Annotated in this window: 100 protein-coding genes and 4 pseudogenes (2 of these 104 only partly in view); 49 read left to right on the top strand and 55 right to left on the bottom strand. The window is 70.3% G+C overall.

Annotated features, from left to right (window positions below; all coding sequences use genetic code 11):
* On the bottom strand, positions 1–316 hold the 5' end (the start) of the coding sequence (locus OG331_RS28200) for an acyl-CoA dehydrogenase family protein (RefSeq protein ID WP_406201147.1). It extends 818 nt beyond the left edge of the window; 316 of the gene's 1,134 nt are visible here — the first part of the coding sequence; it begins with the start codon at positions 314–316; the stop codon falls past the left edge of the window.
* A 156-nt stretch (positions 317–472) separates the two neighbouring features.
* Between OG331_RS28200 and OG331_RS28195 the strand changes: the two genes are divergently transcribed.
* Positions 473–1,981, top strand: a complete 1,509-nt coding sequence (locus OG331_RS28195; RefSeq protein WP_406201145.1) for a class I adenylate-forming enzyme family protein — start codon at positions 473–475, stop codon at positions 1,979–1,981.
* Positions 1,982–1,984: 3 nt separating this feature from the next.
* Here the strand turns inward: OG331_RS28195 and OG331_RS28190 are convergent, their stop codons facing one another.
* Together OG331_RS28190 and OG331_RS28185 are read right to left on the bottom strand one after the other, a co-directional pair.
* A complete protein-coding gene (locus OG331_RS28190) occupies positions 1,985–2,497 on the bottom strand; it encodes an EF-hand domain-containing protein (RefSeq protein ID WP_328880942.1) in 513 nt (170 codons plus the stop codon).
* Between the two features lie 172 nt (positions 2,498–2,669).
* The gene (locus tag OG331_RS28185) at positions 2,670–3,050 is read right to left on the bottom strand and encodes an STAS domain-containing protein (protein WP_406201142.1); all 381 of its coding nucleotides are present in this window, start codon (positions 3,048–3,050) and stop codon (positions 2,670–2,672) included.
* 347 nt (positions 3,051–3,397) lie between these two features.
* On the opposite strand from OG331_RS28185, the gene OG331_RS28180 reads away from it, so the two are divergent.
* Positions 3,398–3,982 carry a sigma-70 family RNA polymerase sigma factor gene (locus OG331_RS28180; RefSeq protein WP_406201140.1) on the top strand — a complete coding sequence of 195 codons (585 nt, stop codon included), beginning with the start codon at positions 3,398–3,400 and terminating at the stop codon, positions 3,980–3,982.
* A 104-nt stretch (positions 3,983–4,086) separates the two neighbouring features.
* Entirely contained in the window at positions 4,087–5,364 is a 1,278-nt protein-coding gene (locus OG331_RS28175) for a zf-HC2 domain-containing protein (RefSeq protein ID WP_406210321.1), read from the top strand.
* Positions 5,365–5,504: 140 nt separating this feature from the next.
* Here OG331_RS28175 and purU read toward each other — a convergent pair whose 3' ends face one another.
* Both purU and OG331_RS28165 read right to left on the bottom strand, forming a co-directional pair.
* Positions 5,505–6,386 (bottom strand): formyltetrahydrofolate deformylase, encoded by an 882-nt coding sequence (gene purU / locus OG331_RS28170; RefSeq protein ID WP_406201138.1) that lies wholly within the window; start codon positions 6,384–6,386, stop codon positions 5,505–5,507.
* 82 nt (positions 6,387–6,468) lie between these two features.
* Positions 6,469–6,969, bottom strand: a complete 501-nt coding sequence (locus tag OG331_RS28165; RefSeq protein ID WP_406201136.1) for a hypothetical protein — start codon at positions 6,967–6,969, stop codon at positions 6,469–6,471.
* Between the two features lie 117 nt (positions 6,970–7,086).
* Here OG331_RS28165 and OG331_RS28160 point away from each other — a divergent pair, with 117 nt between their 5' ends.
* Entirely contained in the window at positions 7,087–8,394 is a 1,308-nt protein-coding gene (locus OG331_RS28160; RefSeq protein WP_406201134.1) for an ABC transporter substrate-binding protein, read from the top strand.
* Positions 8,395–8,434: 40 nt separating this feature from the next.
* Here OG331_RS28160 and OG331_RS28155 read toward each other — a convergent pair whose 3' ends face one another.
* Together OG331_RS28155 and OG331_RS28150 are read right to left on the bottom strand one after the other, a co-directional pair.
* Complete coding sequence (locus tag OG331_RS28155; RefSeq protein ID WP_406201131.1) at positions 8,435–10,288, bottom strand: hypothetical protein; 1,854 nt, start codon at positions 10,286–10,288, stop codon at positions 8,435–8,437.
* A 202-nt stretch (positions 10,289–10,490) separates the two neighbouring features.
* Complete coding sequence (locus OG331_RS28150) at positions 10,491–11,876, bottom strand: transcriptional regulator (RefSeq protein ID WP_406201129.1); 1,386 nt, start codon at positions 11,874–11,876, stop codon at positions 10,491–10,493.
* 317 nt (positions 11,877–12,193) lie between these two features.
* Between OG331_RS28150 and OG331_RS28145 the strand changes: the two genes are divergently transcribed.
* The 3 genes from OG331_RS28145 to OG331_RS28135 all read left to right on the top strand — a co-directional run bounded on the left by OG331_RS28145 (position 12,194) and on the right by OG331_RS28135 (position 15,306).
* Positions 12,194–12,856, top strand: coding sequence for a bifunctional DNA primase/polymerase (locus tag OG331_RS28145; protein ID WP_406201127.1), 663 nt, complete (start codon positions 12,194–12,196; stop codon positions 12,854–12,856).
* Between the two features lie 93 nt (positions 12,857–12,949).
* Positions 12,950–13,717 (top strand): ABC transporter ATP-binding protein, encoded by a 768-nt coding sequence (locus OG331_RS28140; RefSeq protein WP_406201124.1) that lies wholly within the window; start codon positions 12,950–12,952, stop codon positions 13,715–13,717.
* Positions 13,714–15,306 carry a transporter gene (locus OG331_RS28135; RefSeq protein WP_406201121.1) on the top strand — a complete coding sequence of 531 codons (1,593 nt, stop codon included), beginning with the start codon at positions 13,714–13,716 and terminating at the stop codon, positions 15,304–15,306. The genes OG331_RS28140 and OG331_RS28135 overlap by 4 nt, the downstream gene beginning before the upstream one ends.
* 145 nt (positions 15,307–15,451) lie before the next feature.
* On the opposite strand, the gene OG331_RS28130 is transcribed toward OG331_RS28135, so the two are convergent.
* On the bottom strand, positions 15,452–16,321 hold the full coding sequence (locus tag OG331_RS28130) for an alpha/beta fold hydrolase (protein ID WP_406201119.1): 870 nt from the start codon (positions 16,319–16,321) through the stop codon (positions 15,452–15,454).
* Positions 16,322–17,006: 685 nt separating this feature from the next.
* Complete coding sequence (locus OG331_RS28125) at positions 17,007–17,699, bottom strand: metal-dependent transcriptional regulator (RefSeq protein ID WP_062703554.1); 693 nt, start codon at positions 17,697–17,699, stop codon at positions 17,007–17,009.
* Positions 17,700–18,063: 364 nt separating this feature from the next.
* Between OG331_RS28125 and OG331_RS28120 the strand changes: the two genes are divergently transcribed.
* Complete coding sequence (locus OG331_RS28120) at positions 18,064–18,819, top strand: SIS domain-containing protein (protein ID WP_406201117.1); 756 nt, start codon at positions 18,064–18,066, stop codon at positions 18,817–18,819.
* A 14-nt stretch (positions 18,820–18,833) separates the two neighbouring features.
* Here OG331_RS28120 and OG331_RS28115 read toward each other — a convergent pair whose 3' ends face one another.
* The 3 genes from OG331_RS28115 to pdxH all read right to left on the bottom strand — a co-directional run bounded on the left by OG331_RS28115 (position 18,834) and on the right by pdxH (position 21,843).
* Positions 18,834–20,264 (bottom strand): PAS domain-containing protein, encoded by a 1,431-nt coding sequence (locus OG331_RS28115; RefSeq protein ID WP_406201114.1) that lies wholly within the window; start codon positions 20,262–20,264, stop codon positions 18,834–18,836.
* A 176-nt stretch (positions 20,265–20,440) separates the two neighbouring features.
* Complete coding sequence (locus OG331_RS28110) at positions 20,441–20,845, bottom strand: RidA family protein (protein ID WP_406201112.1); 405 nt, start codon at positions 20,843–20,845, stop codon at positions 20,441–20,443.
* Between the two features lie 329 nt (positions 20,846–21,174).
* Positions 21,175–21,843 carry a pyridoxamine 5'-phosphate oxidase gene (pdxH, locus tag OG331_RS28105; RefSeq protein WP_406201109.1) on the bottom strand — a complete coding sequence of 223 codons (669 nt, stop codon included), beginning with the start codon at positions 21,841–21,843 and terminating at the stop codon, positions 21,175–21,177.
* Positions 21,844–22,137: 294 nt separating this feature from the next.
* Between pdxH and OG331_RS28100 the strand changes: the two genes are divergently transcribed.
* The gene (locus OG331_RS28100; protein WP_328426960.1) at positions 22,138–23,238 is read left to right on the top strand and encodes a citrate synthase 2; all 1,101 of its coding nucleotides are present in this window, start codon (positions 22,138–22,140) and stop codon (positions 23,236–23,238) included.
* 238 nt (positions 23,239–23,476) lie between these two features.
* Positions 23,477–25,030 carry a serine/threonine-protein kinase gene (locus OG331_RS28095; protein WP_406201106.1) on the top strand — a complete coding sequence of 518 codons (1,554 nt, stop codon included), beginning with the start codon at positions 23,477–23,479 and terminating at the stop codon, positions 25,028–25,030.
* A gap of 25 nt (positions 25,031–25,055) precedes the next feature.
* Here the strand turns inward: OG331_RS28095 and OG331_RS28090 are convergent, their stop codons facing one another.
* From OG331_RS28090 to OG331_RS28055, 8 genes are all read right to left on the bottom strand, one after another.
* The gene (locus OG331_RS28090; protein WP_406201104.1) at positions 25,056–25,679 is read right to left on the bottom strand and encodes a TetR/AcrR family transcriptional regulator; all 624 of its coding nucleotides are present in this window, start codon (positions 25,677–25,679) and stop codon (positions 25,056–25,058) included.
* Positions 25,667–26,401, bottom strand: a complete 735-nt coding sequence (locus OG331_RS28085) for an enoyl-CoA hydratase family protein (protein ID WP_406201101.1) — start codon at positions 26,399–26,401, stop codon at positions 25,667–25,669. The genes OG331_RS28090 and OG331_RS28085 overlap by 13 nt, the downstream gene beginning before the upstream one ends.
* Positions 26,398–27,975, bottom strand: a complete 1,578-nt coding sequence (locus tag OG331_RS28080) for a 4-coumarate--CoA ligase family protein (protein WP_406201099.1) — start codon at positions 27,973–27,975, stop codon at positions 26,398–26,400. Before OG331_RS28080 ends, OG331_RS28085 begins: the two co-directional genes overlap by 4 nt.
* A 37-nt stretch (positions 27,976–28,012) precedes the next feature.
* Positions 28,013–29,152, bottom strand: coding sequence for an acyl-CoA dehydrogenase family protein (locus tag OG331_RS28075; protein ID WP_406201097.1), 1,140 nt, complete (start codon positions 29,150–29,152; stop codon positions 28,013–28,015).
* Between the two features lie 81 nt (positions 29,153–29,233).
* Positions 29,234–31,081 carry a biotin carboxylase N-terminal domain-containing protein gene (locus OG331_RS28070; protein ID WP_406201095.1) on the bottom strand — a complete coding sequence of 616 codons (1,848 nt, stop codon included), beginning with the start codon at positions 31,079–31,081 and terminating at the stop codon, positions 29,234–29,236.
* 4 nt (positions 31,082–31,085) lie between these two features.
* Complete coding sequence (locus OG331_RS28065; RefSeq protein WP_406201092.1) at positions 31,086–32,684, bottom strand: acyl-CoA carboxylase subunit beta; 1,599 nt, start codon at positions 32,682–32,684, stop codon at positions 31,086–31,088.
* Complete coding sequence (locus OG331_RS28060; protein WP_406201090.1) at positions 32,681–34,399, bottom strand: acyclic terpene utilization AtuA family protein; 1,719 nt, start codon at positions 34,397–34,399, stop codon at positions 32,681–32,683. The genes OG331_RS28065 and OG331_RS28060 overlap by 4 nt, the downstream gene beginning before the upstream one ends.
* Positions 34,396–35,190 (bottom strand): TIGR03084 family metal-binding protein, encoded by a 795-nt coding sequence (locus OG331_RS28055; protein WP_406201087.1) that lies wholly within the window; start codon positions 35,188–35,190, stop codon positions 34,396–34,398. Before OG331_RS28055 ends, OG331_RS28060 begins: the two co-directional genes overlap by 4 nt.
* Before the next feature lie 232 nt (positions 35,191–35,422).
* Here OG331_RS28055 and OG331_RS28050 point away from each other — a divergent pair, with 232 nt between their 5' ends.
* Positions 35,423–36,403 carry a hypothetical protein gene (locus OG331_RS28050; protein WP_406201085.1) on the top strand — a complete coding sequence of 327 codons (981 nt, stop codon included), beginning with the start codon at positions 35,423–35,425 and terminating at the stop codon, positions 36,401–36,403.
* A 982-nt stretch (positions 36,404–37,385) separates the two neighbouring features.
* Here the strand turns inward: OG331_RS28050 and OG331_RS28045 are convergent.
* The 3 genes from OG331_RS28045 to OG331_RS28035 form a co-directional block, all read right to left on the bottom strand.
* On the bottom strand, positions 37,386–38,348 hold the full coding sequence (locus tag OG331_RS28045) for an EamA family transporter (RefSeq protein WP_406201082.1): 963 nt from the start codon (positions 38,346–38,348) through the stop codon (positions 37,386–37,388).
* A 161-nt stretch (positions 38,349–38,509) separates the two neighbouring features.
* Complete coding sequence (locus OG331_RS28040; protein WP_363039068.1) at positions 38,510–39,634, bottom strand: peptidoglycan bridge formation glycyltransferase FemA/FemB family protein; 1,125 nt, start codon at positions 39,632–39,634, stop codon at positions 38,510–38,512.
* Between the two features lie 249 nt (positions 39,635–39,883).
* Positions 39,884–42,772, bottom strand: a complete 2,889-nt coding sequence (locus OG331_RS28035; RefSeq protein ID WP_406201080.1) for an FAD-binding and (Fe-S)-binding domain-containing protein — start codon at positions 42,770–42,772, stop codon at positions 39,884–39,886.
* 161 nt (positions 42,773–42,933) lie between these two features.
* On the opposite strand from OG331_RS28035, the gene serC reads away from it, so the two are divergent.
* The gene (gene serC / locus OG331_RS28030) at positions 42,934–44,052 is read left to right on the top strand and encodes a phosphoserine transaminase (RefSeq protein WP_406201078.1); all 1,119 of its coding nucleotides are present in this window, start codon (positions 42,934–42,936) and stop codon (positions 44,050–44,052) included.
* A gap of 125 nt (positions 44,053–44,177) precedes the next feature.
* On the opposite strand, the gene OG331_RS28025 is transcribed toward serC, so the two are convergent.
* From OG331_RS28025 to OG331_RS28010, 4 genes are all read right to left on the bottom strand, one after another.
* Entirely contained in the window at positions 44,178–45,272 is a 1,095-nt protein-coding gene (locus OG331_RS28025; RefSeq protein ID WP_406201075.1) for a serine hydrolase domain-containing protein, read from the bottom strand.
* Positions 45,273–45,442: 170 nt separating this feature from the next.
* Positions 45,443–47,023 (bottom strand): cellulase family glycosylhydrolase, encoded by a 1,581-nt coding sequence (locus OG331_RS28020; protein WP_406201072.1) that lies wholly within the window; start codon positions 47,021–47,023, stop codon positions 45,443–45,445.
* 136 nt (positions 47,024–47,159) lie between these two features.
* Positions 47,160–47,981 carry an ABC transporter permease gene (locus tag OG331_RS28015; RefSeq protein ID WP_406201070.1) on the bottom strand — a complete coding sequence of 274 codons (822 nt, stop codon included), beginning with the start codon at positions 47,979–47,981 and terminating at the stop codon, positions 47,160–47,162.
* Positions 47,978–49,036 (bottom strand): ATP-binding cassette domain-containing protein, encoded by a 1,059-nt coding sequence (locus OG331_RS28010; protein ID WP_406201067.1) that lies wholly within the window; start codon positions 49,034–49,036, stop codon positions 47,978–47,980. The genes OG331_RS28015 and OG331_RS28010 overlap by 4 nt, the downstream gene beginning before the upstream one ends.
* A gap of 101 nt (positions 49,037–49,137) precedes the next feature.
* Between OG331_RS28010 and OG331_RS28005 the strand changes: the two genes are divergently transcribed.
* Positions 49,138–49,947 (top strand): TetR/AcrR family transcriptional regulator, encoded by an 810-nt coding sequence (locus OG331_RS28005; protein WP_406201064.1) that lies wholly within the window; start codon positions 49,138–49,140, stop codon positions 49,945–49,947.
* 12 nt (positions 49,948–49,959) lie between these two features.
* Here the strand turns inward: OG331_RS28005 and OG331_RS28000 are convergent, their stop codons facing one another.
* Both OG331_RS28000 and OG331_RS27995 read right to left on the bottom strand, forming a co-directional pair.
* Positions 49,960–50,511: a hypothetical protein gene (locus tag OG331_RS28000; RefSeq protein WP_406201061.1), complete on the bottom strand. Its 552-nt coding sequence runs from the start codon at positions 50,509–50,511 to the stop codon at positions 49,960–49,962.
* A 151-nt stretch (positions 50,512–50,662) separates the two neighbouring features.
* Positions 50,663–51,637: a WD40 repeat domain-containing protein gene (locus OG331_RS27995; RefSeq protein ID WP_406201058.1), complete on the bottom strand. Its 975-nt coding sequence runs from the start codon at positions 51,635–51,637 to the stop codon at positions 50,663–50,665.
* 132 nt (positions 51,638–51,769) lie between these two features.
* Between OG331_RS27995 and OG331_RS27990 the strand changes: the two genes are divergently transcribed.
* Complete coding sequence (locus tag OG331_RS27990; RefSeq protein WP_406201056.1) at positions 51,770–52,444, top strand: SGNH/GDSL hydrolase family protein; 675 nt, start codon at positions 51,770–51,772, stop codon at positions 52,442–52,444.
* Here the strand turns inward: OG331_RS27990 and OG331_RS27985 are convergent.
* Positions 52,432–53,186, bottom strand: a pseudogene (locus OG331_RS27985) (aminoglycoside adenylyltransferase family protein). The gene OG331_RS27990 and the pseudogene OG331_RS27985 sit on opposite strands and share 13 nt — an antisense overlap.
* A gap of 91 nt (positions 53,187–53,277) precedes the next feature.
* Here OG331_RS27985 and OG331_RS27980 point away from each other — a divergent pair.
* The 3 genes and pseudogenes from OG331_RS27980 to OG331_RS27970 form a co-directional block, all read left to right on the top strand.
* Positions 53,278–53,874, top strand: coding sequence for a Uma2 family endonuclease (locus tag OG331_RS27980; protein WP_406201054.1), 597 nt, complete (start codon positions 53,278–53,280; stop codon positions 53,872–53,874).
* 15 nt (positions 53,875–53,889) lie between these two features.
* Entirely contained in the window at positions 53,890–54,552 is a 663-nt protein-coding gene (locus OG331_RS27975) for a maltokinase N-terminal cap-like domain-containing protein (protein ID WP_406201052.1), read from the top strand.
* Between the two features lie 6 nt (positions 54,553–54,558).
* Positions 54,559–54,964 (top strand): annotated as a pseudogene (locus tag OG331_RS27970) (aldo/keto reductase); the annotation flags it as partial.
* 144 nt (positions 54,965–55,108) lie between these two features.
* On the opposite strand, the gene thpR reads toward OG331_RS27970, so the two are convergent.
* Positions 55,109–55,681 carry an RNA 2',3'-cyclic phosphodiesterase gene (gene thpR / locus OG331_RS27965; RefSeq protein ID WP_406201050.1) on the bottom strand — a complete coding sequence of 191 codons (573 nt, stop codon included), beginning with the start codon at positions 55,679–55,681 and terminating at the stop codon, positions 55,109–55,111.
* 25 nt (positions 55,682–55,706) lie between these two features.
* On the opposite strand from thpR, the gene OG331_RS27960 reads away from it, so the two are divergent.
* Positions 55,707–56,225 carry a GNAT family N-acetyltransferase gene (locus OG331_RS27960; RefSeq protein ID WP_406201047.1) on the top strand — a complete coding sequence of 173 codons (519 nt, stop codon included), beginning with the start codon at positions 55,707–55,709 and terminating at the stop codon, positions 56,223–56,225.
* A 56-nt stretch (positions 56,226–56,281) separates the two neighbouring features.
* Here the strand turns inward: OG331_RS27960 and OG331_RS27955 are convergent, their stop codons facing one another.
* Both OG331_RS27955 and OG331_RS27950 read right to left on the bottom strand, forming a co-directional pair.
* Positions 56,282–57,637: an MFS transporter gene (locus OG331_RS27955; protein ID WP_406201045.1), complete on the bottom strand. Its 1,356-nt coding sequence runs from the start codon at positions 57,635–57,637 to the stop codon at positions 56,282–56,284.
* A gap of 23 nt (positions 57,638–57,660) precedes the next feature.
* On the bottom strand, positions 57,661–58,098 hold the full coding sequence (locus tag OG331_RS27950) for a MarR family transcriptional regulator (RefSeq protein ID WP_328426930.1): 438 nt from the start codon (positions 58,096–58,098) through the stop codon (positions 57,661–57,663).
* Positions 58,099–58,253: 155 nt separating this feature from the next.
* On the opposite strand from OG331_RS27950, the gene OG331_RS27945 reads away from it, so the two are divergent.
* On the top strand, positions 58,254–58,436 hold the full coding sequence (locus tag OG331_RS27945; RefSeq protein ID WP_328426929.1) for a ribbon-helix-helix protein, CopG family: 183 nt from the start codon (positions 58,254–58,256) through the stop codon (positions 58,434–58,436).
* 43 nt (positions 58,437–58,479) lie between these two features.
* Here OG331_RS27945 and OG331_RS27940 read toward each other — a convergent pair whose 3' ends face one another.
* The gene (locus tag OG331_RS27940) at positions 58,480–59,931 is read right to left on the bottom strand and encodes an NCS2 family permease (RefSeq protein ID WP_406201041.1); all 1,452 of its coding nucleotides are present in this window, start codon (positions 59,929–59,931) and stop codon (positions 58,480–58,482) included.
* 160 nt (positions 59,932–60,091) lie between these two features.
* On the opposite strand from OG331_RS27940, the gene OG331_RS27935 reads away from it, so the two are divergent.
* Both OG331_RS27935 and OG331_RS27930 read left to right on the top strand, forming a co-directional pair.
* Positions 60,092–60,388 (top strand): DUF2530 domain-containing protein, encoded by a 297-nt coding sequence (locus OG331_RS27935; RefSeq protein ID WP_406201039.1) that lies wholly within the window; start codon positions 60,092–60,094, stop codon positions 60,386–60,388.
* A 103-nt stretch (positions 60,389–60,491) separates the two neighbouring features.
* The gene (locus OG331_RS27930; protein ID WP_406201036.1) at positions 60,492–62,888 is read left to right on the top strand and encodes a cation-translocating P-type ATPase; all 2,397 of its coding nucleotides are present in this window, start codon (positions 60,492–60,494) and stop codon (positions 62,886–62,888) included.
* A 95-nt stretch (positions 62,889–62,983) separates the two neighbouring features.
* On the opposite strand, the gene OG331_RS27925 is transcribed toward OG331_RS27930, so the two are convergent.
* The 3 genes from OG331_RS27925 to OG331_RS27915 all read right to left on the bottom strand — a co-directional run bounded on the left by OG331_RS27925 (position 62,984) and on the right by OG331_RS27915 (position 68,264).
* Complete coding sequence (locus tag OG331_RS27925) at positions 62,984–63,904, bottom strand: hypothetical protein (RefSeq protein WP_406201034.1); 921 nt, start codon at positions 63,902–63,904, stop codon at positions 62,984–62,986.
* 194 nt (positions 63,905–64,098) lie between these two features.
* Positions 64,099–64,878 carry a calcium-binding protein gene (locus OG331_RS27920; RefSeq protein WP_406201031.1) on the bottom strand — a complete coding sequence of 260 codons (780 nt, stop codon included), beginning with the start codon at positions 64,876–64,878 and terminating at the stop codon, positions 64,099–64,101.
* A gap of 263 nt (positions 64,879–65,141) precedes the next feature.
* A complete protein-coding gene (locus tag OG331_RS27915; RefSeq protein WP_406201029.1) occupies positions 65,142–68,264 on the bottom strand; it encodes a sacsin N-terminal ATP-binding-like domain-containing protein in 3,123 nt (1,040 codons plus the stop codon).
* A gap of 213 nt (positions 68,265–68,477) precedes the next feature.
* Here OG331_RS27915 and OG331_RS27910 point away from each other — a divergent pair, with 213 nt between their 5' ends.
* Positions 68,478–70,607 (top strand): RNase A-like domain-containing protein, encoded by a 2,130-nt coding sequence (locus tag OG331_RS27910; RefSeq protein WP_406201026.1) that lies wholly within the window; start codon positions 68,478–68,480, stop codon positions 70,605–70,607.
* Positions 70,608–70,628: 21 nt separating this feature from the next.
* Positions 70,629–71,285: a contact-dependent growth inhibition system immunity protein gene (locus tag OG331_RS27905; protein ID WP_384189237.1), complete on the top strand. Its 657-nt coding sequence runs from the start codon at positions 70,629–70,631 to the stop codon at positions 71,283–71,285.
* Positions 71,286–71,756: 471 nt separating this feature from the next.
* Here OG331_RS27905 and OG331_RS27900 read toward each other — a convergent pair whose 3' ends face one another.
* The 3 genes from OG331_RS27900 to OG331_RS27890 form a co-directional block, all read right to left on the bottom strand.
* Positions 71,757–72,488 (bottom strand): hypothetical protein, encoded by a 732-nt coding sequence (locus OG331_RS27900; protein WP_328426920.1) that lies wholly within the window; start codon positions 72,486–72,488, stop codon positions 71,757–71,759.
* Between the two features lie 68 nt (positions 72,489–72,556).
* On the bottom strand, positions 72,557–72,769 hold the full coding sequence (locus OG331_RS27895) for a DUF397 domain-containing protein (RefSeq protein WP_406201023.1): 213 nt from the start codon (positions 72,767–72,769) through the stop codon (positions 72,557–72,559).
* Positions 72,766–73,641 carry a helix-turn-helix domain-containing protein gene (locus tag OG331_RS27890; RefSeq protein WP_406201021.1) on the bottom strand — a complete coding sequence of 292 codons (876 nt, stop codon included), beginning with the start codon at positions 73,639–73,641 and terminating at the stop codon, positions 72,766–72,768. The genes OG331_RS27895 and OG331_RS27890 overlap by 4 nt, the downstream gene beginning before the upstream one ends.
* Before the next feature lie 156 nt (positions 73,642–73,797).
* On the opposite strand from OG331_RS27890, the gene OG331_RS27885 reads away from it, so the two are divergent.
* From OG331_RS27885 to OG331_RS27870, 4 genes are all read left to right on the top strand, one after another.
* Positions 73,798–74,271 (top strand): ATP-binding protein, encoded by a 474-nt coding sequence (locus tag OG331_RS27885; protein WP_406201019.1) that lies wholly within the window; start codon positions 73,798–73,800, stop codon positions 74,269–74,271.
* A 200-nt stretch (positions 74,272–74,471) separates the two neighbouring features.
* The gene (locus OG331_RS27880) at positions 74,472–75,317 is read left to right on the top strand and encodes a helix-turn-helix domain-containing protein (protein WP_406201017.1); all 846 of its coding nucleotides are present in this window, start codon (positions 74,472–74,474) and stop codon (positions 75,315–75,317) included.
* 52 nt (positions 75,318–75,369) lie between these two features.
* Positions 75,370–75,999, top strand: a complete 630-nt coding sequence (locus tag OG331_RS27875) for a Uma2 family endonuclease (RefSeq protein ID WP_363039009.1) — start codon at positions 75,370–75,372, stop codon at positions 75,997–75,999.
* 119 nt (positions 76,000–76,118) lie between these two features.
* On the top strand, positions 76,119–76,667 hold the full coding sequence (locus OG331_RS27870) for a Uma2 family endonuclease (protein ID WP_406210318.1): 549 nt from the start codon (positions 76,119–76,121) through the stop codon (positions 76,665–76,667).
* A 43-nt stretch (positions 76,668–76,710) separates the two neighbouring features.
* Here the strand turns inward: OG331_RS27870 and OG331_RS27865 are convergent, their stop codons facing one another.
* Positions 76,711–77,637, bottom strand: a complete 927-nt coding sequence (locus tag OG331_RS27865) for a DUF3027 domain-containing protein (protein ID WP_406201014.1) — start codon at positions 77,635–77,637, stop codon at positions 76,711–76,713.
* Between the two features lie 324 nt (positions 77,638–77,961).
* Between OG331_RS27865 and OG331_RS27860 the strand changes: the two genes are divergently transcribed.
* The 4 genes from OG331_RS27860 to OG331_RS27845 all read left to right on the top strand — a co-directional run bounded on the left by OG331_RS27860 (position 77,962) and on the right by OG331_RS27845 (position 81,538).
* A complete protein-coding gene (locus OG331_RS27860; protein WP_406201011.1) occupies positions 77,962–79,389 on the top strand; it encodes an MFS transporter in 1,428 nt (475 codons plus the stop codon).
* A gap of 82 nt (positions 79,390–79,471) precedes the next feature.
* Positions 79,472–79,945, top strand: a complete 474-nt coding sequence (locus tag OG331_RS27855) for a DUF2771 domain-containing protein (RefSeq protein WP_389444917.1) — start codon at positions 79,472–79,474, stop codon at positions 79,943–79,945.
* A 26-nt stretch (positions 79,946–79,971) separates the two neighbouring features.
* Positions 79,972–80,688: a futalosine hydrolase gene (locus tag OG331_RS27850; protein ID WP_406201008.1), complete on the top strand. Its 717-nt coding sequence runs from the start codon at positions 79,972–79,974 to the stop codon at positions 80,686–80,688.
* Positions 80,678–81,538, top strand: a complete 861-nt coding sequence (locus tag OG331_RS27845; RefSeq protein WP_328880878.1) for a 1,4-dihydroxy-6-naphthoate synthase — start codon at positions 80,678–80,680, stop codon at positions 81,536–81,538. The genes OG331_RS27850 and OG331_RS27845 overlap by 11 nt, the downstream gene beginning before the upstream one ends.
* A 118-nt stretch (positions 81,539–81,656) precedes the next feature.
* Here the strand turns inward: OG331_RS27845 and OG331_RS27840 are convergent, their stop codons facing one another.
* Complete coding sequence (locus OG331_RS27840; protein ID WP_328426909.1) at positions 81,657–82,040, bottom strand: cold-shock protein; 384 nt, start codon at positions 82,038–82,040, stop codon at positions 81,657–81,659.
* Positions 82,041–82,205: 165 nt separating this feature from the next.
* Here OG331_RS27840 and OG331_RS27835 point away from each other — a divergent pair, with 165 nt between their 5' ends.
* Positions 82,206–82,457 carry a hypothetical protein gene (locus tag OG331_RS27835; RefSeq protein WP_328880877.1) on the top strand — a complete coding sequence of 84 codons (252 nt, stop codon included), beginning with the start codon at positions 82,206–82,208 and terminating at the stop codon, positions 82,455–82,457.
* Here OG331_RS27835 and OG331_RS27830 read toward each other — a convergent pair.
* Positions 82,433–83,059: an HAD family hydrolase gene (locus tag OG331_RS27830; protein ID WP_406201003.1), complete on the bottom strand. Its 627-nt coding sequence runs from the start codon at positions 83,057–83,059 to the stop codon at positions 82,433–82,435. The two genes, OG331_RS27835 and OG331_RS27830, sit on opposite strands and share 25 nt — an antisense overlap.
* Positions 83,060–83,112: 53 nt before the next feature.
* Positions 83,113–84,129, bottom strand: coding sequence for an ArsR/SmtB family transcription factor (locus OG331_RS27825; RefSeq protein ID WP_406201000.1), 1,017 nt, complete (start codon positions 84,127–84,129; stop codon positions 83,113–83,115).
* A gap of 226 nt (positions 84,130–84,355) precedes the next feature.
* Between OG331_RS27825 and OG331_RS27820 the strand changes: the two genes are divergently transcribed.
* Positions 84,356–86,140 carry a helix-turn-helix domain-containing protein gene (locus OG331_RS27820; protein ID WP_406200998.1) on the top strand — a complete coding sequence of 595 codons (1,785 nt, stop codon included), beginning with the start codon at positions 84,356–84,358 and terminating at the stop codon, positions 86,138–86,140.
* A gap of 82 nt (positions 86,141–86,222) precedes the next feature.
* Here the strand turns inward: OG331_RS27820 and OG331_RS27815 are convergent, their stop codons facing one another.
* From OG331_RS27815 to OG331_RS27805, 3 genes are all read right to left on the bottom strand, one after another.
* Positions 86,223–86,744: a hypothetical protein gene (locus OG331_RS27815; protein ID WP_406200995.1), complete on the bottom strand. Its 522-nt coding sequence runs from the start codon at positions 86,742–86,744 to the stop codon at positions 86,223–86,225.
* Between the two features lie 131 nt (positions 86,745–86,875).
* The gene (locus tag OG331_RS27810) at positions 86,876–87,895 is read right to left on the bottom strand and encodes a hypothetical protein (protein ID WP_406200992.1); all 1,020 of its coding nucleotides are present in this window, start codon (positions 87,893–87,895) and stop codon (positions 86,876–86,878) included.
* A gap of 75 nt (positions 87,896–87,970) precedes the next feature.
* Positions 87,971–89,581: a substrate-binding domain-containing protein gene (locus OG331_RS27805; protein WP_406200990.1), complete on the bottom strand. Its 1,611-nt coding sequence runs from the start codon at positions 89,579–89,581 to the stop codon at positions 87,971–87,973.
* Positions 89,582–89,791: 210 nt separating this feature from the next.
* On the opposite strand from OG331_RS27805, the gene OG331_RS27800 reads away from it, so the two are divergent.
* From OG331_RS27800 to OG331_RS27790, 3 genes are all read left to right on the top strand, one after another.
* Complete coding sequence (locus OG331_RS27800; protein ID WP_406200988.1) at positions 89,792–92,329, top strand: helicase-associated domain-containing protein; 2,538 nt, start codon at positions 89,792–89,794, stop codon at positions 92,327–92,329.
* A 177-nt stretch (positions 92,330–92,506) separates the two neighbouring features.
* Complete coding sequence (locus OG331_RS27795; protein WP_362388351.1) at positions 92,507–92,635, top strand: hypothetical protein; 129 nt, start codon at positions 92,507–92,509, stop codon at positions 92,633–92,635.
* Positions 92,636–92,731: 96 nt separating this feature from the next.
* A complete protein-coding gene (locus OG331_RS27790) occupies positions 92,732–92,947 on the top strand; it encodes a hypothetical protein (protein ID WP_328880872.1) in 216 nt (71 codons plus the stop codon).
* On the opposite strand, the gene istB is transcribed toward OG331_RS27790, so the two are convergent.
* A complete protein-coding gene (gene istB / locus OG331_RS27785; RefSeq protein ID WP_406200985.1) occupies positions 92,925–94,142 on the bottom strand; it encodes an IS21-like element helper ATPase IstB in 1,218 nt (405 codons plus the stop codon). The genes OG331_RS27790 and istB overlap by 23 nt on opposite strands.
* A gap of 133 nt (positions 94,143–94,275) precedes the next feature.
* Positions 94,276–94,665, bottom strand: a complete 390-nt coding sequence (locus tag OG331_RS27780) for a hypothetical protein (RefSeq protein ID WP_363038991.1) — start codon at positions 94,663–94,665, stop codon at positions 94,276–94,278.
* 650 nt (positions 94,666–95,315) lie between these two features.
* On the opposite strand from OG331_RS27780, the gene OG331_RS27775 reads away from it, so the two are divergent.
* Positions 95,316–95,834, top strand: coding sequence for a nucleotidyltransferase domain-containing protein (locus tag OG331_RS27775; RefSeq protein WP_406200981.1), 519 nt, complete (start codon positions 95,316–95,318; stop codon positions 95,832–95,834).
* Here the strand turns inward: OG331_RS27775 and OG331_RS27770 are convergent.
* Positions 95,729–96,343, bottom strand: a pseudogene (locus tag OG331_RS27770) (IS630 family transposase); the annotation flags it as partial. The gene OG331_RS27775 and the pseudogene OG331_RS27770 overlap by 106 nt on opposite strands.
* Positions 96,344–96,463: 120 nt before the next feature.
* On the opposite strand from OG331_RS27770, the pseudogene OG331_RS27765 reads away from it, so the two are divergent.
* Positions 96,464–96,667, top strand: a pseudogene (locus tag OG331_RS27765) (helix-turn-helix domain-containing protein); the annotation flags it as partial.
* 1,047 nt (positions 96,668–97,714) lie between these two features.
* Positions 97,715–98,539, top strand: coding sequence for a hypothetical protein (locus tag OG331_RS27760; RefSeq protein ID WP_406200979.1), 825 nt, complete (start codon positions 97,715–97,717; stop codon positions 98,537–98,539).
* A gap of 472 nt (positions 98,540–99,011) precedes the next feature.
* On the opposite strand, the gene OG331_RS27755 is transcribed toward OG331_RS27760, so the two are convergent.
* Entirely contained in the window at positions 99,012–99,755 is a 744-nt protein-coding gene (locus OG331_RS27755) for an FkbM family methyltransferase (RefSeq protein ID WP_406200976.1), read from the bottom strand.
* 606 nt (positions 99,756–100,361) lie between these two features.
* Here OG331_RS27755 and OG331_RS27750 point away from each other — a divergent pair.
* A complete protein-coding gene (locus OG331_RS27750) occupies positions 100,362–101,036 on the top strand; it encodes a hypothetical protein (protein WP_406200974.1) in 675 nt (224 codons plus the stop codon).
* A 1,383-nt stretch (positions 101,037–102,419) separates the two neighbouring features.
* Here OG331_RS27750 and OG331_RS27745 read toward each other — a convergent pair.
* Positions 102,420–102,785: a hypothetical protein gene (locus OG331_RS27745; RefSeq protein ID WP_406200971.1), complete on the bottom strand. Its 366-nt coding sequence runs from the start codon at positions 102,783–102,785 to the stop codon at positions 102,420–102,422.
* A gap of 14 nt (positions 102,786–102,799) precedes the next feature.
* Positions 102,800–104,056 carry a helix-turn-helix transcriptional regulator gene (locus OG331_RS27740; RefSeq protein ID WP_406200969.1) on the bottom strand — a complete coding sequence of 419 codons (1,257 nt, stop codon included), beginning with the start codon at positions 104,054–104,056 and terminating at the stop codon, positions 102,800–102,802.
* 156 nt (positions 104,057–104,212) lie between these two features.
* Here OG331_RS27740 and OG331_RS27735 point away from each other — a divergent pair, with 156 nt between their 5' ends.
* From OG331_RS27735 to OG331_RS27725, 3 genes are all read left to right on the top strand, one after another.
* Positions 104,213–104,467 carry a hypothetical protein gene (locus OG331_RS27735; RefSeq protein ID WP_406200966.1) on the top strand — a complete coding sequence of 85 codons (255 nt, stop codon included), beginning with the start codon at positions 104,213–104,215 and terminating at the stop codon, positions 104,465–104,467.
* Between the two features lie 238 nt (positions 104,468–104,705).
* Positions 104,706–105,149, top strand: coding sequence for a glycine-rich domain-containing protein (locus OG331_RS27730; protein WP_406200964.1), 444 nt, complete (start codon positions 104,706–104,708; stop codon positions 105,147–105,149).
* Between the two features lie 68 nt (positions 105,150–105,217).
* Positions 105,218–106,054 carry a protein kinase gene (locus tag OG331_RS27725; RefSeq protein WP_406200962.1) on the top strand — a complete coding sequence of 279 codons (837 nt, stop codon included), beginning with the start codon at positions 105,218–105,220 and terminating at the stop codon, positions 106,052–106,054.
* Between the two features lie 2,082 nt (positions 106,055–108,136).
* On the opposite strand, the gene OG331_RS27720 is transcribed toward OG331_RS27725, so the two are convergent.
* A complete protein-coding gene (locus OG331_RS27720; RefSeq protein WP_406200959.1) occupies positions 108,137–108,619 on the bottom strand; it encodes a GntR family transcriptional regulator in 483 nt (160 codons plus the stop codon).
* 171 nt (positions 108,620–108,790) lie between these two features.
* On the opposite strand from OG331_RS27720, the gene OG331_RS27715 reads away from it, so the two are divergent.
* From OG331_RS27715 to OG331_RS27690, 6 genes are all read left to right on the top strand, one after another.
* The gene (locus OG331_RS27715; RefSeq protein WP_406200956.1) at positions 108,791–109,150 is read left to right on the top strand and encodes a hypothetical protein; all 360 of its coding nucleotides are present in this window, start codon (positions 108,791–108,793) and stop codon (positions 109,148–109,150) included.
* Positions 109,147–109,359 (top strand): hypothetical protein, encoded by a 213-nt coding sequence (locus OG331_RS27710; RefSeq protein WP_406200953.1) that lies wholly within the window; start codon positions 109,147–109,149, stop codon positions 109,357–109,359. The genes OG331_RS27715 and OG331_RS27710 overlap by 4 nt, the downstream gene beginning before the upstream one ends.
* Positions 109,356–110,735, top strand: coding sequence for a cell division protein FtsK (locus OG331_RS27705; RefSeq protein ID WP_406200951.1), 1,380 nt, complete (start codon positions 109,356–109,358; stop codon positions 110,733–110,735). The genes OG331_RS27710 and OG331_RS27705 overlap by 4 nt, the downstream gene beginning before the upstream one ends.
* A gap of 51 nt (positions 110,736–110,786) precedes the next feature.
* Positions 110,787–111,524 carry a DUF2637 domain-containing protein gene (locus tag OG331_RS27700; RefSeq protein WP_406200949.1) on the top strand — a complete coding sequence of 246 codons (738 nt, stop codon included), beginning with the start codon at positions 110,787–110,789 and terminating at the stop codon, positions 111,522–111,524.
* A gap of 149 nt (positions 111,525–111,673) precedes the next feature.
* Positions 111,674–113,158, top strand: a complete 1,485-nt coding sequence (locus OG331_RS27695; RefSeq protein WP_406200947.1) for a replication initiator — start codon at positions 111,674–111,676, stop codon at positions 113,156–113,158.
* A complete protein-coding gene (locus OG331_RS27690; protein WP_406200945.1) occupies positions 113,155–113,664 on the top strand; it encodes a hypothetical protein in 510 nt (169 codons plus the stop codon). Before OG331_RS27695 ends, OG331_RS27690 begins: the two co-directional genes overlap by 4 nt.
* A gap of 76 nt (positions 113,665–113,740) precedes the next feature.
* On the opposite strand, the gene OG331_RS27685 is transcribed toward OG331_RS27690, so the two are convergent.
* Positions 113,741–114,601 carry the 3' portion of a recombinase family protein gene (locus OG331_RS27685; RefSeq protein ID WP_406200943.1) on the bottom strand. 747 nt of this gene lie beyond the right edge of the window, so the window shows 861 of its 1,608 coding nt (coding positions 748–1,608); the start codon falls outside the window, past its right edge; it ends in the stop codon at positions 113,741–113,743.

The following is a 114,601-nucleotide window of genomic DNA, read 5'->3' as shown; positions in this document are numbered from 1 at the left end:
CCCGCTGCTCGGCCGTTCCCTCGGCGGCGATGGTCGGCCCCGCGTGCAGCAGCCCGACGAACCCCGCCCCCACATAGGGCGCGCCCGCCTTCTCGGTCTCCTCCAGGAAGATCAGCCGCACGGTCGGGGAGGCGCCCCAGTGGACGTCGCCGTACCCGGCGTCGTGGAGCATGCGCTGCCAGCCGAGGTCGTAGGCGCGGCGCCCCGGCCAGTCGTCGGGGGACGGCTTCGGCGGCAGCGTGGGCAGCGCCTCGCGCAGCCACTCCCGCAACCGGGCGCGGAACTCCTCTTCCCCGGGTGTGTACGCCAGATCCACGGGCCGGTCCCCCTCCGCCGGAAGAGCACACATCTGACGTGCCGTCAGATCTCATCATCACAGGAAGGCTAGACCCGCACCCCTGGACCGACAAGGCGGTGAGCCCTACGCTCTGCCCACGATCTGACTGACCGTCAGCTGACGCAGGGGGCTGTCATGAACGACACCGCTCACGCCCTGAGTTCCTCGCGCACTGTCTGGGACCTGGTCACCGGCCGCGCCGACCGCACCCCCGACCGCCCCGCCCTCCTCCAGGAGGACCGCTCGCTGTCATTCGGCGCCCTGCGCGCGCGTGCCGAGCGCGTGGCGGCCGGCCTGTACGACATGGGCGTACGCCCCGGCACGGTCGTCGCCTGGCAGCTGCCCACCCGTATCGAGACGGCCCTGCTGTCCTTCGCGCTGGCGCGCCTGGGTGCCGTGCAGTCGCCGGTCATCCCGTTCTACCGGGACCGCGAAGTGGGCTTCGCGCTGCGGGAGTCGAAGGCGGAGTTCTTCGCGGTGCCGGGCGAGTGGCGCGGCTTCGACCACACGCAGATGGCGCGGCGCCTGGGCGCGAAGGGCATCTTCGAGGCGTACGGCACCCTGCCCGACGGTGATCCCGCGGTCCTGCCCCCGCCGCCCGCCGAGGGCACCTCGGTGCGCTGGATCTACTGGACCTCGGGGACGACGTCCGACCCCAAGGGCGTCCTGCACACCGACCGCTCCCTGCTCGCGGGCGGCTCCTGCCTGGCGCACGCCCTGCGGCCCACGTCGGGCGACGTCGGCTCGATCGCCTTCCCCTACGCCCATATCGGCGGCCCGGACTACATGGTGATGCTGCTCCTGTACGGCTTCCCCGCGGTGATGTTCGAGCAGTTCGCGCTCCCGGACGCGCTGGCGGGGTACCGCCGGCACGGGGTGACGATCGCGGGCGGGTCCACGGCGTTCTACTCGATGTTCCTGGCGGAGCAGCGCAGGATGCCGGCCGGCGAGAAGGCGGTCCCCTCGTTGCGGCTGCTGGCGGGCGGCGGGGCGCCGAAGCCGCCGGAGCTGTATCACGCCGTGGTGCGCGAGATGGGGGTGCAGCTCACCCACGGGTACGGCATGACGGAGGTGCCGATGATCACGATGGGGGCGCCGGACGACACGGCGGAGAACCTGGCGACGACCGAGGGGCGACCGCCTCGGGAGATGGAGATACGGATCGTGGACGGCGAGGTGCGGCTGCGCGGGGAGGCAGTGTGCCGGGGCTATCTGGACCCGGCGCAGTCGGCGGCGGCCTTCGACGAGGAGGGGTTCCTGCGGACCGGTGATCTCGGGCGGCTGACGGACAGCGGGCACCTGGTGCTGACCGGCCGCCTCAAGGACGTGATCATCCGCAAGGGCGAGAACATCTCGGCGAAGGAGATCGAGGACCTGCTGCACCGGCATCCCGCGGTCGGGGACGTGGCGGTGATCGGGCTGCCCGACGCGGCGCGCGGGGAACGGGTGTGCGCCGTCGTGGAACAGCCGCCCGGCGCGGACGGGCTGACCCTGGAGGCGCTGACGTCGTATCTGCGCGGGGAAGGGCTGTCGACGCACAAGCTGCCGGAGCAGCTTGAGGTGGTGGACGCCCTTCCGCGCAACGAGACCCTGCGCAAGGTGCTCAAGTACAAGCTCAGGGAGCGCTTCTCGGGAACGGCGTAGGGGTCACTCGGGAACCGTGAAGTAGCGGGCGAACGCCGTCACGACCTCGCCCTCGGCCACCTTGCCGTCGCCGTCCGTGTCGAGCGTGGCGGCGGCCGCCCGGGCGACGTCCTGCGCCACACCGAGGCAGCCGAGCACGCGCGCGGTGTCGGTGACGGTGGCGGATCCGTCGCCGTCGGGGTCGGCCACGGCGAGGGCGGCGTGCAGGAAGGGGCGGGCGATCTCGGCGAACCGGTCCGGGTTGTCGCGCAGCCGCTTGACCGCGCCGTTCACGAACTCCTCGCGCGTGATGCGCTGGTCGCCGTCCCGGTCCGCGATACCGGCCATGCCCTGCCAGAACGCCTCGGCGCCGATGTAGAGCGACTGGCCCTTGTCGGAGCGGGCGGCGGTGTCGAACTCGGCGAGCACGGCCTTGGCCGCCGCGTTGAAGTCCTCGCGGTCGATGTAGCCGTTGCCGTCCTGGTCGAAGCCGGCGAACCGGGCCGCGATCCTGCGCTCGTACTCGCTGCTGACCATGTCTTGTCGGGCCGCCTTACGTCATGTGGGGTGCATCTGCCACGGAGCGTACGACGCCGGGGACCGTCCGGGCGCCGGAAAGCGGTGGTTGTGCCAAGACCGGGGGAATTTTGGGACAACGGTGTGGCACTTCCGGAGCTTGCCGGGGACCGTCCGGAGGGAACCGGGCTGTTCAGGCCGACAGCGGCCGGGCGTCGTCCGCGACCGCCGCCGCAACGTCCGGGTAGACGTCGAAGAGCCTGCGTACACCCAGCGCCCCGAGCACGCGGTTCACGTGCGAGCCGTCCACCGCGCCCTGCGCCGGGAGTATCAGCCGCAGGCTGCCCTGGCAGGAGCGGATCAGCCGGCGGGAGGCGATGAGGACGCCGACGCCGCTGGAGTCGCAGAACAGGACCTCGGAGAGGTCCAGGACGAGACTGTGGCGCCCCTCGGCCACCACGTCATGGATGTGCTGACGCATCACCGGCGAGGTCACCAGATCCAGCTCGCCCGACACCTGGAGCACAGCCCAGTCGCCTCGCTCGCCGCCGGTCACTTTCAACGTCACCACCACGCCCCTCGCTCGCCGAACCGGAAGCGATACCTACGCTTCCTTGCAGCGCGGCTGCCCAGCGGCTGTTCCCTGAAACACCGTCCAGAAAACGGTCACCGATCAGAAAAGGCTTGTTTCAATCGCATTCGATCCTGTTCGATCGAGTCTGATCGCACGATGGTCGGGTAGCCGAGCGAGTGCGAGGGCGGGCGCGAGCTCCTCTATCACGAGTGCGAGGTACGTCACCAGCCATGACTGTTCAAGGGGCGCACATTGCGACAAAGGGGCGTGCGCTGTCGGACGTGCCGACTACATTCGGGGGGACGAAGGACGCACGCTGGACGGGGCGGACCGGTGAGGGGGGCCTGATGGCGAAGAAGGACGCACTGCCCCGCTGGGACCACAAGATGCAGCAGCGCCTGGCGCGCGGCGAGGCGGCCGCCCTCGGCGAGCTCTACGACCGGTTCGCCTCGCTCGTGCACGGCCTCGCCCACACCGTGCTGGGCGACGAGCGTGCCGCCGACCACATCACCCGCGATGTCTTCGCCCACGTCTGGGAGCATCCGGACAGCTACGACCCCAAGCAGGGCCCGCTGCGCTCCTGGGTCGCCACGCTGACCCACCGCCTGGCCGTGCAGCGGCTGCGCGCCACCGAGACCGCCGCCCTCGTCCAGGCCGGCCGGGGCTCCACCGAGGAGCTGGAGCGCAAGGTGCGGCACGCCTCGGTCGCCGCCCGCGCCGACTACATCGTCCAGTCCATGCCCGTCCCGCTGCGCGCCGCCCTGGAGCTGGCCTACTTCCAGCGCCGCGACTACCGCCAGACCGCCACCGACCTCGGCGTCACCGAGGACGAGGCCCGCCGCCGCCTGCGCCTGGGCCTGCAACTGCTGTCCACCGCCCACGACGCGGGAGCCACTCCCGGGGCGCCACCGGGATACGGGGGTGCGGTGTGAACGAGGCGCACGACAACTCCTCCCATGACCCCACCCCGGACAAGGATCATGAAAAGCACCAGGAGGAGAACGGCTCCGGAGAGGTCACCCGCGGAGCCTCCGGCATGAACAGCGGCAACGGCGACGACCAGCACCCCACCCCACGGCCGGACCCTGACCTGCCGCCCCGCATACCGCTCCCCCGCGCCTCCGTCGAGGACACCGGACGCCCTCTGCCCGCCCTGGACGGCCTCGGCGACCCGCCGCCCGGGGCGGCCCCGCTCGTCCTCGAACACCGCGTCCTGAAGGCACTCCTCGGCGCCTGGGCGCTGGCCGCCTGCTCGCCGGAGGAGACGGCGGCCGTGGAGGAGCACCTCGGCGACTGCGGTTCCTGCGCGGACGAGGCGCGGCGGCTGCGCGAGGCCGTGGGCCTGCTGCACCCCGCCGAGAGCCTCGACCTGGACCCGGCCCTGCGCACCCGCGTTCTGCAGGGCTGCCTGGAGCGCCGCCCGCCGCGCATCCCGGTGCCCGAGTGGGCGGCCCCGTACGACGCCGAGACGGCCCGCCTCGACGCCCTGCTGCAGGACTTCGGGGACGCCGAGTGGCACGCGCCCGTGCGGCTGCGGTGGTTCGAGAAGGACGAACCGACGAGCCGCCGTACGACCGTCGCCGGGGTCATCGCGCATCTGCTGACGGTCGACGGGCTGGTGGCGCTCGCCCTCGGCCTCCAGGACCCGATGGGCGACGTCGCCGCGGACCGGCCGACGCCGTCCGGGCGCACGGAGGCGTACTGGCGGGCCTCGCACTTCCCGCCGACCCGCGCCGTGCGCGCACCCTGGCGCGAACAGACCCACGCCCTGGTCCGCACGGTGTCCTTCGCGGGCGGCGGCACGGGCAGACTGTCCGTGGCCTACGGCGACTTCGAGCTGCCGCTGCGGGACGCGATGCTGGACCGCGCCTTCGAGTGCTGGGTGCACGCGGAGGACATCGCCGACGCGGTGGACTATCCGTACGAGGCGCCGGTCGGCCGCGATCTGCACCACATGGTCGATCTGGCGGCCCGCTTGCTGCCGACGGTGCTGGCCGCGCGGCGGCGGGCGGGATTTGCGGCGCCGCCGCCTCCCGGCCCACACCGCCGCCTCGTGCCCGCCGGCGAGCCCGGCCGCAGCCTGCGGCTGGAGATCGAGGGTTCGGGCGGCGGCCAGTGGCTGATCCCGCTGGACTCCCCGGCGGCGGTGGGCTCCGCCGAGCACGAGGTGGCCCATGTCGCGCTGGACGGGGCGGAGTTCTGCCGGCTGGCGGCGGGGCATGTGCCTCCGGCGGACGCGGCGGCAGGGCAGGTCGGTGACCGGGAGGCGATCAGGGACGTGCTGTTCGCTGCGGCGAGCTTGAGCCGGATGTAGGGGGCGGCTGCGGTTTCGTCGGCGGCTGCCCCGCGCCCTGAAGAGGTGCGTCCACTGCACGTGCCCTTAGGGGCGCGGGGAACTGCGCGACCAGCCACCGACTTGCTGCGGCCGCCCGCGAGACAGAAGCCCCCGAGCTCCTAGGCGAACACGACCGTCCGCCGCCCGTTCAGCAAAATCCTCCGCTCGGCATGCCACTTCACGGCCCGAGCCAACGCCTGGCACTCCACATCGCGCCCGATCGCGACCAGCTGGTCCGGCGTGACGCCATGCCCCACCCGCTCGACCTCCTGCTCGATGATCGGCCCCTCGTCGAGATCCGCGGTGACGTAGTGAGCCGTGGCGCCGATCAGCTTGACACCCCTGGCGTGCGCCTGGTGATACGGCTTCGCGCCCTTGAAGCTCGGCAGGAAGGAGTGGTGGATGTTGATGATCCGCCCGCTCAGCTGCTTGCACAGGTCGTCCGAGAGGACCTGCATGTAGCGGGCCAGCACGACCAGCTCCACGCCCTCCTCGCGCACGATCTCCAGCACCTGCGCCTCGGCTTCGGACTTGTTGTCCTTCGTCACCGGGATGTGGTGGAAGGGGATGTCGTACGACCCCACCAGCTCCGCGAAGTCGGTGTGGTTGGACACCACGGCGGCGATCTCCACCGGCAGCGCGCCGATCCGCGCCCGGAACAGCAGGTCGTTCAGGCAGTGCCCGAACTTGCTGACCATCAGCACGACCCGCATCTTCTCCTCGGCCCGATGGATCTGCCAGTCCATCTGGAAGGAGTCCCCGATCGCCGCGAAGCTCGCCCGCAGCTTGTCCACCGTCACCGGCGCATCCGCCGAGAAGTGGACGCGCATGAAGAACAGTCCCGTGTCGTGGTCACCGAACTGCTGGCTGTCCTCGATGTTGCAGCCGGTCATGAAGAGGTAGCTCGACACGGCGTGCACGATGCCCTGCTTGTCGGGGCACGACAGGATGAGGACGTACTGGTCGGCGGGGACCGCGGCTCGGGTGGACTGCTGGTTCATGCAGCACAGGGTCCCATATCCGGCCCCCTCGACGGGCAGTCGTCCCGTTACGCGGACCTCTCACCAGGCCCGGACATGATCCTCACGCGGACCGCGTCATGATCCGCAGCACCTCAAGGGTGCGCGGCGGGGCGTCCGGGTCCTCGCCGTCGGCCATGGCCATCCGGACATGCGCGTCCCGCGCCGCCCGCACCGCCTCCGGCCACCCCTCGTTCTCGACGTACGCGGAGACCGCCGCGTCCGGGCCGACCTGGTGCATGATCCGCAGCACGCGCAGCACGGCGGTGTCGACGAGCGCCGCCTCCTGCGAGTCCCGGAAGATCGTGCCGACGTACTTCTCGGCGGACCAGTTGTCCAGCCAGGTGTCCTCGACGAGGCGGTACACGGCGTCGGTGACGTCGCCGTACCCGTCGACACCGGCCAGCCAGACGTCCCTCTGGAACGTCTGGTCGGAGAGCATGTGCAGCGCGGAGCGCACATTGCTGCGCCAGCGCCACCACGGCATGTCGTTGAGTGGCATGCCGCCCATGGTGGAGGAGCGACGGGCGCGACGGGAAGAGCTATCCGAACCTTGCACGGTCATCGATCGTACGTTCTCCATCACAGCAGCCTCACCGGCCCCCGTAATTCACCTTCCGGTCACCCCGGGATAACCGTGGGTGATGCCTGGGTTTGTTGTGTGGCGGAATCGTGCGTGTCCATGACCGGCAGGCGACGCACCCGCAGCACGCTCCTCCCCACGATGACCAACCGGCCCGTCAGAGCAGCCGCCCGCTCGGCGGCGGCCGTGGTGGCGTGTGCGTCGCTCGCCGTCGGATGCGGGGTCATCCCCGGTGCCACGGGGGGCTCCGGGGATGACACGATCACCGTCATGACCTGGGCCCCGCAGGGCACCAAGGCGACCAACAAGCCCGGTATGCCCGCCTTCGCGCAGGCCTACGCCCGCTGGATCAACGCCCACGGCGGCCTCGGCGGCCGCAAGCTCGAGGTCCTCACCTGCAACGACCGCAACGACAGCGTGGCCGCGGCCCGGTGCGCCGACCGCGCGGTCGAGGAGAACGTCGTCGCGGTCATCGGCTCCTACAGCCAGTTCGGCGAGACCTTCCTGCCCTCGCTGGAGGGCGCCGGAATCCCGTACATAGGCGGCTACGGCGTCACCAACGCCGAGTTCACCAGCCCGCTGTCCTACCCCGTCAACGGCGGCCAGCCCGCCCTCCTGGCGGGCCTCGGCAGGGAACTGGCCCGCTCGTGCGGCCCCGTGGCCCTGGTCCGCCCCGACAGCATCGCGGGCGACGAGCTGCCGCCGCTGCTCGACTCCGGCCTCAGGGCGGGCAGGCACTCGTCCTCGGCCGACCAGCTGGCCGCCGAGGACGCCACCGAGTACGGAGGCCAGTCGGAGCGGGCGCTGGAGTACGCCACCACCGACCTGGCGGAGAAGGGCTGTGTGGTGCCCGCCCTCGGCGATCGCACCAGCACCTTCATGGACTCCTTCCGGCGCTCCCGCGAGGACTACCGCGATGTGCGCACCGCCACCGTCCTCGGCAGCGTCGACCAGACCGTGATCAACACGACCGGCGGGGCGTCGGTGTACGACGGGTCGTACATCTCCGGCTGGTACCCGGTCACGAGCGACCCGCGCTGGGACGCGATGAAGAAGGTGATCAGCGAGCAGGCCTTCGGCGACAACCGCATCGACCCCGCGGACGCCGGCGTGCAGACCACCTGGATCGCCTACACGGTGTTCAAGAAGGTCGTCGAGTCGCTGGGCGACGGCGAGGTCACCGCCAACTCGGTGCGCGGGGCGCTGAACAACGGCCAGAAGGTGTCCACCGGCGGGCTCACACCGGCGCTTCAGTGGAAGTTCCAGGACGTCCTCGCGACCGTCGGCTATCCCCGTCTGGTCAACCGCAAGGTGACCCTCCAGGTCGTCCGGGACGGTCAGCTGGTGGCGGCCCGCAAGGGCTTCATCGACGTGACGAACACGCTGCAGAACGCCGACGTGAACTGACCGCCCGGCCCTTCCGGGCGGTCGTCGGCCCCGCCCCGTACTACAGCTGGGTGGGCTGGCGCTCGGTCAGGCCGTACTTCTTGGCGATCGTGTTCCACAGCTGCGCGGCCGTCTTCTTCTCCGTGCTGGCGGTGCCGCTCGCACGGTTGCCGGCCTGCGTCTGGCCGGTGGAGCGGGCCTGGCCCTTCTTGCAGAGCTGCCCCTTCTTGGCCGCCACCTGGTCCGCCCACGCCGCGTAGTGGTTGTCGGCGGACGCCGACGCCTGCCACGCCTTGTTCAGCGCGCTCGTCAGCTCGGTGTGACTCGGGAGCTGGTCGACGGAGAGCTTGGACAGGTCGGTGACCAGCTGGGTGCGCTGCTTGGCTGCGCCCCGCAGGTCCGTGGCGGCCTGAGCGAGGTTGCCGCAGGTCTTCACGGCGGCCACCGCGTTGATCACGGCGGTACGGCTGTCACCGCTGTCGGCCAGCAGCTTGTCCAGTGCGACCGCCTGCTGCTCGGCCGGATCGTCGGTCGGCGACGCCGAACCCTCGGTCGCCGGGGCCGTGGCGGAGACGGGCTTGTTGTCGTCGGCCTTCGGATCGTCCCCGCCCCCGGCGGCGAGCATCGCGCCCGCACCGATGCCGAGGACGACGATCCCGACACCGATGGCCGCGATGAGCGGCACCTTGGATCCCGTACGGCCGCCGCCGCGGCCTCCCCGGCCCACGTCGTCGGTGCCCGGGCCGGACGGACCGGGCGGGAAGTACCCCGACTCGTGCCGGCCCTGCGGCTGCGGTTGGTGCTGCTGGATACGCGGCATCTGCTGGGTGGCACCGGCCGGGGCCGCACCGGCCGGCTCACTGCGGAAGAGGTTGTCGAAGTCGGACAGCGGCTGCCGGCCCTGCCCCGCCTGCGGCGCCCCGCCCGGCTGACCCGTCACCGGCGGGATGAACTGCGTGGCGTCGGCATCGCTCCCGGCAGCGGCCGGCAGCGGCCCGGCACCGCCCTGAGGACCGCCGCCGCCCTGCCGGACCCGCCCCAGGACCTGCGTGTGCTCGCTGGGCGCCTCGGGCGGCAACGCCCCGGGCCCCACCGGCGGGATGTACTGCGTCGCCCCTTCGCCGACGGCGGGTGCGGCGACGGGCGGTATGTGACGGGTGGCCTGGTCGTCCGCGCCCCCAGGGGCGGCGGCGACCGGCGGTATGTACTGAGTGGCGCCCTCGTCGGCCGGAGGCATCGGCGCCCCGTAGCCGCCCGAACCGGCCTGCGGGAAGGGCGCGTTGGAGCCCTGGGCTCCGTACTGCGCGCCCGGGTCACCGTGCCCGGCGGACGGCAGCGCACCGCCCTGGCCGGGAGCGCCGTACGCCTGCCCGCCGGCGGGCGGCAGCGCCCCATGCGTGCCGTGCTGCCCCTCGGGCGGCAGCGGCGCGCTCGCGTACCCCTGACCGCCCGCGGGCGGCAGCGGCATCGACGACGGATCGCCGTGCCCGTACGGCTGCTGCGGCGCGGGCAGCTGCGACCCGGCCGGGTCGCCATGGCCGTACGACGGCGCGCCCTGCACGCCCCCCGCGGCATCCGGCGCAGCGCCCCACTGCTGCGGGGGCGGCGACTGGTACTGCTGTTCCTGCCCGCCCCAGGACTGGTCGGGCGGGGCGCCCCAGGCCTGGCCCGGCGCGGCCGGCGGCGGGGCGGGGTGCTGGTTCTGGTCGGGTCCCCAAGGGGTGCCCCAGGCCTGCCCGCCGGGCGGTGCCGAGGGCGGGGGTGCGGTCGGCGGCGCGGCCGGCACCGACGTCGGCCGGCCTGCCTGCGCGCCCGTCATACCCGGCAGCAGCGGCTCACCACCGTCCGAGGGCAGCACGATGCCTTCGCGCGCGGGTCGCGCCGAGGGCTCCTCGCCCCGTCCACTCTGCGTCACCGGGACTCCTACTAATGGGGGACCTTGTGAATCGTCGGGTCACGCTACCGGCTCCGCCGAGCCGGGTGCCACGCCGCCCAGGACGTGACCTGGGTCCCTGTGACCGCCGTAACAATTCCGGGCCCCCCTCCGCTATATACGTCCCCCCTTCGTCACCGTCGCCTTCATTTCCCTGCCGTTCATGCCCAGGTACCCCGCGGTTTCACGCCGCCGCCGGAAGGTCCAGCCGCGCCCCGAACTCCCTGACCACCGGCTCGTCCCGGTACGGCTCCAGGCGCTGCTGGAAGTCCTCCAGATACTCGGCGCCCCGGTTGGACCGCAGGGTCTCCAGCAGTTCCACGGCCTTCAGGCCGGTGTGGCAGGCCTGCTCGACCTCGCGCTGCTGCACCTGTGCTGTGGCGAGCAGCACATAGCCGATCGCGCGGCGCCGCGCCTTGGTCTCCGGGAGGCCGGCCAGCGACTCCTCCGCGCGCCGCGCAGCCGCCTCGGACTGGCCGAGGTCGCGGTGGCAGTGCGCCAGCTCGTCGGCGAGATATGCCTCGTCGAAGTGCGCGATCCACGCCGGGTCGTCCCCGGACTCCGGATCCGCCGTCTCCAGCGCGGTCACGGCACGTCCGGACGCCACCTGGGCGGCCCGTGCGTCGCCCATCAGCGCATGCCCTCGCGCCTCGGCCGCGTAGAACATGGCCTCGGCGCGCGGTGTCACGCGCCCCCGCGCCCCCTCCTGCGCCGCCCTCGCGAGCTGCGAGATCTCGCGCGGGTTCCCGAGCTGAGCGGCGAGGTGGCTCATGGAGGCGGCCAGCACATACCCGCCGTACCCCCGGTCCCCCGCCGCCTGCGCCAGCCGCAGCGCCTGGATGTAGTACCGCTGGGCGAGCCCCGGCTGCCCGGTGTCGATCGCCATGTACCCGGCGAGCTCGGTCAACCGCGCGACGGCGGCGAAGAGTTCCCGCCCGATCGCCTCCCGGTACGACCCGGCCAGCAGCCCGGAGACGACACTGTTCAGGTAGTGCACGACGACCGGGCGCACATGCCCGCTGCCGTACTGGTGATCAAGGTCGACGAGCGCCTGTGTCATCGCGCGCACGGCCTGCACGTCGGACTGCCCCACCCGCGGCCCCGCCGAGCGCGCCACCTGTGAGTCCGGGGACGAGATCAGCCAGTCACGGCTGGGCTCGACCAGCGCGGACGCGGCGACGGACGAGCCGGACAGGAAGTCCCGGCGCCCGACGTCGCTGCGCCACAGCTCGCAGACCTGCTCGATGGCTCCCAGTACCGTCGGCGAGAACTGGAGACCGACGCCGGACGCGAGGTTCTTGCCGTTGGCCATCCCGATCTCGTCGATCGTGACCGTACGGCCCAGCTTGCGGCCGAGCGCCTCGGCGATGATCGCCGGTGCCCGTCCCCGCGGCTGCTGTCCCCGGAGCCATCGGGCCACGGACGTCTTGTCGTAGCGCAGATCGAGTCCGTGCTCGGCACCGCACATGTTGACCCGGCGGGCCAGCCCGGCGTTCGAGCAGCCCGCTTCCTGGATGAGCGCCTGCAGCCGTTCGTTCGGCTGTCGCGCGACGAGAGGCCTTGCGGCCATGGCGTACCCCCTGTGGCTGCGGTGCCTGCCCACGCACCGAGTTGATGTGTCTTCCATCACCGAATCCGACCCGGGGCACTGGCTGTGCACCGCAAAATTCCGGCCGTGAAGATCAATGCCCCGTCGACATAGCTAAAATGCGAGGCTTGTGAGGATTGCCGGGGTAAAGGCGGAAGCCGACCCCACAGTGGGCTACCCAGCCCCGGCCACGGATCCTCCCGCGCGCCCCCACACGTGCACCCATGCGCCCCAGATGAGGAATCAATGCTCCTCCCCCGCGCGCGCTACGCCCGTAACCCGAGGTGGGTGCGGGAGTTGTGTTCAGCGTGGAAGAGACGATCCCGGCCACCGAAGCCGCACAGATTCCGAAGCAGCGCGGCGAAACGCTGCTGGAGACCGCCGTTCGTTATGCCGAGGAGCGTCACTGGGACGTGTTCCCCGGGACCTGGCTGGAAGCCGCGGACGGCGTGCAGCTGTGCTCCTGCGGCGACACCGCATGCCCCGCGCCCGGCGCGCACCCCGCCCGCCCGGACTGGGCGACGCAGGCGACCGGGAGTGCGACGGTCGCCCGTCGGATGTGGCAGAAGCAGCCGAACGCTTCGATCCTGCTGCCGACGGGGCGCACCTTCGACGCGATCTCCGTCCCGGAGACGGCCGGGTTTCTCGCCCTGGCCCGTATGGAGCGGATGGAACTGACGCTGGGGCCGGTGACGTTGGCGCCGGACCGCCGGATGCACTTCTTCGTGCTGCCGGGGGCGTCGGTGAAGGTGCCCGAGCTGGTGCGCAAGCTGGGCTGGTCCATCGGGTCGCTGGATCTGGTCGCGCTCGGAGAGGGCGCGTGGGTCGCCGGGCCGCCGACTCGGTTCGGGTCTCGGGGGGCTGTGCAGTGGGCCTGTCGGCCCACGCCGGCCAATCGGTGGCTGCCGGATGCGGAGGAGTTGATCTCGCCGCTCGCGTATGCCTGCGGCAGGGATCGGTAACGCCTGCACGTCTGCCTGATTGAGGTTCGTCGGCGGCTGCGGGTTCGTCGTGGCCAGTCGCGCAGTTCCCCGCGCCCCTTAGGGTTGGCACCCATGACGTCGGCCGTAAGTGTGCGTGGGCTCTGGAAGCGGTTCGGGCAGCAAGTTGCCGTTGCCGGGATCGATCTTGAGTTGCCCGCCGGAAAGTTCATCGGGCTCGTCGGGCCCAATGGCGCCGGGAAGACCACGACCCTCTCCATGGTGACCGGGCTGCTCAGGCCCGATCAGGGGTCCGTCGAGGTCGTCGGGCACGACGTGTGGCGGGACCCCGTCGAGGTGAAAGCACGGATCGGGGTGCTGCCCGAAGGGCTTCGGCTCTTCGAGCGGCTCTCCGGGCGGGAGTTGCTCGCGTACTCGGGGCGGCTGCGCGGACTCCCCGGCGCCGAGGTCGACAAGCGGGCCACCCAGCTGCTGGACGTACTCGATCTGGCGGGGGCCCAGCACAAGCTGGTCGTCGACTACTCGACCGGTATGCGCAAGAAGATCGGCCTCGCGGCGGCGCTGCTCCACAATCCCGAAGTGCTGTTCCTGGACGAGCCGTTCGAGGGCGTCGACCCCGTCTCCGCCCAGACCATCCGGGGCGTCCTGGAGCGCTACACCGCCTCCGGCGCGACCGTCGTCTTCTCCTCCCACGTCATGGAGCTCGTCGAGTCACTGTGCGACTGGGTCGCCGTGCTGGCCGCCGGACGCATCCGGGCCCACGGCCCTCTCGCCGAGGTCCGCGGCGACGCGGCCTCGCTGCAGCAGGCGTTCCTCGAACTCGTCGGTGCGAACGCCCGCGACACCGGGTCCGACCTCGACTGGCTGGGCGGGGCCCGATGAGCACCGACGTGACCGGAGTCGTCGTACGGCTGAAGCTGTCGCTGCTGCGGAACGGCCTGCGCCAGTCCGGTGGCCGGCGGGCCGCCTACATCGCCTCGGCCGTCGTGGTCCTCCTCTTCGCGGCGCTGCAACTGCTCGGCCTGATCATGCTGCGCGGCACCGCGCACGCCGACTCCGTGGTCGTACTCCTGGTGGCCGTCCTGGCGCTCGGCTGGGCCGTGATGCCGCTGTTCTTCCCCGGCGGCGACGAGACCCTCGACCCGACCCGGCTGGTGATGCTGCCGCTGCGCCCCCGGCCCCTGGTGCGGGCACTGCTCGCGGCCTCCCTGGTCGGCATCGGCCCCCTGTTCACCCTGTGCCTGTTCACCGGTTCGGTGATCGCGCTCGCGCGGGGCGGACCGGCGTCCGTCGTCGCAGTGATCGCCGTCGTGCTGGCCCTGTTGGTGTGCGTGGCGCTCGCGCGTGCCGTTGCCGCGGCCAACATCCGGCTGCTGACCAGCCGTAAGGGACGCGATCTGGCGGTGCTGAGCGGGCTGGTCATCGCGATCGGGGCGCAGGTCGTGAACTTCGGGGCGCAGCGCCTGGGTTCGTCGGGGCTCGCCCAGCTCGATCCGGCGGCGGATGTGCTGCGGTGGGTGCCGCCGGCGTCCGCGATCGGGGCGGTGGAGTCGGCGAGCGAGGCGAAGTACGGGACCGCTCTCCTCCAACTTGCCCTGAGTGCGGGCGCGTTGGTGGCCCTGATCGCCGTATGGTCACGTCACCTGACCCGGCTGATGACGTCCCCCGACGGCTCCACGCTCCAGGCGGCCACGGAGTCCGCCGTACGCGAACGGAACTCGACGGGCCTCGCCCGCCTCCTCCCGCCGGGCCGCACCGGCACCGTCATGGAACGCAGCCTGCGCTACGTCTGGCGCGACCCGAAGACCAAGGCGGCCTGGGTGACCTCGCTCGCCATCGGCCTGATCGTGCCGCTGTTCAACGCCTTGCAGGGCACCGGCTCGATCTACTTCGCCTGCTTCGCGGCCGGGATGCTCGGCATCCAGATGTACAACCAGTTCGGGCAGGACACGTCCGCGTTCTGGATGGTCGCGATGACGATCTCGTCCCCGCGGGACGCCTACGTCGAGATGCGCGGCCGAGCCCTGGCGCTGCTGCTGATCACCCTCCCGTACGCCGCCCTCGTCATCATCCTGACGACAGCGCTGCTCGGCGACTGGCCCAAGCTCCCCGAGGTCCTCGGCCTGTCCTTCGCGCTGCTCGGCGCCATGCTGGCGACCGGCGCCTGGACGTCGGCCCGCTTCCCGTACTCCATCCCGCAGGAGGGCTACAAGAACGTCGCCCCCGGCCAGACGGGCCTCGCGTGGATCTCGATCTTCGGGGGCATGATCGCGGCGGCCCTCCTGTGCGCCCCCGTGATCGCGGTGACGATCTGGCTCAACGTGAGCGACGGCGGGGACGACTGGACCTGGCTGCTGCTGCCGGGCGGGGCGGTCTACGGGGCGGCGATCACGCTGCTGGGACTACGCCTGGCGGCACCCCGCACGGCGGCCCGCCTCCCGGAGATCCTGACGGCAGTGAGCAAGGGATAGCGGGCCCTGCTGACCCAGGGGCCCGCAACGCCCCTTGGGGCGCGGGGCTGTATCGCTATGCGGCTCCGCCGCGTGGGCGCGACAAGCCACGAACAGCCCGCAGCCGCCGTCGCTCAGCACGCACCGAGCTCACAGGCGCCCGGCGTCACCCCGTGCGCACCGCGTCCAAAAAGGGCTCGACGGCCCCCCGCCATCCCTCGGGCTGGTCGTAATGCACCAGGTGACCCGCGTCGGCCACCTCCGCGTACTCCCCCCGCGGCAGCACCCGCACCATCTCCTGAGCCTCGGCCCGCCCCAGCTCACCGTCCAGCCCACGCACGACCAGCGCCGGACACTGAACCTGGGCGAGCTCCTCCCAGTGCGCGTCGAAGACCCACGTCTCCCGCGACCGGAGCATCTGGTCCGGATCGAAAACGGGCCGCCACCCGTCCTCGCACTCGTGCATCACCTCGGCGTAGAACTCGCCCCGCGCGGGATTCGGCCGCTCGACCCAGGGGTCGTCCTCACCGAACCACTTGCGCACATCGGCGAGCGTGGCGAAGGGCACGGGCCAGGCCTTGAACCAGTCCGACCACTCCCGCTGCGAGGCCGAGCCGAGCGCGGACGCCCGCATGTCGCAGATGATCACGCCGCCCACCAGGTCGGGCCGCCTGGCGGCGAGCTGCCAGGCGGTGAGCGCGCCCATGGCATGGCCGATGAGGACGACGGGGGCGAGGCCGAGCTGTTCCAGGGCGGCCTCGGCGTCGTCGACGTACGCCTCGCGCGTGAAGGAGGCCTGCGAGGGCTTTTCGCTACGGCCGTGGCCGCGCTGGTCCAGCGCCACGGCGCGGTGCCGCTCGGAGAGCCAGCGGGCGGTGGACGTCCAGTGCGAGGCACGGCCCATCAGGCCGTGCAGTAACAGCACACCGGGCGTGTGCTCATGTTCCCTGGCGGGGTCGGTCTTGGGAGGGTCGCCGAATTCCCAGGCCGCGAGACGTACGCCGCCCGCGCCGGTCACGTCGATGCGCCGCACCATTGGTCCTGGCACCCCCCTAGCTCCGCTCGGACCGCTCGAGCCGACCGGTCCTGTGAACCGTGTCCTGCTTGCCGTACGTGTCGTGCCTGCCGTATCTGCCGCCGCTCACGCGAGCACCACGTGCCACCTGCGTCGCACGCGTCGTGAATGCCCCCGGACGCGATGTGCATGTCCTGTGTGTCTGACGTGATCTTATGCGCACACTCCTGAAGCGCACGTTCCGCCTGACCCGTCACCGCAGACTATCGAACTCTTATTCGAAAATGCGGCCCTCGCGGCCAACACCCCTCATTCGAGTGACCCCCCTCAAGGATTGATCGCCGGCGCCGAGGGGAGATCTTCAGCGGGAGGCGGACCGCTCGGGGAAACCGGTCCGAGGGGAATGACCCTGAGAGCTCGGGGCTCCGGGTCAGCACAGGGGAGGACAGGCCCCGGCGCCATGTGGCGCCGGGGCCCTCTCCACACTCACGGCACATCCTCGCGCCCCCTCCCCGGCCGGACGCATCGCTGTCGATCACGGCCCAGAGCTCTCAGGTCATATGCCTCACGCGACAGCCTCGCACGCGAATCGCCGGAGCGCTGCGATTCGACCTACTGGATCTTGGAATGGGCGAGATCCAGGATCGCCACAACTCCCGCTCGTTTACCGGGAGTTACACACACGAGAAGCGAAAACGACCAGCCGTCAGCGCTTGGCGACGAACACATGGGAGGCGACGTCCGCCTCCAGCTCGGCAGCCTCGCCGCCGCTGCCCACCAGCACGCCACCCGCCGACTCGGTCACACTCACCACCGAGCCGGGCTGCACGCCGGCCCGACGCAGCGTGTACATCAGCTGCGCGTCGGTCTGGATCGGCTCACCGATCCGCCGGACGACGACCGTCTTGCCCTCGACGCCCGGGTCGAGGTCGGCCAGCGAGACCATGCCCTCGTCGAGGAACGGATCGGCACCGTCCTTCTCGCCGAGCTCCTCCAGACCGGGGATCGGATTGCCGTACGGCGACTCGGTCGGGTGCCGCAGCAGCTCCAGCACGCGCCGCTCCACGGCCTCACTCATCACGTGCTCCCAGCGACACGCCTCGGCGTGCACCTGCTCCCACTCCAGCCCGATCACGTCGACGAGCAGACACTCGGCGAGACGGTGCTTGCGCATGACGCGGGTGGCAAGCCGCCGCCCCTCGTCCGTCAGCTCCAGATGCCGGTCGGTCGCCACGGACACCAGCCCGTCACGCTCCATCCGCGCCACCGTCTGACTGACGGTCGGCCCACTCTGGTCCAGCCGCTCGGCGATACGGGCGCGCATGGGGACCACACCTTCCTCCTCCAGCTCGAGGATGGTGCGGAGATACATCTCCGTGGTGTCGATCAGTCCGGACATACGTGCCCCTCGATTAGCTCTGCGATTAGCTCAGCCGGAAGCGAGACAGCTCCACGGCGCGTGCGCTGGCCCTGCACTCAATTCTGCCGGATACCACGGACAACCGTGCCGCGCCGTTGGAACCAGCGGGTTACACGAGGGTATGCACCCGGTCCGCGGGCGCACCCCCACGGCGCGGCACCCGCGTACGGCGGAAAGCGCGCGTGCCCGGGGTGCCGCCCGCAGCGGCCGGCGTCGAGAACAGCCTCTCTCCCCGGCCCGACCACCGGCGGCACACCGTATTGACACCGCACTGGTCCAGACCGCACGGTGATCCGCAACACACCCCCACCCCCACCGACGCCCCACCCCCGGAGGGCCCCGCATGAGCGACAGCAAGCCGGCCGACCAGTTCTTCGACGCCGCCATCGCCCTCCTCCAGCGGGCCCGCGACGAGGAGGCGGAGAACATCGAGGCAGCCGGCACCCTGCTCGCCGACACCGTCGCAGGCGGCGGCCGCCTCTTCGCCTTCGGCGCCGGTCACTCCTCGCTCGCCGCCCAGGACGTCGTCTACCGCGCAGGCGGCCTCGCCCTGATGAACCTGCTCGCGGTCCCCGGCGTAGTGGGCGTGGACGTCATGCCCGCCACCCTCGGCTCAGCCCTCGAACGCGTCGACGGCCTGGCCGGTGCGGTCCTGGACAGCTCACCCCTGCGGGACGGCGACGCCCTCGTCGTCATCTCCCTCTCCGGCCGCAACGCCCTGCCCGTGGAGATGGCCATGAAGGCCCGTGCCCTGGGCGCCAGGGTCATCGGCGTGGCCTCGGTGGCGTACGCCTCGGAGACGAGTTCCCGGCACGCCTCCGGCACCTACCTCAAGGACCACTGCGACATCGTCCTCGACTCGAAGATCGCGATCGGCGACGCGGAACTCACCCTCGACACCATCCCGGCCCCCTTCGCCCCCGCCTCCACGGTCGTCACCGCGGCTCTCCTCCAGGCCGTCATGGCCACGGCAGCCGCCTCCCTGGCAGAGCGCGGCATCGAGCCCCCGCTCCTGCGCTCGGGCAACGTCGACGGCGGCCACGACTGGAACAACAAGGTGTTCGACAAGTACGGCGACCGGATCTTCTACCGGCAGTAGGGGCCCCGCACGGCCTAACCCCGCCCCACAACCGCCGCCAGATCCAGAGCGGAAGCGATCCGCACCGCCACGTCCTCCGCGTACACCGCATCGCTCCGCTCGAACGCATTGCGCCCAGCGCCCCGCAGAAACGTCACGACGCCCACCGTCCGCCCGCGGCTCCGCAGCACCGCACACAGCGCGTGCACCGAGTCCGCGGGCCACTGCCGCCCCACCGCCCACTCACGCGCCTGCTCCGCCGGCATCCGGCCCGCATCGGCCCGTACCGACCCGGTCCGCGTCACGCACTGCAAGGCCGGATGCCCCTCGGCGTACCGCACCGGCAGCCCGGCCTCCCCGCCGAGCAGGCTCGGTCCCGGTGCGCCCGAGGGGGTCACGGCGACCCGAACGAGTCGTACCGGCTCCGCGGCCTCCGCATCCGGCACCGCCCCGCCCGCGACGCGGTCGATCAGCGCGTGATCGGCGAACCCGGCCAGCGCGAAGTCCAGATGCACGGTCGCCGCGTCCGCAGGGTCCTCGCACTCCGCGGCGGCCCTCGCGGCCCGGTGCAGCTGGTTGGTCCGGAACCGCAGCAGTGCCGACTCCTGCTCCGCCTGCTTGGCCTCGGTCATGTCCTGGAAGAGCCAGCCCACCCCCAACGGCACCGGCTCCTCCGCGAGCGGAGAGGCCAGCCGTACGAAGCCGCACCGCCAGCACCGCCGCCGCTCGCCCTCCGGCGTCCGCACGCTCACCCAGATCTCGGCCGGCGCGGGCGGCGCGCCCTCCGCCAGCACATGCGTGAGCGCGCTCTCCAGCTCCTCGACACCCTGGGCGAGAAGATCCCCGAGCGGCCGCCCCAGCACGGACGTACGGCCGATACCCAGGGCCCGGGCCGCGTGCGCGTTCACCACCGCGGGCCGCAGATCGGCGTCGACGAGGACGACGCCCCAGGACGCGTCCTCGAACAACGCCTCGCTCAGCGCGATCGAGCGCTCCAGATCGATCTGGGTGTGCACCTCGCTGAAGGCGCAGTACACCCCGGCGGGCTTCCCGTCAGGTCCGCGGACGGCCGCCGACTGCGTCCGTACGAGGACCCGCCCGCCGTCCTTGGTCAACAAGGCGAACTCGTGCACCTGCCGCCCCGGAGCGTGCATCGCGGACATCAGCCGCTCCTCCACCTCCGCGGCGTCGGCCTCGCGCACCGCCCACCCGGCGAACCCGTGCCGCCCCACGGCCTCGGCCGCACTCCACCCGAGGATCCGCTCCGCCTCACGGTTCCAATGGGTGACGACCCCGTCCGCGTCGAAGGCGCACAAGGCCGCGTCCATCCCGTCCAGCAGCGCGGCCAGCAGATCGGAACCGCCTGCCGAACCCTCTGAACCAGCCGACGAACCCTCCGGACCGTCCCGCTCGGGTTCGTCCGGTCCCAGCTCGTCGGTGGTCCCACTACGCCGGGAAGCACTCACCTGGACCCCCTGCCAAGCTGCGTCCGCACGTACGACGCGTCGGTTCGCTCACTCGCAATCATCTAACTGGAACGTGACGCAGCACACACCGAGTTCCCACAAGATTGAAGGAATCGTTGTGCGGCGGAAATCCTCCGCACCCGAAAGCGCCCGAAAGCGCCCTCGACGCCCGACCCCTACGCCCCGCTTCCCCTCCTCGCATACACCTCAATCTCGATCTTCATCCGAGGATCCGCGAGCCCGCACACCATCATCGTCGCCGCCGGCCGCACCTCCCCGAAATACCGCCGCAGCACCGGCCAGCACGGCTCGAAGTCGGCCCGCTCGGGCAGCAGGTACCGCACCCGCACCACATCTGCGAACGAACAGCCCGCCTCCTCCAGCGCGGCACCCACGTTGCGCAGGCACTGCTCTGCCTGCTCCACCACGTCCTCGGAGATCGTCATGGCCGAGTAGTCGAAACCGGTCGTCCCCGACACGTGCACCCAGTCCCCGTCGACCACGGCACGGGCGTACCCGATCTGCTCCTCGAAGGTCGATCCGCTGAGGATGGCCTGCCGCCCCGGCTGCTGCGTTGTCATGCACGGAACGCTAGGTGACCAGCGCAAACAGGTACAGGGAAAAAAGAGGTTGATCGGGGGCCGACGTGGTTCCTAGGGTGTGGAGCACACGAGAAGGGAGGTGGTTCGGCAGATGTATGAATACCGGACGCGTGAGGTGGCTGCGGGCTAGCGGCCCGTCACCCCACCCAGTGCGGTGCCGGACCAGCACGTGACAGATGCGTGCAGCCGGCCCAATCCCAGGCAGTCACCCGACCCGCGAGCTCGCCGGTACGTCCGGCCGGCTCCTCCGCCACGGCGGAGGAACCCGAGCTCGCGGGTCGTCTGCGTTCAGGGGACGCGGGGCGCCCTCACGGGCTCAGGCGCTCGATGCGCCAGCTTCCGTCCTGCTCCGCCACGTACCGAAGCCGGTCGTGCAGCCTGTTTTCCCGCCCCTGCCAGAACTCCACCGCCTGCGGTGCCACCCGGAAGCCGCCCCAGTTCGGCGGCACCGGCACCTGATCGCCCTCGGGATGACGCGCGGACAGTTCGGCGTACGAGGCGTCGAGGTCGGCACGGGTGGCGATGACGGAGGACTGGGCGCTGGCCCAGGCCCCGAGCTGGGAGCCGTGCGGGCGGCTCCGGAAGTACGCGGCCGTCTCGTCGCGCCCGGTGCGCCGCGCCACGCCCGTGACGATGACCTGGCGGGCCATCGGATGCCAGGGGAAGAGCAGGGACAGGTACGGGTTCTCGGCGAGGTCGCGGGCCTTGCGGGAGTCGTAGTTGGTGTAGAAGACGAAGCCCTGCTCGTCGAAGTGCTTCAGCAGCACGGTGCGGGAGCTGGGCCGCCCCTCGGCGTCCGCGGTGGAGACGATCATCGCGTTCGGCTCGAAGAGGTGGGCCTCGGACGCGGCCTGCTTGAACCAGCGCGCGAACTGTTCCACCGGGGTGGCGGCCAGATCGTTCTCGGCGAGGCCCTCGGCCCGGTACTGCTTGCGCATCGCGGCGGGGGCGAGGGGGACGGCGTCTCGGTCGGTCACGCGGTCATCCTGCCGTATGTGACGGACGCCGTACGGCGCGGTGTCCTCCTTCGGCACTGCATGGCACTGAGTGCCGCAGAACCCTCCCGAAGATGACACTCAGGGACTATCGTGCTGTTGTCGTCGTGGTTGGATGACCGCCGACCGCACGGGGCATCACAGGGGTACGCCCCGGACCGCGAGTCAGAGTGCCTGACCGTGGATCCAGCAGGCGTGCGCCCCATCTCTGTCGAGTGACACGTGATCGTTCCACCCACAACCCCATCCGTCGCACACATCACGAGGAGCCGCCTGATGTCCGACTTCGTACCCGGACTCGAGGGAGTCGTCGCGTTCGAGACGGAGATCGCCGAACCGGATAAGGAGGGCGGCGCTCTGCGGTACCGGGGCGTCGACATCGAGGACCTGGTCGGGCATGTCTCGTTCGGCAACGTCTGGGGACTGCTCGTCGACGGTGCCTTCCGGCCCGGTCTGCCGCCCGCCGAGCCGTTCCCGATTCCCGTGCACTCCGGCGACATCCGCGTCGACGTCCAGTCCGCGCTCGCCATGCTGGCCCCGGTGTGGGGGCTGAAGCCCCTCCTGGACATCGGTGAGGAGCAGGCCCGGGCGGACCTGGCCCGAGCCGCCGTCATGGCCCTGTCCTACGTCGCCCAGTCCGCGCGCGGTCAGGGCCTGCCGATGGTGCCGCAGCGCGAGATCGACAAGGCGCAGTCCGTCGTCGAGCGGTTCATGATCCGCTGGCGCGGCGAGCCCGACCCCAAGCACGTGGCCGCCGTCGACGCGTACTGGACGTCCGCCGCCGAGCACGGCATGAACGCGTCCACCTTCACGGCCCGCGTCATCGCGTCGACCGGCGCCGACGTGGCCGCGGCGCTCTCCGGTGCCGTAGGTGCCATGTCCGGCCCGCTGCACGGCGGTGCCCCGTCCCGGGTCCTGCACATGATCGAGGAGATCGAGCGCACCGGCGACGCCGAGGCGTACGTGAAGCAGACCCTCGACAAGGGCGAGCGCCTCATGGGCTTCGGCCACCGCGTCTACCGCGCCGAGGACCCTCGCGCGCGGGTGCTGCGCCGCACCGCCCGGGAGCTGGGCGCGCCCCGCTTCGAGGTCGCCGAGGCGCTGGAGAAGGCGGCGCTGGAGGAGCTGCACAATCGGCGCCCGGACCGGGTCCTGGCCACGAACGTGGAGTTCTGGGCCGCCATCATGCTGGACTTCGCGGAGGTCCCGGCGCACATGTTCACGTCCATGTTCACCTGCGCCCGTACGGCGGGCTGGTCGGCGCACATCCTGGAGCAGAAGCGCACCGGCCGCCTCGTGCGCCCGTCCGCGCGCTACATCGGCCCGGGCCCGCGCGACCCGCGTGCGGTCGAGGGCTACGCCGACATCGCGCACTGACCCGTCCGCCGAGCCGCCGATCCACTGGTCCCGAGCGGTCGTCACACGTGGAGCCGATCAGCTCCGCGTGACGCCGCTCGGCCGCCGGTGAGGCCGGCTTCGGCGTACGGACCGTGACTGATCCACTCCGCCAGTATGCTGGGGCGGCTGCGGCGCACCTTCCACCATCACCCGTTCCCACGTGGTGAGTTCATGCCTGCGGCGATCGAGACGTCCCACGGCATGAGGATGAGAACAGGTGCTGATAGCGGGCCGTTACCGGCTGAGCGAGTCGATCGGGCGCGGTGGGATGGGGGAGGTCTGGCGGGCCTACGACGAGACGCTCGGCCGGCCCGTGGCCGTCAAGCTCCTGCTGCCCCAGGACACCGACCCCACCGCAACGTCCCGGTTCCGTCTTGAGGCGCAGACGGCGGCACGGATCGCCCACCCGAACGTGGTCGGCGTACGGGACTTCGGCGAGCACGAGAACCGGCTCTTCCTGGTCATGGAACTCGTCGAGGGCGAAAGCCTCGCGCGCGTGGCCGCACAGTTCGGCGCGCTGCCCGCCGAACGCGTCGCCCGGATCGCCGCCGAGGCCGCCGCGGGGCTGGCCGCCGCGCACCGCCAGGGCATCGTCCACCGGGACATCAAGCCCGGCAACCTGCTCCTGGACGCCGACGGCACCCTCAAGATCGGTGACTTCGGGATCGCCCGCTTCCTCGACGACCCCGGCGCCGCGCTGACCGCCACCGGGCAGATCGTCGGCACGAGCCTCTACCTGGCCCCCGAACGGGCGCTGGGGCAGCCGGCGGGCCCGGCCTCCGACGTGTACGCGCTGGGCTGTGTGCTCTACCAACTGCTCACCGGGCGCCCGCCGTTCCACGCCGACACCGCTGTCGCGATCCTGCACCAGCACCTGGACGCCGTGCCCGTACCGCCCCGCGAGCTGGGTGTCCCGGGGCTGCCGCCCGCCTTCGAGAGCTACCTCCTCGGCCTGCTCGCCAAGGACCCCGAGCACCGGCCCGCCGCCCAGCAGGCCGCCGACTGGTTCGCCGACGGCGCCTGGCAGGGCCGCCCCGAGCCGCTGCCCGAGGCCACGTCGCCGTCCCGGGGGCCTGCGGTCGTCGCGTCGGCGTCCACGGCCGGGTCGCAGGTGGGCGGGACCAGCAGTCCGACCACGTACATGCTGCCCTCCTCCCAGGGCCCGGCATCCACCGGAAGATCCGGATCCCGTTCCAGATCCGGGTCCGGCTCCGGCTCCGGCTCCGGCTCCGGGTCCGGCTCCGGGTCCGGCTCCGGGTCCGGGTCCCGGTCGCAATCCCGTTCCCGGTCCGGCTCCCGGGCAGCGGGCCCGGCGCGTCCCGGGTCCCTCGCGCTCCTCGTGCGCCGGCCGCGGGTGGCGGCCACGGCCGCTGCGGCAGTGCTCTTCGCGGCCGCGATGCTCCTCGGCATGCTGTGGTTCGCTCCCGACAACACCGCGACGGAGGGCACGAAGTCCGAGGCCCCGCCGAGCCCGCCCGCCTCCGCATCCACGTCCCCTGCGGCCTCGATCCCCTCCCCTGCCGCCTCCCCGATCCCGGCGGGGGCGGAGACGGACGGAGCCCTGGACGCAGAGCGGGACGAGCCGGACGAGGCGAAGCTGGAGCAGGAGCAGGAGCAGGAGCAGGAGCAGGCCAGGCTGGAGCAGGAGCGGTTGGAGCAGGCCGAGCGCGAGCAGTCTGAGCGCGAGCAGGAGAAGCGGGAACAGGAGCGGCAGCGCGCAGTGCCGCAGGACGACGACGATGGCGACGACGACGGGAGCGGCGACGACTGACAGGCGGCCGGGGGGCCGGGGGGCCTCAGCCCAGCGTCTCCTCCAGCAGCAGCGCCCATTGCGTCACCACGCGGTCGCGGCGGGCCGCGTCGTCGGTGAGGAGGTTGGCGAGGCCCAGGCCGCGGGCCATGTCGAGGAGGCCCTGGACCGTCTCCCGTACGCCGGGGCGGGATTCGTCCGCGCCCAGCAGGTCCACGGCTATCCGGTGGGTCTCGCGGCCGACTCGGGCCTCCAGCTCCGTGACCCGTGGCCTCAGCTGCTCCTCGTTGGAGGCGGCCACCCACAGATGCAGGGCGGCGCGGAACAAGGGGCCCGTGTAGAGGTCCACGAGGCCGGAGACGACCGCACGCCGGTCGCCCGCAGCGCCCTGCGGGAACAGGGCGCGCAGGGCCGTCGAGCGTTCCTCGGCGACGTACTCGACGGCCGCCGTGAAGAGGTCCTCGCGGGTCGGGAAGTGGTGCTGGGCGGCGCCCCGGGAGACGCCGGCGCGTTCGGCGACGACGGAGACCGTGGAGCCCGCCCAGCCGTGTTCGGCGAGGCAGGCCACGGCGGCTTCCAGGAGGCGTTGCCGGGTGGCGCGGCTGCGGTCCTGCTTCGGAACGCGGTCGGCGCGGTCCGCGCGGTCGCCGACTGTGGTCACACCACCCATGCGGGATCCCGTCGTTCGAGGAAGGCCGTCATCCCCTCACGGGCCTGGGCGGAGGAGAACAGCCGGGCCGAGAGCGCGGTCAGGTCCGCCGCGTCCCGGTCGAAGGCTTCCAGCACCTTAGCCGTGAGCAGCGCTTTCGTCTCGGCCAGGGCCTGGGGGGCGGCCCGGCGCAGGCCGTCCAGGATGGGGGCCAGCGCCTCGTCGACGTCCTCGCCGGCCGTGGTGAGCAGGCCGATGCGGGCCGCCTCCGGCGCGGTGAAGCGTTCGCCGGTGAGGTAGTAGCGGGCCAGGGCGCGGGGGTCCGTCCGGGGCAGGAGGGCCAGCGAGATCACCGCGGGGGCGACGCCGATGTGGACCTCCGTGAAGGCGAAGGTGGCTTGCTGTGACGCGGCCGATATGTCGCCGGCCGCGAGCAGGCCCAGACCGCCCGCGCGTACGTGTCCGGTGACGCGGGCGACGACCGGTTTGGGCAGGGCGAGGATCTGCCTCAGCAGCGCCACCAGCGCCTCCGGCGGCGGCGGGTCGCGCAGGTCCGCTCCCGCGCTGAAGGTGTTGCCGGTGTGGGTGAGGACGATCGCGCGTACGTCGGCGTCCTTGGCGCAGTCCGCCAGCGCGTCGGTCAGCTCGCCCACGAGGGCGGCCGAGAGCGCGTTGCGGTTGTGCGGGGAGTCGAGGGTGAGGGTCTCGACGCCCCGCGCGCGTGTACGGCCGATCAGCGTCACATGTTCTCCTTGAGTGCCCGTAGTTCGCGGCGCAGGATCTTGCCGGAGGCGGCCCGTGGGACACCGTCCATGAAGGTGACCCGGCGGACGCGCTTGTAGGGGGCGACCTGTTCGGCGACGTACATCATGACCTCTCCTTCGGAGAGGTCGGTGGCGGTCGGCTGGCGGACCACGTACGCGTGCGGGACCTCGTTGCCGTCGTCGTTGTAGACGCCGATGACCGCCGCGTCGGCGATGCCGGGGTGGGTGAGCAGGAGGGCCTCCAGTTCGGCGGGGGCCACCTGGAAGCCCTTGTACTTGATGAGTTCCTTGACTCGGTCCACGACGAACAGCCAGCCGTTCTCGTCCACATGGCCCACGTCGCCGGTGTGCAGCCAGCCGTCGGTGTCGATCATCGCGGCGGTGGCGTCGGGGCGGCCGAGGTAGCCCTTCATGACCTGGGGACCGCGGATGAGGATCTCGCCGGACTCGCCGGCGCCGAGGTCCTTGCCGGGGTCGTCGAGGGAGACGATGCGCATCTCGGTGCCGGCGATGAGCTTGCCGACGGTTCCGGCAGGCGCGTCGTGCATGGCGGCCAGGGGGACGACGTGGGTGCCGGGGGACAGTTCCGTCATGCCGTAGGCCTGGCCGACCGGCGGCAGGCCGAGGCGCTGCGCGCAGGCGGCCGCGAGCTTCGCGTCCAGGGGTGCGGCGGCGCTGACGATGTACTTCAGGGACGACAGGTCGTAACTCGCGACCAGGGGGTGCTTGGCGAGGGCCAGCACGATCGGCGGGGCCACGTACAGGCCGGTGATGCGGTGCTTCTGGATGGCCGCGAGGAAGGTCTCCAGGTCGAAGCGCGGCAGCACGACGACCGTCGCGCCGAGCCTCAGGGGCGCGTTCATCAGGGCGGTCAGGCCGTAGATGTGGAAGAAGGGCAGGACGGCGAGGATGCGGTCGCCGGGGCCTGCGGATATCGCGGGTTCGAGCTGGGCGAGGTTGGTGGCGATCTGGCGGTGCGTGAGCATCACGCCCTTGGGGATGCCGGTGGTGCCCGACGAGTACGGCAGGGCCGCGACGTCCGCCGCCGGGTCGAGGTCGACCTGCGGTTCGGGGGCGGCGGACGCCAGCATGTCGATGAGCGACCGGTGTCCGGGCGCGCTGTCGCACACGAAGATCTCCTGCACGCCGCCCGCGAGTTCAGCGGCCCGGCGTGCCGCCTCCAGCAGCGGTGAGACGGTGACGATCCAGCGGGCCGCCGAGTCCTTCAGCTGCTTGGCGAACTCCTCGGGCGTGGCGAGCGGGTGCACGGTCGTGACGGAGGCACCCGCGCGCGTGGCGGCGTAGAACGCGGTCGGAAAGGCGACCGTGTTGGGGCTGTGCAGGGCGAGGACGTCGCCCTTGCGGACGCCCGCCTCGGCCAGGCCGGCGGCCACCCGCCGGTGGAAGCGGTCGAGCTGTTCGTACGTGAGCGTGGTGCCGTCCGTGCCGTCGATGAGCGCGGGTGCGTCACCGAACTCGGCCGCCCGGCCCAGTACGAAATCGTGGATGGGGAGTTCTACGGCCGGAACGTCTGCGTACTCGCTGCGGAACACGGTTCCTCCTCGCGACACGGTGCCGACAGGGTGCCCGTCAGTACGACTTGGGCAGGCCCAGGGTCTGGTGGGAGACGTAGTTGAGAATCATCTCCCGGCTCACCGGAGCAATACGAGACACGCGTGCTGCGGTTATCAGCGAGGCGAGGCCGAATTCGCGGGTGAGGCCGTTTCCGCCGAGCGTGTGCACGGCCTGGTCGACGGCCTTCACGCAGGCCTCCCCGGCCGCGTACTTGGCCATGTTGGCGGCCTCGCCCGCGCCCACGTCGTCACCGGCGTCGTACAGGTGGGCCGCCTTCTGCATCATCAGGCGGGCCAGTTCGAGGTCGATGTGCGCCTGGGCGAGAGGGTGCGCGATGGCCTGGTGGGCGCCGATGGGGGCCTTCCAGACGGTGCGGTCGCGGGCGTACTCTATGGCGCGCGCGAGGGCGTACCGGCCCATGCCGATCGCGAACGCGGCCGTCATGATGCGTTCGGGGTTGAGGCCGGCGAAGAGCTGGAGCAGGCCCGCGTCCTCGTCGCCGACCAGGGCGTCGGCGGGGAGCCGGACGTCGTCGAGGGTCAGCTCGAACTGCTTCTCCGCGGCGCTCAGTTCCATGTCGATCTGCCGGCGCGTGAAGCCTTCGGCGTCGCGCGGGACGATGAACAGGCAGGGCTTGAGGCTGCCGGTGCGGGCGTCCTCGGTGCGGCCGACGATGAGGGTCGCGTCCGCGATGTCGACGCCGGAGATGAAGACCTTGCGGCCGGTGAGGAGCCAGTCTCCGGTGTCCGGGTCGCGGTGAGCCGTGGTCGTGATGCGGTGGCTGTTGGAGCCGGCGTCGGGTTCTGTGATGCCGAAGGCCATGGTGCGGGTGCCGTCGGCGAGGGCGGGGAGCCACTCCTGTTTCTGGGCTTCCGTGCCGAAGCGGGCGATCACCGTGCCGCAGATGGCGGGCGACACGACCATCATCAGCAAGGGGCAGCCTGCGGCGCCCAGTTCTTCGAGGACGATGGAGAGTTCGGCGATGCCGCCGCCTCCGCCGCCGTGTGCCTCCGGCAGGTTGACGCCGAGGTAGCCGAGCTTGGCTGCTTCGGACCAGAGCTCTTCTCGGTCGTAGGTGCGGCCGTGGCGTTTGCCGAGGGCGGCTACGGCGGCTCGTAGGGCCTTGTGTTCTTCGGTTTCGAGAGTGGTGGGCATGGGACTCCTCCCGGGTGCGGGTTGTCTGTGGCTGGTCGCGCTCACGCGGCGGTAGCCGCATATCGATACGGCCCCGCGCCCCTAAGAGGTCGGCTGTACTACCGCCAGTAGGGCGCCGACCGTTACCTGTTGTCCTGGTGCGGCGTGCAGAGCCGCCAGCGTGCCCGTGCTCGGTGCCGTGATCTTGTGTTCCATCTTCATCGCCTCCAGCCACAACAGGGGCTGTCCGGCCTCCACAGTGGCCCCTACGGCCAGCCCCTCCGCCACCCGGACGACCGTCCCCGGCATGGGCGCAAGGAGGGATCCCGGCGCGTGCTGTGCCGTCGGGTCGGGGAAGCGGGGCAGGGCGGTGAGGCGGGCGGCGTTGACGTGGATCTCGTCGCCGTACCGCGTCACCTCGAAGTTCCTTCGTACGCCGTCCACTTCGAGTACGACCAGGGCGGCATCGGCGTGTACGACCCGTACCCCGTCGGCCTCAAGGCCCGCGCGGGTGTGGCGGTAGTGGACCTCGATCTCCTCGCCGGCCGCCTCGTAGCGCTTGGTCTGCGGCCGTGAGGGCACGTTCCGCCAGCCGCCGAAGCGGGAGCGGCCGTGGGCGTCGGCGAGGGCGGCGGCCAAGGGGGCGTACGGGTCGCCCGTCCCACAGCAGGCCAGGTCGGTGAGGTGGCGGTCGTAGAAGCCCGTGTCCATGCGGGCGGTCGTGAACTCCTCGTGGCGCAGCGAGCGTACGAGGAGGTCCCGGTTGGTGACCGGGCCGTGCAGGGTCGCCCGTTCCAGGGCGCCGGCGAGCTTGCGGACCGCCTCCGCGCGGGTGGGTGCGTGGGCGACGAGCTTGGCGAGCATGGGGTCGTAGTGGACGCCGATGTCGTCGCCGTCGGTGAAGCCGGTGTCCAGCCGGACGCTCTCGGGTACGGCGAAACGGTGCAGCGTGCCGGTCTGCGGGGCCCAGTCGCGGGCCGGGTCCTCGGCGTAGAGGCGGGCCTCGACGGCGTGACCACGCGCGCGTGGCGGATCGTCGGCGAGGGCGTGGCCTTCGGCGACGCGGATCTGTTCCGCGACCAGGTCGATGCCGAAGACGGCTTCCGTCACGGGGTGTTCGACCTGGAGGCGGGTGTTCATCTCCAGGAAGTGGGCCTTGTCTCCGGCGACCAGGAACTCGACCGTGCCGGCGCCGACGTACTCGACCGCGCGGGCGGCTCGTACGGCCAGCGTGTGCAGCTCGTGCGTGAGCTGCTCGGAGAGTCCGGGTGCCGGGGACTCCTCGATCACCTTCTGGTGGCGGCGCTGCAGGGAGCAGTCCCGGGTGCCCAGCGCCCAGACCGTGCCGTGGGTGTCGGCGAGGATCTGGACCTCGACATGGCGGCCGTTCTCGACGTACGGCTCCACGAAGACCTCGCCGTCGCCGAAGGCGCTCGCGGCCTCGGAGCGGGCGCTCTCCAGGGCGGCGCTCAGGTCCTCCAGGCGGCGCACGATCCGCATGCCGCGCCCTCCGCCGCCCGCGGCCGCCTTCACCAGGACGGGGAGGTCGGCCTCGGTGACCTCCCCCAGGGGGGCCAGCCCCATCAGCTCCTTCGCCCGGGTCTTGGACGCCATCGCCTCGATGGCCTCCGGCGGCGGGCCGATCCAGACGAGTCCCGCGTCGAGGACGGCGCGTGCGAAGTCGGCGTTCTCGGAGAGGAAGCCGTAGCCGGGGTGCACGGCGTCCGCGCCGGACGCCACGGCCGCCTTCACGATCAGCCCGGCGTCCAGGTACGTGTCGGCAGGCGCCGCTCCCGGCAGCCGTACGGCCGTGTCGGCCACGCGTGCGTGGAGGGCGTTCGCGTCGGCGTCCGAGTACACGGCCACCGTCCGGATTCCCGACTCACGGCAGGTGCGGAAGACGCGGCAGGCGATCTCGCCCCGGTTCGCCACCAGAACAGAAGTAATCATTGCCTCACATCCGGAAGACGCCGAAGCCACCGCGTGCGCCCTCGAAGGGGGCCGTGTGGATGGCGGACAGGCACATACCGAGGACGGTTCGGGTGTCGCGCGGATCGATGACGCCGTCGTCGTACAGCCGCCCCGACAGGAACATCGGCAGCGACTCCGACTCGATCTGCTGCTCCACCATGGCGCGCAGCGCCGCGTCCCCCTCCTCGTCGTACGGCTGTCCCTTGGCGGCCGCGGACTGCCGGGCCACGATCGAGAGCACGCCGGCGAGCTGCTGGGGGCCCATGACGGCCGACTTGGCGCTGGGCCAGGCGAAGAGGAAGCGGGGGTCGTAGGCACGGCCGCACATGCCGTAGTGGCCGGCGCCGTAGGAGGCGCCCATGAGGACGGAGAGATGGGGCACGCGGCTGTTGCTGACCGCGTTGATCATCATCGCGCCGTGCTTGATGATGCCGCCCTGCTCGTACTGGCTGCCCACCATGTAGCCGGTGGTGTTGTGCAGGAAGAGCAGAGGGATGTCGCGCTGGTTGGCCAGTTGGATGAACTGCGCCGCCTTCTGCGACTCCTCGCTGAACAGGACCCCCTGGGCGTTCGCCAGCACGCCGACCGGATAGCCGTGCAGGGCCGCCCAGCCGGTGGTCAGGCTCGTGCCGTACATCGGCTTGAACTCGTCGAAGTCGGAGGCGTCGACGATCCGGGCGATGACCTCGCGCGGGTCGAAGGGGGTCTTGAGGTCGCCGGGGACGATGCCGAGGAGTTCGTCGGCGGAGTACTTGGGGGGTTCGGCGGGGCCCGGATCGCCGTACGCCTTGCGGTGATTGAGCCGGGCGACGACCCTTCGCGCCTGCCGCAGCGCGTCCGGTTCGTCCACGGCGAAGTAGTCCGCGAGGCCCGACACGCGGGCGTGCATCTCCGCGCCGCCCAGCGACTCGTCGTCGCTCTCCTCACCGGTCGCCATCTTCACCAGGGGCGGGCCGCCGAGGAACACCTTGGCGCGCTCCTTGACCATGATCACGTGGTCGGACATGCCGGGGACGTACGCGCCGCCGGCCGTCGAGTTGCCGAAGACGACCGCGACGGTGGGGATCCCGGCCGCCGACAGCCTCGTCAGGTCCCGGAAGATGGCGCCTCCGGGGATGAAGATCTCCTTCTGGGACGGCAGGTCGGCGCCGCCCGACTCGACGAGGTTCACGACGGGCAGCCGGTTGGCGAGCGCGATGTCGTTCGCCCGCAGGGCCTTCTTCAGCGACCAGGGGTTGCTCGCTCCGCCGCGCACGGTCGGGTCGTTGGCGGTGATCAGGCACTCCACGCCCTCGACGACACCGATGCCGGTGACGAGGGACGCTCCGACGGCGTAGTCGCTGCCCCAGGCGGCCAGCGGGGACAGCTCCAGGAAGGGTGTGTCGGGGTCGAGGAGCAGCTCGATGCGCTCGCGGGCGAGCAGCTTGCCGCGCCTGCGATGCCGTTCGACGTACTTGGGGCCGCCGCCGGCGAGCGCCTTGGCGTGCTCGGTGTCGAGGTCGGCGAGCTTGGCGAGCATGGTCTCGCGGTTGGCCCGGTGGTCGGGGCCGTTGGGGTCCAGGGTGGAGGGCAGGACGGTCACAGCAGACTCTCCGGGATGTCCAGGTGACGGGAGCGCAGCCATTCGCCGAGGGCCTTGGCCTGCGGGTCGAAGCGGTGCTGGGCGGCGACGCCCTCGCCGAGGATGCCCTCGACGACGAAGTTGAGGGCGCGGAGGCCGGGGAGCGGGTGCCGGGTGACCTTCAGCCGACGGCTCTCGGGAAGCAGCTCCTGGAACCGCTCGACCGTGAGCTCGTGCGCGAGCCAGCGCCACGCCTCGTCCGTCCGCGCCCACACACCGACGTTGGCGTTCCCGCCCTTGTCACCGCTGCGGGCGCCGGCGACAAGACCGAGCGGGGCGCGACGGGTCGGCTCCGCGGCGAGCGGCGGCTCGGGCAGCGGTGACGGGGGCGCTTCCTCCAGTACGAGTGTGTCGTGGGCCGGCGGCACAGGGATACGGCGGCCGTCGTGGAGGACGGCCACATGGTCGACGGCACCATGGGGGACGTACACATCCTCGAAGACCCCATACGGGGTGCCCTTGCCCGGTGGTGACAGCACATGGAAGCCGGGGTAGCTGGCGAGCGCCAGTTCCACGGCGGCTCCGCTCAGCACCCTGCCGACCTTCTCCTGGTCCTGGTCCCGGACGACCAGCCGGAGCAGCGCGCTCGCGGTCTCCTCGGTCGAGGCGTCGGGCCGATCGGTGCGGACGAGGTCCCAACGGACGTCTTCGGGACGCGACTTGGCGAACGCCTCGTCCATCTGCCGCCGCACCAGAGCGGCCTTCGCCTCGATGTCCGCTCCGGTCAGCACGAAGACGACCTCGTTGCGGAAGCCGCCGAGGCGATTGAGGCCGACCTTGAGAGTCGGGGGCGGGGCCTCGCCCCGTACGCCGTCGATGCGGACGCGGTCGGGGCCGTCCTGCGTGAGCCGTACGGTGTCCAGCCGGGCGGTGACGTCCGGTCCCGCGTACCGGGCGCCGCCCGTCTCGTACAGCAGCTGGGCCGTCACCGTGCCGACGTCGACGAGGCCGCCGGTGCCGGGGTGCTTGGTGATGACGCAGGTACCGTCCTCGTGGAGCTCGGCGAGCGGGAAGCCGGGGCGACGGAGGTCGCCGCCCCTCTTCTGGAACTCGTCGAAGAACGCGTAGTTGCCGCCGGTCGCCTGTGTCCCGCACTCCAGCACATGCCCGGCGACCACCGCGCCCGCGAGCCGGTCGTGGTCGCCGGGGCCCCATCCGAAGTGGGCGGCTGCGGGCCCGGTGACCAGGGCCGCGTCCGTCACCCGCCCGGTGACGACGATGTCCGCGCCCTCCCGGAGACAGGCCGCGATGCCGAAGCCGCCGAGGTAGGCGTGAGCGGCGAGGCTGTCCGGATACCGGTCCTTGAGGTCGTCTCCCTCGACATGGGCGACATGTACGGGGATGCCGAGCCGGTCCGCCACCTTCCGTACGGCGTCGGCGAGTCCGGCCGGATTGAGCCCGCCGGCGTTGGCGACGATCCTGACGCCCCGCTCGTGCGCGAGCCCCAGGCACTCCTCCAGCTGGCGCAGGAAGGTGCGGGCGTATCCGGCGCCTGGGTCCTTCAGCCGGTCCCGGCCGAGGATCAGCATGGTCAGTTCGGCGAGGTAGTCGCCGGTGAGGACGTCCAGTTCGCCGCCGGTGAGCATCTCGCGCATGGCGTCGAAGCGATCGCCGTAGAAGCCGGAGGCGTTGCCGATCCGCAGCACCGGCCCTGCCGGGTGGGCGGGCGAGGTCACCGGGCCGCCCCCTTGGGTGCGCGGCCCGCGCCGGGCGGGCCCGCGAAGACCTGGGCGATGTCGAACCAGCGGTCGGCGTCCGGGCCTTCGGCCCGCAGGGCGAGGTCGGAGCGGTGGGCCCGCTGGGCGACCAGGAGGCAGAAGTCGAGGGCGGGGCCGGTGACGCGCTGCGGGGCGTCTTCGGGGCCGTATGCCCACACCTCACCGGAGGGCGAGACGAGTTCGACGCGGAAGGGGTCGGAAGGTGCCGGGAGTCCGTGCACGCTGAAAGCGAAGTCGCGCGTTCGCACCCCGATCCACACCACATGCCTGAGCCGGTCTGTGGGTGTGCGCACCACACCCAGCGCTTCGGCGATGTCCAGGCCGTGGGCCCAGGTCTCCATGAGTCGGGCCGTGGCCATGGAGGCGCCGGACATAGGGGGGCCGTACCAGGGGAACTTGGTGCCGTGCGGTGCCTCGCGCAATGCCGTGTCGAGGGCGGTGCGTCCTTCCCGCCAGCGCGCCAACAGCTCGGCGGGCGGCAGCGCGGCCCCCTCCTCCGCGCCGTCGTCGACGAACGACCCCGGCGTCACCAGCGCCTTCTCCACCAGCGTGCGGAACGCCTCCGCGTCGGTCACCGCCAGCAGTGCCGAGTGGTCCGTCCAGGCGAGGTGTGCGATCTGGTGGGCGACGCTCCAGCCGGGCGCCGGAGTCGCGAGTGCCCACTGCTCGGGGCTCAACTCGGCTATCAGCCAGTCGAGTTCCTCGCTCTCGTCGCGCAGATCGTCGAACACGGGCGTCGGATCGGACACGGGGCGCTCCCCTCGGGGCACGGCGGTGTGCGTGGGTGGTGCGGCGTGGTGCGCGGTGGTGCGGCGTGGTGAGGAGCATGGCAGTGCGCGCGAAAACAAGCAAGCATGCTTGCATTAATTGAGAAGTGTTCACCGGGGGAAGGGTGTCGGTGCGGCGTGCCATCAATACACTCGGGCGTCGCGCCTGTTGCGGCAGCAACGCATTCGGTCACACCTCGGGGGAATCAAAGGCATGAGCAACTGGAATCCGGGCGGGCAGCCGCCCTTCAACCCGCAGGGCCAGCCGCCCCCGCCGCCGCCGGCCGGAGGGTATCCGCCCCACGTCCCGCACCCCTACGCTCCGCAGCCCAACGCGCCGTACCCGTACCCGCCGCAGCCCAACGCGCCGTACCCGTATCCGCCGTATCCGTACCTGCCGGCCGCCCCGCCCGGGCCCCTCACCCGGCTGTGGCGGCAGATCGGTCCCGTCCCCGTCGCACGCAGGGTGTTCAAGCCGTCCAGGCCCGGCATCGTCCAGGACCCGGTCGTGGCCCGCATGCAGCGGATGCGCACCTTGGTGGGGCTGGCGGCGGTCGTGTGGATGTCGGTCACCTACAAGCTCGCCGACTCGGTCAGGGTCGCCGACTCGGTGGGCAACGTCGCGAGCGACCGTCTGAACCAGTCCTGGATCAGCGTCCTGGTGCTCTGCGTGACCTTCCCGGTCGTCGTGGGCGTCCTGCTCGCCCTGGCCTCCGCCTCGGCCCGGCGGGAGCTGCTGCGCCGGGCGGCGAAGTGTTTCGGCGCGATGGTCGCCCTGGTGGCCGCGGTGTTCGTGTTCCCGGCCTCCGTGCTCACGGGCTTCGTCGAGGGCCGTTTCGCGACCAACCCGGTGATGACCGTCCTCACCTACACCGGCATCCTGCTCACCTTCGTGTGGGTGCTGCCCTTCGTCATCGCGGGTATCGGCCTGGCCCTCCTCCACGTGTTCCGCACCGCCGACATCCACGAGACGATGCCGCCGCTGCTGGCCATGACGCTGGTCTGGGAGATGGCCCTGATCGACCTGTTCACGGGCGCCTACACGGGCGTGCCGGTACCGATCCGGATCCTGTTCACGCTCGGCGCCCCCCTCTCGGTGACGGCAGTGGGCCTGTGGGAACTGCGCCGACTGCGCGCCCATCACGGCATCGGCCTGCACGGGCTGCTGATGCGGCAGGGGCCGGGGCAGGCGTGACGCTGGGGCGGCAAGCCGGCCCGGACGGGGAAGGGCCGCCGGGCCGAGACCCCGCCCAACCCCTCTCCGCCGGCACCTTCCCCGCCTGATCTGCATCCGCGCCGCACCCACGCACGCCGCCAGCCGCCACCTCTCGGCGACGGCCGGCACGAACGAGTGGGAACTGCACCGGCGACGGCCATCACGGCATCGGCCTGCCGGGGGCTGATGCGCCAAGGCCGGGGCCAGGCGTGACGGTGGAGCGGCAAGCCCGCCCGGGCAGGGAGAGGCCACCGGGCCACGACCCCGCCCAACCCCTCTCCGCCGGCGCCTTCCCCGCCTGATCTGCATCCGCGCCGCACCCATGCACGCCGCCAGCCGCCACCTCTCGGCGACGGCCGGCACGAACGAGTGGAAACTGCACCGGCGACGGCCATCACGGCATCGGCTTGCCGGGGGCTGATGCGGCAAGGCCGAGGCCCGGGTCACGCGCGACGGCGTGCCGCGAGCCCGCCCGGACGGCCAAGGGCCGCCGGGCCGCGACCCCGCCTAGACCTTCCCCTGCCTCACCTGCATCCCCACCGCGTCTACGCACGCCGTCACGCCCTGCCCCGGTGACAGCCGCCGGCCTGCGGGAACTGCGCCAACCGCGCGCCCAGCACACCATCGGTCGGCAGAGACTGCTGATGCGCCAAGGCCCTGGCCGGCGGGACAGGCACGACCGCGGTGCCGCGAGCCCGCCCGGACGGCCAAGGGCCGCCGGGCCGCGACCCCGCCTAGACCTTCCCCTGCCTCACCTGCATCCCCACCGCGTCTACGCACGCCGTCACGCCCTGCCCCGGTGACAGCCGCCGGCCTGCGGGAACTGCGCCAACCGCGCGCCCAGCACACCATCGGTCGGCAGAGACTGCTGATGCGCCAAGGCCCTGGCCGGCGGGACAGGCACGACCGCGGTGCCGCGAGCCCGCCCGGACGGCCAAGGGCCGCCGGGCCGCGGCCTCGCCTAGACCTTCTCCGCCGGCGCCTTCCCCCGCCGCACCTGCGTCCGCACCGCGCCCATGCTCGCCGCGATGACCAGGGCGATTGCCAGGGCCTGTAGGGCGGAGAGGGACTGGTTGAGGATGAGGAAGCCGGCGACGGCGGCGACGGCCGGTTCCAGGCTCATCAGGATGGCGAAGGTCGCTGCGGGGAGGCGGCGCAGGGCGAGGAGTTCGAGGGTGTAGGGGAGGACCGAGGAGAGGATGGCCACGGCTGCGCCCAGGGCAACGGTGACGGGGTCGAGGAGCTTGGTGCCGGATTCGGCGATGCCCAGGGGGAGGAACAGGACGGCTCCCACCGCCATCGCCAGCGCCAGGCCGTCTGCCTGGGGGAAGCGTCGGCCCGTGCGGGCGCTGAAGATGATGTACGCCGCCCACATGGCACCCGCAGCCAGGGCAAAGGCCACACCGATGGGGTCGAGGCTGCCGAAGCCTCCGCCGCCGAGGAGGAAGACACCGGCGAGGGCGAGTCCGGCCCAGACGACGTTGACCGCCCGGCGCGAGGACAGCACGGAGAGGGCGAGCGGGCCGAGCACTTCGAGGGTGACCGCGGGGCCCAGCGGGATGCGGGCGACCGACTGGTAGAACAGGCCGTTCATCGCGGCCATCGTGATGCCGAAGACGACCACCGTGCCCCAGTCCGTGCGGGAGTGGCCGCGCAGCCGGGGGCGGCAGATCAACAGCAGGACGACCGCCGCGACCAGCAGCCGCAGCGCCACGACACCGAGCGCACCGGCCCGCGGCATCAGGCTCACCGCCAGGGCGCCGCCGAACTGCACGGAGATCCCTCCGGCGAGCACCAGCCCGACCGGACCGAAGGAGCCCCAGCGGCGCGGGCCGCCGGCCGCCCGCTCGGGAACGGCCCGGCCGCGGGTCGGCGAGGACGGGGCGGCTGCGGCAGTGACGGCTGCGGCATCAGGGGTACTCACGGGCGTTCCAGGGCTTCGCTCGGGGGCTGCGGTCTGTTCATCGGGCTGTACTGCCCAGTCCAAGGTAGTGGACATCGTCAGGTGTGTGAACCTGTTATGCCACTGTCCCAGAGTATGGACGGACGGGCTCCGCAGGCCGGGTTCCGCAGGCCCCGGGACAGCTACCGCCGTGCCATGTACAGATCCAGCGCCTTGTGCAGCAGCCGGTTGAGCGGGAAGTCCCACTCCCCCAGGTACTCGACGGCCTCACCGCCCGCCCCCACCTTGAACCGCAGCAGGCCCAGCAGATGGTTGGACTCCTCCAGGGTGTCCGTGATGCCCCGGAAGTCGTACACGGCGGCGCCGAGCTCGTGGGCGTCGGACATCATGCGCCACTGCATGGCGTTGTTGGGCTGGACCTCGCGCTTGTGGCTGGTGGAGGCGCCGTAGGAGTACCAGATGTGGTCGCCGACGGTGAGCATGGTGGCGGCCGCGAGGGTGTCGCCGTCGTGGTGGGCGAGGTAGAGCCGCATCCGGTCGGGATGCTCGGCGGTGAGCGCGGTCCACATGCGCTGGAAGTAGGGCAGGGGGCGCGGGATGAAACGGTCGCGCTCGGCGGTCTCGGCGTAGAGGTCGTAGAAGGCGGGCAGGTCCTCGTAACCGCCGCGCACGACCTTCACGCCGGCCTTCTCGGCCTTCTTGATGTTGCGCCGCCACTGCTGGTTCAGGCCGCGCTGGATGTCGTCCAACGACCGCCCGGCGAACGGCACCTGGCAGACGTACCGCGGCTGCCCGGCCGCGAAGCCCTCCTCGCCGCCCGGCTCGGTCTGCCGCCAGCCGGCCCGCCGCAGCCGTTCGGCGATGTCGAGGGCGCCTTGTTCGGTCGACGTCGGCTCCGCGTCCCGCAGCCGCCGGGCGGCCGGGTCGGCGATGGCCGCCTTCACCGCCTCCGTGCTCCAGCGGCGGACGACGACGGGCGGGCCCATCTTGACCGAGAAGGCGCCCTGCCGTTTGAGGTGGGCGAGCAGCGGTTCGAGCCAGCGCTCGCACAGGTCGGGGGCGTGCCAGTCGACGAGGGGGCCCTCGGGGAGGTAGGCGAGGTACTTCTTCAGCTTCGGCAGCGGGCGGTAGAGCACGAGCCCGGCCCCCACCGGCCGCCCCTCCTCGTCGAACCATCCCAGGCTCTCCGCCCGCCAGTCCGGCTTCACGTCACCCCAGGACGGGACCTGCATATGGCTGGCGGACGGGCGGGCCGCGACGAACGCGAGATGTTCGTCGCGGGAGATCGACTGGACGCGGAGGGCCATGTGCGGGGCTCCCTTTGGGCGGCAGTATCGGTGTCCGGCCAGCGTATGCAGCCGTCCCCGGCTCCGCGCGCGGAGCGCGGACGCCGGCGCGTGCGATCCGCCGCGCTCTCGCGTTCAGCCCTGGACGCCGCGTTCATCCCAGGACGCCGGCCCACGGGAGCACCCGTTGCCCCCGGCCGGAGAGCACCCGTTGCCCCCGGCCGGAGACCACCCGCCGCCCCCGGGCCCGAGCGCACTCACTCCCCCGGGTCACCCGTCCCCCTCCAACCGCTCCGCCAGCACCTCCGCCAGATGCCGCCCCGGCACCCCCGCCACCTGCTCCAGCTGTGTCCGGCAGGAGAACCCGTCCGCCAGCACCACGGCGTCCTCCCCCGCTCCCCGCACCGCCGGCAGCAACCGCTCCTCCGCGCACGCCACCGACACCTCGAAGTGCCCCTTCTCGAACCCGAAGTTGCCCGCGAGTCCGCAGCAGCCGCCGCTCAGGTCCCCGGCGAGCCCCGCGGCCTCGCGCAGCCGGCGATCGGCCGCGTCCCCGAGGACGGCGTGCTGATGGCAGTGGGTCTGCCCGACCGCAGGCCGGTCCACGCGGGGCGGCGTCCAGTCGGGGGCGTGGCGCTCCAGCGTCTCCGCGAAGGTCAGGACGCGGTCGGCCAGGCGACGGGCCCGTGGGTCGTCGTGGAGGAGCTCCGGGAGGTCCGCGCGGAGGGCGGCGGCACAGCTCGGCTCCAGGACCACGACCGGGGCGTCCGTGGCCAGCACCGGCTCCATGAGGTCGAGCGTGCGCCGCAGCACCGCGCGGGCCCGGTCGAGCTGCCCTGTCGAGATGTACGTCAACCCGCAGCAGACCCGCTCCCGCCCCCGTAGGAGGGACACCGGGTCCAGCGCCACGGTCACCTCCGCACCGCCGCTTCCCGCGGGCGCCGTCAGCCGCACCGTCGGCGGCAGCGCGACCCGCAGCCCGGCCGCCTCCAGCACGCGTACGGCCGACTGTCCCACCGACGGCGTGAGGTGCTCGGTGAAGGTGTCCGGCCACAGGATGACCAGGTCACCGGCCGCGCCGACGGGAGGCTTCGGCTTCTCCCGCCGCTCCCACCACCGGCTGAACGTCCGCGCCGCCAGCCGCGGAATCCCGCGCTCCGGCGCGATCCCGCCGAGCCGTTTCGCCACCCACGCCAACGGCCCTACCGCGGCAAGGGCGTTGACCAGCGACGCGGTACGCGTGCGTGCCACGACGCGCAGCCACTGGGGCAGCCGCCCCATGCTGTGGTGCGCGGCCGGGCGGCGCCGCCCTTCGTAGTGGTGGTGCAGGAACTCCGCCTTGTACGTGGCCATGTCGACCTCGACCGGACAGTCGGACCGGCACCCCTTGCAGGCCAGGCACAGATCGAGCGCGTCCCGCACCTCCGTCGACCGCCACCCGTCGGTCACCAGTTCCCCGGCGAGCATCTCGTGCAGCAGCCGGGCACGCCCGCGCGTGGAGTGCTCCTCGGCGCCGGTGGCCCGGAAGGACGGGCACATCACGGCGGGGCCGGTCGCCGACGTCGTACGGCACTTGGCGACCCCGACGCAGCGCCGTACGGCCGCCGAGAAGTCCCCGCCGTCGGCCGGGTAACCGAAGGCGACGTCCACGGGCTTGCTCGGCAGCACGGAGAAGCGGAGGTTGGAATCGAGGGGGGCCGGGCGCACCAGCATCCCCGGGTTGAGCAGATCGTCCGGGTCCCAGACCCCCTTGGCCCGCTCGAAGAGGGCGACCATGTCCTCCCCGTACATCTTCGGCAGCAGTTCGGCACGCGCCTGCCCGTCCCCGTGCTCCCCCGACAGCGAGCCCCCGTGCGCCACGACGACCTCGGCGAGCTCCTCCGAGAACCGCCGGAAGCGAGCGACCCCCGCCTCCGTCAGCAGGTCGAAGTCGATACGGACGTGGATGCAGCCGTCCCCGAAGTGCCCGTACGGCGTCCCGCGCAGCCCGTGCGCGGTCAGCAGCGCGCGGAAGTCCCGCAGATACGCCCCGAGGCGCTCGGGCGGCACCGCGCAGTCCTCCCAGCCGGGCCAGGCCTCGCTGCCGTCCGGCATCCGGGTCGCCGTGCCGCTCGCGTCCTCCCGGATGCGCCACAGGGTCCGCTGTCCGGCCGGATCGGTGACGACGATCGCGTCGACGACGTCGGCGGCCCGCACGATCGCCTCCGCACGCGCGCGTGCCTCGCTCTGCGACTCCCCGCCCGTCTCCACGAACAGCCAGGCCCCGCCCCGCGGCAGCACGGCGGAGGCCGACTCCGGCACCAGGTCCTTCGCCATGCCCTCCACGGTCAGCGGCCCGTACGGCAACAACCCGGCGGCCGCTTCCGCGGCGGCGCTCTCGTCGGGGTACGCCAGCACGGCGAGCGCACGCGCGCGTGGCGCCTGCACCAGCCGTACGACCGCCTCGGTGAGGATCCCGAGGGTGCCCTCGCTCCCGCAGAAGCTGCGGGCGACATCGGCGCCCTTCTCGGGCAGCAGGGCGTCGAGCGCGTATCCCGAGATACGGCGCGGCAGTTCGGGGAAGCCGGTCCGCAGCCGGGTCAGGTCCCCCTCCACCAGCTCCCGCAGCCCCTCCGGCGCACCGGCCCACCCCTGCCCGAGCCGCAGCCGCTCGCCACGTCCGCTGATCACGTCCAGCTCCCGCACGCTGTCCGCGGTCGTCCCCCACGCCACCGAGTGCGAGCCGCAGGAGTTGTTGCCGATCATTCCGCCGAGCGTGCAGCGGCTGTGGGTGGAGGGGTCGGGGCCGAAGCGGAGTCCGTGCGGGGCGGCGGCGTCCTGGAGACGGTCGAGGACGAGGCCGGGCTGGACGACGGCGGTACGGGCGTCCGGGTCCAGGGACACGAGGCGGTTCATGTGGCGGGTGAAGTCCAGCACGACACCGGCGCCGGTGGCCTGTCCCGCGATCGAGGTACCTCCACCGCGTGCCACGACCGGCACCATGTGGTCCCGGCACACCTCCAGCACGGCTGCGACGTCGTCGGCGTCATGTGGCGCCACCACACCCAGTGGGACACGCCGGTAGTTGGACGCGTCCATGGTGGTCAACGCCCGGGAGGTGACATCGAACCCGACCTCGCCCCGGACGACCCTGCGCAGCTCCGCCTCAAGTTCCGACATGCGTCCACTCAATCAGCCCGTCCGGCGTTTGAGGACAAGGCCCGTTCAGGGCCGAAGCGGGGGTCTGGGGGCGGCAGCCCCCAGCTCACGGGCACGACGACCCCGTCTCACCCGACGGACGAGGTTTCACCAAGGTTTCCCGAAACAGCTACGCTCCCACCGTGGCTGAGATCCAGATTCCCGCTGACATCAAGCCCGCCGACGGACGTTTCGGCGCGGGCCCCTCCAAGGTGCGGACGGAAGCGCTGGACGCGCTGGCCGCCACCGGAACCTCCCTGCTCGGTACCTCCCACCGCCAGGCCCCGGTCAAGAACCTGGTCGGCCAGGTACGCGAGGGCATCCGCGACCTGTTCCAGCTCCCCGACGGCTACGAGGTGATCCTCGGCAACGGCGGCTCCACCGCCTTCTGGGACATCGCCACGCACGGCCTGATCGAGAACAAGTCGCAGCACCTCACCTTCGGCGAGTTCAGCTCCAAGTTCGCCAAGGCCGCCAAGCTCGCCCCCTGGCTCGCCGAGCCGGACGTCATCTCCGCCGACCCCGGCACCCACCCCGAGCCGGCCGCCGCCGCGGGCGTCGACGTCTACGCCTACACTCACAACGAGACCTCCACCGGCGTCGCCATGCCGATCAAGCGCGTGGCCGGCGCCGACGAGGGCTCGCTGGTCCTGGTCGACGCCACCTCCGGCGCCGGCGGCCTCCCCGTCGACGTGTCCGAGACGGACGTCTACTACTTCGCCCCGCAGAAGTCCTTCGCCTCCGACGGCGGCCTGTGGATCGGCGTGTTCTCCCCCGCCGCGATCGAACGCGCCGAGCGCGTCCACGCCTCCGGCCGCCACATCCCGGAGTTCTTCAGCCTGCCCACGGCGATCGACAACTCCCGCAAGAACCAGACCTACAACACCCCGGCCCTGGCCACCCTGTTCCTCCTCAACCAGCAGCTGGAGTGGATCAACGGCCAGGGCGGCCTGGACTGGGCCGTCCGCCGCACCGCCACCTCCGCCCGCACCCTCTACGGCTGGGCCGAGGACATCAAGTACGCCAACCCCTTCGTCACCGACCCGGCCAAGCGCTCGGCGGTCATCGGCACGATCGACTTCACGGAGGACGTCGACGCCGCCGCCGTCGCCAAGGTCCTGCGCGCCAACGGCATCGTCGACACCGAGCCCTACCGCAAGCTCGGCCGCAACCAGCTCCGCGTCGCGATGTTCCCCGCGATCGACCCGGCGGACGTCGAGGCCCTGACGAAGTGCGTCGACTACGTCATCGAGAAGCTGTAGTCGTTCTCCTACGACGACGAAGGGCGCCCGGCGAACACCGGGCGCCCTTCGTCGTACTCGGACCGCCGTCGTCGGACCGCCGTCGTCGGACCGCCGTCGTCCGAGCGCCTCGTCCGGCCGCGCCCTCAGGCCGTGCCGAGCTCGCCGAGCAGGCGGAACGTGAGGGCGTCGACCGGGCGGGCGGCGGTCTCGGTCTCCTGGCTGAAGGTGTTCACCATCATCACCACCGCCGTGCCGCTCTCCCGGATGAACGCGGCGCAGGTGCTGAATCCGCCGGTGCCACCGTTGTGCCAGGTCATGGTCCGCCGGCCGGGCAGCGCGCTCAGGTGCCAGCCGAGGCCGAGCCGCAGGTTCTGGTCCACCGTGAACCGGGGCCGCTGGGTCAGTTCGATCGCGTCCCGCAACGGCGAGCGCTCGGGCCGGAGTTGGGAGCGCAGGAAGCGCACCATGTCGTTGGCGGTGCTGTACATCGACGTCCCGGCCGCGCTGAGGACGTGGTCGTGCCAGTCAGGAACGACCTCTCCCTCCATATGCCCGACAGCCTTGCGGGACGCCATGTCCGGTCGCAGGGCCGTCGTCGTGTCCACCATGCCGAGCGGCGCTGCCACCCGGTGCCGCAGCATCGAGTCGACGTCGTCGAACGCCAGCGCCTGGCCGAGCAGACCGAACCCCAGGTTCGAGTACGCGTTGACCTTGCCCGGCTCGGTACTCAGCTCCGTGCCGCGCAGTCCTGTGGCCAGGTCGTCAAGCGTGTAGTGCGCGTAGGGGTCGTACGGATCCGCCTCCGCGAGCAGGTTCGGCGGCAGGGAGGGCAGGCCGGAGGTGTGGGTCGCCAAGTGGGCCAGGGTGATCCGCCGATTCCCCTTGCGCGGGATGCGGAACCGGGCGGGCAGCGCGAGCGGCGCGTCCAGGCGGGTTTCACCCGCGCCCACGGCGCGTGCGAGTGCCGTGGCGGTGAGCGTCTTGGTGATGGAGCCGAGTTGGAACACCGTCCTGCCGTCCGGCGCCGACCGCCCCACCGCTGCGCCCGCGCCCTCGACGTAGGTGCGCCGACCCTGAATGACCCCGCAGATCACACTCGGGCTGCCGGCGGCCAGCGCCTGGTCCAGGTAGCGCCTGACGAGCGCGGGCAGCCTGTCGTCGGCGGCTGCGGCGTTACCCGGCAGCAGTGACGCGCCTGCCGCCCCCGTCGCCACACCAAGAAACTTCCTTCGGTCCATGGATTGCTCCCCCGTCGAGACTCACCAGCCGTTTCCACGGCCGTTTCACGAGATTACGTTATTACGTAATCCCAAATCAAGCGCGATGCTCCGGACCCTGAAGAGCGCCCGGCAAACACCGGGCGCCCCTCTCGCCCACAGGCCGCCTTCCTCCCGTACGGCCGCCTCCCCTATGCGGCCGTACAGCTCACGCTCGGCACACCCCCGCCCCCGGGCGCACCCCCGAACCCGAAGCTCGCCGAACCGCCTGCCGGGACCGCCCCGTTGTGGGCGGCGTTGGACGCGGTCACGGTCGCCCCGGTCCGGGTGTACGTCGCGTTCCACATGGACGTCACCCACTGGGACGCGCCCCAGGTCCAGGTCACCTTCCAGGAGTTGACCGGCGTCGTGCCCGTGTTGGTGACCTTCACCTCGGCGTTGAAGCCGTCAATCCAGTCGCTGCTGACGGTGTAGGCGGCGCTGCAGGCGGCCGTGCCGCCGCCGGGGTCGGGATCCGGGTCCGGGTCGCCCCCACCGCCGCCCGGGAATCCCGGCGCCTTGACGCTCGCGAGATGGCCGTCCTTCACGGTGTCCACCGTCGACCAGTCGTCCTTCAGAATCCCGCCCGTGTCACCGGAGTTGGGGTTCCAGGACCAGAACGTCCAGTGGAACGAGTCCGCGCCGTACGTCGACGTCGACCGCAGGTACGTCACCAGCGCGGCCAGCCACTTCTGGTCCACCGTCGACTGGAGGGTCGTACCGAACTCGCCGAGCCACACCGGGGCGATGTTCTGCTTGAAGATGTAGCCCCAGTACCTGTCCCAGACGCCCGGCATGTTGTCGGGGAACGACGGGTCGCTGAACCAGGGCTGCTGGGCCACGCTGGTGGCGTAGTCATGGGCCGAGTACACGAGCCGGTTCGGGACGTCCAGCTGGACCGGGTACTGGGCCACGCCCATCAGGTTGCCGCCCCACCAGCCGCTGACGCCGCCGTACGACTGGACGCCCTCGACCATGATCAGCAGCTGCGGGTTGGCGGACAGGACGGCGTTCCCGGCCCGTTGGGCCGCAAGGCGCCAGTCCCGCGTCGTGTCGCCGCAGCCCCAGCAGGCGGGGTCGTGCGGCTCGTTGTGCAGGTCGATGCCGACGACGGTCGGGTTGCCGGCGTAACGCGATGCCAGCGCCTTCAGGTTGGCGATCCACGTCGACTCGGGTACGGACGCGGTGTACCAGAGCGCCGACTGGCCGCCCGCGTCGGGGCGATGCCGGTCGAGGACGATCTTCAGGCCGGCCTGACCGGCGTACGCCACGATCCGGTCCAGGACCTGCAACGACGTCAGCCCTTGCAGATCGGCGTTCTTGCCGTCGGCGTAGTTGATGCTGTCCGGCATGGTGCCGGGCTTGAGGATGTCGTCGCTGAACGGCACGCGGAGGGTGTTGTAACCCAGCGACCTCATCTGGTCGAGCATGCTCTTGTAGTCGCGCGTCCACAGGCCGTGGACGACGTGGTTGCCGGTCTCGAAGCCGAACCAGTTGATCCCGGCGATCCGGACCGGCTGCCCGGCCGCGTCCAGGATCTGCCGGCCGCTGGTGTGCCAGTAGCCGGCGCCGGCCTCGGCGGTCGCCGAAGCACCCGCCGAAGCACCCGCCGAAGCATCCGCCGAAGCATCCGCCGACGCGCCCGCCGCACCGGCCGACTGCACACCGGCGCCCAGCGGTAACAGCAGAGCCGTCGCGGCAGCGCACAGCGCTCTTCGCAAGCTGCGGAACATGTCCCTTGTTCCTCTCGGGAAGGCGCGGCCCCGGAACGAATGGGAGCGCTCCCACGCACCGCGCACCTCCCAGGAAACTAACGCGCCATGGGCACGTCAAGGAGGTGTGCGGCATCCGCCGGTCCGACTCGGCGGCTCAGCGGCTCAGCTTCTGGAACCTCCGCACCGCCAGCGGCAGGAAGATCGCCGTAAGGATCACCGGCCACAGCCCCGCCATCAGCAGCGCGTGCTGCTCGACCCAGGAGTCCCCGCTCCCGGCCGGCGTGCCGAACAGCTCACGGCTGGCCGCGGCGGTGGAGGAGATCGGGTTCCAGGCCGCCACCCAGCCCAGCCAGTCGGGCATCAGCTGGGGCGCGACGAAGATGCTGGAGATCATCGTGAGCGGGAAGGCGACGGCGAACAGGCCGCCCGCGGCCTCCGGGTTGGGTACGAGCAGCCCGAGCCACACGCCGATCCAGATCAGCGCGAACCGCAGCCACAGCAGCAGCCCGAAGGCGGCGAGGAAGCCGAACCCGCCGTCCGGGCGCCAGCCCATCGCGAAGGCGGTCAGCATCATGATCGCCAACTCTGCGCAGGCTGCCAGCAGATCGGTGATCCCGCGGCCGGCGACGACGGCCGACGAGGCCATGGGCATCGAGCGGAAACGGTCGATGACGCCCTTCGTCGAGTCGTAGACGACGAGCGTCGCGGTGTTGATGAACCCGAACGCCATCGTCATCACGAACATGCCCGGCATCAGGAAGTCCTTGTAGTCCCCGCCGCCGGGCACCTTCATGGCGCTGCCGAAGACATAGCCGTAGAGGAGGACCGACAGGATCGGGAAGCCCAGCTGCCAGGCGATGTTGACCGGTTGGCGCCGGTAGTGGGTGAGGCCGCGGCGGACGATGTTCCAGACGTCGGCGAGGGTCCAGTACAGGCGGCCGTGCGTGGCCGGGACGGTGAGGTCTACGGCGGTCATGCGACGGCCTCCTTCTCGGCCTTCTCCTCGGCCTTCTCCTCGGCCCTGTCGGTCTTTTCGGCGCTCCCGGCCTCTTCGGCCTTCTCGGCGCGGTGTCCGGTCAGGCGCAGGAAGACGTCGTCGAGGCTCGGCCTGCGCAGCCCGATGTCCTCGACCGCGACGCCCTCGTCCTGCAGCGTCCGCGCCACCTCCGTCAGGGCGGACACCCGGTCGGTGACCGGCGCGTGGATCCGCAACTCCGCCTCGTCCGACTCGGGTTCGCCGTCCGAGACGCGGGCCACGACCTTCACCACGCGCGGGATGTCGGACCGCTCGGCGACGACGACCTCGATACGGTCGCCGCCCACGAGGCTCTTCAGCCCGTCCGGGGTGTCGTCGGCGATGGCCCGCCCCTGATCGATGACGGTGATGTGCGAGGCCAGCTTGTCGGCCTCCTCCAGGTACTGGGTGGTCAGCAGTACGGTCGTACCGCTCGCCACCAACGCCCTTACGGACTCCCAGACCTCACCTCGGCTGCGCGGGTCCAGTCCCGTCGTCGGCTCGTCGAGGAAGAGGACGGCCGGGGCGAGGATCATCGAGGCGGCGAGGTCGAGACGGCGCCGCATGCCGCCGCTGTACTTGCCGACGCCCTGGTCGGCGGCGTCGGTGAGGTCGAACTGCTCCAACAGCTCGACGGCCCGCAGCTTGGCCCGCTTGCCGCCGAGGTGGAAGAGCCGGCCGAACATCTCCAGGTTCTGCCGGCCGGTGAGCACCTCGTCCACGGCGGCGTACTGCCCGGTCAGCCCGATCCGTGCACGCACCTCGCGCGGCTGCCGGGCCACGTCCAGTCCGGCCACCGTGGCCCGGCCGCCGTCCAGCCTGATCAGCGTGGACAGGATGCGTACGGCGGTGGTCTTGCCGGCGCCGTTCGGGCCGAGCAGGCCGTGCACCGTCCCCTCGCGGACGGCCAGGTCGAAGCCGTCGAGGGCGCGTTTCTCGCCGTAGCGCTTCTCCAGCCCCTCGGCCCGCACCGCGTATCCGTTTCCGCCGTTTCCGCCGTGTCCGTCGTCGCCCATGGGTCCCCCTCTCGATAGTCGAGCATCGCCAACTGAGTACACCGTACCCGATTGCGCGTACACCGTACCCAATTTTTTTCGGAGGACTTAAGCTGAAGTGCATGACGAGCGGCAAGGGCGGCACCAGCGGTACGGAGACCAGCGGCAGCGGTGACATCGCCCGCACCATGGAGCTGCTGTGGGACGCCGGCCGACGCCCGAGCCGGGGGCCCAAGCCGACCCTCACCCTGGACCAGATCGTGGAAGCGGGCGTCCGGGTCGCGGACGCCGAGGGCCTGGAGTCGATGTCCATGCGCCGGGTCGCCACCGAGCTCGGGACGGGCACGATGTCGCTGTACCGCTACGTCCCCGGCAAGGCCGAGCTGCTCGACCTGATGCTGGACCGCGTCCAGCGCCCCTCGGAGAACCCGGCCGACCTGGGCGACGGCGGCTGGCGCGCGGCCCTGGAGGCCGTGGGCCGCGCGACCCTCGACCTCTACCGCCGCCACCCGTGGCTGCTCCAGGTCAACCAGTCACGCCCGATCCTCGGCCCGAGCGCCCTCGACGGCATGGAGAAGGTCCTCGACCGCATCAAGCCGATGGGCCTGACCGACCCCGAACTGGTCTCCGCGATCATCATGATCGACGGCTACGTCGTCGGCGCCGCGCGCACCCAGCTGTACGCACAGGAGGCGGAGCGCCGCACGGGCCTGACCGACGCGGAGTTCTGGCAGGCTCAGACTCCGATGCTGGAGAAGATCATGGCCTCCGGCCGCTATCCCCTGCTCGCCTCCCTGGACGAGAACACCTGGGGCAACGAGTTCGACCACTTCGAGTTCGGCCTGCAACGGATCCTGGACGGACTGGAGGTCTTTGTCGCCCGGCGCGCGGAGACGGCGGGTGGAGCCGGCGGCCCCTCGACGCAGGCATGAGCACCCGGCGTACTACGGCGACGGCTCCGCGATCATGGCGATGAAGCTCAGGAGGCCCACGGGGGCGGCGACCAGGACGGCGTAGCCCACCCGGTCGGCCACCCTCTGCCGCCGTGAGGGCTCCCGGCGGTGGGCCTCGCCGCGTCGGTCCGCCCCGCGGGGCTTGATCGCCTGGTACGCGAGGACCGCGAGGACGACCACGCAGATCGAGACCTGCCAGAGCTCACCCACGACGCCCCAGAACCCCACCCGCTGGACCGTGTCCGGCTCGATGCCCTGGCGGGCGTCGAACTCGGTGCCGTCCGGGTAGTCGTTCCCGGTGTCCTCAAGCCGCACGTAGGAGGCGTCGGCGGCGGTGCCGCCGTCGGGCGTGAAGTCCCCGTGGCAGTCGTAGTCGGAGTTCTTACGGCTGTAGTCGGTGTCGTAGCAGCGCTCCACCTTGTACGTGCCCGGGGTGCCGTAGACACCGGCGGACAGGGCCATGTCGGCGGTCGCGGTGACGAACCAGAAGCCGGTGACGAGGCCGAGGAGGACGCCGCACACCCAGCCGAGGACGCGTTTCATCCGAACACCATTCCGCGCGGCTCCCTGAGCTCCAACAGCCGCGGGATTCCGGCCTGTTCGGCAAGCTCCCCGCGCTGCGGACCGGCCTGCGCGCGCTCCTGCTGCTGCTGGAATGTTCCTGGTGCGTTGGCACCTTGAGTGCCGGGTCTCCTCACCCGCGGCGCAAGAGCCGCCGCAACCCGAACACGACCACACACGCGACGACCACGGCGATGGCGCCGACCTTCAGATCTCCGGTCCGCCCGCTGTCCCCGCTGTCGTCGGACGAGGCCGAACTGCCGCCGCCGGAGGAGGAGTCGGAGGGGCCGGCGTCCCCCGGGGCGTCGTTTGCGACGACGGAGCTGCCGGCGCCCTCGCTGCCGAGCATGAGCTTGGTGCCGTCGGTCGAGTAGCTGGCGGACTCGCCCTGCCCGAGGGGCACGTTGATGCGCTCCAGCCGCTTGGGCTTGCCGCCGTTCCAGTCGTAGGCGACGCCGCCGAAGTAGCCGCGTACGGCGAGGGTCTTGCCGTCCGGCGCGAAGGCGGCGTCGGTGGCCCACATGTCGACGGGGACGGTGGGCTTGAAGACGTTCGTGCCGGAGGCGGAGAGCTCGGCCGGGCCCTCGTACAGGTGCCCGCCGTCCTCCTGCTTGTCGATGATGTAGACGCGGCCGGTCTTGGGGTGCACGACGAGCGACTCGGCGTCACGGGTGCCGTCGGAGTACTTCACCACGTACTGCGTGGCACGGATCGTCCGGTCCTCCAGCGTCTTGGGCTCGGGGAGGCGGTAGACCCACACATAGGGCCACTGCACACCGTCGTTGTCGCCGATGTCGCCGACGTAGAGCTGGTTGTCCGGGCCCATGGAGATCGCCTCCACGTCCCGCGGGGTACCCACCCCGGTCATGGTGATCGTCGCGACCGTCTCGCCGGTCCTGCTGTCCACCGCGTAGAGGTAGGCGCCCGTGTCCTGGTCGTTGTGCGTCCAGTAGATCCCGGGGTGCTGACGCGACGCGGCGAGGCCGCTGGATTCCGTGATGCGCGGGTCCTTGATCGTGAAGTCCTCGTCGCCGTCGGCGGCTGAGGCGGGCAGGGTGAGCGCACCGGTGAGGAGGACCCCGGCGAGGATGGCGAGCGGTCGACGCATGCCCCAAGCCTGCCATTCGGCCCGACGGTTCGGAGGCCGGGTCGGCGGGGGCGGCCCCGGGATGCGGGGGCGTGTCGGGCTTCACACCCCGCCCGGCCATGCCGATGGGTAGCGATCGTCCATCATGAGCGGATGCTCAGGTTCATGCCCGTCGGCGACTCCCAGACCATCGGCAGCGCCGGCGAACACACGTGGCGCTACCGCATGTGGCAGCACCTGCGTGAGACGTACGGCGGCCCCTTCGCCCTCGTCGGCCCGCGCGAGACGCTGCACGACAAGGCGACGGACTCCCCCACCTCGTACGAGTACGCCGACCCCGACTTCCCCCGTGCGCACCTCGCCGGCTGGGGCGAGGGCTGGCTGCACATGGCGCCGGTGATCGGCGAGGCGGTGCGGTCGTGCCGGGCTGATGTGCTGCTGGTGTCGCTGGGCCTGATCGACCTCGGCTTCTACACGAACGCCGAGCAGACGGCGGAGAACGCCCGGAACTTCGTGGCCGAGGCGCGGTCCGCGAACCCCCGGGTGCGGATCGTCGTGCTGCCGGTGATCCCGAACGTCCGCGCCGCCTCGGAGGAGGTCTTCGCCGCGGAGGTCAGCCGCTTCAACGAGCTGCTGGCGAAGGCGGTCGCCGACCTGGACGAGCCGCGCTCGCCGCTGCTCCTGGCGTCCCCTCCCCCGTCGTACGACATCAATCTCGACACGTACGACGGCACCCACCCGAACGCGAGCGGCGAGCACAAGATCGCGGAGGCGTTCGCGGAGGCGATGTACCAGGCGTGGGACCTGGGCGAGCCCTACGAGGTCTGACGCTCGATCGCCCGGACGAGGTGGTCGGCGCAGGGGCGCACGCCGGGGAGGACGTCGTCGCCCCAGCGCTCCTCCTCGTCGCCCAGGTGGACGGCACGGGCATGCGCGAGGGCGGGGCGGTGTTCGGCGGGGAGGCGGGCGAGCGCCCAGTCGGCGGCGGCGTCCTTCGAGCGGATCGCCCCGGTGGCGAGGGTGGTCCAGATCCGGGCGAGGGTGAGCAGGACGTTGCGGGTGTCGGTGTCCAACTCCGCGAGCAGCTCGGGGACTCCGGCGGTGATCGCACGCCTGAGGTCTGCGGGTGGGACGGGGCGAGGAGGTCGGCGGGCGGGGGGCCGTGGAGTGGGGCGTCGGCGAGAAGCACCATCGTCAGGAGGGGCGCGAGGTCGGGCATGGGCTCGGGCCCGGGGAGGGTCCCCCGCTCGTACTCGTCCCGCAGCCACTCCCCGTACAGGAACTCGCAGGGCGGCGGATAACGCCACGGCCGTACCTCGTCCTGTACGACGACGATGAGCTCGACGGGGCGGGCGGCTCCGCCGGACACGTTCAGCAACTCCTCGACGAGGGCACGGCGTTGTGCGTGGGTGGTCGGTTCGCTTACGACGACCAGGACGTCGATGTCACTGTGCGGGCGCAGGCCGCCGAGGGTGGCGGAGCCGTGGAGGTAGATGCCGAGGAGGCTGGTGCCGAAGGTGTGGCGGAGGAGGGGAAGGAGGGGAAGGAGGGAGGCCTCTGGGGCATGCACGTGAGCTTCATCTCCGTGTCACGGTCACTGTGCGTATCGTTGTACTGCGCGGCTGCACTTGTCCGTAAGGGCGGCTGGGGAGGAGCGCCTGATGACCATCCTGGAAGACAGGATCGAGATCGACATGGCCGACGAGAACACCAAGCGCTTGGACGAGTGGTTCGAGCGGCTTGAGCGACTGCCCGTCCCCGAGGGATACATGGTCGAGATCGTCGGGGGCTACGTCTACATGACTCCGCAGCGGGACATCCACTGGGAAACCATCCGAGAGATTCTCTGGGCTCTCGAGGACCACTTCGGAAGGCGGGACGCACGGATTCTCTCGGATGTGCGCATCGACTTTCCCGGCCACCAGAACGGCTTCTGCCCCGACCTTGCCAAGTTCCGCAGCGGTGCGGCCAAGGACGAGGAAGGCCGCTGGCGGCACGAAGACATCGAGTTCGTGGGCGAGGTCATCTCGCGGGGGACGGCCGCCAACGACTACGGCCGCAAGAAGACGGCCTACGCCACGGCCGGGATCCCCGTCTACCTCATCGCCGACCCCTACAAGGGCAGCTGCACCGTGTACACCGAGCCCAAGGACGGCGACTACCGATCCGAGCTGCGGGTCGAATACGGAACCGCCGTCGACATGACCACGACGCCCCTTGGCCTCACCCTGAACACCGACAACTTCCCCCGGGACTGATGAGAGGGTGTGGCCATGGCCGTCATCCACCACACCACCCTCAAACCGACCAAGCTCGAACTGCTCGCCTCCTGGCTGCCCACCCGCCCCTGGTATGCCGGCGCCGGCGAACCTGAGTTGACCAAGGCCGGCGGATTCCGGCTGGACGACCCCGCGGGCGAGGTCGGAATCGAGATCATGGTCGTCACGGATGACTCCGGCGCCCGTCCGGTCCACTACCTCGTGCCGCTCAGCTACCGCGGCGCCCCCCTCGACGGCGCCGACCACGCCCTCGTCGGCACCATGGAGCACGGCGTGCTGGGGCAGCGCTGGGCCTACGACGGCTGCCACGACCCTGTGCTGGTCGACCAGTTGCTGGCCCTGATCGAGGGCCGGGCCCAGGCGCAGGCCCAGAGCACCAGCGGCGCGCCCGACCGGGAGGTCACCCGCGCGTACACGGGTGAGGGCTCCCCGTCCGCAGCCGCCCGCACCGCCACGGCAACCGACGACCGGGACGGCACTGAGCTGCGCACGTCCGACGGCACGGTCGTGCTCCGCCTCATCCGGGTCCTGCGCCCCGCCGGGGAGGCCTCTCAGGACGCGGACGGCCACATCACCGGCGCCTGGCAGCTGCCGGACGGCACCCGAGCCCGCGCCGTGTTCGCCGCCCTGCACACCACCCCTCGGGACCTTGCCTAGAGCGCACTCCACGCGACCTTCGAGCGCCGCGCCGAGATGGAGGTCATCCCGGCCGCGCAGGACTACGGCTCGCCGTCATCCCGTGGTCGCCGTTGCACGGCGGACTGCTCGGCGGCGTCATCGAGAAGGAGGTCGAGGGCGGTCGGCGCAGCTCCGGCAGGGCCGCCGAAGTCCTCGCCGGCCCTGCCGTACGCGCGAAGATCCAGGCGTACGAGGACCTGCTCGACAAGCACGGCCCGGAGCCCGGCGAGGCCCCCCTGGCACGGCTGCTCACCCGGCCGGGCGTGACCGGCCCGATCGTCGGCCCGCGTACCGCCGGGCAGCCGGGCTGGAGCTCAGCGAGGAGCTGCCGGCGGGGCTGGACGAGATCTTCCCGGCTCCGGGGCCGTCCCCGGAGGCCTTCGCCCGGTAGCGGTCACGGGAGTGCGGTGGCGCTCGGCTGGACAGGGACAGCGCCTACCCGCCGAGCGCCGCCGCCAGGGCCACCACGACGAACATCAGCACAAGCACACCGGCCATGATCCGGTTCCGGGTTTTGGGGTTCACGTGTCCGAGCCTAACGGGCACCTGAGAGCGGCCGGCGGGCGACCGCCTCGTATCGGGGTTGCTCACCCGCCACCCCGGACGTGGGCAGGTGGCTGCGCACCAGGACCAGCTCGTCCACCGTCCAGGTGCGGCTCGTGAACGCGTCGAGGGCCGCGACGTACGGCCGTACGTCCACCGCCGACCGGCTCCTCGCGACCGTCAGGTGGGGCTTGTAGCGCCGGTGCTCCCCCATCGGCACCCCGGCCTTGCGCGCCGCCGCCTCACTCCGGTCCGCCAGCAGCCGCAGGGCCGCCAGGTCCCCCTCCGCGCCCGTCCACAGCGCCCGCCCGTGCCCGAACTGGCCGCCACCGCGCAGCGCCAGCGGGAAGGGCGCCGTGCGGTGCGCGACGCGCTCCAGGCGGGCCGACAGGTCCGGTACGAGGTCGTCGTCGACCTCGCCGTAGAAGGCGAGGGTGAAGTGCCAGCCGGGGCGGCCGGTCCAGCGCAGCGCGTCCGCGCTGGGCAGCTTCTTCAACTCGGCGACCTCGGTGGCCAGTTCGCGGGCCACGTCCTCGGGTGGCAGCACGGCGGCGAAGAGTCTCATGGGTCCAGCCTGGCACCATGACCGGATGACGATCACCATCAGAGAAGGCGGACCCGACGACGTCCCCGTGATACTCGGCATGCTCGACAGCTGTGTGGAGTGGCTGGTCTCACAGGGGCGCACGGGGCAGTGGGGGACGAAGCCGCTGTCGGAGAGCGCGAGGACCGTGGAGTCGGTCACGCGGAGCACGGCAGGGGGCGAGGTCTTCATCGCCGAGGTCGACGGCGCACCGGCCGCGACCCTCACCCTGGCCGACTCGCCCGGGCCCTCCCTGGCCCATCTCCCGTCGCCCGGCGAGCCCGAGCGGTACATCCACTGGCTCGCCTCCGACCGCCGCTTCAAGGGACACGGCGCGGGCGGCGCCCTGCTCGCCCACGCCGCCGAGGTGACCCGGCAGGCGGGCGTCTCGCTGCTGCGGGTGGACTGCTACGCGGGCGACGACGGCAAGCTCGTCCGCTACTACGAGAGCCACGGCTTCGTCCGCACCGAGACCTACCGGGGGACGAACGACTGGCCGGGGCAGGTACTGGCCCGCCGGGTCTGACCCCCACGGGGGCGGGGCCCGCAGGCACCCGCCCCTCAAGTCGCCGTCAGCCGCTCTCAGGCAGCCGTGGCCAACTGCTCCCGCTCCCGCGGCACGAACCGCACCTGCGGATGCCCGTGGTTCCAGCCGACCGCCAGCCGCAGGCCGCCGACCCGCGCCAGGACCAGGGCGATGGCCACCGCGGCGACGGCTGTGATCGCGCCGCCCACCGCCAGGCCCGCCCGGACGCCGTACGCGTCCGTGACCCACCCGGCTATCGGAGCGCCCAGCGGTGCGCCGCCCATGAACACCATCATGTAGAGGGCCATCACGCGGCCCCGCATGCTCGGGTCGGTGGCCATCTGGATGCTGCTGTTGGCGGTGACGTTGACCGTCATGCCGAACATTCCTATCGGGGCCATGAGCAGGGCGAACAGCCACAGGGACGGCGCGAACGCGGCCACGATCTCCATCGTGCCGAAGGCCACCGCACCCGCGACCAGCACCCGCATCCGGGCCGTACCGCGCCGGGCCGCGAGCAGCGCGCCGGCCAGGGAACCGACCGCCATCAGGGTGTTGAAGAGGCTGTATGAGCCGGCGCCCGCGTGGAAGACGTCGTCGGCGAAGGCCGACAGAAACACGGGGAAGTTGAAGCCGAAGGTGCTGACGAACCCGGCGAGGACGATGGTCCACATCAGCTCCGGCCGGCCGGCGACATACCGCAGCCCCTCCCGCATCTGCCCCTTGCCGCGCGGCGCCCGCTCGACGGCGTACAGCTCGCGGTCCCGCATCAGCAGCAGGCCCGCGAGCGGCGCGACGAAGGACAGGCCGTTGGCGAGGAACGCCCAGCCGGTGCCGACGCCGGTGATCATCAGGCCGGCCACGGCGGGGCCGACCAGGCGGGCCGACTGGAAGTTCGCGGAGTTCAGGCTGACCGCGTTCTGGAGCTGGTCCGGGCCGACCATCTCGGAGACGAACGACTGCCGGGCCGGGTTGTCGATGACGGTCGCCAGACCGACGACGAAGGCGGCCAGGTACACGTGCCAGACCTGGACGTGCCCGGAGAGGGTGAGGACGGCCAGCGCGATGCCGGTGACGGCCATCGACGTCTGGGTGACGAGCAGCGTGCGGCGCTTGGGCAGACGGTCGACGAGGACGCCGCCGTAGAGGCCGAACAGCAGCATCGGCAGGAACTGCAGGGCCGTCGTGATGCCGACGGCGGTGGCGGAGCCGGTGAGGCTGAGCACCAGCCAGTCCTGCGCGATGCGCTGCATCCAGGTGCCGGTGTTGGAGACGACCTGGCCGAGGAAGAAGAGGCGGTAGTTCCGGACCTTCAGCGAGCTGAACATCGAGGACTTGCGGGGCCCCCGGGCGGGCGGGGATTCGTGGGTGGTCGGTGCGGGGGCGGAGTCTGCTCCGGATCCCGTACTCAAAAGGGTCGCCTCCTCGTGGCTGCTTACAGGTGTGCGAGCTTCTCCAGCACGGGGGCGGCGGCGCGCAGTTTCGCCCACTCGTCCTCGTCGAGACCCTCGACCAGGGTCGCCAGGAAGGCGTTGCGCTTACGGCGGCTCTCCTCGAGCATCGCCTCGGCCTGCTCGGTCTTCGTGACGACCTTCTGGCGCCGGTCCTCCGGGTGCGGCTCCAGCCGGACCAGTCCCTTGGCCTCCAGCAGGGCGACGATGCGGGTCATCGACGGCGGCTGAACGTGCTCCTTGCGGGCCAGCTCACCGGGGGTGGCCTTTCCGCAGAGGGAGAGGGTGCCCAGCACCGACATCTCGGTGGGGCTCAGCGACTCGTCGACCCGCTGGTGCTTGAGCCGGCGTGACAGTCGCATCACGGCGGAGCGCAGGGAGTTCACGGCGGCAGCGTTGTCGCCATGGGTAAGGTCCGACATGTTCCTTAGCGTAACTCATTACTCTCGCTAAAGACCACTAAGGACACGCATGGATGCCCGTGAGCCAGGCCACTCAAGCACGACATCACTCATATGGGTGATCCGGCAGCGGAACGTGACACATCGCACCGAAGAGTGCCGCGACCCTCGTGTTCATGGGGACCAGCGTGCTCAGCCTGCGAATAGACCATGAGCTGCTCGAACGGCTCCGCCAGCATGCCGCGAAAAGAGGAATGAGCGTCCAGGACTATGTCGTCCGAACGCTCATCCGCGATGACTTCGACGAACGGTTCCAGGCCGCCGTGGAAGAGACAGAGAAGTTCTACGGGCGCACGTGAGCAACGGGCCCACGTGAGAGACGGGCCCACGTGAGAGACGGGCTTACGTGAGGCCCAGCGCCGGCATCAGGTAGTAGAAGCCGAAGACCGCCGCCACGACGTACATCGCGATCGGCACCTCCCGGCCCCGCCCGGCGGCCAGGCGCAGCACCGCGAACGTGATGAAGCCCATGCCGATGCCGTTGGTGATCGAGTAGGTGAACGGCATCATCACCATCGTCACGAAGGCCGGGATCGCGATCGTGTAGTCGGCCCAGTCGATCTCCTTGACGGAGTTCGCGAGGATCAGGAAGCCCACCGCGAGCAGGGCCGGGGTGGCCGCCTGGGACGGGACCATGGTGGCGACGGGCGTCAGGAACAGCGCCACACCGAACAGGGCGCCGGTGACGACGTTCGCGAATCCGGTACGGGCTCCTTCGCCGACGCCGGCCGTGGACTCCACGAAGGCGGTGGTGGCCGACGAGGAGCTGGCGCCGCCCGCGGCGACGGCGAAGCCGTCGACGAACAGGACCCTGTTGATGCCCGGCATCTGCCCCTGGGCGTCGGTCAGTTTCGCCTCGTCGCTGACGCCCATGATCGTGCCCATGGCGTCGAAGAAGCAGGACAGCAGGACGGTGAAGACGAAGAGGATGCCGGTCAGCGCGCCGACCTTGTCGAAGCCGCCGAACAGGCTGACCTCGCCGATCAGGCCGAAGTCGGGGCTGGCGACGGGGTTGCCGGGCCACTTCGGGGTCGTCAGACCCCAGGACGGCACGTTCGCGACGGCCTCGATGACGACCGCGAGCACCGTCATCGTGACGATCGAGATGAGGATCGCGCCGGGGACCTTGCGCACGATCAGCGCGAGGGTGAGCAGCGCGCCGAGGACGAAGACCAGCACCGGCCAGCCGTTGAGGTGGCCGTCGCCGCCGAGCTGGAGCGGGACCGTGGTCTGGGCGGCGTCCGGGATGCGGGAGACGAAGCCGGAGTCGACGAGGCCGATCAGCATGATGAACAGGCCGATGCCGATGGAGATGGCCTTGCGCAGGCCGTAGGGCACGGCGTTCATGACGCGCTCGCGCAGACCGGTGGCGACGAGCAGCATGACCACGAAGCCGGCCAGGACCACCATGCCCATGGCGTCCGGCCAGGACATCCGGGGCGCCAGCTGGAGCGCGACGACCGAGTTCACGCCGAGACCGGCGGCGAGCGCGATCGGCACGTTGCCGATGACGCCCATGAGGAGGGTGGTGAACGCCGCCGTCAGGGCCGTCGCGGTGACGAGCTGCCCGTTGTCGAGCTGATGCCCGTACATGTCCTTCGCGCTGCCGAGGATGATCGGGTTCAGCACGATGATGTAGGCCATCGCGAAGAAGGTGGCGAGACCGCCGCGGATTTCACGGGGCAGCGTGCTGCCGCGTTCGGAGATCTTGAAGTAGCGGTCGAGTGCGCCGTAAGTGGGCCCGGCTCCCGGCTGTTCAGGGGTGGGGGCCTTGGCAGGAGCCGAGGTGGGCATGCTTTTGGTTGTTCCTACGAAGAGAAGTGGTCAGGCATAAACCGTTTCAGTATGAACATATAAAGGCTGGATCTGCTATCTCCGCGCGTAGATGCGCGCGTGGTTCCGCGTGGAGCGATCGCTTCGTGCCGGGATCCGATCGCCTCGTAAGCTGTCCCCCATGGCCGGTCTTTTCTCGGGATCCCCCAAGCACGAGGCGCCGGAGCCCCTTGAGGGCCCCGTGGTCGCCACCATCACCGGCGGCACGATCCTCTGGTTCGTCCTCTTCGTCGTCCAGCTCCCCTTCTACGGCTGGTTCGACGACCGCGGACAGGCCTGGTGGGTGTGGACCTGTCTGGCCGGCGGCGGGCTCGGGCTCATCGGCATCTGGTACGTCCGCAGGCGCGACGCCGCCCTCAAGCGGGCAACGGCTCCGGAGGAGCCCCGGGAAACCACGGGCGAACCCCGGTCGTCCTGAGGTACCGCGCCGTACGACCACGGCACGACGCCGGTCCTACCCAGGTCGGAACTTCCGTGCACTCGGCGGGTGAAGGCGTAGATCCGCACGTACCGTCGAAGGCATGACGCATACCGACGCGGGCTCCGAAGTGGACAACCCTGCGCGGACCGTCCGCGCCCCGGTGGCGACGGGTGGGCTGACCGCCGCCGAGGTGGCCGAGCGGGTCGCCCGGGGGGAGGTCAACGACGTCCCGGTGCGCAGCAGCCGGTCGATGACCGACATCGTCCGCGCCAACGTCTTCACCCGGTTCAACGCGATCATCGGCGTGCTCTGGGTGATCATGCTGCTCGTCGCGCCCATCCAGGACAGCCTGTTCGGCTTCGTGATCCTCGCCAACACCGGCATCGGGATCGTCCAGGAGTGGCGGGCGAAGAAGACCCTCGACTCGCTCGCCGTGATCGGCGAGGCCCGGCCCACCGTCCGGCGCGACGGGGTCGCCGACGAGGTCAGCACCTCGGAGATCGTGCTCGACGACCTGATAGAGATCGGGCCGGGCGACAAGGCCGTCGTGGACGGCGTGTGCGTCGAGGCCGACGGGCTGGAGATCGACGAGTCGCTGCTCACCGGCGAGGCCGACCCGGTCGTCAAGCAGCCGGGGGACCAGGTGCTGTCCGGCAGCTTCGTCGTCGCCGGCGGCGGCGCCTTCCAGGCCACCAAGGTCGGGCGCGAGGCCTACGCCGCGCAGCTCGCCGAGGAGGCGTCCCGCTTCACGCTGGTCCAGTCCGAGCTGCGCTCCGGCATCTCCACCATCCTCAAATACGTGACGTGGATGATGATCCCGGCCGCGACCGGCCTGATCATCACCCAGCTCGTCGCCAAGGACAACGCGCTCGACGACTCGATCGCCCGGACCGTCGGCGGCATCGTGCCGATGGTCCCCGAGGGGCTGGTGCTCCTCACCTCGGTCGCCTTCGCCATCGGCGTCATCCGGCTCGGCCGTAAACAGTGCCTCGTGCAGGAACTGCCCGCCATCGAGGGCCTCGCCCGCGTCGACACCGTCTGCCTCGACAAGACCGGCACGCTCACCGAGGGCGGCATGGACGTCACCGAGCTGCGGCCCCTGGGCGGAAACGACGAGGAGTACGTACGCAAGGTGCTGGGCGCCCTCGGCGAGTCCGACCCCCGCCCGAACGCCTCCCTCCAGGCCATCATCGACGCCTACCCCGACACCGACGACTGGCGCTGCACCGAGTCCCTCCCCTTCTCCTCCGCCCGCAAGTACAGCGGCGCCACCTTCAGCGAGGGCAACGGCGAGACCAGTTCGTGGCTGCTGGGCGCCCCCGATGTCCTGCTCGGCACCGACGATCCCGACCTGGCCGAAACCGATCGGCTGAACGAACAAGGCCTACGGGTCCTGCTGCTCGCCCGGGTCGGCCGCGACCTCGACGATCCCGGGGTCGCCGAGAGGGCCAAGCCCGCCGCCCTGGTCGTACTGGAACAGCGGCTGCGGCCCGACGCCGCCGACACCCTGCACTACTTCGCCGAGCAGAACGTCCGCGCCAAGGTGATCTCCGGCGACAACGCGGTGTCGGTGGGCGCGGTGGCGACCAAGCTCGGGCTGACCGGTACGACGGTCGATGCGCGCCGGCTCCCGCAGGACACGGACGGGATGGCGGCGGCCCTCGACGAGGGCACGGTGTTCGGGCGGGTCACCCCGCAGCAGAAACGGGACATGGTGGGCGCGCTGCAGTCCCACGGGCACACCGTCGCCATGACCGGCGACGGTGTGAACGACGTCCTCGCCCTGAAGGACGCCGACATCGGCGTGGCCATGGGCTCCGGGTCGGAGGCCACCCGCGCGGTCGCGCAGATCGTGCTGCTCAACAACAGCTTCGCGACGCTGCCGTCGGTCGTCGCGGAGGGGCGTCGGGTCATCGGCAACATCACGCGCGTGGCGACGCTGTTCCTGGTCAAGACCGTCTACTCGGTGCTGCTGGCGGTGATGGTGGTGTGCTGGCAGGTGGAGTACCCGTTCCTGCCGCGGCACCTGACTCTGCTGTCCACCCTCACCATCGGCGTCCCGGCGTTCTTCCTGGCTCTCGCCCCCAACAAGGAGCGCGCGAAACCCCACTTCGTACGGCGGGTCATGCGGTACTCGATCCCGGGCGGGGTGGTGGCCGGGGTGGCGACGTTCGTGACGTATCTGATCGCCCGTCACTACTACACCGGTGAGGGCGCGCTGGACGCGGAGACCAGCGTGGCCACGCTGACGCTGTTCCTGATCGCGATGTGGGTGCTGGTCATCATCGCCAGGCCGTACACATGGTGGCGGGTCGCGCTGGTGACGGCGATGGGGCTCGGATTCCTGCTGGTGCTGGTGGTGCCGTGGTTGCAGGAGTTCTTCGCGCTGCGGCTGGTGGGCATGACGATGCCGTGGATCGCGGTGGGTATCTCGGCCGTGGCGGCGGTCGCCCTGGAGTTCGCGTGGAGGTGGGTCGACCGCCGCGTCCCCGCCTAGCCGCTGCGCCCGGCTTTGGCCGGAGGGGCCTTGTGGGTCACTGCGCGACCGTTGTGGCTGGTCGCGCAGTTCCCCGCGCCCCTGAGGGGGGTGTTCTACCGGACGTCGACGAAGTCACCGGTGGCGTTGACGGCCGGAGTCGTGCTCGTGCCCGCGAAGCTGTAGCGGAAGTAGCCGTCCTGCGACGCGGTGACCGTGGTCTTCAGCTCACCCGTCGAGTTCGACTTGATCGTCTTGACGGTGCTGTAGGTGCTGCTGTCCTTCTTGCGGAACTGGAGCTTCACCGACTGGTTCGTGTAGCCGTGGTACTTGTTGTCCTCCCAGTTCGCCCGGGAGAGCTTGCCGGTGACCGTGATGGTCTTGCCCTTCTTCACCGGCTCCGGCGAGGCGTTGACCGTCAGCTGGGAGTTGCGCTGGATCAGGGTGGTGGCGAGGCCGCCCTTGTCGGCGTATCCGACCTTGGTGATGTCGAAGGACTCGGCCGAGGGGTCCTGCCCGTTGAACGCGATGGCCATCGCGCCGGCCTTCCAGCTGCCCGCGTCCGCGTTCCACAGCTCACCGTCGGCCGGGTAGACGTCGATCGTGCCGGTGCAGTCGGCCGTGGTCGACGAACTCGGCGTGCACTTGCCGTAGTTGTTGCCGAACAGCATGTTGTCCGGCGCGTCGAAGGCGCCCTTGTAGATGTACGGGTCGGTGTAGAAGTCCGCGGCGGTGATGTCGAGGTCCGCACCGTGGGTCAGCTTGTACGTCACCTTGGTGGAGACGTGGTTGGTCGTGCCGACCTTGACCGCCTTGGCGATCTTGAAGTTGGAGAAGGAGACGTTCAGGGCGTACGGCTGGCCCTCTTCGGGGGCGCGGGTGCCGAACGCGCTCTTGCCGGACGCGGCGTGCGCGGCCTCACGGATCTTCGCGACGTCCGCACGGCTCACGGTGTCGTCGGCCTGCGCGGCCGGCACGGCGAGGGCGGAGAGGGCCAGGGCGCCGGAGACGGCGGCCACAGTGGCTCGTATGCGCATGCGTTCTCCACGTGGAGAAGGGCCCCGGTGGATCGCAGAGCTCCGTGTCTCGCGATCACACCGGGGCCGAGTGATCGTTGGAGCCTGTTGGCTCACAAGATCAGATATGCGGCACGAGTGGAGGGTTGTGCCGCTGGTGTGGATGTTGCGTAAGCGTTACTGACGCTGAGTGAACGAGCGGCGATTGCCCGGTTTCACCGGACGTCGACGAAGTCACCCGTGGCGTTGACGGCCGGAGTCGTGCTCGTGCCCGCGAAGCTGTAGCGGAAGTAGCCGTCCGTCGACGCGGTCACCGTGGTCTTCAGCTCGCCCGTCGAGTTCGACTTGATCGTCTTGACGGTGCTGTACGTGCTGCTGCCCTTCTTGCGGAACTGCAGCTTCACCGACTGGTTCGTGTAGCCGTGGTACTTGTTGTCCTCCCAGTTCGCCCGGGAGAGCTTGCCGGTGACCGTGATGGTCTTGCCCTTCTTCACCGGCTCCGGCGAGGCGTTGACCGTCAGCTGGGAGTTGCGCTGGACCTGGAAGCTCTTGGCGTTGTCCTTCTGGACGTAGTCGGCGTCGTCGCCCACCGCGATCGCCCAGACCTTCCAGGTGCCGGCCACCTTGTTGATCAGGTTGTAGCCCGGCTTGAGGTCGAAGGTCGACTTGCAGTTCGACGTCGTGGCGTTGACCACCGTGCAGGTCGCACGGCCGTCGCTGCCGTTGGCCACGGCACCGGAGTCGGAGCTGTCGATGTTCGCACCGTGGTACAGGATCGCCTGCGCCCAGTCGACGCCCGAGTTGTCCTTGACGGTGAAGGTCACGGTGATGGTCTTCTTCGCGGTCGAACCGACGACCGCGGCCTTGCCACCGTTCACCACGACGTTCGAGATCGCGGTGTCGCCCTCGACCTCGTCGGCCTGGGCGGCCGGCACGGCAAGAGCGGAAAGGGCCAGGGCGCCGGTCACGACGCCGAGGGTGGCACGCATGCGCATGTGTTGTTCTTCCCCACGTTGCAAAGGGCCCCGCCCGGTCGCACCCAGCGGCTCGTGGGTGTGCACGGGGCCCAAGTGATCAAGGAGTCCGTTGACTCTCGTGATCAGATTCGCGAGGCATGCGAAAGGTTGTACGACTCGTGAGAGATTTGTGCGAGTAATTTCAAGATCAGCCGAACGGGGGCACCGTGGGAGTCGCGATGCCGGCGACGCAGCTCGCCGACGCGGACTGATCGGCAGGGAAGGCGGTCAGGCCCCGCCCCTCAGTCGAACCACCGGTCCCGCGCCAGCTCCCCCGTCCGCGACGGATCCTCCAGCAGCGCCGCCACCTCGAACCGGCGCGGCCACTGCCCCGCCGCCCAGGCGAGCCCCGCGGCGACGCCCTCCAGGGTCGAGGCGTGCAGGGTGCCGTCGTTCGTGTGGCGCCAGTCGATCTCCACGCCGTCGACGACGAGTTCCTCGTGCTCGACGTACGACTGGGGCGTCCGCGCGCCGAGCAGCACCCGCACCGACTCCGGTACGTCGTGCTCGGTGCCCTCGGAGTCCACGTCGCCGGTGACGGACTCGCTCAGCCGCCGCACCTGGAACAGCTCGGCCAGCTCGGCGGCCCGCGAAGGCCGTACGGGAAGCAGCGGCACCCCCGCCGTGAACGGCAGCAGGTCGGGCGAGTCCACGACCACCGCGTCCGCCGCGTCCACCACCTCGACCCGCCCGTCGATCACGGCCCGCAGCTCGTCAGGCAGGGTCACCTGCTCCGGGTCGAGGTCGGCCAGGGCGCCGTACAGGGCGTGCAGTTGGGCCGAGGTGACGGGGCGGTCCGGGTCGGCGAGGCGGTCGAGCAGCTCGGCGCCGCCGCCCGGCTCGTCTAGCAGCGCGGCGACGGAGGTGCGCACCCCGAGCGCCCGCAGCACCTGCTCGTCCTCGAAGCCGGTCGCGTCGGCCTCGTCGTACAGGCCGCGCAGCAGCGGGTCGCCGCCGGCGGCGAGGAGCCCGGCCGGGCGGCGGCCGTCCAGCACCGGGTGACCGCGCAGCCACCAGGCGGTGTACGGCCGTACGACCTCGTGCGTGCCGTCGGGCAGCAGGATCCGCACCTGCTGGGTCAGCGCGTCCCGCAGCGGCGGCTGGGCGAGCAGGGCGAGGGCCTGGGGCCACTTGTCGTCGTCCACCAGGTCCAGGTCGCGTACGGCGATCAGCTCGGTGGCGACCGGCGGTACCGGCGTGTCCGGGAAGCGGTCGAGGACGTCCTCGCTCCACACGTCCACGGCGTCCAGCAGGCCCGCGTCGTCGGGCTCGGCGAAGTCGCCCTCGCGCGGCTCCAGTTCGTCCGGGTCGAGAACGACGTCCGTGGCGCGCACGAGGGCGAAGTTCGCGAGGACACCACAGGCGGCGAGGGGCTGCTCGCCCCACTTCTCGGCCAGTTCGGCGTCCACGGTGGCGAGTTCGCCGTCACGCATGACCTGGTGGAAGGGGCTGTCGGGGAGGACGAGTTCGCCGGCGGGCGCGGGCTCCCCCTCCTCGTCGGGCAGCGCGAGGGCGCCGAGCCACGGCTCGTCACCGGGCTCCAGGCCCGCTTCGCGTACGAGGGCGAGGACGGTGTCGGCCAGTTCCTCGGCGTCGGGAGTGTCCTCCTCCCAGCTCAGCGCGCCGTCCTCGTCCAGGGAGGCGGCGACCGCGGCGCGCACCTGGGGTGTGGTGAGGACCGCGCGGGGCGTGGCCGGGAGGGCGCCGAGCTTCTCCAGGAGCGGGTGCGCGGCGTCGGGGTGGGCGACCTTGAGGCCCAGGCGGGCCAGGATCTCCGGGTCGACGGGGGCGCCGTCGGTGGTGGGGAGCAGGATCTGCCGGGGGCCGATGGTGGTGCGTCCGTCGGCCAGCGGCACGGGGAGGCCGGACAGCCGGTCCGGGTCGACGCCGGCAAGGCTGTCGTAGAGCCGCCGCCACCAGTCCGGTGCCTTCTCCAGCCCGGCGAGCCGGTCGATCGCGTCGGTCAGCGGGACCCGGGCGACGCCCAACGTCCGCAGCTCCACGCGCCGTTCGAGCCCGGCGGGGAGGAGGGTGGGCAGGACCTCGGCGAGGACCTGCACGGTGTCGGCGCCCGCGCCTTCGACCACCTCGGCGTCCCGGGGCCGCAGGGACTCGGGCAGCTCGGAGTCCTGCTCCCGCGGCTCGACGGCGGGCGGCAGGAAGGAAGTGCGGGGCAGGCGCTCCAGGACGGCCTGGCGCAGGGCACCGTCGAGTTCGCCCTTGCCGAGCGGGCCGGGTACGAGACCGATGATGCCGTCGCTCACCGGGCGCCAGTCGGCGAGCAGTTCGGCGTACGCGTCCGCCGCCCGCTGCACGAGGAAGTCGGTGAGCGGGCCGGGGGCGGCGTGCCGACGGGTGGTGTCGAGGGGGAAGGAGGCGATGAGCAGGGCCGGGACGCCGAGGGCCTCGTCGCTGGGTGTGGGCGCGTGCACGACGGGAGCCGTGCGGGGCCGGGCGGGCGTGCTGTCCGTGGCGTCGACCGGGACGGCCCAGGTGAGCGACCAGTGGGGGCGCAGCCGCTCCTCGACCGGGCGGTCGGCGAGCAGTTCGGGCGTGAGCGCGCCGTGGGCGTCGACCGTACGCCAGTGGGTGACGCCGTTGGCGGAGTCCTCCACGACCGTGAAGGGGCCGTCGGCGGCGCGGCGCAGGGTGCGCGGCTCGGCGTCGCCGGCCTCGATCACGACCTCCTCCAGCCCGGGCAGGGCGAGGAGCAGGGCGTCGTCGACGGAGTGCAGCAGCCGCTCTGCGAGGTCGGCGGCGGCGGTGTCGCGCAGGGGGAGGATGACGACCGTGTCGTAGGGGTCCGGGGCGGTGCCCTCGGCGGCGAACGGCAGGCGCAGCAGCGGAACATGACCGTCCCGCCGCCGGATCTCGTCCCCGAGCCCGGGGTTGTGTGCCGCGGTCTCCCGGGCCAGTTCGCGGGCCTCGGCGAGGGACCACCGGACACCGCCGTGCCGCCCGACGACAGCGGGTTCGTCGGTGACCGCGATCACGGACGCGAAGCCGACCCCGAACCGGCCGACGGAGGCCGAGTCCCGCTTGGCGGAGGCGCGCAGGGTGGCCAGCGACTCGACGCCGGCCGCGTCGAGCGGAGCACCGGTGTTGGCGGCGACGAGAACACCCTCGCGGAGGGTGAGCCGGAGCTTTCCGGGCACTCCCGCCCTGGCGGCTGCGTCGGCGGCGTTCTGAGCGAGCTCGACGACGAGCCGGTCCCGGTACCCGCCGAGGACGAGGTCCTCCTCGGCGTTGGCGTCCTCCCGGAAACGGGCGGGGCTGGTGGCCCAGGCATCCAGCACACCGCGACGCAGGCGGGCCGTGCCGAACGGGTCGGCGCCTTCGGGTGCGGGCCGCACGAACTTGCTCACGTTGACTCTCCTCATCGGCGTGATGATGAAGGTACCGCCGATGGGAGGCGCATGCGCTTCCCGCCCGCGGCGCCGCGGACGCGCCTTCCGACCTCCCGGGCCGGCTCACCGGACGGCCGTCTCACAACTCCCTTGCCGCACCGGCAGTTGACTGCCTGGCATCGCGTTCACCATCGCGAATCGATTGTTGTTCCGGTGCATCGGGGGCCTGGCGTGACGTTGGTGATGGCGGTGGCGGCCGTCTGGGGCGTTCTGCAACTTTTCGCGATCTCCTCACCGACGCGTTCGGTGCGCCTGTCGACCGTGCTGCTGGCCCTGGCGGTGGGCGTGTACGGGTGCGGCGTGGCGACGGCGTTGGTGGAGTTCGCCTACACCCGCGTCTACGCGGAGCAGTCGGGCCGGTCGCTGGTGACGGTGGTGAACACCACCAGCTACACGGTCGCTCCCTGGGTGGAGGAGTTACTCAAGGTTTCCCCATTGCTGCTGGCGGGGCTGAGCCTGCGGGTCCGCCGCCAGTGGGGGCTGACCGACTTCGTCGTGGTGGGCGCGGCTCTGGGGGCGGGTTTCGGGCTGCTGGAGGCGGTTCTCCGGTTCGGCTTGGACGCGGACCGGGCGATCACCCGCGGCGAGGGCTGGATCGTCCCCGACAGCCTGTCCCCGCCGTATGTGCCGGGCCTGGGACAGGTGCTCACGTCGTGGCTCCCGGCCCCGTTCAGCCAGCTGGACCTGGGCGGCCCTCCGGTCACGGAAACGTTCACTCACCTGGTGTTCACGGCCATGGCCGGCTTCGGGGTCGGGCTGCTGTGGCGCGCGCACGGCTGGATACGCCTGCTGTCGATCCTCCCGATCGCGGCTGCCGCCGCCCACCACACGGTGAACAACTACGCGGTGCAGGAACACTCCGCCGGGACCAGGGAATGGCTGGAGTCCCTGAACGGGCTCGCATGGGCCGCGCCACTCGTGTGCCTGGCCATCGCCATGGCCGCGGACCTGCGCCGGCTCCACCGCGCCAAGGGCACCATGCCCGACGTACTCCTCGCGTCCGAACGTGCCGACGGCGACAGCCTGGGAGCACTGCTGCGGTACGCGGCCTGGCGCCTGCCGTGGAGCCTGCTGATCGTCCTTCGTTACGTCAGGCTGCGGCGCTCCTTGCCGTACGCAGCCGCCGAGTCGACGCCGCCCGGCGAGACCAGGGACCTACGTCGAGTGGTCGCCGGGATCACCACCCGGATGGACGCCTCCGACAACAGGCGTGCCTGGCAGTCGCTGAACATCCGCGCCTGGCTGAAGGCGAGCCGAGCGGCGCGGCGTACCCGCGAGCGATGGCTCCTGCTGATCCCGTGCGTGCTCATGCTCCCGGCACTGCTGTTCCTGGGCGTCGGCTCGTTCACCTCCACGGCCGGCCTCCAGGAGTACTTCAGTACCGGTGCGGGGCCGAAGATCCTCATGGGCTTCGGCGTTGCCGCCCTGGCCTGGGTCGCGTACCAGCTGGTCACCCTTTTACGCACCTGGCGTCGCGCATCGGCACAGCCGCTGGGGGAGGTACTGGCGGCCCACCGCTTCCGTGTCGGAACGGCACTGGGGGCGGCGACCACCGGCGTGCTCCTACTGTGGCGCGGACTCGGCGCCGCGGGCCCCGACGGCAGGACCATCCGCACGCTCCACCTCCTCGACGCCCTGAACACCTTCCTGATCCACCTCGGCTTCGCCCTCCTCCTGCTCTCGCTGCTCGCCCTGTTTCCCCCGGGAGGCTTCGCGCTGGCCGGAGGCGGGATGGTCGGCGCACTTACGGCGGAGGCGGCGCTGAGTGCCGGGGTGCTTGGTACGGCCGGCGTCGTGCTCATGGGGTTGGGCGCGTCGAACGGGTCCGGCGGGGACTACAACGCTTGGCCGAGGAGCAAGCGCAAGGGGCGCCAGAACCCGGAGCACCGTGCGGATGTCCGTGGTGACGAGGGGAAGAGCCTTGGGGGCAAGAGCAAGGCTCATACGATCGACAGGCACGTCGACAAGACCATTGCTGGCATGCGTAAGCGTCTGCGCGAGAACGCAAAGCTCGAAGCGGACTCACGCTACGTTGACGTCGATTCGGCACAACGCTTCACTGACAAGACCCTCACCACCAGGGAGAATCAACGGAAGATATCCGACTGGCTGGCCAGGGGCGCAAAAGCACCACTGCGACTGGAAGCAGAGTTCACCGAAAACACAGGACTCCACCTCACTCGCTACGACTTCACCCATGGGCAGCCTACGCAATGGGTACGAGGAGTCCGCGTCATTCTCAAGGCAGACCCGACGGCGCCGTCCGGATACCGCGTCCTCACATCGTTCCCCCAGCCCTAGCGCGCACGCTTGGAGCAACTCATGAGTCAGGCACTTCCGTCAGAGCCGCGATTCTACGAACTCAGCGACCTTTTGACAGCCTACGCATACACCGGCTTCACGTTCACTGACACCGCAGATACCCCAGGCCCCGGCCTGGCCTCGTATCTCAGAATTGCCGCTCATGACCCGGCCCGCGCCGCAACAGCCGTACAGCAAATCGATGAGCTACTCTCCATCGGACTGTTCTCCGAAGAGATCGCGGACGACGTGGAGAACATTCCCCACATCCGCCCTCCGATGGGCAGCAGCGTGGAGGACTGCCTGCGTATCACGCGGGAACACCTCCAGCGATTCCTGCAAGACCCGTCACGAGTTCCCCAGATAAACCCGCAGAACGCCTGGGAATGGAACGAGCGTTTCCCCGAGCTGAGCCAGTTCCTCGGCGCCTACTTGCACCGGAATTACGCAGAGTTCTACGCCTCTCCCGAGGCGGCTGTCGATGAGTACGTCGTCGAGGCCGTACCGGAAGACCGTGCACAGGCGGCACAGGAGATCACGGAGCTTCTGACGATGGTGGCCTCGGAGCAGGAACTCCACACAGCAACCACGGCGTTGGGCCTCGACCTTCTGCCGCCGGACGAGACGTCACTCCGGCAATGGCTGGAACTGATCCGCCGGCGAATCACTGCCGCGTAGCGATACCTGGACGTGGCGGAGCCCGGGAGTCGTATCCAGCTCCCGGGCCCCTGGGGATGCCACCCAATTGCGCACGCCGGCGGCGTTTAAGAGGTCGGATCAGTCATCATGCCGTCGTGTTCTTCCTTTGAACTACCGCACCACGCAAGAGGTGCAGGCGAGAGTCGAACTCGCATCCGACGGCGTTCGTCCGGCCTCGGTCGATCCGGCGATCGGCGGCAATGCTGAGACTGGAGCGAGAGTCTGAGATTGATCGCGGCTGCCTCTTCCATGTTGGGCTACCCCGGCCCGGATGGGTGTCGTAGTGCCGGGGGAAGGACTCGAACCTTCACTGTCACCGCGTCTTTCAGGCTGAACTTCAGTGTCAGCTTGCGCTCATCGCGCGAACCGGGCCTCAATCCCGGCCCGCGCCTGTTGCGCACCCCCGCGCTCGCACGCGGGGGCGATCATGGAGGCTACTCGTGACCGGCGTCAGCCGAACAGGTAGCCGAACACCGCGTCGCCGACCCGCTGATCGGTGACCTCGGCACCGTTGGCCTCCTCGCGGGCGAACTTCACAGCCTGCTGGAGCTTCTCGACCCGCTCCACCAGTTCATTGACCCGCCGCGCCGGAAGGGCCCCGGAGAACTTCACGGTCGTCCAGTACCCGATGGGCACGTCCTCGTAGTACACCTCGACCTGCGCCGGGTGCTTCTCCGTCGCCTCCGCCTTCACGTGGTTGCGCGGAACCTTCTTCGTACGGATCGTGCGGACCGGGTCCGTCTTCCACCAGTCCGTGGACGGGTCGGGGGACCAGGACTCGGCGGCATCGAGCGTCGGAAGTTTCTTGACGAAGGTGTGCAGGTCGGTGAGCTGCTTCTCCAGGAAGAGGAGGTAGCTGACCGGAACGTCGGCGACGACCGTCCGCCCGTCGACCGTGACGTCGGCGCGTGCCGAGCAGTTGGCCCAGTCCTTCGTGGCGGTCACGTCGAACAGCCGGGTCAGCGACGCGGACATCTCCCGCAGCACGTCCTCCGCCTGCACCTGCACACGCGTGGACTCCGGCGGCAGCTGCTCGCCCTCCTCGTCCTTCGGCTGGTACGTACGCGAGATACCGGCCAGCAGCGCGGGCTTCTGTACCTTGTGGTGCGCCGCGGTGATGTCCTGGAGCGACTTGCTCTTGACGCCCTTTTCGACAGCGATGATCTGATTCAGCTTCGCCACGAGATCCCCCTTCGAACAGGCAGGAACGTATCCCACCGGCTCGAACGCGTGCACTCGCTTTTCGGGGGTCAGACCTCGGACGCGTACGTGACGAAGGCTGCCCAGGCCTGCGGGGCGAGCGCCAGTCGGGGGCTGGTGTCGCGGTACTTGGAGTCGCGGACGTGGATGGTGCGGGGGGCTACCGCGATCTCTACGCAGGAGTCGCCCTCGCTGCTGCTGCTGTAGCTGCTCTTGAACCACGCCAGCTCGAAGGCATCCCCGGCCGAGGCGTTGCGGATCATGTTTCCCCCAGCAGTTGTTCGATGAAGGCCGTCGACTCACGTGGCGTGAGAGCCTGCGCCCGGATGATGCCATACCGCAGCTCAAGGATAAGGAGCTGCTTGGGCTCCGTGACCGGGCGGCCGTTGGCCACGGCCGGCGAACGCCCCACGGCCGAGCCGTCCTCGAACTTCAGCACCTCGATCCCACCGGCCAGCCCAGCGTGCTCCTCGCGGTCCATCGGCATGACCTGAAGCTCGACATTCCTCAACTGCCCCACTTCCAGCAGATGCTCAAGCTGGCGACGCAACGCCACCCTGCCTCCGAGCGGACGTCGCAGCGCCCACTCCTCCAGGACGAAGCTGAGTTCCGGCACCGGGTCCCGCTCGAACACCGCCTTGCGGGCCACACGCGCTGCGATGAACCGCTCCACCTCATCCTCTGTGTACGCGGGGCGTCGCATCAAGAGAAGCCCCCGCGCGTACTCCGGCGTCTGCAACAGGCCATGAACGTTGAGCGGATCGTAGAGCTGGAGCTCGACCGCCTTGGCCTCCATCTCCCCCAGCGCCCGCACCTTCTTCGGGTACCGGACCTTCTTCACGTCCTCCCACGTCGCGGCGACAAGCCCACCCGCCCCCAACACCTCGTCGGCCTTGACCAGATACTCCTGCCGAGGAATCCGCTTCCCACCCTCGATCTTGTAGACCAGGTCCTCCCCGTACCCGACCGCCCTCCCGAACTCGGCGGCCCGCATCCCCACCGCCTCCCGCCGCAGCTTCAGTTGCCGCCCGACGGTCGCGATGACCGCAATCCCCCACTCGTCGTCCGGATCGACCTCCCAGCCCGGCTCGTCCGCCTCCGTCTTGAGCCGTCCGGCGTCCGCCTCGACCGACATCCCGTACCCCTCCGTCGTACCGCCACCGTGCAGCAGCGCCCTACCCTCACCCAACGCCCCGACAGCCCGGACACCACCGGACAAGCTCCGGACAGTCACCGTACGCACCCGTTGAGTCACTGTTCACAGTAAGCACGCACCACCACGCTGAGTGACGTGACGCAGAAATCCCCCGAACTCGCCAGCCGTGTCCGCAACTTCAGCGTGCAGCTCTCCCCCACCCCTCGCGGCGCCCGTCTCGCCCGACTCCTCGCCACGGAACAACTCCGCAGCTGGGGCCTGCCTCTGGACCCGGCGGCGCACATCGTGGCCGAGCTGGCCGCCAACGCGGTCACGCACGGTCGCGTCCCCGGTCGGGACTTCCTGCTGCTCCTGTACGTCGTCGGCGGCACCCTCCGTATCGAAGTCACCGACACATGTGGCGACCGGCTGCCCGATCCCCAAAGCCCCACCCCTGACGCGGAGTCCGGCCGCGGACTCACCATCGTCGAGGCCCTGGCCGACCGCTGGGGCACTTCACCAGGCCTGCCTCCACGCAAGACGGTCTGGGCCGAAGTCGCCCTTTCACCGGAACCCGGAAACCCGTTCACCGGTGACACGGGCGGTCTCCCTCAAAGAACAAACCGGTGAAAGAACCTCACCAAGCCCCACCCTTCCCGCCCACGGCGCAAACTCACCCAACCGGGTGAACATCACCAACTCGGCTGGATTCGGGGCAGGTTGCCTGCCTTACGCTCGCCGCAACACAACCGCAGACATACGACGGCCCTCGCCGGGACGGCAATCCCAGTGCGAGGGCCTCACCACCTAGGAAGACAAGCCCCTTCCCGATGGATACCCAAAACCCTAGCGCGCCCTCGCGCGCCCAGTCCCGTATCGCGGGCAAAAACCACTCCCACGCGGGCGGCCTCAGCCACGACAACGCCCGCCACACCACCCGCTTCACGGTGATCGGCAACCACCTCGCCCAGCACCCGGAGCTGTCGGGTCTCGCGATCGGACTCGGCGTCCACATCCAGTCGCTCCCCGCGGGCGCCCGCGTCGACATCAAGACCCTCGCCGCCCGCTTCCCCGAGGGCACGACCCGTATCGCCGCCGCCCTGCGCGAGCTGGAAGCCCACGGCTACCTGCGCCGAGAACGCGAGCGCACTCCCGCCGGCCGCATCGTCACCCGCACGGTCTCCTGCAACCAGCCAGGTCACCGCCGTACGCAGGACCACCAGGCCGCGCCGCCCCGGAAGAAGCGAACCCCCCGACCCCACAAGCCCCTCCCGGCCGTACCGCAGCCCGCCTACCCGGCTCCCGCGCTCCTCCAGACAGCCACGGAGCTACTCGCGGACCTCCGCCGCCACGACACCCGCCTGCTGCTCAGCGAGCAGGACACGGCCCACCTCGCCCCCGGCGTCGCCGCCTGGCTGGAGCGCGACGTCGGTCCCACCGCCGTACGCCACACCCTGACCGCCGACCTGCCACCAGAGCCCCTGTGCCGACCGTCGGCCCTCCTGGCTCACCGCCTGACTGCTCAGCTACCACCCCCGCCTCCGTTCCGCGCCCCGGCACCACCGCCGACCGTCCGCCATCCCTTCCAGACCTGCGAGCGCTGCGACCGTGCCTTCCGCGCACCCGGCCCCGGCCGCTGCCGAGACTGCCGAACCAACCTCTTGGAGGCCGCCTAGCATGAAAGCGACGATCCTTGCCCCTGGGCACAGACCACGAGGAGCGAGCGCCATGACCATCGCCCCGGACAACGCGCGACAGGGCGCCTCCCACCGCTATCGGGCCATGCGCGACTTCGTTCAGTCCATGGACGACACGCTGCCCGGCAAATTCGAAGTCACCAAAGAGGGGATCGTTCACGACATGATGGCGCCCGTCGGTCCGCACGAGCTGACCACAGTGCATCTGCGAAGGCGCCTCGAAAAGACGATGCCGGAAGAGATCGTGGCCCACACAGGCGAACCCGACGTCGAGGACGCGAGCGCAGGCATCATGCGCCGACCCGACATGATGGTCATCGCCATGGCCGACATGGACGTCCCGGGTTCCTTCGACCCCCTCACGCTCATCGCCGCCATCGAGGTTGTGTCGCGCTCCAACCCCGACAACGACTGGGTCACCAAGATGCGCGACTACCCTCTGATCGGCATCCCCGTCTACGCGGTCTTCGACCCCCGCACCGGCACAGGTGCCGTCCTCACCGACATCCACGCAACCCCCGACGGCCCCCGCTACGCGACCCGCAAGGACTTCCTGTACGGCGAAGACGTCACCATCGCGGACTGGACGATCTCGACCGAGAACCTGCCGCGATACCAGGCCGAGGGCGAGGACAAGGCAGACGGGAGGACGGCATCCTGAGCAGCCACCAGCCCGATCACGGACCCGAGCTGATCCCCCGTCCCGAGCCGCACCCCGACGCACTGTGGGCGGCGTGAGCTGGAAACTGGTCTGCCGTGACCGCCGAACTTCCCGACTGGATGATCCCGCCCAGGCCGAGCGGCTGGGAAGCGGACGACCTCGACCACCTCCCGCAGGCACCGCGGCACACCGAACTCATCGACGGAGCCCTGATCTTCAGGATGCCGCCGCACCGGTCCTGGCACTCCCGGCTGGTGGGGAACCTGACCTTCGCGCTTCGGCAAACGGCACCGGAGGGATTCGAGACCGAGCGCGAGATGACCGTCCGGCTCGACAAGAAGAGCCGCCCGGAGCCCGACATCCTGGTCACCACCGCCGCATACGACCCCGACCGCACCTGGTACGCGCCCGCCGACGTCGCCCTGGTCATCGAGGTCGTCTCGGAGGAGTCCGCGGACCGCGACCGGTCCCTGAAGCCCTTCAAGTACGCACAGGCCAGGATCCCCCACTTCTGGCGCGTCGAGGACGAGGCCGGGGCACCCACCGTGCACACCTACGAACTCGACACCATGACCGGCACGTACGTGGCCACCGGAATCCACCGTGAGCGTCTGAAGGCCGCCGTCCCCTTCCCGACCGACATCGACCTCAAGATCCTCGTGCCCTGACCTCGGCCGGGAAGAGAAGCCGTCGCCGGCTCCTCACCGCGTACTACGAGTGCCCCAGCTCCTCCGAGTCCCCGTCCGCCCCCACCGACACCGACCCCGAGTCCGGCGCCGGGCGCAGCGGGAAGGGGTCCACGCGGGTCTCGTCGATCACCGGCGGAGCCGGGCGCGGGGGCTTGGGCATGACCGCGGCCTCGGAGTGGCCGCCGCAGCCGTACGTCAGCGACACCACGCGGCCGTCGGCCGGGGAGAACTCGTTGGCGCAGACGCCGAAGGCCTGGCCGAGGGAGCCGCCGATCGGGGCCAGGAAGCCGCAGGTGACGCAGGAGGCCGGGGCCGCCTGGGCCATGGGGGTCTTGGCGCCGTACGACTCCTCCCAGCGGTCCGCGGCGACGTGCAGGCCGTAGCGGGACAGGACCCGGGCGCGCCGCATGCCGAGCTCCTCGGCCACGGCGGCGATCGAGCCGCGGGAGGGCGCCGCCGGCAGGTTCGCGGGGGCGGTCGCGGTGACGTCCGCGTCCTCCGCCTCGGCCAGTTCCGCCATCTCCTGCGAGAACGGCGAATTCGGTCCCGGTTCGTCCTCGCCGGTGTAGCCGGGCTCCAGGCGGAGGTCCTCGGCGTCCGTGGGGAGCAGGTCGCCCGGTCCCATGTCGCCGGGGCGCAGGCGCTCGCTCCACGGCACCCACTCGGGCGCGAGGAGGGCGTCCGGGCCCGGCAGGAGGACCACCTCGTCGAGCGTGACGACCTTCGCGCGGGAGGCGCGGGCCACCGTCACCGCCCAGCGCCAGCCGCGGTACCCGAGCTCCTTGCACTCGAAGAAGTGCGTGACAACGCGGTCGCCCTCGGAGACCAGACTCGCGTGCTCGCCCACGACGCCGGGCGCGGCGGCCTCCTCGGCGGCACTGCGGGCGAGGTCGACCGCCTCGGCGCACAGACGGTCGGGGGTGCGGCTTCGCGTTGTCGCTGCGCTCACAGGTATCGCTTCTCTCCTACGCCGTCTCTCGGGTGCGGTGCCTTGAGGTGATGGGGCAGACGGAGCGGACCTGTGGGCCGCGTCGACGTCCGCGTCCGAATCACGCTCGGGCGCACCTACGTCATCCATTGTGCGGGATGGCTGAGATACGCACGCTACCTGCTCGCGGGCGCTGGGCCTACACCGACGGCCCTTTCACCGCTCGCGGCGGGCGGCGGAACCCTTGCCACCGGGCCGTCGGTTGCCCCGTGCCCATCCGAGTCCCTGCCCTCCATACGCGCCGTAACCGCACTACCCACCCCCATCTCGGGGCACTATTGCGTCGTGGCAACCGCGAGGCAGCCCAACGGAGCCACCGGCATCGGTGGCGCCAAGGGCGGCCGCAATCGAGGTGGCGGGACGGGCCGGAAGCGCGGCTCCCTCCGCGCGCTCGGCCGTGCCCTGCACTTCCCGTTCAGCGGCCCGGCCCGCGGCATCCGCAAGGCCACCCACGCGCACGGCGCCGGTGAGTCCGGCCTCGGCAAGCTGATCGAACTGCACGCGGTGAACGGCGCCGGGGACATGATGATCACCGTCGCCCTCGCCTCCACCGTCTTCTTCTCCGTCCCCACCGACGAGGCCCGCGGCCGGGTCGCGCTCTACCTCGGCATCACCATGGCGCCGTTCACGGTCCTCGCGCCCGTGATCGGCCCGCTCCTCGACCGCATCCCGCACGGCCGCCGCGCCGCGATGGCCGGCGCGATGTTCGCCCGGGCGATGCTCGCGCTGGTGCTGGCCGGGGCCGTCGCCACCGGCAGCATCGAGCTGTATCCGGCCGCGCTCGGCGTCCTGGTCGCCTCCAAGGCCTACGGCGTCGTCAGAAGCGCCGTGGTGCCCCGGCTCCTGCCACCGCGCTTCTCCCTGGTGAAGGCCAACTCCAGAGTCACGCTCGGCGGCCTGCTGGCCACCGGCATCGCCGCCCCCATCGGCGCGGGACTCCAGGCGCTAGGGCCGCGCTACCCGCTCTACGGCGCCTTTGTGATCTTCGTCGCCGGCACGATCCTGTCGTTCACCCTGCCGCCGAAGGTCGACTCGGCCAAGGGCGAGGACACCGCGCTGCTGGCGGCCGACGAGCAGCACCTGCACGGGCCGCACCGGCACCCGGTCAAGCGCCCCGGGCTGCGCACGGTCGGCATCGCCGTCACCCACGCCCTCGGCGCCAATGCCGCCTTGCGCTGTCTCTCCGGCTTCCTGATCTTCTTCCTGGCGTTCCTGCTGCGCGAGAACCCGATGTCCGGGCAGAGCGCGGCCGTGTCGCTGGGCATAGTCGCCGTCTCGGCCGGGGTCGGGAACGCGTGCGGTACGGCGGTCGGCGCGTGGCTGCGCTCCCGGGCGCCCGAGATCATCATCGTGACGGTCGTGGGCTTCGTGCTGCTGGCGGCGCTCACGGCCGCGGCCTTCTTCGGCGCGGTCGTGGTGGCGTTCCTCGCGGCGACCGCCGGGTTCGCCCAGGCGCTGGCCAAGCTGTCCCTGGACGCGCTGATCCAGCGGGACGTGCCCGAACTGGTCCGTACATCGGCCTTCGCGCGCTCCGAGACGCTGCTGCAGGTGTCCTGGGTGCTCGGCGGGGCGATCGGCATCGTGCTGCCGCTGAAGGGCTCCCTGGGCCTGCTGGTCGGCGCGACGATCGTCGCCGTCGGCTGGCTGACCACCATCAAGGGCCTGATCGGCTCGGCACGGCACGGCGGCCACAACCACCCGCGCGTGACCTGACGCGCTGAGTCCGCCCGCCCGGCCCACGGCACGCCGCCCCCCACGTAGAGAGAGCGTCACACGCTCCCGATAGCCTTCGCCCATGACCACGCTGCAATCCGAAGTGCGACGCCGCCGCGCGCTCGCCGCCGCCGGCGCCGTTTCCGCCGGACTGCTCGTCCTCTCGGCCTGCGACAAGCCGACGCCGCTGGCCACGGTCACCGTAGGCACCTCCTCCGTCCACTCGCAGGCCACCTGCGGTGGCGAGGGCGAGGCCGTGAAGACCGCGGACCTGGCCGGCTGCCTGAAGGACAAGGGCATCGAGTCCATCAAGGTGGACCCGGACGAGACCGTGCGCTTCGGTGTCGACCCGGAGATCGCGGACGAGGGCTGGACGATCCTCATGAACGGCCAGCCGCTCACCGACTCCAGCACGAAGACGTACCGCACCGTCCCGGGCAGCGTGTTCTTCAACGCCCAGTACGGCGCGAGCGGCGACTCCACGCTGGTCTCCATCAAGGAGGGCGAGCGGGACGTGACGGGCCTGTGGTCCTTCAAGCTCAAGAAGGACAGCTGATCCCTGCCGCTGGGCTGCACGTGCTCGTGGCCACCGCCGTCCCCGTGGAGAGGGACGCGGTGGCCCGGGCGTTCGCGGCAGCCGCGGACGAGGGGCGGGTGCTGCTCGGGTCCGCCGACGCGGCACCCGGCGCGGGCGGCCGCGGCCGGCCGGTCATCGACCTCGTCGCCGTCGGCGTAGGCCCTGCCCGGGCCGCCGCCACCACCGCGTCGGCCCTCACCACGGCCGCCCGCGACGGCGCACCCTACGGCCTGGTCGTCTCCACCGGCATCGCCGGCGGCTTCGCGCCCCACGCCCCCGTCGGCTCCCTCGTCGTCGCCGACGAGATCACCGCCGCCGACCTGGGCGCCGAGACCCCCGACGGCTTCCTGCCCGTCACCGAGCTGGGCTTCGGCACCGTCACCCACCGTCCGCCCGAAGCACTCGTACGGGAAGCGGCGGCCGCCACCGGCGCCCGCACCGGTGCCGTCCTCACCGTCTCCACCGTGACCGGCACCGCCGTCCGCGCCGCGCGACTGCGCGCGCGCCACCCCACCGCCCTGGCCGAGGCCATGGAGGGCTTCGGCGTCGCCGAGGCCGCCGCCGCGCACGGCACACCCGTGCTGGAGCTGCGCGCGGTGTCCAACCCCGTCGGCCCGCGCGACCGCGCCGCCTGGCGCATCGGCGACGCGCTGGCGGCCCTCACCGAGGCCTTCGGGAAGCTCACGCCCGTCCTGGAGAGTTGGCACCCACATGACCGGTGAACAGCAGCGACAGCCCCTGCGGATCGCGTACTCGCCCTGCCCGAACGACACCTTCGTCTTCGACGCCCTCGCCCATGACCGGGTGCCCGGCGCCCCCGCGCTCGACGTCACCTTCGCGGACATCGACATCACCAACGGCATGGCCGAGCGCGGCGAGTTCGACGTGCTGAAGGTGTCGTACGCCGTGCTGCCGTACGTCCTCGACGAGTACGCCCTGCTGCCCTGCGGGGGCGCGCTGGGCCGGGGTTGCGGCCCGCTGGTGCTGACCCGCGAGCCGGGCGTGGACCTCAGCGGCCGTACGGTCGCCGTGCCGAGCGAGAAGTCGACGGCGTATCTGCTGTTCCGCCTGTGGGCCGCCGACACGCTGCCCTCCGGGGTCGGCGAGATCGTGGTCATGCCGTTCCACGAGATCATGCCCGCCGTGCGGGACGGGAAGGTCGACGCGGGGCTCGTCATCCACGAGGCGCGCTTCACGTACCAGAACTACGGGCTGCACAAGCTCGCGGACATGGGCGAGCACTGGGAGGCCACCACGGGGCTGCCCATCCCGCTGGGCGCGATCATCGCCAAGCGCTCCCTGGGCGAGCGGCGGCTGACTCTCCTGGCCGACTCGATCCGCACCTCCGTCCGAGCCGCCTGGGACGATCCGGAAGCCTCCCGCGCCTACGTCATGGAGCACGCCCAGGAGATGAACCCGGCCGTCGCGGACCAGCACATCGGCCTGTACGTCAACGAGTTCACGGCCGACCTCGGTGACGACGGCTACGCGGCCGTGCGGGGCCTGCTGACACGCGCGGCGGCGGAAGGGCTGACGCCCGCACTCGGGCCCGAAGCCCTGTCGTTCCCCTGAACCTCACCCGCCGCGGCCGTGCGCGTGCTGCTCGGACGTGCGGCGACCGAGGGGCTGGTGTCGCCCCTCGGCCGGGAGGTGCTGGATTTCCCCCAGGAATTCCCGGGGTCCGCGAGAGCTATACGTCGAGCTGGTCGGCGACCGCGCGGAGGAGGCCGGCGATCTTCTTGCCGGCGGTCTTCTCGGGATAGCGGCCCCGCTCCAGCATCGGCGTGATGTTCTCCAGGAGGGTCGTCAGATCCTGGACGATGGACGCCAGTTCGTCCGGCTTCTTGCGCTGGGCCGCCGCGACCGAGGGGGTCGGGTCGAGGATGGTGACCGAGAGGGCCTGGTCACCGCGCTGACCGGCGACCACCCCGAACTCCACTCGCTGTCCCGGCTTGAGTACGTCGACTCCGGCGGGGAGGACCGAGGAATGGACGAAGACGTCACCGCCGTCGTCGCGGGAGAGAAAGCCGAAGCCCTTCTCGCTGTTGAACCACTTGACCTTGCCGGTAGGCACGTCTGTCCTCGTCCTCGTACTCGTCGGAAAACTGCTTCTGAAAACGGCTCTTGATAGCACTACAGCGGGTCGACCATGACCCGCCGCTACCAAGGCTAATGCTCCCGGAGCCGGTGACAAGACGTCGCCCGGTTGTTCCTTCGCGCAGGGAACTACCCTGGTCCGGTGCGTGACAAAACCCAAACGAATTCCGCGGCTCCCGGCGACCGACTGATCCGTGCCGGTGCGGTCGTCTTCTTCATCGGTGCCGTGGCCACTCTGGTCACGGTGGCCCCGTTTTTGCTCGGTACGACGCCATTTCCGACCTACATGTTCGGACTGAGCATGCTGATGGGCGTCGGATTCCTCGTCGCCGGTGTCGGCGTACTGCAGTCCGTCGCGGCCGGACGGCGTCAGGCGCGGGGCGCTTCGAGGTAGCGGGCGAGCCAGCCGGGGAACTCCGTCAGGTCCGTGAGGACCACGTCCGCGCCGAGCGCGCCCAGCTGTTCCGTGCTGAACGGCCCCGTCGCCACCGTGACCGACAGGGCGTCGGCCGCGCGGGCGGCGCGGACGTCGCCCTCGTGGTCGCCGACGTAGACGCCCGCTTCGTGCTCGCGCAGGGCCACCGCCTTCTGCTCGGCCCAGAGGTTGCCGATCACCGCGTCCGGCTCGATGCCGAGGTGCTCCAGGTGCAGCTTGGCGTTCGGCTCGTACTTGGCGGTGACGACGATCGCGCGCCCGCCGGCGGCCCGTACGGCGGCGATCGCCTCGCGGGCGCCCGGCAGGGCGGGGGTCGCGGCGATGGCGATCGTCGGGTACATCGCGCGGTACCGGTCGGCGATGGCCGGGACCTGCTCCGCCGGGAACCAGTTGATCAGCTCCTCCGCCAGCGGCGGCCCGAGCCGTGTGATCGCGAGGTCGGCGTCTATGTACGTCCCCGTGCGCTCGGCCAGCGCCGTGTAGCAGGCGTGGATGCCGGGGCGGGAGTCGATGAGGGTCATGTCCAGGTCGAAGCCGACGGTGAATGCCATATGGGTCATTGTGCCTGCGCCCTGTGGCTCCGGGCTGAATGGGGTGTGGCGACCTGACGGGCCTACCGGCGCCGGTGGGAGGGCTCACCGGGTGCCTGGGAGGCGCGGCCGTCGAGGAGGGCGAGGCCGACGGGGGTGAGCGAGTGACGCACGGCGTTGCGTTGCCGGGTGCTGGAGACCAGACCGGCGCCGCGTAGGACCGCGGCGTGCTCGCTGGCCGAGGAGACGGAGACCCCGGCGCGCCGGGCCAGTTCACTGGTGCTGCAATCACTGCCGAGCGCCTGAAGGACCGCGGCCCTGGTGTGTCCGATCAGGCGCGCGAGATGCGAGCCCACGGCGTCGGCCGTCAGGAGCGCCCCCGCCGCCGGAGACCGTGCCGGATGGCCCGGGAAGACCGGATAGACGAGCGTCGGCGGCAGGGACGGGTCGGCCAGGGCGACCGGCCTTCGGCGGCAGAAGTACGACGGGATCAACAGCAGCCCGCGCCCGTCGAGATGAAGGTCCTTGTCCACCGGATAGTCGGCCACCAGCACGGGCGGACACCAGCGGATGCCAGGACCGAAGGTACGGAGCAAGGCGTCCGTACCGCTGGACCACTGGGTGCGGGCGCGCCAGGTGCGGTCCCGCTCGGTCCGCGCGCGGACGTGCTGCCACGACGGGCACAGCGCGATGCGCTGGTAGTCGCGCAGGGCTCCACCGAGCCGCCGGAGCGCCGGTGCCGTGCCCTCGGCGACGGAGCGGGCCCATCCGTCAGGAGGAGAACCGCTCGCCGCCAACCGGCCCACTTGGTCGCGCAGTTCGTGCCGTGGTGTGGACAGCAGAGCGTCCAGGCCCGCTTCGAAGCCCTCGGCGCTCGCCGCGGGAGTGAGGAAGTCCGGGAAGTAGCCGCGGGCGGGAACCAGCGGCAGCAGCAGGCGCAGCGGCGCCTGCGCGTTCCGGATGACGTGCTTCCGCCAGCCGGTCAGGTCAGGCTCAGGGCGCTTCTCCCACACCCGGTGCAGGCTCAACACGGATTCCCAGAAACGGTCCGGCCCGTCGGCGACCCGCGTGCGGGCGATGTCTCCCGCGGTGAAGTGCATGCGCAGCATGGTGCTGTCCCCCGATGTGCCAAGCGTGTGGGACACCGCTCCCCCGTGACCCGAGCGGTGTCTCCGTGACCTTGCTCCGCCCGCTGGTTCCCTGGCAAGAAGAAACGGGCAGATGGGACGGTGGGACGGAGGTACGGACACCAGCTGCGGTTTTTCGCGGCGGTGAGACGGCCGGTACGCGCGTCCCACACATCGGGGGCGAGGAATCGGGGATGCGATGCTGTCCGACGGCGGATCGACGGGACGGTCCGGACCATCCGAACTGGCGGAATTACTGGAGGACCTGAAGCGGCGCAGTGGGCGCAGTTATGCGGCGCTGGCCCATCGCACGGGACTCAGCCGGTCCACCCTCCACCGCTACTGCCAGGGCACCACCGTCCCGGGGACGTTCGGCGTGGTCGAATGCGTGGCCCGCGTGAGCGGGGCGAGTCCGGCGGAGCTGAACCGGCTCTATCGCGCGTGGTACCGGGAGACTGCGGGGGACACGGGGCAACAGGACGCGCAGTTACCGGATTCGGCTCAGGCGGTGGAGCCGGCAGAACCGCCGGCGCACGCGCTCCCGGCGGAGGCCGGCCGCCACGACGTCGGCAGCGGCGGGCGCGGGTTCGGCGCCCGGCTGCCCCTGGTGGCGCGCACCTGGCTGCGCCCGGCGGCACTGCTGCTCGCCCTCGTCATCACCTCGGCCGGGAGTGCCCCCACGTACGACGGCGGCCGGGGCCGGGACGTCGAAGGCGCCCCCGGCCCCGCCACGGTGAACACCGGAGGAGACGGAACCGGCACCGGCGGCGGGCAGCGCCCCGAGGGACCGGAGTGGAGCGAGGCCCCACGCCCGATAGCACCCGAGTTCATGGGCATGACGATCAACAGCGACACGGGCGGTATGCCCGGCTTCCGCACCGGCTCAGTACGGCTGTGGAACAGCGAAACCCGCTGGGGCACCATCGAGACCTCCCCGGGCAGGTACGACTGGACGACGCTGGAGCGCCTGGTCAGGGCCGCCGAGCGGGAGCGGCTGCCCGTCCTGTTCACCATCGCCGGCACACCTTGGTGGGCCGCCCCGGACGGCCGGAAGTCCGGCTTCGCCGATTCGTCGGCCTCGCCGCCGGACGACCTGAAGGTCTGGGACCGCTTCGTGGAGAAGCTCGCCACGCGCTATCGCGGCCGTATCGAGTCGTACGAGCTGTGGGACTATCCCAGCCACCCGCTGATGTACGCAGGGAGCCTCGAAACCCTCGGCGAGATGGTTGAGCGCGCCTCGCGGATCATCCGCCGTATCGACCCGAACGCACGGTTGGCCTGCCCGTCCTTCGGATCGCTGTGGACGGGTAAAGGCCGGGCGCTGCTGCGGGAGTTCGCCCGGACGGGCGCCTACGCACACTGCGACGCGGCCGCGCTGAAGATGCCGCCGCGCAAGGGGGACGGCCGGCCGGAGGAGATCATCGAGCTCTCGCGGAGCATGCGGAACCTCCTCCACGAGGAGAACGTGCACGACATCGAGTTGTGGAACACCGGCCCGGAGTGGGACATCGACTCGACGCCGCCGCTCGATGCCCGCCAAGCCGGCGACTACGCGGTGCGCTTCTATCTCTCGGGGCTCTACGGGAGGCACTACGGCGTGCGGCGGATGTACTTCTACAACTGGGGCAGCACCCATGTGCCGATCATCGTCCAGCCGGTGGGCGGCCCCCCGGCAGAGCCCGGAAAGCGCGTCGGACGACTGGCAGCGTGGCTGGACGGCGCCCGGATCACCGCCTGCGGGCGGGGCACGCGCATGGACCTGCCGCCGGGCATGTACTCCTGCCGCTTCCAGCGGGACGGTCGGGACGGTCGGGACGGCACACCGTTCACCGTGCGCTGGTCCGTTCACGGGCGGACCGAAGTGTCACTGGACAAGGGCGCGCACCGCCTGCGTCACATGGACGGCAGCACGGTACGCGCCCGCCCCGGCGACCGGATCGGCATCGGCGAGGAACCGGTGCTGATCGAACACCTCGCGGAGTGAACCCCGCAGACGTGTGTGCGCCCGGCCCCTTCCAGGAGGCCGGGCGCACCGTCACTGTGCTGCTCGCAGGGTGGTTCCCCGCTCAGTACTTGGGGTTCTTCTTCCACTTGCCGAACTTGCAGGTGTCGCCAGTACCCACCTTGTCGTTCTGGCACACGGCAATGCGGATGCTGTGGAGCTTGTAGGAGGTGATGTAGCGGTCGAGTGTCTTGCGCTCGCCACCGCCCTGCCGGCAGGTGTCGTCATAGAGGCGGCTGGCGCCGGTGATCACCTTGAACTGGCCGTGCTTCTTGATCTTGAACTGCAGGAAAGTGAAGGCGTCCCACCCGTCGCAGCTGGTGTCGTTGACGTAGATCTTGAACTTGCCGGTTCGGTTCTGCCCCTTCCAGTTGAAGGTGGCGGATGCCTTGCCGATCCCGCTCTTCTTCGCCGTCACCTTGGCCCGCGCCGCCAGCATCGCCTCGCTGTCCTGGGCCGAGGCCACGGAGGCGGCACCAGTGATGTGGGCTCCGGTGGCGGACTGCGCCGCCGCCGTGCTCACGCCGCCGGTCGTCAGCACGGCTGTGGCACCCATGAGAATGAGGGCCTTTGAAGCGGAGTGCATGTGTGTTCCCCGTTCCGCACCGCAGTTGTGGGGCCGGTGCGCCTTCCCCGTTGATGCGTACACGCTGCCGCGTGCCGGGGAAGGGGGGACAGGGCTTTCGGGCAGGGCCGAAACACGCGTCAGGACAACGGCTAGGGGCGCCTCTGTGACCGCCAGACGATGAACAGCGCCGATGCCAGGGCCGCGCCCCTCACCACCCACGGCCAGGTCTCCGCGATCGCCGCGTTCGTCTGGCCCTCGACGATGGGGGTGCCCCAGCGTTCGGTGGTGCGGCCCCAGATCCAGGTCACGCCTGCGGTGAGGGCGAGGCCGGGCAGGATCACCACCGCCCACTTGGTCTCGGCGTCGCTCAGGCGCCGGGAGCCCCAGGCGATGAGCCAGCCGAGCAGCAGGACGATGAGGTTGCCGAGGACGGCGCCGGCGGCGAGGAGGGCGGCGGAGAGCAGCAGGAGGGGGTTGCTCCAGCGGCTGGCGGGGAGTGTCGGGCGCCGCGGGAAGAGGCGGCGGCGACGGGCGGCGGGGGCGGCCGCTTCCGGAACGTCGGCCTCCGCGGCGGCCTCCTCGGGCTCCCCGACGGGTTCCTTCTTGCGGAGCCGCGCCTCCTCCTGCTCCTTGGAGGGCGGGCGCCTGAGCATCTCCGGGATCTCGACGCCGCCGACGAAGCCGGGGACGTCGTCGCCGGGCCCGAAGGGGCTGCTGTCCACCCGCCACCAGTCCGGCTGGAGCGCGCTGCCCCCGAGGTCGGCCGTGCTCGCGAGGTGGGGCGGCGGGGGCGCGTCGTCGCGTGCCGTCGGGGCCTCGGCGGGCCGTGGGCGCGGCACGAGCCGGCGCAGGCCCTTGGGGCGCTCCTCCTCGGCGTGCTCGTCCCGGCCCTCGGGCTGTAGGGGCACGGAGGCGACCGGTGCCTGCGGTGCGGGGGCGGCGCCTCCCCCGGCGGCCGCGACGATCTCGTCCGGGGTGCCCAGACGGGCGATGATGCGGCGGAGGGCGGCGGGACTGTCGACGGCCGCCTTGGCGCGGCGCCGGTCGATCTCGCCGCGCAACTCGTTCACCAGGCGCATGCGGGTGGCCGACGGCAGCTGACGCTGCTGAGCCACGTCACCGACGCGGCTCAGATACTCGTAGACGACCTGGTCGCTCTCGATCCCCACGAAGTCCCCTCCGGGGTGGGTGTGCTGAAGCCCCGTGGGGACGACGTTAGCGCAGCGCAGGGTGTGCGGTGCGGGTCAGACCGGCCGGCACTCCCCCGCGTCCCGCGCCTCGGAGCACAGGCCGTGGCCGTGTTCGTGCAGGATGTCGCGGCCGCTCTGCTGGGTGAGGAAGTTCAGGAAGGCCGCCGCGACGGAGCCGGCCGGCGCCTCGCCGTAGGTGTAGGCGAACTCGGTCTGCCAGTAGGGGTAGTTGGTGTCCTCGACGCCCTCCGCCGTGGGTTCCCTGCCGTCGATCTTCAGCTTGACGAGCCGGTCGGCGGCCTTGTGGCCGGCGACTCCCGTGGCCTCGCTGTAGCCGATGGCGCCGGGCGTCGAGGCGCTGGTGTTCAGCATGGTGTCGGTGCTGGTGACCTCGCAGCGGCCGTACTGGCCGGACTTCAGGGCCGCGCAGTCGGTCACCGTGAACTGGGGCGGTTCCCTGCCGTCCAGGACCTTGGCGACGAGGGTGCTGCGGGTGCCGGAGCCGGGGTCGCGGTTGACCAGGTGGACGGGGACGTCGTTGCCGCCCACCTGGGACCAGTTCGTCACCCGGCCGGCGAAGAGGTCGCGGATCTGGGCCAGCCGCAGGTTCTCCACGCCCGCGTCCTTGTTGACGACGAGGGTGAACACGGAGAAGGCGACCGGCTTGGGGACCAGCCGGGGGTGGCCGTCGGAGGCGAGCCCGTCGGTGAACGCGATGTGGTCGGCGAGGCCGGCACCGACCTGGATCCTGGCGTTCTTGCCGGCCTGGTCCAGGTCGGTCACACCGTCGGTGCTGCCCTTGAAGGTGTCGTCGGCGAGCGGGATCGACACGCCCGCCCCCTCGCACCGCTTGAGGTAGTCCTCGGCGGCGGCCCGCACGGCGGGCGCGAAAGCGGTGGAGCCGTGCAGGCGGAGGGTGCCGCCGACGCAGTCCAGCGGGGGCCTGCGCTCCTCGCGCAGGAACAGCGTGAAGAACGCCTGGAGGGCTACCGCCGCCGTCAGGAACGCGATGGCGAACCAGGCCGGCCGGGAGGCGAACAGATGGCTCTCGGTCCTGGTCAGCTTGAACCGGAACACCTTCACCAGCGGGTCGAACCAGCGCCGGTCGGTGCCGACGGCGCCGACGATGTCCGGCTTGGGGAAGGGGTCGGCGCTGTCGTCGCCCTGCCAGCTCTCCAGGATCACCAGCACCTTGTACTCGGCGCCCCGGGGCAGCTTGACCTTCGGCAGTTCGATGACGCCCTCGCGCCTGGCCGGATTGTTGCGGAAGCCGAAGCCCGGGGCCCCGCGCCGGAAGAAGCGGCGCAGCTCGCGCTGGCTCAGCTCGGTGGCCACCAGCCCCGCGACCTGCCGGCGGCGGAAGGTGACCCATATGCCGCTGGGGTCGTTCTCGTCGGTCAGGTAGTCACTGGCCTCGATGGGGGCGGACCCGGCGTTCTCGATGCGCAGCAGAACGAAGGAGGGGTCCTTCAGCCGGTGGCCGTCGCGCTGCAACTGCTCCAGGATCTCGGCGTGCTCGGACTGCGTGTCGTCCGCGGCGAGGGTGTCCATCTGCACCCGGTAGCCGAGCCGCTTGCGGCCGACGATGGCGAACTCCCACAGGAATGCCGCGACGGGAAACCCGAGACTCAGGATGGCGATCCACTGCTCGACCTGCTCGCTCACCGCTGGAACCCCCAATTCCATTGAGCCGTGAAGTAGTTGACCGGGAGCCCAGGGTGACGAGTGGGGATGACGTGTTGCCAGGGGTGCCGGATTCCTCCGGATGATGTTCATCCGGCGGCCATTTGCGAAACGTTCCGTTCGCCCTCCGGGCGGCGATCCGGGCGGCCCGCACACCCCCTGCTCCGGCCCCCACCCGCTAGATTTGGTCGGATGAGCGACCCGGCTGCACCGCCCCGTTCCCTCGCGGAAGCCCTCCGCGTGCGGGACGACGCCTCCCTGGCCGTGCTGCTGCGCAGCCGGCCCGATCTCATCACCCCCGTCCCCACCGACCTCACGCAGCTGGCGACCCGCGCCGGCACCCGGGCCTCCGTGGTGCGCGCGCTGGAGCGGCTGGACCGGTGCACGCTGCAGACGGCGGAGGCACTGGCGGTGGCGGGGGACCCGGCGACGTACGACGAGCTGCTCGCGCTGATGGCCGGTGACGAGGGCGATCCGGCGGTCGCCGGGGCGCTGCCGCACGCCCTCGCGACCCTGCGCGACCAGGCCCTCGTGTGGGGCGCCGACGACCGGCTGCGGCTCGTCCGTACGGCACGTGAGCTGCTCGCGCCCTCGCCGCAGCACCCGTCCCCCACCGGGCTCGGCCCGACCGTGCAGGAAGCCACCGCGGGCATGTCGCCGGGGCGTATCCAGGAGATCGTCACGACGGCCGGGCTGCCCTCGACCCACGACGCCGTGTCCGCGGTGTCGTCGCTCACGGCCCTGTTCGGCAACCGGCGGCGCATGGCGGCCCTGCTCGCGGGCGCACCCGAGGAGTCCCGGGAGGTCCTGTCCCGGCTCGTGTGGGGGCCGCCGTACGGCCAGGTCACCGCCGACCCCGCGCCCCGCCTGCGCTGGCTCCTGGACCGCGGCCTCCTGCTCCCGACGGCACCGGGCACGGTCGTACTCCCCCGCGAGGTGGCCCTGCATCTGCGCGCCGGCCGTGCGCACCGCACCACCGAGCCGTTGCCGCCGCCGGTCGAGGCGGGCGCGACGCACCGTCCACAGGTTGTGGACGCGACCGCCGCCGGCCAGGCGTACACGGCGCTGGCGACCGTCGAGGAACTGCTGAAGGACTGGGACGAGGGCGGTCCCACGGTGCTGCGGGCAGGCGGCCTGAGCGTGCGCGACCTCAAGCGCACCGCCGTCGCCCTCGACGTCTCCGAGCCCCTGGCCGCCTTCTGGGTCGAGCTCGCCTACGCCGCCGGACTGCTGGCCGCCGACGGCGAGGCCGACGAGCGGTACGCGGCGACCCCGGCCTACGACGAGTGGCTGGAGCAGCCCGCCGCGCAGCGCTGGGCACTGCTGGCGCAGACATGGCTGACGTCGACGCGCACGTCGGGGGTGATCGGCGGGCGGGACGCGAAGGACCGTACGTTGTCGGCGCTGGGCCCGGGCCTGGACCGCTCCGCCGCGCCCGAGGTGCGCCACCGGGTGCTGACCCTCCTCGCGGGGCTGCCGGAGGGCGCGTCGCCGTCCGCCGAGTCGGTACTGGCCCGGCTGCGCTGGGAACGGCCGCTGCGCGGACCCCAGCGGGACGACGACCTGCGCGGGCGCCTCGCCCAGTGGACGCTCGGCGAGGCGGAGATGCTGGGGGTCACGGGGCGCGGGGCACTGTCGGCGCACGGGCGGGCGCTGCTGGGGATGCCGCTGCCGGAGCCCGTGGCCGAGGAACCGGCCGGTCCCGGCGACAAGCTCCCCGTGCATCACCGCCCGGCCCCGCCCCCCGAGCCCCTCTCCCCCGCCGAGCAGGTCACCGCCTCCGCCACCGCCGCCCGGCTCCTCGCCCCGCTCCTCCCCGAGCCGCTCGACCACGTCCTCCTCCAGGCCGACCTGACGGCCGTGGCGCCCGGACCGCTGCAACGCCCGCTCGCGGCCATGCTGGACGTGCTCGCGGACGTGGAGTCCAAGGGCGGCGCGACGGTGTACCGGTTCACGCCCGGGTCGGTGCGGCGCGCGCTGGACGCCGGGCGCAGCGCCTCCGACCTGCACGCCTTCCTCGCCGAACATGCGCGCACGCCGGTACCGCAGCCGCTCGCGTACCTGATCGACGACGTGGCCCGCAGGCACGGGCATCTGCGGGTGGGCGCCGCGTCGGCGTACGTCCGCTGCGACGACGACGCCGTGCTGAACGAGATCCTCGCCGACAAGCGGTCCGCGGGCCTGCGCCTGCGCCGCCTGGCGCCGACGGTGCTGGCCGCCCAGGCGGACCCGGCCGCGCTGCTGGAGGGCCTGCGCGCGATGGGCTTCGCGCCGGCCGCCGAGTCGGCCGAGGGCGACGTCCTGATCACCCGCGCGGACGCCCACCGCACCCCGCCGCGCACGGCCCCCGAGCCGGTCCCGGACGGCCCGCCGGCGCCGGACGCCACCCTGCTGACGGCCGCGATCCGCGCCATCCGGGCGGGCGACCTCGCGTCCACGGCACCACGCAAGCCCGCCGCCCCCGGCAACTCCGCCGCGGTGACCGGCGGTGAGCTGCCCCGCACCACCTCCGCCGAGACCCTCGCCACCATGCAGGCCGCGGTCCTGACCGGCGAGGCGCTGTGGATCGGGTACGTCAACGCCGAGGGCGCCGCGAGTCAGCGGGTGATCGCGCCGGTGCGGGTCGAGGGCGGGTTCGTGACGGCGTACGACCACACCGCGGACGAGGTACGGACGTATCCGCTGCACCGGATCACGGGAGTCGCCGAGCTCGCGGACGACCAGATCTGAGCCCGAGCTCGACGGCTCACTCGTTCGGGTGTACGCGGCTTTTCATGTACGCCACGCCGGGTTTTTCCAACTCTTGAGGGACCTTCCGGGTGTGTCCGCATCGCGCCGCGTGGCGCAGGGCAGCCACCTCGTGTCCTGATCACGCTCAAGTGAGCGCAACAGAGAGGTAGTTGTCCCATGCGCACAGCTCGTCGTCTTGCCACCGTCCTGGCCGCCGCAGCCCTGATGATCGGTGCCTTCACCACTCAGGCCGCGGCGATCGGCGTCGACGTGGCCGGGCTGGTCATCGAGACGCCGCAGGTCTGACGCGACCGCAGCGCAGCCATCGGGCCGGTCCGCCGCCAGGGCCGGCCCGCCCGCAGCTCGCCCCGCCCTCCGTTTGTGAAAGGCCCTGACGCCCCCATGCCTGCCAAGCGCCCCGCGCGCGCCCGTTCCGCAGCCGTCGCCGCTCTCATCTCCGCGAGCGCAATGGTCACCGTCCTCGCCCCCGATGCCGCGGCCGCCGCCTCCGCACTCCCCCTGCCCCTCCCTGCCCCCGCCGGCGAGTCCCTGATCACCGAGGGCCTCACCGTCGAGGGACCGCTGATCAACAACGTCAGTCTGCCCACGCTGCGGTAGGGCGGCGCAGCCGATAGCTGTCCCCGTCGATCCGCACGAGCTCGGCGTGGTGGGCCAGCCGGTCCACCATCGCGAGCGCGGAGGGGCCGCCGAAGATCTCGTCCCAGCGGCCGAGCGGCCGGTCGCCGGTCACGATCAGCGAGGCACGTTCGTAGCGGTGCGCGACCAGTTGGAAGAAGAGCGGCGCGGTCCCCGCCTCGAAGGGGGTGTAGCCGACCTCGTCGACGATCAGCACGGCGTGCTCGTCGAGCGCGGTCAGCTCCTCGGCGAGCCGTCCCGCGTCCCGTGCACCGGCCAGCCGGGCCGCCCACTGAGCGGCGGTCGCGAACCGCACCGAGTGGCCGGCCTGGCAGGCGCGGACGCCGAGGCCGACGGCCAGATGCGTCTTGCCGGTGCCGGGCGGTCCGACGAAGACCACGTTGCGGCGGGCGGCGACGAAGTCCAGCTTGCCGAGCCGGGCCACGGCCTCCCGGTCGAAGGTGTGCGGGTGCTCGGAGTCGTACTCCTCCAGCAGCTTGCGCGCGGGGAAACCGGCGGCGCGCACCCGCTCCTCGACGCTGGGCTCGTCGTCACGTGCCGTGGCCTGCGCCGGGACGAAGACCTGCGGGGCGGGTTCCTCGGGGACGTGCGCCTGATGGGTCTGCTGAGCGGCCCGCTCACTCTGCGCGGCCATCGGCCCCGACATGTACGCCAGGATCCCCGCCGAGGCGATGAACGCCATGTGGATCACCGTGCCCCACAGCAGTGCGTGGCGCGAGGTGTGGTGGACGTCCACGAACATCTGGAGCAGATGGACGGAGGAGATACCCACGATGGCGGTGGCGAGCTTGACCTTCAGCACGTTGGAGTTGACGTGCGAGAGCCACTCCGGCTGGTCGCGGTGGCCCTGGAGGCCGATGCGGGAGACGAACGTCTCGTAGCCGCCGACGATCACCATGATCAGCAGATTGGCGATCATGACGACGTCGACGAGCTTGAGCACGGCGAGCATGACGTAGTTCTCGGTCGCCTGCCCGGTCACGCAGCGGAGGATTAAGGCCCACAGCTCGTTGAAGAACTTGTAGACGTACACCCCCTGGGCGGCCACGAGGCCGAAGTAGAGGGGGGCCTGCAGCCAGCGGGTGGCGAACAGGGCGTACCCGAGGGTGGTGGTCGGCGGGGACGGATCACGCGAGTAGGGCTGCACGGTCGGCATTCTTCGCAGACACCGCCGTACAGGTGAAACCGGCACCACCCGCAGGGATGAAAAGACATCCTGTAGGACTCCGGGAGCGGCTCAGGGAGCACGAGCGAGGGGCGGCCTGTGTGAGACCGCCCCCCGTGGCCCGCTAGGCCTTCGCGTGCTTGTAGCCGGTGCACCGCACGTCGCCGACGCCCCGCTTGATGTAGCAGAGCTTCACCCTGACGTCGGCGCCCTCGACGAAGCCCGCGTTACCGCTCTGCACCAGGTCGTCCTTGCCTCCCCAGCAGGAGGCGACCTGCATCCACTCCTCGCCGTTCACCTTCGAGTACGCGTAGGTCCGGACGCCGTAGCCGTCCGCCTTGGTGTCGTGGCACTCGACCCGGTCGCCGTAGTCGAGGAACTTCCCCGTTCCGCCCGAGACCTTGATGGTCGCGATGGTCCCGGCGTTCGCGCTGCCGGCGAGACCCGCCGTCACCGCGAACGCGACACCGGCCACGAGCCCGGTCCGCACAGCCTTGCGCATACGGTCCCTCATGATTCCCCCATGTCAGCAAAGATGATCACTGCCGTGCCAAGCTATCACCGGCCGAAAACGGGGATCAGAGGCTCAGGGGGAGACGAGTGGGCTCCGCCGGGAGCCGGATGTGATCGTCCGCGTATGAGGCACACTGGACGTTTGGTCGAGTGGCCGAGCGGAAGGACGTACGCACGTGAACGGACCACTGATCGTCCATACGATCAGACGTGATACACACACTAATCGATAGGTCCGAGCTGTGTAGTGGTCTACCTGGTCAGTGTGGCTACGCAGGCCCGCTAGGGGCGACCACCGACATCGTCGCGGAACGAACGGGCGGTCTGCCTTGGGTGGGGAACGGTGATCGCTGACCAAGCCTTCGACCTTCTCATCCGTAGGATCGGGCAGGTGCTTGGGCTGGAGCCCAGCCTTCCTCCCTGCTGATCGATGGCGGTCGTGATCGACAGCCCTTGTGTGCCGTTGTTGCCGTCAGGGTTGCCGTCACCTTCCGAACGGTGGCACCGCTAGCGACCCTCCCTCCGGCCGCTCGGGCGCACCCGCTCACACCGTCCATCTGGCTGAGCGTGGCTGTCTAGTGGCTTGCCTCAGAGCGTTGACCAGGTAAATCTCGGGGTATCCGTCGGGTTTATGGCGATACTGGCGTGATAATGATGGATGCTACGAACGCGTTGGCTGTGATCAGGGCTCTTCAGGGGCAGGGTGTGGAGGTGTGGCTCGGGGATGGCGGCTGGGGAGTCGATGCTCTCCTCGGCGAGCAGACCCGTCCACACAAGGATGTCGATCTGATCTTGCAGGTCGACCAGGCTGAGGATGCGGTCCAGGCCCTGCGGGGCCTGGGCTTTGCCGTTGCGGAGGGTCACCTTGCCTCGTGCTTCGTCCTGCGCGATCGGGAGGGCAGAAGTGTTGATGTCCACCCCGTTGTGTTCGACGGGGAGGGCAACGGCAACTACACGATGGAGAACGGCGAGGTGTGGGTGTACGAGGCCGCCTGGTTCGGCGGGAGCGGGACCCTTCAGGGCGAGCCGGTGCGGTGCCTGACCGCACAGGGCCAGGTGGCATGTCACACGGGGTACGAGCTCGATGACGAGGACCGCCGGGACATGACGGCCTTGCATGACCGGTTCGGTGTGGAACTCCTGCCCGAGCAGGAGTTCCCGGTGCGGTAGGGAGGGTTCACGCCGCTGTGGGGTACTCCGTCCATTGCCGGATGGGCGAGTCGGGAGCGAACCGGGTCTTTGGATCGGCCCGGGCGTTGCGGTGGCGGACGTAGGCGGCGATGCCGGCGTTCAGTGCCGTTGAGGGCGAAGTAGCGCAGGGCCGCGAACTCGGACTCGATCCAGTTCAGCCAGGACCCGTAGGTCGGCAGGAAGACCAGCTCGACGTCGTGGGCCGCTGCCCACGCCCGGACCTCGGGGTGCTTGTGCGGGGAAAAGTTGTCCAGTACGACATACAGCTTCTCTCCGGGCCACCGTGCCCGCAGAGCCTTGAGCAGGCCGAGGAACTCGCGCCAACGCTTCCTGTTGCGGATGCGGTAGTAGATCTTGCCGGTGGCCAGGTCGAGGGCCGCGAGCATGTGCATCACCCCGTTGTACCGGTTGTAGGTCGCCCGCAGCCGACGCGGTGAGCGGACCGGTCCCCATGCCCGGCCCTTACGGGGCATCAGGTTCAGCGGCCCGAACTCGTCCTGTCGGCAACGGTTGAAATAAGGGCCACGGTCAGCGGATCAAATCGGGGCCAGTGGGTGGTCTCGTGATCATCCTGGCTTCAGCGGTGCTGGAGTCAGGAGGAAGCGAGGGTGATCCGCGTGGAGGACTGGGCTGAGATTCGCCGGCTGCATAGGAGTGAGGGGTTGTCGGCCCGCTCAGTGGCTCGCGAGCTGGGCATTTCCCGGGGAACGGTGCTGCGGGCTCTGGCCTCGGACCGTCCGCCGATGTACCGACGGGAGCCGAAGGGGTCGGTGGTGGACGCGGTCGAGCCGGTGGTCCGGGAGTTGCTGAAGCAGATGCGCGGCTGTGACCAGTGAGGATGAAGTCCGGGCGGGCATGATGGCCAAGTCCGCCGAGTTCGCCGCTCAACGGAACCGGGTCTACCTGCCTATTGCGGACTGATCTTCTGAGTCTCAGTGTCCCCCGGCACACCTTCTGGGGGACACTGACGAAGCCCCGCAGCCTCCGCGCCGCGCGCTCGGGCCCAGCGGGACCCACGCCTGCACCGTCCCTCATGCACGCCCAGATCCCACGTGCCCGACTTTCCCGTCTTCAGCACGATCCGTATCGCACCCTCACGGAACTGCGCGTCATAGGAAACGTCGATTCTTCGGCATGACCCTCAACTTCCCCTTCAGTGGTGGGCTGTTTGGGCAGGCATGGGGGCAGTGCTGGCGGTCTTGCGGGGCGCCCCGAGGGTAGTGGGATCGGACACCGGGGCGTGCTGTGATGTGGGTCAATTTTGCTGGCAGGTGCGGGAGTGATCCCGGGAAAGGCAGTACCGAGGACCCTCCGGATCTTCCAGGAATGGGTCAGCCACGCTCCTGCCCCGGCCCCTTGGAGAGCTCCCTGTGACACCTCGTACTGCAATCCCCCCGTCTTTGCTGCCTGGTCCTGGTCATTCCGGGGGGAGAGTGACGCAACGTCGTCTGGCCGCCCCGGACTCCCGCGTCACGGACACAGGGGAGGAGTCTTCTGCCGCGAGACTGAACACTGAAACGCTGTCAGCACCCGGAGGCAGGGACAGACTCAAGAGGAGGTGCTGGGCGGGTACCGCCCGGCGGGCTGCGGCATTGCTTCTGCCGTCGTTCGCCCTTGCCGCCACTGGCGTCACCGGTCCGGCTTCCTCGATCGCGGCGACCGGCCGAGGAGACTCCAGGCCCCTGCCCTCAACGCGATGTCAGCGCAGGACCGGACGTGCAAGCCGGGCACGGCGCACCGCCAGGTTCCTCCTACCCGCCCTGGCCCTGGCCACCGCAGGAATCGTGGCCCCCCTCGCCTCTCCCGCCGTCGCCGTACCCCCCGGCGGGGCCGCTGCCAGGCCAGACACCTGGACCAGGGTGTCACAGGACGCGCTGATCAAGGCCACGGCGGCCGACAGGGGCGTTACAGACCCGTTCCCCTACAGCTACACCGGGGCCGCGATCGTCAACAACTACGGCTGGACACCAACCGCGAAAAAGTATCTGTCTAAGGTGCTGGCCGCACAACACAAGGATGGCGGCTGGGGGAATCCTTTCGGGGACACAACCATCTCTCACGCAGTCACCACGACACAGCATGTCGGCCCGTTCCTTCTCAAGGGGTACAAAGCGGGCAAGGTGCCGCTCAAGACGGTCACGCGGGTACTCGACTACGTGTACCGGCTGGACCGTGGCCCTTCCAGTACCAAGCCCGGGTGGTGCCTCGCACCGAACCCCAAGGCTAAAGGAATGTGCATTCATAACATTTCGGCGGGCGCTGCACTATTCGTACGGCAGGCTGCCGAAGCGGGCATCACGTACCGGCCGGGCATGTCGCAGCTCTTGCAGGCGCAGGTGACCAAACGCGAGACGTACGAGTACAACACGTCCCTGCGCTCCTGGAAATACCGTGACGACCGGCCGGAGTGGAACGACCAGGACCACAACGCGCTGTGCATCGAATCCATGCTCCGGCTCGCACCCGACGTCGGCAGGCACGCACTCACGCACTCACTCGCGGGCGCGTACGACGAAACTGCACCGCTCGCACATGTACACCTGAAGCAGTTCGACCGCGCGGCCGGAACGAAGTGGGTACCGGAAGTCCGGACGTACATGGGCAAGGCAGTACCTGACGGGCGACCGGGCCAGAACATCGCCATGTGGCGCTATGCCGAGATTGCCTACTGGGCTTCACTGTAGAGAGGTAGGCAGGGGTGTACGAGCAACCCGGGAAAGTCCGCTCTGTTCTCATTGTTCACAGCGGGCTATCGCCAATGGGGCAGACGTTAGCCGCTTTGTGTTTATCAAAGTTCACTCGCCCCTGGGCCTTCCGCGCGACTCGCAGTTTGCTGAGTGACTTCATCCGGCAAACCGGAGCAGCGTCCTTATTCATCGACCCGCTGTCGGCAAACGTGACCGGTCGGGCCAATGGCGCAACTCGTAACACGCACCAGGAAGTAAATAGGATCGCAGAGGACCAGGAACGGCCATAGTTGGTAAAGTACTGCCGCCCGGGATAAGGGATTCGGCTGGACAACCAGGGCACTGCCGACCCGCAACGACGGTCATTTTAAGAGGTGTCGGGGTTGCATAGCTTCGACGATCGCTTCACCAAGAATTGCCCGCCCAACTCAGTCAATGAGCCGATGCGCCGGTTGCCTCGCGTGCGAGATCATTCGAGGATACGGCGTATGCGACGGCGCAAGCTATGGGGCAGCATGCGTTTCAAAGGGGGTGGCGCTGCGTACGCTGCCCGCCTCAACATGCCTTTGAGGGGATGGTATGGCGACGATACCGCAAACTCGTAAGTAGGTGAGGCATTGAAAACACGGCCGGTAGCTTGATACCCGTATGGCCGCAAAACAGAAAAGATACGAGCCTTTTCATCTTCGGTGTGAGCCTCAGCGAAGACCAACGGCCTGTGCCTACGCAGCATTTTCCGCGCACCCTTCAACGCCAGGGCCTCCATGCCTTCGATGTCGAGTTTGACTACGGCGACATGTCTTTTGAGCAACAGGTCCAGTCGACAAGTGCTAAGCGTGTGATCCTGTCGATCCAGAGAGACCCTCACCGTTCCCTCACGGTCGGCAAGGGCCCAGGACGAAATCTGCACCTTATCCTGGATGCTATTCAGCTCGACGTTACGCTGAAGGCGCTCTCGCTGAACCGAGCGTGGCTCGAAAGCGTACACCCGATCAGAAGGGCAATGCAACGCGAAGAAGACCGTGTGTGTTCCGATACAGGCACCGACATCGACGTATACCCCGGGAATGCGTAGCGAAGCGATGTAGTCAAGAAAGGCGTGTTCGTAAAACTTTCCTTGGAGCATTGGGCCGTACATGGTCCCCGGCTTTTCTGGATTGACACCCTCGTCATCGAAGCGGCAAGTTTTGTCCGCATACGTGATCTCGATCATGAATCCCGTCCCATAGTCTGATTTCAATTGCCTAGCCTTGACCAAGACCCCAGTGCCGACCCCCGCGCGTCCGAATTCCAGTTAAATTCCATCACGGCCCTCGGCGACGCAAGTGCCACAGCACTTAAGTGTCAGTTTTGGCCACTTCTGCGGCACTCGCCACCGCACTGCCCCAATCGGGTGAGAGTTCACCCCGCCGCGGTTTAGGGCTTAAGAGGACTCCGCCACGGCAACTGACCGGACTGGCAAGACTTATCTTGGTCGCCCATCTGCCGCACGCATAGGAGCAGCCCACACCGATTCACCTGGTCTCGGGCCGTTCATCTGAGGCGGGTGGCCCCGAGCCAGCACCGAGTGGGGGAATCGAGCTGGCCGTACGTGGGGAATTTCTACTGGCCGCCAACACCCAGCGCGGTTTTCGTCGTCGAGCACGTGCGACGAGGTGGGGGGCAGGAAACGGAGCCCCGACGGGTCGGTTCTGGCGCCGAGCAGGGCCGGGCACTTCGCCTCCGGGCCGCACCGGCATACCCGCCACAGCCTGAAGCACCGGTCACTCCCGGCCTCAGCACTTCCTGTCACGCATCAGCCGAAAATGCCGCCGACAACGTGACCACGCATCACGTCGGCATTGGCGGCCGCTTGGACACCTTGCCCACCTCAGGCCGCCTCCGTCACCCTCCAGCGCTACTAACAGCGCCTGCAGGGGCCCTCTACACCTCCGCGCTGGTCATCATCCAGTTCGACCTCAACTCGCGGAGGGCCTACGACCGCACCACGCGCCGAGGGCAAACGCCACGTCCAGGCCGGACTCGGGCTCGCCCGCCGGCGCGTCATCGTCCGTGGGCCCTGCCCTCATTCTCCAAGGTCACCGCCGAGACCCGACTCGACGGCAAGTACCTGCTGGCCACCAGCGACCCGGACCTGTCCGCCGAGGACGTCGCGCTCGGTTACAAGAACCTGCTGGAAGCCGAACGCGCCTTCCGCACGATGAAGTCGACCTTGGACCTGCGGCCGGTCTGCCACCGTCTGGACGAGCGGATACGCGCCCACGTGCTGCTGCGCTGGCTCGCCCTGCTGCTGATCCGGGTCGCAGAACGCCGCACCGAGCGTACCTGGCCCAAGATCGCCGCTGAACTCGGCCGCATCCACCAGGTCTCCCTCTCCGGCCCGGCCGGCAGCCTCCAGCAGACCACCCGCCTGACCGACGCCCAGGCCAAAATCTTCAAGGGCTGCGGTGTGTCACCTCCGCCAAAGATGAGCGGCCTCAAGACCCTCGACTAGCCCGTGAGCTGGTAAAACGTGCTCCGGAGCCGTAGGCAAACGACCCCGGAGCCCCGTCACGCCCATCACCGCAGGTCACGCCGCAGATTCAGCCCGGCCGTGTGCCCGCCAACTGTCGAACTCGGGAGCTCAGCTCTTTGGGGTGGAGGACCTGTCCGTCCGTGGGGCGGTCGCCGCGTCCACCCGGTGATCGGGCTTCCAGTGGGCGCGCTGCCCGCCAATTCAGTGAACCCCGGCTATCCAGCGGAATTGGGTGAGCTGACGACCTGACAGCAGAAGGAGCCGCTGACCTGCAAGATGCGAGTGTCTACGTCGTACCCGGTGCAAGAGTCAGGACGCCTCTCTGGGGAGTGGGCATACAGGGTGGGTTCGCGGTCAGTCTGTGACGGCGGATGGGAAGGGGCTGGTCGGGCACGCGGGAGCGGTGCTGATGGGGAAGCTCCCGGTCCGGGCAAGGGCTCACGCTTGGCCTGGCGGGTGTGCTGCCGTCGAGTACGACGAGCGGCTGGCGGGAGCGGGCTGCCGCGCTCGTCCAGCTGAGGGTAGCCCGAGTTCGACAGTTGGTGGGCATACGCGGTACCCCGAGTTGCTGACCTGCGCCGACGCCGGCGATCTCGCATGCCCACATGAGGGTGGCGGGGCGGGTTTCTCAACAGCGAATCACAGGACGCGATGTGACGATTTGTCAATAACCCGGACGAACCGTCAGATCCTGTCGATCCGGATGGGGAATCTGGAAGAGCAAACTGCACTCGATCCCCCAGGTCACAGCCTGAGGAAGGGCTCGTAGGCACACGTCTGCCTGGCGTATCCCAGCAGGTCGCGGGACCACAGGGCTCTCGCGTGCCCATCGACTGCGGAACTCGGGGGTAGCGATCGCGCTCGGGACATAGGACTGTGCTGGAGGCCGAGCGACTCCAGCTTCACTACCAGGGCTTGTTCGGACCGACTCTTCTCGGACTCGAGCATGCGCCGCGTGCTGGCCGGGCTCCCGTGGGTTCCCGGCAAGACTAGCCAGTGCGGCTCGACGACGCATAGCGCCCCGTCGACCAAGGCCATTCACCAGACGTGCCTGACCGCAGCGGGGATTTCCGTTCGGGCGCTCCTCGTGCGCAACAAATCATCGGTGAACATCACGGTCGACACGTCCAGAATCGTGTGGCGAAGGACGGACGACACCCGAATCTAGTAGTCGACCTCCGGTGACAAGAGGGTGATCTCGCCCGGCGCACTGACGGTCTGCTTGACGCTCGCCACCAGATTGCGATCGGTGGTCGTCATCTCGACCGAGAGATGAGCCACGACGCTCTCCAAGCCGTCTCGTCAGCGTCGCTCGGTACGCGCTCCGGGGGACGCTGGCACGGTTCACGTCTGGTGATGGGCTCAGCTCGCGGCCTTCTCAATGGCCTCGAAGATGTCCGCATTGGTCTCCCGTTGCCAGCTGGGGAGATCGGGCCAGTCGGCGACATAGCCGGGCTTCGGGTTCGCGAAGTGCTTGTACATCTGGGCCGTCCAGCACGTAGCGACGAAGTGGCTCTTCTGCTCCCGGGACAGCCTGGCGGTGTGTCCGCTGCTGACCTCGATGAACTGGCGCACTTGCTCATACACGGCTTCGGCCGCTTCGCGCTCCCACTGAGGTGTGTCGTCCCAGGGCGTGATGTATCCGGCCTTTGGCTCGCCGGGGAAGTGTTCTTGCACGCCGGCGATCCAAGCCTCACGGAACAGTCGTGCGCCCTCTTCGTGCACCATGGGTACCTCTCCAGTCACGTCGTCTTCAGCGCGCTGATCTCAGCGTCCAGCTCCGCCACGCGCGCGTCCGCGCTTAGCGAGCCGAACTCAGCTCTCAGGCCGTGGAGTCTACGGGCCAGGTAGCCCGAAGAGGTTTCCTGGGCGAGCTGCAGGGCTTCGCGTCCGAAGGCGAGAACGTGATCAGGGTCGCGTCGCTTCGCCCCGATCGCCGCCAGATCGGTCAGAACAACTCCGCGCCGACGGAATGAGTGTCCTTCGGCAAGCGGGCCTTGCTCCAACGCCGTCTGCAAAGCCTGTTCGGCGAGGTCGAATCGGCCGAGTTGTACGTACCGGGCGCCTCGCTCCTCCGACAGCCGCGTTCCGTCGAAGCGAAGCCATCCGCCGTTGTTGCTGCCGTCGGCCAAGTGCTGAACCTGCTCGGCCTCGTCCAGGGCACGCTCACACGCGTCGTCGTCCCCCATGCCCGCATACGCCTCTGCCTGCACTGAAGCGACCCAATGGCGTGTGGACAGTGAACTGTCTCCGCGTCTGGCCACTCGTTCGGCGGCAGTGAGAGTGTCAGCCGCTTCGCGATACCGGCGCTCGTGTACGTCGACATACGCATGCCTGACCAACGCGCAGGCCCAGAGGTCATAGGCGCCGGCGTCCTTGCTCGCAGTCGCGGCCACTGTGTAGAAGGCAGCTGCATCGCTGAGCTGGTTGTTGTCGAAAGACAGCTCACCGGCAAGTTGGAACAGGTCCCCAGCAGCACCGCACAAGCTTCCGAGCTCAGTGGCGGGTTGATCGCGAAGCGTCCTGTTCAGCGCCTTGATCTGCCCTCTCACGATGGGCTGGACCATTGTCTTCGATCGGGCGAGCAAGTAGACCTGCCACAGGTGGCTGTTCATCCGTAGGTAGTCGTCGGACATACCGCGCCGGAAGCTGTCGCGCAGTCCCTCGGCCTCGTCGGCGGTCAGTGCGGCGAGTGCGCCAGTGACGGCTATCGCGCGCAGAAAGTCGCGTCGAATCATGTCGTCGGTGTCCTCGGAGCCTTGGTGATCGCTCGGCCGTAGACCTGCGGCCTCTTGTGGGGGAGTTCGTGACTCCGACACCAGGCGGTCAAGTGCGGCGAGGTCAAGTTGCAGTACCTCGGCCAACCTGGGGCGTAACGGCGGCTGAGGCCCAGACTTTCCGCTCTCCCAGCGGCCAACCGTTGTGCGGTCAACACCGAGCGCCTGGGCGAACGTCTCCTGACTGTAACCCAGGGCTCTGCGCCTCTTTGCCAGGCTCAACTGCCCCTCCTCGCCGAACCGTTCGCATCTGCCCGGGTTGCTTGCTGGTGCAGCACTTGTGCATCAAGAGTGCCGCATGAACGCCGTGGAATGCGCGCCGTCATCGCGGTTTCCTGGAGCTGTCCGTTCAACGCCTCATAGCAGCGAGGGCTACCAATGGAGACGCAGACGAAGAAGGGCGGCGGTCTGTCCATGGCGACCAGACCAGGCATTGGTGAACTGGCGAAGGACAGCGCTCGGGCGCGTATCGGCGTCGTCATGGGTGAGGTCGGCGGCCGTGTGCAGATAAGGCCGATCGGTGGCGGTGCGGAGTGGGATGCCCTGCCACACAACGTGGAGCCGCCGAGCGCGCGAGAGGAACTCAGCGCGCGCTTGGCCATCAAGAACGGCAACAGCCGGGACGGGCTGTGATGGCCGTCATCGGCCGATACGCCGGGGTCCTGTTCATCATCATGATCAGCGGTTCCTGCGGCCTGGTGATCGGCATGGCCCTCGGCATCGGCCAGTAGACCGGCCGCCCCGGACGGGTGCCAATCCCCTGGTTCCCCCGTCCCCGTTCGGGGCCGGCCTCCAACCCCGCTTCCCGCTGAGCTCGGCGATCAGGCGGAACGTAAGTGCCAAGCACCCCCCTCACACCAGGAGACTTCACATGACAGCAACGGCGAACGATCAGAGGACCGGTCGCGCAGTAGCTGGTGAGGAGCTGTTCGAGAGCCTCGCCCGCTTCGTGATCGTCCACAACGGGCAGCCGCCCGAGCGAGCCGAGCGAATCGCGGACCAGGCAGTCGCGTTCCTGGTCACGGCGGCCACCGCGACCGTCTCCATGGTCCCGTCAGACGACGTGGACCTCGGCCTCCACGCACTCATCCTGCACACGAAGGAGTACGCGGAGCTGTGCGAGCTGCACGCAGGCCGCTTCTTGCACCACAACCCGAAGCCAGGCGGGGGAGGACGTGACCCGGAGATGGTGGCCGCCTCGGCGCACACCATGAAGGCGGCTGGGTTCATGGTCTTCGACGACCTGTGGACCATGGACGGCTCGAACCTCGCTCAGTGCGACTCGGACTGTGGCCGCCCGTACGGTCAGGCGTAGCTCACACCACGTAGCGGCGCGGCCGGCCTCGACTCAGTCGGCCGCGCTTGCCCGGAAGGAGAAGAGAGTTGTCCGGCTCAACCCCTGAACTGCCGATCGTGGTGCTCGGCGCGCTCATGCCCACCTATTCGCGCCTGGTCCTCAACCGTCGGGGCTCCATGGTCTGGGAAGTGGAGAGCCCTCGGGGCCACTACGCCGTGAAGGTCGGATATCCGATCGAAGCTACGGCCGACTGGCCCGCCCAACCCTGGACTGCTCTTGCACCTGCGCGTGAGGGTGTTGTGCTGCATCACCTTGGCTTCCGTGACTTCGCGTATGGCGAGTGGGAACAGGGCACGTGGAACTACCAGCCGTGGCGTCATGGGCCGGACCTGTACGACCTGTGGGAGCCCTGCCGTACACCGGACTACTCCGTGGCGCCTCACACCAGCGTGGCGTTGGACTGTGTCACGGCTCTGGCTGAACTTCACGCCAAGGGATGGGCGCACGGTGATGTGCAGCCCGCTCACTTCATCGTCGGCTTGGAGCGGACGTACCTCATCGACCTCGCCTTGGCCCGAGGCAGCCACGTGCCTGCCGGGTACGACTTCCCCTTCCGCGGCTGCCTCGTTCACTACGAAGCGCCGGAGATCGCCCGCAGCGTGCTCGACACCGGAGAGGCCGAACCGACACCGGAGGCCGACATCTACGCCCTCGGTGCCTCCCTGCTGATCTCCGCTACGGGCTGGCGGGCAGTTGAGTACCCGGACGATGCTCCGCGCCCTGTGCAACGGGAGGCCGTGGCGAACGGTCGGCGGCGGCCCGTGAAGGCGCCTGGTGAGCTGGGCGACCTGATCGACGCGATGCTCAGCCACGCTCCCGTGGATCGGCCCACGATCGGAGAGTTGGTCAAAGCCCTTAGCTGATCCCGAAGCCCGGTTCCTGCGGCGTCCGTCGCCCGCCTGAACCCATACATAGACGACCGGACCACCCCTCAGCCTGGACAGCAATCCGGGGTGGTCCGGTCAGGGAAGCCCTGTTCAGGACCCCGGTGCCGATGGTACCGGGGTGGTTTGCGTGCTCGAATGCGGGTGCGACTACAACCCCTGCTCTGAAATGCCGAGTTACCTGAGTTCCGCAGAAGTGGAGGCGTCCTAGTCCACGAAAATCCCTGCTGACCTGCACGAATGCAATGTTGATCTAGATGGGGGCGTGTCACTAGGACTAGGGACACGCGCAGGTCAGCGCGTTGCCGCCATCGGTCCAGCGCCTCACTTTTGTTGGCGACAACGAGGTGAATTGCCCTGATATGCAAGCATCTCGCCTCGGTGGATGCTCGCAAAGGCAAGCCGCGTGGTGCGCCCCAGGCCGGTAGCGTGGCGCCTTGCAACGCAACGTCCCAGTAGTGGACTTGACGGGTCCGGGGCCGCTGACCTGCAATTATGTCAGCGCCTAGGGGCACGCCCCGTCGCCATGCCGCCGCGCATTCCCGCAGATCAGACCCCCTTTTCGTGGACCAGGACAGCCTCGCTTCTGCGGAACCCCGGAGTTAGGGAGGATGCCTTTGCCGTTCGATCGATGGATGCCCGGTTCTGAGCTGAGCCAGAGAAAGTCAGCCACGGTGGCGAAGCAGCCGACTGATCACCCGTCACGTGTGCTTCCAGCAACCCCGTACCGGCATCCGCCACGCTTCTTCCATGCGTCACGGGCCGTACCTCGATCCGGGCCTGGGCGGTGTCGGTCCGGCGCGTCAACTGGGCTCGGGCTGCGGCTCTGTGAGCCATGTGGCCGGGATCGATGGGTAGTTGGTGGCGTGGGCTCGCCCGGTGGGCGTCGGCCTGGTCCTGGTGCTCGGAGTGTCCGGGTTGCTTCTTGGTCTGGCTGTCTGCCTCGGCGGTGTTGCGCGCTGAGCGGGTGGGGGCCGCCGGAGCGGTGGCGGAGACATGGAGCGGCGGCGGCCCGTGGCCGCCAGCGCGCGCGGGCCGCCGTAGGCGGGCCGCCTTGATCCAGTAAAGAAACTCTGAACAGCTCCGCTGCGCTGGTCCCTTGGCCGTCGCCCGGCGATGCGCTGCCTCTGCCTTCCGATCTACCCACGGCATCTGTGCAGCTATGGACCTTTAGGCATGCGTACGTGCCCATTCGTTCCGCTGGTCGGCGGACTTTATCCACAGGCGGTGAATTACAGGCTGCCCCTGATCGCTTGGTAGGGGTCCGTGGCCGTTCGGTGACGTCCCCAACTAGGTGCCTAGCTGCCATGGTCGGGGTTTTCGTTGTGGCTTCGTGACCTTGGTCGGGGTCTCGTGGTCGGGGCTGTGGTCGGGGGTGGCTGGTGAGCTGAATTTCTGCTCGTCGACTGTCACACCGTCGGCTCGGGCGACACCTGTAGCAAGTGAAAGGCGGGAATCACAGCAGACGGAGATGAGTGGCGTGAATCACGGCAAAGGCCGTCACACCGGGGCGGATTCAAGGACGCCCATAGGCCATCCGCACTGGGAACCTCGGCGCAACATAGCGGCACATCGCCGGTTACCCAAAGTGGCGGTTCTCCGGACCATCGATGCACCAGGCCGGCGACTGGAAGGAAGGCTGACATGAGCGCACGGCGACACGACTTCCCGCTGGGCGGGACGCGAGGAAAGGCGGAGGACGATTTCTGCCCACCTTGCGGGAGGGCAGTGCCGCGTGCCTCGCATGCGTCCGGTTCGGCCTGTAGACCTGGGTCAACGGCCTCAACGGAGGCTTGCCGGGCGATGCGGGCAAGCCGAGATCCGGCGGTGGGCAACCACTGGGCAAGCCTTCGGGCAAGCCGTCGGCGATTGGGTGGGTGCAACAGCGGCGCGGCAGTGAACGGGGAGAGATGGCCGAACAGATAGACGACTCAGAGAGGGAGTTGGTCAGCATTCAGAGCCGAGAGGCGGCTGAGGCAACCGAATTAATTCGGGAGATGACTGTGATGGTGGCGAGGCTCGGCCGTGAGGCGAGGCGCATGCGTCAGGAAGTTGCTCGGCTCAGGACTGCGTCTGCTGGGCCTTCTTCAGGGCCTCGACCTCGCGGCGCAGCTCCTGGTGCTCCGCGCTGAGGGCTCGGATCTCGTCGCGCAATGCGGTGAGTAGTTCGGTGAGGGAGGACCCGGCGGATTCGTCGTCGGGCTCCCACTCCCCGCCCTCGCCGTCCGGCTCGGCCTCGGCCTTCTTGGCGAGGTACCAGGCGGGCGGGGTGTAGCCGATGGAGAACTCGCCCGAGTCGTTGCTGATGTCGGCGACGAAACTGCCCCGGCCATGGATGGTGTAGATCAGCCCTTCGTCGCGCAGTACGTTGAGGGCGCTTCTGGCTGTCATGTTGGCGACACTGAAGCGGTCTTGCAGCTCGCGTACGGAGGGCATCTGTTCGCCGGGCTTGAACCGGCCCTGTTTGATCTCGCGCCGAAGCTCGTCGGCGGCGTGCTGGTACGGCGGCCGGCGGTCGGGCTTCTTGTCTGGCGCGGGTGTCATGACCCAAGGTTAGCGACTCCTAGCTCCCCTAGCACACCCCACTGACATAGCTGAACTGTGTCAGCTGACACCTAGCTCACCCCTGACACTTGACTGTGCTAGGTCACTCATGTTCTATAGGTGTCACGCACCGCCACCCCGGCGGAGCACAACCGAGAGGACGTAACACCCGTGGCTCGTATCCGTGTTGGTCTGCTCCCGTCTGCGTCGTTCATGGTCGGCACCCTGCCGGTGCCGAAGTACGCGGACGCCGAGAAGACCCAGTTCGCCACCGACCGCGAGACCGGCGCGAAGCTCTACACGATCACCCTCTTCTTCATGGAGGACGACCGCGCCGAAGCGCTGAAGATCACCGTTCCGGAAACCGGTCTGCCCAACGGGCTCAAGCCGGGTGTGCCGGTGATGCCGGTGGAGCTGTTCGCCACCCCGTGGGCGCGGATCTTCAACGGCTCGCTGTCGGACGGTGTCGCCTACCGCGCCGACCGTGTGGACCTGGTCGGCGGCTCAGCCCCGGCTGCTGACGCGGCGTGAGCGGCACCGTTTTCCGGTTCGGCGCTGAGCGCAGCTACCCGCTGGCTCACGCCGGGCCGGATGCCCGGTTCACCGAATCGCTTGTGGACTCGGTGGCGGGCGTGCTCGTCGGCTACGGCTATCCCCGCCTTGCTTCCGTTCAGAACTGGGCGGGGCTCGAATCGGCCCTAGCGGCCTTCCTCTACAGCTCTCGGGAGAGCACAGCATGAAGGATCTCAACGATCCGACGGGCGACGCGTCCGGCTTCGGCCTGCTGCTGGTCGCCGTGGCGCTGGCCGTGCTGGTGGGCTGGTCGGCGTGGTGGGTGGTGCGCTATGTGCGGGCCGATGCCATGACCCGGCGGTCCATCTGGCAGGCGGTGCGCGTGCGGTGGTCGTGGAAGCGGCTCGCGCCGATGCTGCAGCTGTCCGTCACGGACAAGACGCCGACCGCGCTGGCCTCGCTGGCGAACATGGACGGCAAGCCCGTCAAGCCCCGCGTCCTGGTCCCGCCGCTGAAGGTCGCGTTTGACATGTATGGAGTGGTCGCGCGGGCGGGCTGCCTGCCCGGGGTGGGCCTGGAGCAGTACCAGAAGGCTGCCCCGCATCTGGCGGACGCCTGGCGGTGCACGCGGGTCGCGGTCACCCAGGACAAGCCCGGTCACGTCGTCATCCGGGGTGTGCGGCTGGATCCGCTGAAGTTCCCGACCGAGCACCGCCCCACAGGCCAGATACCGGAGAAGGCGGCCCGCTGGGATCTGGGCGTGGACGAGTACGCACAGCCGGTCTCCATCAACCTGGCGCAGGTGCCCGGCGTGACCGTGGCTGGTCTGCCCGGCTATGGCAAGACGTCGCTGATCAACCGGCTGTTGTCGGACTGGGCGCCTGCGCCGTGGGTGCAGTTCGCCTGCGCGGACGGCAAGGTGTCCGCTGCGTACGAGGGTGACTACGCCGACTGGGTACAGCGCATGTTCGCCTTCGTCGGCGACGACCTGGAAGAAGCCAACAAGCTGTTCAAGCGGCTGGTGGACATGCGGCGCGCCCGCTCGGCCCTGGTGCGCTCCATGCTCGGGGTCAAGTCCATGTGGGACGTGGGCCCCTCCGAGAAGTGGCCGCTGGCCGTGCTGATCATCGACGAGGCCCACACCTACTTCCGCGACCACAAGGGCAGCGACCCCAAGACCAAGAAGCTCGCCGCTCTCGCCGCCGAGAACGCCCGCCTCGTCGAGGACCTGGTGAAGAAGGGCCGCTCGGTCGGCATGCTCGTCATCCTCGCCACACAGAAGAGCACCGGCGATGCGATCCCGACCTTCATCCGCGACGTGTGCCCGGTGGGCCTGAGCTTCGCGCAGAAGACCGCCGAAGCGGCCGTCGCCGCCCTCGGTGAGGAGATCCGCGACTGGCCGGACGCCAACCCGATCAACCTTCAAGACCCCACCTACGTCGGTGTCGCCTCGATGAACCACCAGTCCCAGCCCGGCTTCACCCGCATCCGCACCCCCTACGTGCCGGACGAGTGGGCCGCCGAGATCGCCTACGCCACCAACCACCTGACCGCCGACCCAGCGGACTTCCTCCCCGCCGTCATGGCCGCAACCACGCCCTGATAGCCGCGATCACCAGCCCACGTCCAGCCACGGAAAGGAGGTGAACACCCTATGTCTGAAGACCGGATCACTCAGCGCACGGTGACCGTGGTCATGTGCATCATCGCTGCGCTGGCCTTCGTCTTCTCCTTCGGAAACGTCTGGGCCCTGGCCCTGCGCCTGGGCGTCCCCGCCCCCATCGCACCTCTGATCGCCCCCATGGTCGACCTGTCCGTAGTCGGCCTCCTGGTAGCCCTGCGCTACCTCTCCCTGCGCGGCATCCCGCCCGAGCAGATCAAGGCAGCCACCCGCCTCATGCACTTCTCCGGCCTGCTGACCCTGGCCCTCAACATCGCCGAACCCATCGTCGCCGGACACTACGGCCGCGCCGCCATCGACGCCGTAGCCCCTCTTCTGCTCCTGGGCTGGGGAGCCGTCGGCCCGCAACTCCTGCGCTCCTTCCGCACGATCGCCGCCGATGCCACCGCCCCGGCCACGGCTGCCGAGACAGAGCCGACGCACGAGCCCGGCCCCGCCGCCATCGAGCCGGAACCTGGCCCTGCCCTTGCGCCATCGGTGGCCCCCGGACCGGCCCCGGTCGCTTTGCCCGCCACCCCGGCCCCCGCCGTGCCTGCGCCTGCGCCTGTGCCTGTGCCTGCGGTCAAGGTGCCTGAGCCGTTGCTGACCGAAGCGCGTTCCATCGCCGCCTCGCACCACAGCGAGAACGGCGAACCCATCACCGCGACCCAGCTCAAGAAGCGGCTCGGCATCGGCCTTCCCATGGCCAACGCCCTCCACGCCGCCCTGTAGCGCCGCGCTCCCCGCCGGCCTTGCCGGCACCCACCCTCTCGCCCATCTCTGGGCCCGACTCGTCATGCCTGCGGGCAGCAGCCCGAGCGCACTGAATCGCTGCTGCCCGCAGGTCCCACGCTCGCGCCAGAAGGGAGACCCCGCCACCCATGCGCCGTCAACTGGACCTGCGTCACGTGATCAGCCCTGGCCTGCGGGACCTGATCGAACTCGCCAACACCCACGACTTCAACCGCGTCCAAGAGCAGGTCCGCGAACTGCGCGGCTGCACCACTCCCGTCAACCTCCACGGCTTCACGATCGCCACCGACCAGACCACCAAAGAAGTAGTCCGCTCCTACCGCTCCGAAAACGAACCCTCCGGACGCCTGCTGACCACCTGCGGCAACCGCCGCGCCTCCCGCTGCACCGCCTGCTCCCGCGTCTACGCCGCCGATACCTACCACCTGATCAAGGCCGGACTCTCCGGCGGCAAGAACGTCGCCGAATCCGTCCGCGATCACCCCCGCGCCTTCGTCACCCTCACCGCCCCCTCCTTCGGCCCCGTCCACAACCACCCCACCACTGATGCGGGCAAGCCCCGGCCCTGCGCCTGCGGCGACACCCACACCGAAGACGCCCCCGAACTCGGCACCCCGTTGGCCCCGGCGTCGTATGACTACGCGGGCGCCGTGCTGTGGAACGCACACGCCGGGCAGCTGTGGGCGCGCTTCACCACCTACCTCCGCCGCGCCCTCGCCGAACACCTCGGCATGACCCAGAAGGGACTCAACGCCGCCCTGCGCATCTCCTTCGCCAAGGTCGCCGAATACCAAAAACGCGGCCTGGTCCACTTCCACGCCGTGATCCGCTTCGACGGACCCGACGGCCACACGACCGAGCCCCCGCCCTGGGCCACCTTCGACGCCCTCAACGCCGCCGTCGGCCTGGCGGTCGATCGCGCCCGGCTCACCCTCACCTCCGACGCCATCGGCGAACGCGTCATCGCCTGGGGCCGCCGGTACAAGGTGGACCCCATCACCGCCCTGGGCGACGGCGATCTCACCGACGCCCGCGTTGCCGAGTACACAGAATCTAAGGTCGCCGGATACGTCGCCAAGTACGCGACCAAGAACGCTGAAGGCGCGGGAACGGTAGACCGCACCCTGATGTGCCGTCCCTGCGCCGGGCGCGGCTACGTACGCGGTCCCGACCACTTCCACGACCGGTGCACCGACTGCGACGGCACCGGACAAGCCGAACCCATCAAAGCCCTGCCCGTACAACAACACGTACGGCAGATCATCCGCACCGCCTGGGCCCTCGGCCACCTCCCGGAATTCGCCCACCTCAAGCTCTGGAAGTGGGCCCACATGCTCGGCTTCCGCGGCCACTTCTCCACCAAATCCCGCGCCTACTCCACCACCCTCGGCGCACTCCGCGACGTCCGCCGCGCCTGGCGCCACGCCCAAGCAGACGCCGCCCGCGCCCGCGCCGGCCTCCCCACCACTGACGAACACACCACTCTCGTCACCGCTGCCGCGTGGACCTACCTCGGCAGCGGCTACCGCCCCGGCGAAGAACTCCTCGCCGCCCAAGTCCGCCACGACATAGCCCACACCCAACGCCTCAAGCAGGAGGGGGATTTCTCATGACCAACCGCAAAACAACCTTCGTCGGCCGCTTCCACTGCGGCAAAGGCTCCTGGCGTGTCTCCACTGGGACTGAGGAAATCGCCACGGTCATCGGGCAGCTCTTCGGCAGGCAATCGCCGTCCCATGACAGCCACAAAGCCAACCACTTTGAAGTGCTGCCCCGATCAACCTCCATGCGGGTCGTCATCCCCGGCCCCGAATCCATCAGGGCCGGCCTGCTGACAGCCGCACCTCGCTATGAACTCCAGCCCAGTACTCGGCTCTCGTTCCGCCTCGCCGAGGCATACGCCCTCGGTGGCTTCCGCCTCAGTTCCGCCTCATGGGACCTGGCAGAGTCTGTCCCCACGCTGAGGACGGCACTGTCCGAGACGGATGGGGACGCCCTCTGCGAACTCGTTGCAGAGACAGTCGAGTTCACAACCCGTGACGGCGCGGCGCTGTCGTATTGCCGCCCCTCTATCAAGGTCATCGGCCCTTGGCACAACCCCGACCAGCACGCCATCTGACCTGCAAACAGACAGCAGCGCCCCCACCTCGTCCGTCCGGTGGGGGCGCCGCTGCGTGTGTCCGGTGACGTCGGCGTCAGCCCTGGCTGTCAGCCGCCTCGGTCTCCTGTTCGCTCTCCTTCGCCGCTGCCGCCCGCCGCATGTGCCCCTCCTCGCCGAAGAACACCGACAGACGCGACGTGTCCAGCTTCTTGCCGCCACGCCGCGCGGGTGCCACCTCCACGTAGCCGCCCGCGTTCAACAGCAAATCTCGCTTACCTGCCACGTCCGAGCGCTTCCACTGCTCGGCGTGCGTCTCTCCGGTCGGCTCCGCCTTCACGCCGCCCGGCTTCGCCGTTCGCTGCCTCTCCTTCAGGGTCGCTACTCGCTCCTCCAGCTTGGCGTACTGCTCCGCGTACCGGATCGCTCCGTCGTCGCCCCTGAACAGGCCCCGGTCGTAGCGATCCTTTTGCAGATCGGCCAACGCTTCCTCGGCCTGCCTGATCTGCGGGCGGAAGTCCTCGCCCGCCTCCTGAACCATCCGCATCACGGAAAGGTGCCCGTACTTCGCGAGGAACTTCTCGGTGACGTGCTCCTCGGTGGTCACCCCCGCCACGGTCGGCCCGTAGCATTTCACGCCCGGCTTCTCCTCCCCCTTCGCCGCCCGCTGGCGGTACTTCAGAGGGCCGATGCACCGGTACCGAAGCTGACCGTTGCGCCCGCTGAAGGTGTACATGCGCTCGCCGCAGACTCCGCAGTGCATGATGCCGCGCAGCAGCGACGTCCCCTCTCGGCGCTTCTCACCGGGATTGGCACGGCGCTCCAACTCGTCCTGGAGCGCCTGCCAGGTGTCCGTGTCGAGGATCGGAGGGCGGTTGACCAGGGGCAGACCGTCCGTCCGCAGGATCGGCTTTCCGTCCTCGATGACCTGGCCGAGCAACTGGGGGTTGCCCAGCAA

It is taken from the genome of Streptomyces sp. NBC_01017, assembly GCF_045162795.1.
Classification (GTDB): domain Bacteria; phylum Actinomycetota; class Actinomycetes; order Streptomycetales; family Streptomycetaceae; genus Streptomyces; species Streptomyces machairae.
Note: the sequence above shows the minus strand (reverse complement) of the source record. Positions and strands in the feature narration are given on the sequence as shown.

Coding starts and splice junctions, on each gene's coding strand:
- OG331_RS28195 (WP_406201145.1), top strand. CDS start 473: ATGAACGACACCGCTCACGCCCTGAGTTCCTCGCGCACTGTCTGGGAC.
- OG331_RS28190 (WP_328880942.1), bottom strand. CDS start 2,497: ATGGTCAGCAGCGAGTACGAGCGCAGGATCGCGGCCCGGTTCGCCGGC.
- OG331_RS28180 (WP_406201140.1), top strand. CDS start 3,398: ATGGCGAAGAAGGACGCACTGCCCCGCTGGGACCACAAGATGCAGCAG.
- OG331_RS28175 (WP_406210321.1), top strand. CDS start 4,087: ATGAACAGCGGCAACGGCGACGACCAGCACCCCACCCCACGGCCGGAC.
- purU (WP_406201138.1), bottom strand. CDS start 6,386: ATGAACCAGCAGTCCACCCGAGCCGCGGTCCCCGCCGACCAGTACGTC.
- OG331_RS28165 (WP_406201136.1), bottom strand. CDS start 6,969: ATGACCGTGCAAGGTTCGGATAGCTCTTCCCGTCGCGCCCGTCGCTCC.
- OG331_RS28160 (WP_406201134.1), top strand. CDS start 7,087: ATGACCGGCAGGCGACGCACCCGCAGCACGCTCCTCCCCACGATGACC.
- OG331_RS28150 (WP_406201129.1), bottom strand. CDS start 11,876: ATGGCCGCAAGGCCTCTCGTCGCGCGACAGCCGAACGAACGGCTGCAG.
- OG331_RS28140 (WP_406201124.1), top strand. CDS start 12,950: ATGACGTCGGCCGTAAGTGTGCGTGGGCTCTGGAAGCGGTTCGGGCAG.
- OG331_RS28135 (WP_406201121.1), top strand. CDS start 13,714: ATGAGCACCGACGTGACCGGAGTCGTCGTACGGCTGAAGCTGTCGCTG.
- OG331_RS28130 (WP_406201119.1), bottom strand. CDS start 16,321: ATGGTGCGGCGCATCGACGTGACCGGCGCGGGCGGCGTACGTCTCGCG.
- OG331_RS28125 (WP_062703554.1), bottom strand. CDS start 17,699: ATGTCCGGACTGATCGACACCACGGAGATGTATCTCCGCACCATCCTC.
- OG331_RS28120 (WP_406201117.1), top strand. CDS start 18,064: ATGAGCGACAGCAAGCCGGCCGACCAGTTCTTCGACGCCGCCATCGCC.
- OG331_RS28110 (WP_406201112.1), bottom strand. CDS start 20,845: ATGACAACGCAGCAGCCGGGGCGGCAGGCCATCCTCAGCGGATCGACC.
- OG331_RS28100 (WP_328426960.1), top strand. CDS start 22,138: ATGTCCGACTTCGTACCCGGACTCGAGGGAGTCGTCGCGTTCGAGACG.
- OG331_RS28090 (WP_406201104.1), bottom strand. CDS start 25,679: ATGGGTGGTGTGACCACAGTCGGCGACCGCGCGGACCGCGCCGACCGC.
- OG331_RS28075 (WP_406201097.1), bottom strand. CDS start 29,152: ATGCCCACCACTCTCGAAACCGAAGAACACAAGGCCCTACGAGCCGCC.
- OG331_RS28070 (WP_406201095.1), bottom strand. CDS start 31,081: ATGATTACTTCTGTTCTGGTGGCGAACCGGGGCGAGATCGCCTGCCGC.
- OG331_RS28050 (WP_406201085.1), top strand. CDS start 35,423: ATGAGCAACTGGAATCCGGGCGGGCAGCCGCCCTTCAACCCGCAGGGC.
- OG331_RS28040 (WP_363039068.1), bottom strand. CDS start 39,634: ATGGCCCTCCGCGTCCAGTCGATCTCCCGCGACGAACATCTCGCGTTC.
- OG331_RS28035 (WP_406201080.1), bottom strand. CDS start 42,772: ATGTCGGAACTTGAGGCGGAGCTGCGCAGGGTCGTCCGGGGCGAGGTC.
- OG331_RS28025 (WP_406201075.1), bottom strand. CDS start 45,272: ATGGACCGAAGGAAGTTTCTTGGTGTGGCGACGGGGGCGGCAGGCGCG.
- OG331_RS28020 (WP_406201072.1), bottom strand. CDS start 47,023: ATGTTCCGCAGCTTGCGAAGAGCGCTGTGCGCTGCCGCGACGGCTCTG.
- OG331_RS28015 (WP_406201070.1), bottom strand. CDS start 47,981: ATGACCGCCGTAGACCTCACCGTCCCGGCCACGCACGGCCGCCTGTAC.
- OG331_RS28010 (WP_406201067.1), bottom strand. CDS start 49,036: ATGGGCGACGACGGACACGGCGGAAACGGCGGAAACGGATACGCGGTG.
- OG331_RS28005 (WP_406201064.1), top strand. CDS start 49,138: ATGACGAGCGGCAAGGGCGGCACCAGCGGTACGGAGACCAGCGGCAGC.
- OG331_RS28000 (WP_406201061.1), bottom strand. CDS start 50,511: ATGAAACGCGTCCTCGGCTGGGTGTGCGGCGTCCTCCTCGGCCTCGTC.
- OG331_RS27995 (WP_406201058.1), bottom strand. CDS start 51,637: ATGCGTCGACCGCTCGCCATCCTCGCCGGGGTCCTCCTCACCGGTGCG.
- OG331_RS27990 (WP_406201056.1), top strand. CDS start 51,770: ATGCTCAGGTTCATGCCCGTCGGCGACTCCCAGACCATCGGCAGCGCC.
- OG331_RS27980 (WP_406201054.1), top strand. CDS start 53,278: ATGACCATCCTGGAAGACAGGATCGAGATCGACATGGCCGACGAGAAC.
- OG331_RS27975 (WP_406201052.1), top strand. CDS start 53,890: ATGGCCGTCATCCACCACACCACCCTCAAACCGACCAAGCTCGAACTG.
- thpR (WP_406201050.1), bottom strand. CDS start 55,681: ATGAGACTCTTCGCCGCCGTGCTGCCACCCGAGGACGTGGCCCGCGAA.
- OG331_RS27960 (WP_406201047.1), top strand. CDS start 55,707: ATGACGATCACCATCAGAGAAGGCGGACCCGACGACGTCCCCGTGATA.
- OG331_RS27950 (WP_328426930.1), bottom strand. CDS start 58,098: ATGTCGGACCTTACCCATGGCGACAACGCTGCCGCCGTGAACTCCCTG.
- OG331_RS27945 (WP_328426929.1), top strand. CDS start 58,254: ATGGGGACCAGCGTGCTCAGCCTGCGAATAGACCATGAGCTGCTCGAA.
- OG331_RS27940 (WP_406201041.1), bottom strand. CDS start 59,931: ATGCCCACCTCGGCTCCTGCCAAGGCCCCCACCCCTGAACAGCCGGGA.
- OG331_RS27935 (WP_406201039.1), top strand. CDS start 60,092: ATGGCCGGTCTTTTCTCGGGATCCCCCAAGCACGAGGCGCCGGAGCCC.
- OG331_RS27930 (WP_406201036.1), top strand. CDS start 60,492: ATGACGCATACCGACGCGGGCTCCGAAGTGGACAACCCTGCGCGGACC.
- OG331_RS27925 (WP_406201034.1), bottom strand. CDS start 63,904: ATGCGCATACGAGCCACTGTGGCCGCCGTCTCCGGCGCCCTGGCCCTC.
- OG331_RS27920 (WP_406201031.1), bottom strand. CDS start 64,878: ATGCGCATGCGTGCCACCCTCGGCGTCGTGACCGGCGCCCTGGCCCTT.
- OG331_RS27905 (WP_384189237.1), top strand. CDS start 70,629: ATGAGTCAGGCACTTCCGTCAGAGCCGCGATTCTACGAACTCAGCGAC.
- OG331_RS27895 (WP_406201023.1), bottom strand. CDS start 72,769: ATGATCCGCAACGCCTCGGCCGGGGATGCCTTCGAGCTGGCGTGGTTC.
- OG331_RS27890 (WP_406201021.1), bottom strand. CDS start 73,641: ATGTCGGTCGAGGCGGACGCCGGACGGCTCAAGACGGAGGCGGACGAG.
- OG331_RS27880 (WP_406201017.1), top strand. CDS start 74,472: ATGGATACCCAAAACCCTAGCGCGCCCTCGCGCGCCCAGTCCCGTATC.
- OG331_RS27875 (WP_363039009.1), top strand. CDS start 75,370: ATGACCATCGCCCCGGACAACGCGCGACAGGGCGCCTCCCACCGCTAT.
- OG331_RS27870 (WP_406210318.1), top strand. CDS start 76,119: ATGATCCCGCCCAGGCCGAGCGGCTGGGAAGCGGACGACCTCGACCAC.
- OG331_RS27855 (WP_389444917.1), top strand. CDS start 79,472: ATGACCACGCTGCAATCCGAAGTGCGACGCCGCCGCGCGCTCGCCGCC.
- OG331_RS27845 (WP_328880878.1), top strand. CDS start 80,678: ATGACCGGTGAACAGCAGCGACAGCCCCTGCGGATCGCGTACTCGCCC.
- OG331_RS27830 (WP_406201003.1), bottom strand. CDS start 83,059: ATGACCCATATGGCATTCACCGTCGGCTTCGACCTGGACATGACCCTC.
- OG331_RS27825 (WP_406201000.1), bottom strand. CDS start 84,129: ATGCACTTCACCGCGGGAGACATCGCCCGCACGCGGGTCGCCGACGGG.
- OG331_RS27820 (WP_406200998.1), top strand. CDS start 84,356: ATGCTGTCCGACGGCGGATCGACGGGACGGTCCGGACCATCCGAACTG.
- OG331_RS27815 (WP_406200995.1), bottom strand. CDS start 86,744: ATGCACTCCGCTTCAAAGGCCCTCATTCTCATGGGTGCCACAGCCGTG.
- OG331_RS27800 (WP_406200988.1), top strand. CDS start 89,792: ATGAGCGACCCGGCTGCACCGCCCCGTTCCCTCGCGGAAGCCCTCCGC.
- OG331_RS27795 (WP_362388351.1), top strand. CDS start 92,507: ATGCGCACAGCTCGTCGTCTTGCCACCGTCCTGGCCGCCGCAGCCCTG.
- OG331_RS27790 (WP_328880872.1), top strand. CDS start 92,732: ATGCCTGCCAAGCGCCCCGCGCGCGCCCGTTCCGCAGCCGTCGCCGCT.
- istB (WP_406200985.1), bottom strand. CDS start 94,142: ATGCCGACCGTGCAGCCCTACTCGCGTGATCCGTCCCCGCCGACCACC.
- OG331_RS27780 (WP_363038991.1), bottom strand. CDS start 94,665: ATGAGGGACCGTATGCGCAAGGCTGTGCGGACCGGGCTCGTGGCCGGT.
- OG331_RS27775 (WP_406200981.1), top strand. CDS start 95,316: ATGATGGATGCTACGAACGCGTTGGCTGTGATCAGGGCTCTTCAGGGG.
- OG331_RS27755 (WP_406200976.1), bottom strand. CDS start 99,755: ATGATCGAGATCACGTATGCGGACAAAACTTGCCGCTTCGATGACGAG.
- OG331_RS27745 (WP_406200971.1), bottom strand. CDS start 102,785: ATGGTGCACGAAGAGGGCGCACGACTGTTCCGTGAGGCTTGGATCGCC.
- OG331_RS27735 (WP_406200966.1), top strand. CDS start 104,213: ATGGAGACGCAGACGAAGAAGGGCGGCGGTCTGTCCATGGCGACCAGA.
- OG331_RS27730 (WP_406200964.1), top strand. CDS start 104,706: ATGACAGCAACGGCGAACGATCAGAGGACCGGTCGCGCAGTAGCTGGT.
- OG331_RS27720 (WP_406200959.1), bottom strand. CDS start 108,619: ATGACACCCGCGCCAGACAAGAAGCCCGACCGCCGGCCGCCGTACCAG.
- OG331_RS27705 (WP_406200951.1), top strand. CDS start 109,356: ATGAAGGATCTCAACGATCCGACGGGCGACGCGTCCGGCTTCGGCCTG.
- OG331_RS27700 (WP_406200949.1), top strand. CDS start 110,787: ATGTCTGAAGACCGGATCACTCAGCGCACGGTGACCGTGGTCATGTGC.
- OG331_RS27695 (WP_406200947.1), top strand. CDS start 111,674: ATGCGCCGTCAACTGGACCTGCGTCACGTGATCAGCCCTGGCCTGCGG.
- OG331_RS27690 (WP_406200945.1), top strand. CDS start 113,155: ATGACCAACCGCAAAACAACCTTCGTCGGCCGCTTCCACTGCGGCAAA.